The sequence below is a fragment of the Microbacterium sp. Ru50 genome, assembly GCF_002920555.1.
Taxonomy (GTDB): domain Bacteria; phylum Actinomycetota; class Actinomycetes; order Actinomycetales; family Microbacteriaceae; genus Microbacterium; species Microbacterium arborescens.
In genome coordinates, this window is record NZ_PQSV01000001.1 from 57672 (window position 1) to 169842 (window position 112171).

Consider the following 112171-nt stretch of genomic DNA (forward strand, 5'->3'; position numbering starts at 1 on the left):
CACCTGGTATCGCAGCACGGCGTCGGCCTGCCCGGCGCCCGCTGGAGCCGGCTGCCGCTGCCGAGACGCACGGTGATCGGCATCCCGGCCGACCCGCTGGCGCCCGACGTCGTCGCGATCGTCGGCGACCGCGCCGCCGAGCGAGCTGCCGCCGAGGTTCTGGACGCGCCCGTCGATCCCACCGCTTCGCTCGCCGACGTCGTCGAAGAGCGCCTCGGCGAAGGGCTCCTCCGCGACCTCGTGGATCCGCTCTGCCGCAGCATCTACTCGCAGCCCGCCGCGGCCGTTCCGCTCCCGCGTCTTCACCCGAAGATGTGGGAGGCGTTCGAGCGCACGGGCTCGTTGCTGGCAGCAGCCGCGGAGGTCGCCCCGAACGCTCCGGGCGGAACCGCCGTCGGGGGAATCGCCGGAGGAATGTGGCGGCTCGCCGACGCCGTCGCACGCCTCGCCGCCGAACGCGGCGCGGTGATCCGCACCGGCACCGCGGTCGGCCGGGTCGACCCGGCGCCCGGATCCGGCGTCGCGGTGACGCTCGCGGACGGCGAGACGATCCGCGCCGATCACGTCGTCATCGCAACCGGCCCGCGGGGTGCCGCGAATCTGCTCGGGCGAGACAGCCGCGCCATCGATGCGGGGGCGACAGCACCGATCCAGCCGGCGGTCCGGTTGCTTACCGCCGCCGTCACCGCGCGCGATCTCGCGGCGGAACCCGTCGGATCGGGCGTCATCGTCGCCCCCGACGCACGCACCGCCGCCAAAGCGCTCACCCACATCGACGCGAAGTGGGCCTGGGCGCGAGAAGCGCTGCCGGAGGGGACGCACCTCGTCCGCCTCTCGGCGCGCGCCGACGACACCGCGGGCCTCGACTCCGCCGCGGCCGTGGCGCGCGAGATCTCCCACCTCACGGGCGCTCGCGTCGATCGCGGTGACATCGGAGAGATCCTGACGACCCGGTGGCGCGACGCCGTCGTGCCGGCCGAGTCCGACTCCTGGACGGCGACGGTGATGGATGCCGCGGCCCGCGGCATCCACGTCACCGGAGCCGTCGCGGCCGGTACCGGACTCGCCTCGGTCATTCCGCACGCCCGCGCGCTGGCCCATGAGCTCTTCGCTGTTCCCTCCGTCCGAAAGGAGTCCTGATGACCGAACAGATCCCGCTCGGTTACACCCTCTTCGCGATCCTCGCCGGTCCGCGACCGCGTCACCAGGCGCCCACCGACGCCGACCTCGCCGAGCTCGAGCGCGTCGTCGCCGGGCTGCCCGAGGCCGGCGTCACGGTGCGCGGACTGTACGACGTCACCGGCATGCGCGCGGGGGCCGACCTGATGGTGTGGCTGCACACGGCTTCCGGCTCGGACGACGATCCGGCGGCTCTGCAGCGCGCGCTGCGCGAACTGCGCCGCACGGCGGCCCTCGCCGCCTTCGACCTCGAATGGAGCGCCATGGGCGTTCATCGCGAGGCGGAGTTCAACAAGCGGCACGTTCCCGGCTACCTCCGCGGCGAGCCCGCCCGCGACTGGCTGTGCCTCTACCCGTTCGTGCGCAGCTACGAGTGGTATCTGCTGCCCGAGGAGGAGCGTTCGGCGATGCTCGCCCAGCACGGCCGCCGCGGTGCGAAGTTCTCGGACGTCATCGCCAACACCGTCTCGACCTTCGCCCTGAGCGACTACGAGTGGCTGCTGCCGCTCGAGAGCGACGAGCTGATCAGCCTCGTCGACCTCATGCGCGACCTGCGCGCCACCGATGCGCGGCGTCACGTCCGCGAAGAGGTGCCCTTCTACACCGGACGACGCGTCGAGGTGTCCGAGCTGGCGGAGGTGCTGTCCTGATGAGCGCGAACGAGTTCCGTCCCAAGCCCCCGCGTGCCCAGAGCGCCCCGCCGTGTGCGCCCGGCTGCGCGGTCCCCGCCGCCGGTCCCGCGTCGTGCGGGGGAGCACCCCACGTGAGCGAGCCCACGTCGTACGACGCGCTCCTCCTTCTCGGCTTCGGCGGCCCCGAGGGCCAGGACGACGTCCTGCCGTTCCTGCGCAACGTCACGGCTGGTCGCGGCATCCCCGACGAGCGCCTCGAAGAGGTCGCCCACCACTACCGTCACTTCGGCGGGGTGTCTCCCATCAACCAGCACAACCGCGAGCTGAAGGCCGCCCTCGAGACGGAGATCGCCGCGCGCGGCCTCGGCCTGCCGGTCTACTGGGGCAACCGCAACTGGATGCCGTACGTCGACGACGCGCTGCGCGAGCTGCACGCCGATGGGCACCGTCGCGTCATCGCGATCGCCACCAGCGCCTACAGCTCGTACTCCTCGTGCCGCCAGTATCGCGAAGACCTGGCCGACGCCATGGAAGCGACGGGACTGGCGGGCGAGGTCGAGATCGACAAGGTCCGGCAGTTCTTCGACCACCCCGGGTTCGTCGCCCCCTTCGTCGACGGCATCCGCGACGGACTCGCGAAGGTGCGCGAGCGCGGCATCGCCGACGAGGACATCGAGATCCTCTTCTCGACGCACTCGATCCCGAACTCCGACGCCGACCGTTCCGGCCCGCCCGAGCGCGGCTTCGGCCCCGGTGGCGCCTACGTCGCCCAGCACACCGCGGTCGCCGAGGCGATCGTCGCCGAGCTCGGCGCGACGAGCCCCTGGCAGCTGGTGTTCCAGAGCCGGTCGGGCCCGCCGTCCGTGCCGTGGCTCGAGCCCGACATCAATGACGCGATCGCCGAGCTTCCCGCCGCGGGGCGCAAGGCGGTGCTGATCGTGCCGCTCGGGTTCGTCAGCGACCACATGGAGGTGCTCTGGGACCTCGACACCGAAGCGATGGAGACGGCCGAGGAGCACGGACTGTTCGCGGTGCGCACCGCGTCGCCCAGCACGCACCCGGCCTACGTGGCGGGTCTGGTCGACCTCGTCGAGGAGCGGCTCAAGGGCACACCCGCCGACGAGCGCCCCGCCGTGACCTCGCTGGGGCCCTGGTACGACGTGTGCCGACCGGGATGCTGCGAGAACAAGCGTCTGGGCTTCCAGCCGGCGCTCGCGGGGGTGGCGCCGTGACAGCCGGCACTCACGCCGCCGACGCGACCGACGTCCCCGTCCTGCGTCTCGGGACCCGCGCGAGCCTGCTCGCCACGACCCAGTCGCGCCATGTCGCCGACGCGATCACCGATGCGACCGGCATCCCCGTCGAGCTCGTCGAGATCACGACGGACGGTGATGTGCTGACCGGCTCGCTCGCGCAGATGGGCGGTACCGGTGTGTTCGCCACCGCCCTGCGCGAGGCTCTGCTGCGGGGCGAATGCGACCTCGTCGTGCACTCGATGAAGGACCTTCCCACCGCGCCCTACCCCGGACTGACCATCGGGGCGGTGCCGCCACGGGCCCCGCAGCGCGACGTGCTCTGCGGGCCGACCGCCCAGACGACCCTCGACGGACTGCCCGAGGGGGCCGTCATCGGCACCGGGTCGCCGCGCCGCGTCGCCCAGGTGCTGCGCCGCCGACCCGACCTGCGCGTGCGCGACATCCGCGGGAACATCGACACGCGTCTGCGGAAGATGCGCGACGGCGACTACGACGCCATCGTCCTCGCCGAGGCGGGACTGCGGCGCATCGAGCGCGACGGCGCCATCGGCGAGGTCTTCGGGCTCGACCGGTGGCCGACGTCGGCCGGGCAGGGAGCGCTCGCGGTCGAGATCCGCACGGTCGACCTCGACGGGCCCATCGGCCGCGCGGTCGCGCTGATCGACGACGCCGAGTCGTCCTCGCGCGCCCTCCTCGAGCGCGCGGTCCTCCGCCGACTCGAGGCCGGATGCGCCGCGCCGGTCGGGATCTCTGTCACCGGGCTCGCAGCCGAGTCCGTCTTCGTCGCCGAGGTGTACGCGCCCGGGGGCGACCGCACGGTGCGCGCCCAGCGTGCCCTGCGCGCCGACCTGACCTCCGAGGGCGAGCGTGAGTCGGTCGCCGTCGACGTCGTCGCCGAGCTGCTGGACGGCGGTGCTGCGGACATCGCCGATCTGCCGGGGACGAGCCGATGACGGGCGGTCTGAGCGGGCGCCGCATCCTGATCCCCCGCGGGGGAGCCTGGGGTGAGCGCGTGCGCGCCGAGGTCGAGCGCCGCGGCGCGACGGGTGTGATCGCACCCCTCATCGAGTCGCGGCCCCCACGCGACCTCGCGGCCCGCGACGCGGCCTTCGCCGCTCTGGCGGCGGGGGAGTACGCCTGGGTCTTCATCACGAGCGCGGCCACCGTCGAGCAGCTCGTCGCCCAGCGCGTGAGCATCCCGATCGGAACACGCATCGCCGCCGTCGGGCGGCCGACCGCGCGCGCCGTCGCCGACGCGGGCTTCGAGGTCGAGTTCGTGCCGGTGGGCACCTCGTCCGCGACGAACATGATCGCCCAGTGGTGCGCCGGTCGCTCACCGCGATCGACGGGGCGCTGTCTCGTGCTCCGCTCGGATCTCGCGATGGCCGTCATCAGCGACGAGCTCGAGCTCCAGGGCTACGAGGTCGACGTCTGCATCGCGTACCGGACGGTGGGGGTCGATCTGACCCCCGAGATCGCCGAGGAGGTGCGCACCGGGAAGATCGACACCGTCCTGCTCACGTCGCTGAGCGTCGGGCGCGAGTTCCGCCGCCAGGTCGGCATCCCCGGGCACGAGGTGTTCATCGCCTCGATCGGCCCCGGCACCACGCGCGACGCCGAGAAGCTCGGCTACACCGTGCACCACACCGCACATTCGCAGAGCGTCGACGCCCTCATCGCAGAGCTCGACGCGCGACCCGCACCAGAGGATTCCCCATGAGCACCTTCCCCGAGCGGCGCCTGCGCCGCACGCGTCGCACCCCCGCGATGCGCCGCCTCTCGACCGAGCACCACCTCGTCGCCGCGCAGCTCGTGCTGCCGGTCTTCGTGAAGGAGGGCATCGACCAGGCCTTGCCGATCGCCAGCATGCCGGGCGTCATGCAGCATCCGATCGAGGCCATCGCGAGCGTCGTGACGGATGCCGCGGACGCGGGCGTCGGCGGCATCATGCTGTTCGGCGTGCCCGCCGTCCGAGACGCCGAGGGCTCGGGGGCGGTCGCCGAGGACGGCATCCTCAACCGTGCGATCCGTGTGGCGCGCGACGCGGCGCAGGGACGCATCACGGTGCAGGCCGACCTGTGCCTCGACGAGTTCACCGATCACGGGCACTGCGGCCTGCTCGCCGCCGACGGCTCGGTCGACAACGACGCGACCCTCGAGGTCTATGCCCGGATGGCGCTCGCCCAGGCCCGGGCCGGCGCCGAAGTGCTGGGGCTGTCGGGGATGATGGACGGCCAGGTGGCCGTCATCCGAGCCGCGCTCGACGAGGCCGGACACAGCGACGTCGCGCTGCTGGCCTATTCCGCGAAGTACGCCTCGGCCTACTACGGGCCGTTCCGCGACGCCGTCGAGTCGACCCTGCAGGGCGACCGTCGCACCTACCAGCTCGATCCCGCCAACGGGCGAGAGGGCGTGGCCGAGGCGATGCAGGACATCGCCGAGGGTGCCGACTACGTCATGGTCAAGCCCGCCGGCCCCTACCTCGACGTGCTCGCTCGTGTCGCCGATGCCGCGACGGTGCCCGTGTGGGCGTACCAGGTGTCGGGGGAGTACGCGATGATCGAGCTCGCTGCCCGCGCCGGTGCGATCGACCGCGAGCGCACGATCGCCGAGTCGCTCGTAGGCATCCGGCGCGCCGGCGCCGACGTCATCCTCACGTACTGGGCCCGCGAGGTGGCCGATTGGCTCCGCGCCGGAAAGGACTTCGCATGACCCGCAACGACGAACTGTTCGACCGTGCCCGGGCGGTCATCCCCGGCGGTGTGAACTCGCCGGTCCGCGCTTTCGGATCGGTGGGCGGCACGCCCCGTTTCTACGTGTCGGCGACCGGCCCCTATGTCACCGACGCGGAGGGGCGTGATTACGTCGACCTCGTCGCCAGCTGGGGTCCGGCGCTGGTCGGTCACGCGCATCCCGAGGTCATCGACGCCGTCGTCGACGCCGCTCGACGCGGTCTGTCGTTCGGCGCATCGACACCCGCCGAGACCGAGCTGGCGGAGGAGATCCGTCGCCGGGTGCCGATCGCCGAGAAGATCCGCCTCGTCTCGACGGGCACGGAGGCGACCATGACCGCCATCCGTCTCGCGCGCGGGGTGACCGGGCGCGATCTGCTCGTGAAGTTCTCGGGTCACTACCACGGCCACTCCGACGGCCTGCTGGCGCAGGCCGGCTCCGGGCTCGCGACCCTCGCACTGCCGGGATCCGCGGGCGTCCCCGCCCCCATCGCCGCGCAGACCCTCGTGGTGCCCTACAACGACCGTGCCGCTCTCGAAGCCGTCTTCGCCGAGCACGGCGCGAACATCGCCGCGGTGATCACCGAGGCCGCCGGCGCGAACATGGGCGTCGTCCCGCCCGCGCCGGGCTTCACGACCTTCCTCCGCGAGCTGACGAACCGCCACGGCGCGCTGCTCATCAGCGACGAGGTCCTGACCGGGTTCCGCTCGGGGCCGTCGGGATACTGGGGAGTCCTGCGCGAGGCGGGGGAGGACGTCGCGCCCGATCTGCTGACCTTCGGCAAGGTCGTCGGCGGCGGCCTCCCCGTCGCTGCGCTGGCGGGACGCGCCGAGATCATGGATCTGCTGGCGCCCCTCGGGCCGGTGTACCAGGCCGGCACGCTCTCGGGCAATCCCGTCGCTGTCGCCGCGGGCCTCGCCACGCTGCGCCTCGCCGACGCGGACGTCTACGCCCGCATCTCGCGAGCGGCCGACACGGTCTCGGTCGCGGCCTCGGCCGCGCTCGATGCCGCCGGTGTGCCGCACGTCGTCCAGCGGGCCGGGACGCTCTTCAGCGTCTTCTTCGGCTCGGCGGTCGTCGCGGGCGTCCCCGACTACGAGACGGCGACGCGTCAGGATGCCGGGGCTTATGCGGCCTTCTTCCACGCCATGCTCGAGGCGGGGGTGTCGCTTCCCCCCTCGGCGTTCGAGGCGTGGTTCCTCACGGCAGCGCACGACGACGTCGCCCTCGGCCGCATCCTCGAGGCGCTGCCCGGCGCCGCGCGGGCTGCCGCCGCCGCATCCGCCGACGCATGAGCCGCGCGTCGCGTCGTCCGTGGGGCGGCGCGGCGCGGCGCAACTAGGCTGGTCCTCATGCCTGTGACCCTGCTCGGTGCCGCCGAGATCCGCGCTCTCGCGGCCGAACTCGACGTGACTCCGACCAAGAAGCTCGGGCAGAACTTCGTCGTCGACGCCAACACCGTCCGCAAGATCGTGCACGCGGCGCGCGTCCAGCCGGGCGAGCGCGTCGTCGAGATCGGCCCGGGGCTGGGCTCGCTGACGCTCGCGATCCTCGAAGCGGGTGCGCGTGTCACGGCCGTAGAGATCGACCACCGCCTCGCCGCGCACCTGCCGGTCACCGCGGCTCGGCACGGCGTCGACGCCGATGCGCTGACGGTCGTCGACGCCGATGCGCTCCGGGTGACCGAGCTGCCGGGTGAGCCGTCGGTGCTCGTGGCGAACCTGCCCTACAACGTCAGCGTGCCCGTGCTGCTGCACTTCCTCGAGACCTTTCCGTACCTGCAGCGCGGTGTCGTGATGGTCCAGGCCGAGGTCGCGGAACGGCTCGCCGCCGCGCCCGGCTCGAAGATCTACGGCTCGCCGAGCGCGAAGGCCGCGTGGTACGGATCGTGGCGCCTCGCCGGGACGGTGTCGCGGCAGGTGTTCTGGCCCGTTCCCAACGTCGACAGCCTGCTGGTCGCCTTCGAGCGGGACGCCGAGCCCCGCGGCGACGACGACCTCCGCCGCCGCACCTTCCAGATCATCGACGCCGCGTTCGGACAGCGCCGCAAGATGCTCCGTCAGGCGGTCTCACCGCTGTTCGGCGGCACCGCGGCGACGGCGTCCGCCGCTCTCGAGGCCGTCGGCATCGACCCGACCCTGCGCGGCGAGCAGCTCACGATCGACGATTTCGTACGGCTGGCGGCATCCGTTCACTGAATGATCATCAGCGCGTCATCGGGTTCTCCCGAAACATGCCGGTAACATTCGGGGCGAGCCGCGAGCGCCGCGGCGAGCATCACCCGACCCGGAAGAGACGATGCGAAGCGCCGAGTACCCGGCACCCGAGAGGGTGCTGCTGCACCTGAGCGACACCCACTTGCGAGCCGCCGGCTCGCAGCTCTTCGACCGCGTCGACGCGGCCGCGCACCTGCGCCGCGCCCTCGACGCGATCGAGGCGGCGGCCCTCCGTCCCGACGGGATCGTCTTCACCGGCGACCTCGTCGACCTCGGCGAGCGCGGCGCCTATGCCGAGCTGCGCGACCTGGTCGAGCCGTTCGCCGAGCGCCTCGAGACGCGCGTGTTCTGGGTGATGGGCAATCACGACGACCGTGCCGGCTTCCGCGAGACGCTGTGGCGCGAGTCCGGCACCGCTGAGGCGGCCGACCGGGTCGACGAGATCGACGGGCTCCGGCTCATCACGCTCGACACGAGCGTTCCCGGCTCACACCACGGCGAAGTGCGCCCCGCGCAGCTCGCGTGGCTGCGCGAGGTGCTCTCGACGCCCGCGCCGCTCGGATCGATCCTCGCGATGCACCACCCGCCGGTGCCCAGCGTGCTGCCACTGGCCGCGAGCGTCGAGCTGCGCGACCAGCGCTCGCTCGCCGCCGTCCTGGCCGGATCCGACGTCCGCGCCATCATCGCCGGGCACCTGCACTACTCGACCTTCGCGACCTTCGCCGGTATCCCGGTCTCGGTGGCTTCGTCGACCTGCTACGCGCAGGACCTCACGGTCCCGGTGGGCGGTACCCGCCCGCAGGACGGCGCCCAGTCGTTCAACTTCGTGCACGTCTACGACGACACGGTCGTGCACTCGGTGGTGCCGATCGACGCGCCGACGACGCTGGAGTACACCGACGCCGGCGAGGCCCAGCGGCGACTGGCCGAGGCCGGGATCGCTCCCGTCAGCGCTTCACGCCGGAGCGCGCCGCCGACGCGTCCCGTACCCGTCCTTCGCTGACGGCCGGGATCTCCCACGGCGCCCGGATCGGGAACATCCGCTCCAGCACGTCGCGCAGCGACGCCACGCGGATCTCTTCGGGTACCTCGGTCTCGCCGCCGTCGTTCAGGCAGAACATGTCGATGTCGCGGCGCTTCGCGAGACGCTCCATCCCGGCGAGCGAACGCGCGAGGGTGGTCTGCACGTACCGTGTGCGCGGCACCGACGTCGGCAGTGCACGCCCGGTGAACATCGCGTAATAGTGGTACAGCGAGTTCGTCACCGAGATGTCGGTCGCGGCGCGGAAGCGGGATGCCGCGGTGCGGCGGAAGTCCTCGGGGAAGGTCTCCTCGAGCTCCTGCATCACACTGCGGCGCAGCGGAGCGGCGCAGTGCTCCAGGTCGCGGACGATGACGCGGCCGAACCGCTCCTGCAGGAGGGCGCGGTTGACGCGCAGGCCGTTGTCGTGACCCGACCGCTCGAGCCGCGGGTCGCCCGAGCCGATGCGGACGTCGCATTCGACGAACGACGAGACGCCGCCGGGCGAGAAGAACAGCTCGGGGTGCACCGGGCGACCGAAGAACATGTCGTCGTTCGAGTACAGGAAGTGCTCCGCGAGCCCCTCGATGCGGTGCAGCTGCGCTTCGACGGCGTGGGAGTTGTGCGTCGGGAGCGTAGACGGATCGGCGAAGAACTCCTCGCTGCGAACGATCGTCACCTTCGGGTGGTCGGCGAGCCATGCGGGGGCGGGGGAGTCGGTCGCGATGAAGATGCGGCGGACCCAGGGCGCGTACATGTGGACGCTGCGCAGCGCGTAGCGCAGCTCGTCGACGTGGCGGTACCGGGCCGGGCCGTCGTCGCCCTCGCCGACGACGTACTCCGACAACTGCGCCGCGCGCTGCCGCTGGAACTCGCTCGCCGAGCCGTCGACCCACGAGAACACCATGTCGACGTCGTGGGTGATCTCGCGGGGGTGGGGGTCGAGCATGCCCGCGACGGTCTGCCACTCGCGGCCGTACCGGGTCGCCGTGACGATGTCCACGTCCTGAGCGGGCGTGATGCGCCGCATGAGCGCGTTGGCCTGCGGGGCCTCCACGGAGGTCTCGCCGAAACGCCAGAACTCCACCCGCACGCCGTACTCGTGGTCGTAGCGCCGGCCTCCCGTCGCGGTCACGCGCGGACGGTACGCGCGGAGGGCGTGCGGCGCGGAGTCGGGGATGACGGCGTCGGCAGCGAACACCGGAGCCGTTCCCTTCGCCTTCAGATACAGCGGCTCGCGCCGACCGAGAGTGCGCAGTGCCGTCGCCGTCCGCTCCGCGTCCGCGAGGTCGATCGCGAGCGCGGGGGTGTGGAGATCGTGACGGATCATCAGCACGCGGATGCCGGCGGCGTCGAACGCCTCCGCGAGCAGCAGCAGATCCGCGGTGCGGGCGGCTTCGGGCGTCGTCGTGTCGTGGACCAGGCGCAGAACGCCCTCGTCGAAGACGACGTCGTCGCGTTGCGCGGGCAGATCGATCCAGGGGTTCTCGCGGCGGGGCAGAGCGGAAAGGGCCAGGGTTTCCTCCTCGGGAAAAGATGTCTTCTTAGGCAGAGTAGACATTCTCCGTTACATCGGTGTTTCCGTGCACCTCGGATATCCCTGCGGGGGCGGGGCTCGGCCCGACGAGCTGTCGATAGGCTCGGATCGTGACCGCCTCGCCCCGCTTCCCCGCTTCGCGCGGCGGAGACCTGCACCGCCCCTACACCGCAGCACCCGATCGCTACGAGAGCAGCGGGTACCGCCAGGTCGGCTCGTCCGGACTGTTCCTGCCCCCGATCTCGCTCGGGCTGTGGTGGAACTTCGGCGACAACATCCCCTTCGACCGCCAGCGCGAGGTGCTGCGTCACGCCTTCGACCGCGGCATCACGCATTTCGACCTCGCGAACAACTACGGGCCGCCCTACGGCTCGGCGGAGACGAACTTCGGCCGCATGATGCGCGAGGATCTCGCCCCCTACCGCGACGAGCTCATCATCTCGTCGAAAGCGGGATACGACATGTGGGACGGCCCATACGGCAACCACGGGTCGCGGAAGTACCTCATCGCGAGCGCCGAGCAGTCGCTGAAGCGGATGAGCGTCGACTACGTCGACATCTTCTACTCCCACCGCGAGGACGACACGACCCCGATCGAGGAGACGGTCGGCGCGCTCGACGCGCTCGTGCGTCAGGGCAAGGCGCTCTACGTCGGGATCTCGTCGTACTCGGCGGAGAAGTCCGCGCGCGCCGCCGCGGTGGCACGCGACCTCGGCACGCCGCTGGTGATCCACCAGCCCTCCTACTCGATTCTCAACCGCTGGATCGAGGACGGCCTCACCGACCAGTTGCGGACCGACGGGATGGGTGCCATCGGCTTCATGCCGCTGCAGCAGGGACTCCTGACGGGGCGATACCTCGATGACGGCACGTCGGAGCGGTCCATGCAGCGCTTCTCGCTGCCGGACGACGGGCGGCTGTCGGCATCGGCGCTGGCAGGGCTGCGCGAGCTGGGCGACCTCGCCCGCGAGCGCGGGCAGACCCTCGCGCAGCTCGCCATCCGGTGGACGCTGCGCGACCCCGTGGTCGCGTCGGCTCTCATCGGCGCATCGCGCACGGCTCAGCTCGACGAGAACCTCGCCGCCCTCGATGGTCCCGACCTGACCGACGACGAGCTGCGGCGCATCGACGACATCGCGGCTCGCATCGGCTCGATCTGGGACGGGCCGGACGGGTCATGAGCCTCAGTGCCGTCCCCGACCGCGTGCGTGTGCGGGCACCCGGCAAGATCAACCTGTTCCTCGACGTCGGATCGGTGCAGGACGACGGGTACCACGACGTCGCCTCCGTCTATCAGGCCGTCTCGCTCTACGAGGACCTGGTGGCCACCCCGGCGGACGACTTCACCGTGAGCGTCCGCGACGAGACCGGCGCGCCCGTGCCCGGCGTTCCGCTCGACGATCGGAACCTCGCCCTGCGTGCTGCCCGCATGGTGGCGCGCGAGGTCGGCTATCTCGGCGGCGTGCACCTCGACATCCGCAAGGCCGTCCCGGTGGCCGGAGGGATGGGCGGGGGCTCGGCGGACGCCGCGGCCGCACTGGTGGCGTGCGACGCCCTGTGGGGGGCGGGGCTGACCTCGCCCGCTCTCCAGGAGATGGCGTCGCGCCTGGGTGCGGACGTCCCCTTCTCGCTCATGGGCGGCAGCGCCGTCGGCACGGGACGCGGGGATCGACTGAGCCCGGCGCTGGGGCGAGCGCGCTTCGACTGGGTCCTCGTCATCGCCGACGGCGGCGGGCTCTCGACCCCCGAGGTCTACGCCGAGCTCGATCGGCTGCGCGCCGATCGCCGTCCCGACATCGCGCCGCGTCCCGAACCGCCGGAGGTCGACCCTGTCGTGCTGCAGGCCCTGCGGTCCGGCTCTCCCGACCTGCTCGCGACAGCCCTGCGCAACGACCTGCAGGAAGCGGCATGCGAGCTGCGTCCCGACCTGCGTGAGCTGCTCGAGCGCGCCGGCGAGTTCGGCGCCCTCGCGGGTCTCGTGTCCGGTTCCGGGCCCACCCTCGCGTTCCTGGCGGCCGATGCCACCGCCGCGCAGAGCATCGAGCACGACCTGTCCGCGATGGGCCACCGGGCCCGTCATGTCTCCGGCCCGGTGACGGGCGCGAAAGTGATGACACGATGACCGAAACCCCGAACCCCCTCCTGCATCGCGACGTCGACGAGGCGTCCCGTCGTTCCCTCGCCGAGCGCGGCCTGACCTATCGGACCGTGCCCCCGCACGAGCCGGCCTTCGAGGGGTGGATCCAGGCGGTCTCGCGCGGCTTCCAGGACGGCGAGCGCTCGGCCGAGCAGATCGCGGGCGCGCGCGGTCGCAACAGCGCGCGACGCCTGACGGGCGTGTTCGACGAGAGCGGTCCGATGCCCGAGGTCGCCGTCGGCACGATCGCGTCGTGGCCGTCCGAACTCACGGTGCCGGGCGGGACGATCCCCGCGGGCGCCATCAGCGCCGTCACGGTCGCGCAGACGCACCGCCGCCGCGGCATCGCTCGCGCCCTCCTGGAGGGCGAGGTCCGCACCGTCGCAGCGGCCGGGCTGCCGATCGCGATGCTCACGGTGACCGAGTCCACGCTCTACGGCCGCTACGGTTTCGCGTCGGCGGCATCGGCCGCGATCCTCGACATCGACACCCGTCGGGTGCGCTGGGCGGGTCCCACGCCCGACGGTCGTCTCGACTTCATCGACCGGACCTCCGCGCGCGACGTCGTCGCAACGCTCCACGAGCGCACGCGTCGCCGCACCCCGGGCGACATCGCGCTGCCGCCGGGACACGGCGATCGCTTCACCGGCACCGACCCCGATGCCAAGGACGGCGGCGACATCCGGTGCGTGCAGTACCGCGACGCGGCGGGCGAGGTGCGCGGCATCCTCACCTACACGCTCGCGCCGCACGAGCGCGACATCGTCAAGGGCACCGCGAAGGTCACGATTCTCATCGCCGAGACCGACGACGCCTACGCCGCGCTCTGGCGGTTCCTGCTCGAGCTCGATCTGGTGGCCCACGTCCGCGCGGAGCTGTGCTCGGTCGATGAGCCGGTGCTGTGGATGATCGGGGACCGGCGGGCGGCGTCGGTCTCGGTCTTCGACCACCAGTACCTGCGCATCGTGGATGTGCCTGCCGCCCTCCGTGCGCGCACCTATGGTGCCGCGGGTCGCCTGCTGCTGCGAGTGAGCGATCCGCTCGGGATCGCTACGGGGGAGTACCTCCTGACGATCGATGACGGCGGCGCGGGCACGGTGTCGACGGCGGCGGATGCCGATACGACCGGCGCCGATGTGCTCGACCTGTCGGTCGTCGAGCTCGCCGCCGTCTATCTCGGTGGTGTGTCGCCCGAGACTCTCGGGCGGGCCGGCCGACTGACGGGCACCGACCTCGCGGCATCCACGCGGATGTTCGCGTCGACGACGGTGCCGCGCGTCGGTCTCTGGTACTGACCGCCGGGTCGGGATGCGCTGCTTTAGTCCATTTCGCGACATGACGCAACACGGCCCGGGTGTCGGCTCCGAACGCTAGCGTGAGAGACCACAACGGGAGGGCGGCGCCATGCGTGCACGACTGGGCGACACGATCATCGCCGAAGCCGACGAGAGCGATCTCGTCCGGATCGAGGGCAACTGGTACTTCCCGCCGCGGAGCGTCGCGCCGGGAGTCCTGACCGAGAGCGACACGCCCTATACGTGCGCCTGGAAGGGTGACGCCCAGTACTTCGATGTCGCCGGCTCGCCCGACAAGGCATGGTCGTACCCGACGCCCTATCCGACCGCGATCGAGCGCGTGGGCACCGACTTCTCGGGATACGTCGCGTTCGACCGCTCGGTCGTCATCGAGAGCTGAGCGCGTGATCGAGTTCCGCGACGTCGTCAAGGAGTTCCCCGACGGCACCCGGGCGGTGCAGGACTTCTCGCTCGTCATCCCCTCGCACAAGACGACCGTCTTCGTCGGATCGTCCGGGTGCGGCAAGACGACGCTCCTGCGCATGATCAACCGGATGGTCGAGCCGACCTCCGGTGCCATCGAGATCGACGGCGAGAGCGTCGCGACCGGATCACCGGTGCAGCTGCGCCGCCGTATCGGCTACGTCATGCAGAACTCGGGTCTGCTGCCGCACTTCACCGTCGCGGACAACATCGCCACGGTGCCCGTCCTCACCGGCACGAGCCGGCGCGATGCGCGTCGCCGGGCGCTCGAGCTCATGGAGACGGTCGGCCTCGACACGCGCATGGCCGACCGCTATCCGAGCCAGCTGTCGGGCGGTCAGCAGCAGCGCGTGGGGGTGGCCCGGGGCCTCGCCAACGACCCCAACATCCTCCTCATGGACGAGCCGTTCGGGGCGGTCGACCCCATCGTGCGAGACGAGCTGCAGCAGGAGCTGCTGCGTCTGCAGCGCGAGCTCGGCAAGACCGTCGTCTTCGTCACCCACGACATCGACGAGGCTTTCCTCCTCGGCGACCAGGTCGTGATCCTCGCGGCCGGTGCCCACAAGCTCCAGGTCGGCTCGCCCAGCGAGATCATCCGCGACCCGGCAGACGAGTTCGTCGCGAGCTTCATCGGCGTCGACCGGGGCAAGCGCGCCCTGCACGTCGAGCGGACGGCCAACGGTGCGGTGCTCGTCGACTCCGAGGGGCGCACGCAGGGCGCCCTGGTCGAAGGAGACGCCTGAGGTGTCGTGGATCTGGTCGAACCTCGACCTCATCTTCTCGCTCGCCCTCGATCACATCCGGCAGAGCGTCATCGCGATCGTGCTGGGACTCGTGCTCTCCGTGCCGCTGGGCTGGGTCGCGTGGCGCTACCGCCTGCTGCGCGGGTGGGTGATCACCCTCACGGGACTGCTCTACACGATCCCCTCTCTCGCCCTGCTGGTGCTGCTTCCCAGTGCACTCGGATACGGCATCCGCACCGAGACCAACCTCATCGTCGGCCTGACGATCTACGCGATCGCGATCCAGACCCGTTCGGTGGCCGACGGGTTCGACTCGGTCGACCCGGGCGTCCGGCAGGCGGCGACGGCCATGGGATACGGCGGGTTCCGCCGGTTCTGGGCGGTCGACCTGCCGCTGTCGGGCCCGGTGCTGCTCGCGGGCCTGCGGGTCATGGCCGTCTCGACCGTGTCGCTCGCGACCGTCGGCATCCTCGTCGGCGTCACGAACCTCGGGTATCTCTTCACCAACGGCATCCAGCGCCGTCTGCTCGAGGAGGTGTTCGCGGGCATCCTCGCCGTCGCGATCATCGCTCTCGTCATCGACGCGCTGCTCGTCGTCATCGGACGCGTCGTCATGCCGTGGGCGCACGCCGGATCGGTCCGACGCGACCGCCGCGCGCGCCGCCGACGGGAGGCGACCGCATGAACGTCTTCGTCGACGCGATCGCCTGGGTGCTCGACCCCGCTCAGTACACCGGCAGCAACTCGGTGCCGTTCCTGATCGGCCAGCAGCTGTTCTACACCTTCGTCTCAGTCGTGATCGCCGCGCTCATCGCGGTGCCGATCGGCTGGGCCATCGGTCATACGGGCAAGGGACGCGAGTTCGCCGTCGCCGTGTCGGGGGCTGCGCGGGCCATCCCGTCGTTCGGACTGCTGATCCTGCTGATCCTGCTGCTCGGCGTCACCCAGAAGACCGAGGCGGCGTTCATCACCTTCGTCGTGCTCGCGATCCCGCCGCTCCTCGCGGGCGCGTACAGCGGGCTTCAGGCGATCGATCGACGCACGATCGACGCGGCTCGCGCGGTCGGCATGACCGAGTGGCAGATCCTCTGGCGTGTCGAGGTGCCCCTCGGCCTGCCGCTGCTGATCGGCGGGCTGCGCTCGGCCGTGCTGCAGGTCGTGGCGACCGTCACGATCGCCGGGTACACCGACCTCGGCGGGCTCGGCTTCCGCATCATCCAGGGCATCGACCTCCGCGCGATCGACCAGGTGCTCGGCGCCGCCCTGATCCTCGCGCTGCTCGCCCTCCTGCTCGACGCCGTCTTCGCCCTCCTCCAACGCCTCAGCGTGCCGCGTGGCGTCCGTGCCGCCGACGCCCCGCAGCGCCGCCGCCGGCCCGTCGCCGCGACCGCCTGACCGACCATCCCGACCCACAGCACCGAACCTTCGCATCACCGAAAAGAGGAACCCATGTCCCGCTTCACCACCCGCCGCCTGTTGACGGCCGGTGTCGGCGTGCTCGCCGCCACCACCCTGTTCGCCGGATGCGCGAGCTCCGACCCGCTCGCGGAGGGCGGCGGCGAGTCGGCGGCCCCGGCCGACGGCACCATCGTCATCGGCTCCCAGGACTACTACTCCAACGAGATCATCGCCGAGATCTACGCGCAGGCCCTCGAGGGTGCCGGCAAGACCGTCGACCGTCAGTTCACGACCGGTCAGCGCGAGGCGTACCTGCCCGAGCTCGAGAGCGGGTCGCTGACGCTGTTCCCCGAGTACACCGGCAACCTGCTGCAGTACTTCGACGAGGACACCACCGCCCGCACCTCCGAGGACGTGTACGCCGCTCTCGCCGACGCGCTCCCCGAGAACCTCACGGTGCTCGACCAGGCGACCGCGAGCGACCAGGACTCGTACACCGTGACGGCGGCGTTCGCCGAGCAGTGGAACCTGACCACGATCGCCGACCTCGCGAACGTCACCGAGCCGCTGACCCTCGGCGGTCCTGCCGAGCTCGAGCAGCGTCCCTACGGTCCGACGGGCCTTGCCGACACCTACGGCATCGAGGTCGGCTTCCAGGCGACCGGCGAGACCACGGTCGACGACCTCGTCGCCGGCACGGTCAACGTCGCGAACGTCTTCACGGCCGACCCGCGCATCCAGACCGACGACCTCGTCGTGCTCGAAGACCCCGAGGGGCTCTTCCTCGCGTCCAACGTCGTCCCGGTCGTCAACAAGGATCTCGCGGGCGAGGTCGAGGACACCATCAACGCCGTCAGCGCGAAGCTCACCCCCGAGGCCCTGGTCGCCTTGAACGTCCAGAGCACGGTCGACAAGCTCGAGCCGGCCGCGATCGCGAAGAAGTTCCTCGAGGACAACGGACTCGTCTGATCCGCAACGAAGCCCCCGGTGCGCATCGCGCCGGGGGCTTCGTCGTGCCGTGCGCAGTCAGCCGTCGATGGCCTCGCCGAGCTCGAGCCACCGCTCCTCGAGCGTGGCCGTCTCGGTGACGAGCTCGTCGCGTCGTCGCTGCAGCCCCATGATCCGCTCGAAGTCGTGGTGTGCATCGGCGAGCTGCGCATCGACGGCCGCGATCTCGCCCTGGATCTTCTCCAGTCGGCGATCGATGGCGGAGATCTCCTTCTCGGCGGCGCGGCGCTCGGCTCCGCTCAGCGTCGGAGCCGCCGGGCTCGTCGATCCTGTGCCCGAACCCGAGGAGGGGGCCGAGGTCGCAGCGTTCGCGCCGGTGCGCTGAGGCTGCTCGCGTCGCAGACGCAGGTACTCGTCGACGCCGCCGGGAAGGTGTCGCAGCCGTCCGCCGAGGATGGCGTACTGCTGGTCGGTCACGCGCTCGAGGAAGTACCGGTCGTGGGAGACGACGATGAGCGTGCCCGCCCACGAGTCGAGGAGGTCTTCGATCGCCGCGAGCATGTCGGTGTCGAGGTCGTTGGTCGGCTCGTCGAGGATCAGCACATTGGGCTGGTCGAGCAGGATGAGCAGCAGCTGCAGACGCCGCTTCTGTCCGCCCGAGAGGTCTTTGACGGGCGTCGACAGCTGCGCCGAGCTGAAGCCCATCCGCTCCAGCAGCTGCCCCGGCGTCAGCTCCTGCGCCTTCGACCCCGATCCGATCGTGTAGCTGGTGCGGAGGTTCGAGATGACGACGCGGACGGGCTCGTCGAGATGCTCGTCGAGCTCGCTCATGCGCTGCGAGAGGGTCGCCACCTTGACGGTCTTGCCGTGCTTGACGCGTCCCGCGGTCGGCTCGACGGTGCCGGAGATGAGCCCCAGGAGGGTCGATTTGCCGGCGCCGTTCACGCCGAGGATGCCGGTGCGCTCGCCCGGCGCGATGCGCCACTCGACCTTCTCGAGCACGACCCGGTCGCCGTAGCTGACACCGGCGTCGAGGACGTCGACGACATCCTTGCCCAGTCGCGACACCGCGAGCGACTGCAGCGCGACCCGATCGCGGATCTCGGGGACGTCGGCGATCAGCTCGTTCGCGGCGTCGATGCGGAACTTCGGCTTCGACGTGCGGGCGGGGGCGCCGCGGCGCAGCCAGGCCAGTTCCTTTCGGGCGAGGTTCTGCCGCCGGGCCTCGATGGCGGCTGCCTGCCGGTCGCGCTCGACCCGCTGCAGGATGTACGCCGCGTAGCCGCCCTCGAACGGTTCGACGATCCGGTCGTGGACCTCCCACGTCGCGGTGCAGATCTCGTCGAGGAACCAGCGGTCGTGCGTCACGACCAGGAGCGCACCGGAACCCGCCGACCACCGGCGCTTGAGGTGCTCTGCGAGCCACGAGATGCCCTCGACGTCGAGGTGGTTCGTCGGCTCGTCCAGGCAGATGACGTCGTGATCGCCCGCGAGGAGCGCGGCGAGGGAGACCCGGCGACGCTGACCGCCCGAGAGACCACGGATTGGGCCCTCCCAGTCGAGATCGCCGAGAAGCCCCGCGATGACGTCGCGCACCCGGGCGTCGCCCGCCCACTCGTGATCGGCCAGGTCACCGACGACGGCGTCGCGCACCCGGAGGTCGTCGTCGAGGTCGTCGGCCTGCGCCAGGACCCCCACGCGGATGCCGCCGCGGACGGTCACCCGGCCGGAGTCGGGCTTGACGAGCCCCGCGAGCATGCGCAGAAGGCTCGACTTGCCGTCGCCGTTGCGGCCCACGATGCCGATGCGGTCGCCCTCGTCGACACCGAGGGAGACCCCGTCGAACACCACTTTGGTCGGATACTCGAGGCGAAGGCCCTCGGCTCCCAGAAGATGCGCCATATTGCTTCCAGGCTAGGCCACCCCTGCCGGGCGCACGCTGTCAGCGAGGCTCGGACACCTCAGGCGGACGGTGGCGGGGGAGTGCCGTCGAAGCCCAGCGACAGTTTGCGCAGGAGCGAGGCGAGGCGGTCGCGGTCGCTCTTCGACAGACCGGCCAGGAGCACCGCCTCCGCGTCGACGAGGCGCGTGATCGCGGCATCCACGCGGATGCGTCCGTCATCGGTCAGGGTGACCAGGACGCTGCGCCCGTCACCCGGGTCGGACTCGCGCCGCACGAGCCGGCGGGCGACGAGCCGGTCGATGCGATTGGTCATCGTGCCACTCGAGACCAGGGTCTGCTGGAGGAGCTGCTTAGGGCTCAACTGGTAGGGCTCGCCGGCGCGGCGGAGGGCCGACAGGACGTCCCATTCCCAGGGCTCGAGATCACTGCGGCGGAAGGCTTCGCGACGCGCGCGGTCGAGATGGCGTGACAGTCGATCGACGCGCGAGAGCACTTCGAGCGGCGAGAAGTCCAGGTCGGGACGCTGCAGCGACCACGCACCGACGATGCGGTCCACCTCGTCGGTCTCGTGTGCCATGGCCCCATTATCGCGAACCGGGCGCGCGACACAGGCGCCGCGGAGACGGGGCGCCGTGCGCTCTGGCAGACTTGTCGGGCTGCACCTCGGTGCGGCGGTCCGCCGTGGTGTAATGGCAGCACGACAGCCTTTGGAGCTGTGAGGTCTAGGTTCGAGTCCTGGCGGCGGAGCATGAGCGACACCCAACTCGATCCCCGTCTCGCCGTCGTGATCCTCGCCGCGGGCCAGGGGACGCGGATGAAGTCGTCCCTCCCGAAGGTGCTGCATCGCATCGGGGGCCGTCCGCTCGTCGGTCATGTGCTCGACACGGCCCGCGACCTCGCCCCCGCCCATGTGCTCGTCGTCGTCCGCCACGAGCGCGACCGCGTCGCGGAGGCCGTGCTCGGCGTCTCTCCCGAGGTCGTCGTCGTCGACCAGGACGAGATCCCCGGCACGGGACGGGCTGTCGAGGTCGCGCTCGACCAGCTCCCGGAGTTCGCGGGCGACGTGCTGGTGCTCAGCGCCGACGTGCCTCTCCTCGACGACGGCACGCTCCGCGACCTGCTGCGCACGCACCGCTCGACCGGCGCCGCGGCCACGATGCTGAGCGCACGGTTGTCCGACCCCACCGGCTACGGCCGCGTCATCCGCGATACCGCCGGCGGCGTCGACCGGATCGTCGAGCACAAGGACGCGACGGACGCCGAGCGAGCCGTCGACGAGGTCAACGCCGGGGTCTACGCGTTCCAGGCGGGGCCGCTGCGCGAACGTCTCGGCCGGATCAGCACGGCCAACGTCCAGGCCGAGAAGTACCTCACCGATGTCGTGGGGATGCTGCGCGCCGACGCCCTCGCCGTCGCCGCACAGCCGGTGGTCGACCCGACCCTCATCGTCGGCGTCAACGACCGCGTGCAGCTGGCCGAGGCCGGACGCCTCCTGAACGCGCGCACGGTGCGCCGCTGGCAGCTCGAAGGGGTCACCGTGCAGGACCCCGCCACGACGTGGATCGACGTCACGGCTACGCTCGCCCCCGATGTCACCGTCCTGCCGAACACGCACATCCTGCGGGCCACCGCGATCGCGGAGGGTGCCACGGTCGGCCCCGACACGACACTGACCGACTGCGAGGTCGGCGCGGGCGCCTCGGTCACCCGGAGCGACGCGACGCTCGCCGTCATCGGGGCGGGGGCGACCGTGGGGCCCTTCTCGTACATCCGGCCGGGCACGCAGCTGGGAGAGCGCGGCAAGATCGGCACGTTCGTCGAGACGAAGAATGCCGTCATCGGCGAGGGCAGCAAGGTTCCGCACCTGTCGTACGTCGGCGACGCCGAGATCGGTCGCGGCGTGAACCTGGGCGCGGGCGCGATCACCGCGAACTACGACGACCTGGCCAAGCACCGCACCGTCATCGGCGACGAGGTCCACGCCGGCTCGCACAACGTCTTCGTCGCGCCCGTTAAGATCGGTGAGGGCGCCAAGACCGGCGCCGGAGCGGTCATCCGCAAGGACGTGCCGGCCGGTGCTCTCGCGCTCAGCGTCGCCCCCCAGCGCAATGTCGCAGGGTGGGTCGAGAAGAACAGACCCGGTACTGCAGCCGCCGCAGCAGCGGCACGCGTGCGGTCTTCACAGGAAGCGGACGATGGCTCGCAAGAAGAACACGGTTGACCTCGACGTCTCGCGGGGTATCGCCCCGGGACTGGTCGCCAAGACCAAGAAGCGTCTCGTCGTGGCATCCGGTGGCTCGCACCCCGCGCTGTCGGCCGATGTAGCCACCCAGCTCGGCACGGAGCTCGTTCCCACCGAGCACCGCACGTTCGCGTCGGGCGAGATCCTCACCCGCTTCGAGGTGTCGATCCGCGGCTGCGACTTCTTCCTCGTCCAGTCGTTCGGTCCGCCGGTCAACGAATGGCTGATGGAGACGCTCATCATGCTGGATGCGGCGAAGCGCGCATCCGCGAAGCGCATCACCGTCGTCGCGCCCTACTACCCGTATTCGCGTCAGGACAAGAAGGGCCGCGGACGCGAGCCCATCAGCGCCCGCCTCGTCGCGGACCTGTTCAAGACCGCCGGCGCCGACCGCGTGATGAGCGTCGATCTGCACGCCGCGCAGATCCAGGGCTTCTTCGACGGCCCCGTCGACCACCTGTTCGCCAAGCCGGTCCTGCTCGAGCACTTCGAGCGCACGCTCAGCCCGGAAGACCGCGACAAGCTCACCGTCGTGTCACCCGACACCGGTCGCGTTCGCGTCGCGGACACGTGGTCCGACAGCCTCGGCGCCCCGCTGGCCATCATCCACAAGCGTCGCGACCCGAACGTCGCCAACCAGGTCACCGTCAACGAGATCGTCGGCGACGTGCGCGGACGTGTCTGCCTGCTGGTCGACGACATGATCGACACCGGCGGCACCATCGTCAAGGCCGCGCAGGCCCTGAAGAACAACGGCGCCGAGCGGGTCATCGTCGCGGCCACGCACGCGGTCTTCAGCCATCCGGCGGTCGAGCGACTCCAGGACGCCGCGATCGACGAGGTCGTCGTCACCGACACGATCCCGCTCGGTGAAGACAAGCGGTTCCCCGGCCTCACCATCCTCCCGATCGCCCCGCTTCTGGCGCGCGCGATCAAGGAGGTCTTCGAGGACGGATCGGTCACCAGCATGTTCGACGGCGCCGCCTGACTCGACCTGACCCCGGCAGGGTGACCCCGGCGCTGCATCGAGCGTCGGGCTCGGGACGGGGCCGCACCAGGATCTTCTCCGGCGGCCTCCGGTGTACCGCAAAGCCGCACGCCGTAGGATCGGCCCCATGGCTGCCCCTGTCTCCGAGGCGGATCTCGAGTCGCCTCGCTCGTACGCCCGCCCCGTCGACGAGGTCGCCGCGGCGCTCAGAACCAGCGCCGACGGCCTGAGCTCGGATGAAGCAGGGCGGCGCCTCGACGCGGTGGGGCCGAACGTCCTTCCCGAGGCCAAGCGCACGCCCGCGTGGCTGCGGTTCCTCTCGCACTTCAACGACACGCTGATCTACATCCTGCTGGCCGCCGCCGCGATCAAGGCGGTCATGGCGGACTGGCTCGACGTGTGGGTCATCCTCGCCGTCGCCATCATCAACGCGGTGATCGGGTATGCCCAGGAGGGGCGCGCCGAGAAGGCTCTCGCGGGCATCCGCGGCATGCTGTCGTCGGATGCGAGCGTGCGCCGAGACGGCTCGTGGCGGAGTGTGCCCGCCGCCGAGCTCGTGCCCGGCGACGTCGTGCGCCTGTCACCGGGCGACAAGGTTCCGGCCGACCTCCGGCTCGTCCAGGCGAGCCAGCTGCGCATCGACGAGGCGGCGCTGACCGGCGAGTCGGTACCGGCGTCGAAGCACACCGATCCGGTCGACGCGGATGCCGGCGTCGGCGACCGGGCGTCGATGGCGTTCTCCGGCACGATCGTGTCGGCGGGACAGGCCCGCGGAATCGTCACGGGCACGGGCGCTCGTACCGAGATCGGCAAGATCCAGGAGCTCGTCGGGGGCGCCGGAGCCCTGACGACGCCTCTCACGAAGCAGCTCGACGCGTTCGGGCGGGTCCTGACCCTCGTCATCCTCGGGATGGCGGCCGCCATGATGCTCATCGGTCGATTCGTGCACGGGATGCCGTTCGGCGAGCTCGTCTCGGCCACGATCGGTTTCGCGGTGGCGGCGATCCCGGAAGGGCTGCCGGCGCTCGTGACGATCACTCTGGCGATCGGTGTCCAGCAGATGGCCCGGCGTCGCGCCATCACGCGGAAGCTTCCCGCTGTCGAGACGCTGGGCTCGGTGACGACCGTCTGTTCCGACAAGACGGGCACGCTGACGAAGAACGAGATGACGGTGCGGCGGATCGTCACCCCGGTCGCCCGCTACGACGTCTCGGGGCTGGGCTACGAACCGGCGGGCGAGATCGAGCGGACCGACGGGGACGGGCGTTCCGGCGGTGATCTGTCGGCCGTCCTCGCCGTAGCGGACCTCTGCAACGACGCGAACATCGTCTCGGATGACGACGGTTGGAAGCTCGTCGGTGAGCCGACCGAGGGTGCGCTGCGCGTCGTCGCGATGAAGGGCGGACACGACGGTGAGGCAGAGGGCGTCCGGCGCGTGGACGTGCTTCCGTTCGACTCGGAGAACAAGTTCATGGCGACCCTGAACGAGGGCGCCGACGGGTCGCGCGCTCTCCTCGTCAAGGGCGCGCCCGACCGGCTGCTCGACCGCTCGACGCGCCAGCGCGGGGCCGCGGGGCCGGAGGAACTCGACCGCGAGTTCTGGGATGCGGTCATCGCCGAGCTGAGCGCCGAGGGCCTGCGCGTGCTCGCCGCCGCGCGCAAGCCGTCGCGCCTCGACGAGGTCGGGATCGACGACGTCGATGAGCTGGAGTTCCTCGGCCTCTGGGGCATCCTCGACCCCCCGCGCCCCGAGGCCGTCGAGGCGATCGCCGACTGCCACCGGGCCGGCATCCGCGTGAAGATGATCACGGGCGACCATGCGGGAACGGCCGTCGCGATCAGCCGTGAGATGGGGCTGGTGTCGGATGACGAACCCCGCGTGCTCACTGGCGGCGAGCTCGAGTCGCTCAGCCAGGAGAAGCTGAAGGATGTCGTCCGCGACGTCGACGTCTACGCGCGGACGAGTCCCGAGCACAAGATCCGTATCGTCCGAGCGCTCCAGTCGCACGGCGAGGTGGTCGCGATGACGGGTGATGGCGTCAACGACGCCCCCGCGCTCACCCGCGCGAACGTGGGAGTCGCGATGGGGATCAAGGGCACCGAGGCGACGAAAGAAGCCGCCGAGATCGTGCTCGCTGACGACAACTTCGCCACCATCCGTTCCGCGATCCGCGAGGGGCGCCGGATCTACGACAACCTGCGCAAGTCGATCGTGTTCCTGCTGCCCACCAACGGGGCCCAGTCGCTCGTGATCCTCGTCGCCGTCGTCTTCGGGTTGGCGCTGCCGTTGTCTCCCGTGCAGGTGCTGTGGGTGAACATGGTCACGGCGGTGACGCTCTCGCTCGCCCTCGCGTACGAGCCGGCCGAGCCGGGGATCATGTCGCGACCGCCCCGGTCGAGCGGCGGGTCGATCATCTCGCTGCGCGAACTTCTGTTCGTCCTCATCGTGTCGGTGATGATCGGGGGAGCGACGCTCGCGGCGTTCGCGATCGTTCGAGCAACGGGCGCCGAGCTGGATGTCGCCCGGACGGTCTCGGTCTCCGTACTCGCGCTCGGCCAGCTGGCGTTCCTGTTGAACTGCCGGTTCTTGCGCCGTTCGAGCCTGACCCGGGATGTCCTGCGCGGCAACCGGGTGATCTGGTGGTCGGCTGCAGCCCTCGTCGGCTTGCAGCTCATCTACACGTACGTGCCGTTCATGAATGCGCTGTTCGACTCGCGGCCGCTCTCGGCGCAGGCCTGGCTGCTTCCGCTGGGGTTCGCCGTGGCGATCTTCTTCGCGGTCGAAGGGCTGAAAGCGCTGTGGCGCGCGCCGGAACTCGATGCAAACGCATAGGAACGACAGAGGGGAGCCATGGCGACGGGCCGCTAGCGTGAGATCAGCCCACCTCCCCCCGGAGGGGCACGACACAGGAGGACCCATCATGATCCGCGCCACTGCCGTACCCCGTTCGCTCCGCGTGACCGCCGCCGCGGCGTCCGTCGCCGGCCTCGCGCTCCTCGCCGGCTGCGCGGGCCAAGCCGAAGGCGAGCAGCCCGCATCAGGCACGGCGCCCTCCGCCGACGCGACGACCGAGACCGGTTCGGGCAGCTCGAGCGGTTCGTCGGGGGCGACCGGCGGCACTTACACCGACGGCACGTACACGGCCGAGGGGACCTATCAGACCCCCGAGGGCCCCGAGACGATCACCGTGACGCTCACGGTCGAATCCGATGCCGTGACCGCGGTCGAGGTCACCGGTGAGCCGACCCGCCGCGAGAGCAAGCAGTACCAGTCGCAGTTCATCGGCGGCATCTCGGATGCCGTCGTCGGCAAGAGCCTCGACGACGTGAAGGTCGACCGCGTGGCGGGCTCGTCGCTCACGAGCGGTGGTTTCAACGCGGCGGTCGAGGAGATCCGCACCGACGCGGCAGCATGATCGTCGCGACTGGCGGCTTCGGGCGGTGGGAGTTCGGCGCCATCGGAACCGCGTGGTGCGTCGACAGCGAGGTGCCGCTGCGTGACGGCGATCGGTCAGCGGTGATGTCGCTCGTGGAGTCGTTCGACCGGGACTGGTCGAGATTCCGCGCGGACTCGACCGTGAGCCGGCTGGCGTCGGGCGGATCGGTCGCGGCGCCTCCCGACGCCGCGGACATGCTGGCGATGTACGGCGACCTGTCCGACGTCACGGACGGCGCGGTGAACCCGCTCGTCGGTGACGCACTCGCCCGGCGCGGTTACGACGGCTCGTACTCCCTCCGCGACCGTGGAGCGATGGCCGCGCCGGACCGGTGGCGCGATGTCGTCGAGCTGGCGGACGATCGACTCACGCTTCACAGCCCGGCGACGATCGATGTGGGCGCGGTGGGCAAGGGTCGCCTCGTCGATCTCGTGATGTCGGAGTTGCGGCGGCGCACGGCCGGCTGGCTCGTCGTCGATGCGAGCGGCGACCTCGCGATCGACGGGGTGCAGCAGCGTGTCGCGCTCGAGCACCCGTATGACGGGTCCCGGGCCGTCGGAGTCTGGACGCTTGACGCCGGGGCGCTGTGCGCCTCCGCGACCAACCGTCGAGCGTGGGGCGATGGTCTGCATCACGTTCTCGACGCGCGCACGGGCGAACCGGTTCGGGAGTACGCGGCGACGTGGGCGGTCGCTTCGGACGCCATGACGGCGGATGCCGTCGCCACAGCCCTCTTCTTCGACGGCGGGCCTCGCTTCGCGGAGCGCAGTGAGGCCTCGTGGGTGCGGATGCGCACCGACGGTTCCGTCGAATGGTCACCCCACTGCGAAGCGGAGTTGTTCGTATGACATCCCTGACGGCCCTTCGAAACCGAGCCGTCGGCGCGCTCGGACGCGTGTCGATGTACCGATTCGTCCTCATGGCCCTCTCCCTGCTCGCGGTCATCGCCTTCGTGCTGACCGTCGCCGGTCAGATCGCGGGCGATCCGCTGGCTCTCCCGGTGTCGCTCGTCGTCCTGGCCGCCGCGATCATCGTGGTGGATGCTGTAGCGCAGCGGCTGCTCGGCCGAACGTGGCGCATCGAATCGGCGGTCATCACCGCGCTCATCCTGCTGTTCGTGCTGCGTCCGACGCTCGATCCGGCGGGGATCGCGGGGCTCGCGGTCGCCGGGGTGGTCGCCTCCGCATCGAAGTACCTGCTGGCCTGGCGTGGGCGACACATCTTCAATCCCGCCGCGGCCGGAGCAACGGTGCTCACTGTGCTCAGCATCCCGTTCCCCGACCTGGGCGCGTCGGCGTGGTGGGTGGGGTCGCCCGTTCTCGCGGTGCCCGTCATCCTTCTCGGCGGTCTTGTGCTCGTGCGCACGGAGAAGGTGCGGGTGGTCGCGGTCTTCCTGGTCGTCGCGGTCGCTGTCGCGCTCGTGCGGACGTTCGTGCAGTACGCCCAGGTCTCGCTCCCCGTCGATGCGACCGTCATCGGGCAGGTGCTGTGGTCGTCGCCGTTCCTCTTCCTCGGTGCGTTCATGCTGTCTGAGCCGTTGACCCTTCCGCCGCGTCGGAGGCAGCAGTACGCGGTCGCTGCGCTGGTGGGCGCGCTGGCGGGCTGGCCGATCCTCATCGGTGACGTCAGTCTCGGACAGGAGCGCGCGCTGCTCATCGGCAACCTGCTCGCGTTCTTCTTCGCCTACCGCGCCGCGGTGCGCCTGACGTTCGTCGAACGCACAGCGCTGACCCCCTCCGTGCGGGAGCTGACGTTCCGCGCTCATCGCGGCTTCCGATTCCGTCCCGGACAGTACCTCGAACTCGAGGTGCCGCACCGTCGCCCCGATGCGCGGGGGACGCGGCGCGAATTCTCGATCGTTTCGGCGCCCGCGGAGCTGCCGGAGGTGCGGATCGCCATCCGCGAGGGGTCGCAGTCGAGCTACAAGAAGGCGCTCGCGCTGGTCGAGCCCGGTCGCGATCTTCCCGTCACCGGCGTGTGGGGCGATTTCGTGCTCCCCGCACGGACCGATGCCAAGGTGTTGCTCGTCGCGGCCGGTATCGGGGTGACGCCCTTCGTCTCGCAGTTGCGCGAGATGCGTCTGGCGGGGGAGCGGCGGGATGTGGTCATGGTCTATGTGGCGTCGGATGCCGAGGAACTGGCCTTCCGCGATGACATCATCGCCGCGGGCATCCCGGTGATGGTGGTGACGCGGGATGAGCCGCGGAATCTTCCCGACCACTGGACGTGGACCGGCGGGGCGCGGCTGACCGCGGCATCCCTCGCCACGCTCGTGCCGGACCTCACCGAGCGGCACGCCTTCATCTCCGGCCCGCCTCGGCTCATCGCCGACCTCGCTCCCGCCCTCTCGAGGGCGCGGTCGCTCACCACCGACGCGTTCGCCGGGTATTAGTCTGGCGGCCGGCCCGGATCGGAGGTGCGGCTGGGCGCTCGTCGATTCCGTCAGCACGGTTCGGTTTCCGTCGCTCTTCGCGGCCCGCATCCAGATCGCTCGATTCCTCAGAACGGTGTCGGTCCATCGGGCGGAGGTGGCCCGCCGGCTCCGTCCACCGGTGGCGGGTTCGCGGTTTCGCTGGTGAAGCAGACTGCCGGTATGGGTACGTCTTCGCGGTAGACCCGTCCGAGGGGTGAGGTCCATTCGAGGACCCCGCCGCCGACCTGCCGGACTTCCCACGTGGTGAATTGCTTCATGGAGTGGTGTCGTTGGCAGAGGTGGGCGAGGTTGAAGATGTGGGTGTGCCCACCCAGGGCGTGATCGACGGTGTGGTCGAGTTCGCAGCGGATCGCGGCCCGGCGGCATCCCGGGAACCGGCAGTGCTGATCCCGGGCCACCAGCAATTTCTTCATCGACGCGGTGGGCCGGTACGTGTCGATCTCGACCGGCGTCCGGGTGACCGGATCGATAAACAGCCGGTCCCACTCGCCGACCTGCCCGGCGAGCTGTCGTGCCGTGTCGGAGTCGATCAGCCCGGCGCCCACAGCTTCGGCGGGGTTCTCGTCACGCCCCGTCAGGGTCTCCGCCGCGACGGCGACCTGCACGCGTGCCCGGATCGCGCCGAGTCCACCGGCGCGGTCGGTGCCGTAGAACGGATCCACCACGGGCGCGCCGCCGAGGACGAGGTCGCCGAGGATGTCGGCCCGCAGCTGGTCCATCGTCCGTGTATCAGCCGCCTCGTCTGCGCTCGCGGCATCCGGCCCAGCAGCCGCCCCAGCGCCCGCCCCAGCGCCCGCCCCCGCGACCCGGGCGTCCTTCACGGACTGTCCCATCTGCGTGAGCCGGTCGAGCATCCCTACCGCGATCACGGTCGGGACTGTCGCGGTGACATCCGACATCCCGTCCGCGCCGTGTGAGACCCGCACGCACCGTCCTGCCGCGGCGTCGCGGTGCCGGTCGGTGAACGTGCGCTCGTGCAGCCTCTCAGCCAGGGCCCGCAGGGCCGGTTTCACCCGGGTCGCGATGTCACGCTCGCACACCGCGATCGCGGCGATCTCGAACTCGCCCCGCACCTCGTCGGGCAGCCCGGTTCCCGCTTGAACGACCACGTCGACGTGGTCGCGGGTGATCCGCCGCCCCTCCCACGCCGCGAACACGGCCGGGTACTCGTCGACGATCGTCAGCGCATGATCGATGTCGGCCTGCAGGCGCCGGTCGGTCCGCCGGGCCAGGCCCGCCGCTTCGGCCGCGACCGACCGCAGCTCCATGTCCGACGCCAGCCCCCGCACACCATCACGGTGCGCCTCACGAAGCGCCGACCGGCCCAGCTCGGCCAGAGCCCGCACCGACGCGACCTCCGCGTAATGCACCACCGCGAGCGCCTCGCCGTACGCCGCGATCGCGGGACCGTGCGGCGAGACCACGCCGCCGTCCGGACCACCACCGCCGTTCGCTGCCATGTTCCCATTGTGGCAGCAGGGTCAGACATTGCATTAGAACACAGATTCTATGGGCAGGACCGACCAAGCATCGCCCCTGGGGAGGAACAGACGACCTCAGCCGTTTGCCCGACCGCGTCGGGCGATCTCAGAACGCTGGTGTTCGACGGCGCGTGCGATGTCGTCCACCGCGCGCCACAGCGCCGTCGATACATCCGTCGGTGACGGGTTGGCATCCCCACGGAGACGGCGCTTGAGGAGACCCTTCGCTTCAGCGCGTTCGATGTCGGCGGGAAGCTCGAAGGCGAGAACGTCGAAGTCGCGCTCCGCATATCCATCGACGGTCGCTCGTACTCTGCCCAGCTGCGCATCGTCGCTCTCGAGGTGCAGGTGAGTGCGAAGCACGGGGTCGTACGGTGTCGCACCGACGTAGGCGATGTCGCCCGTCGCCCCGTCGACCCAGACATAGATCCATGAGCCGGACGGCTGCACGCGCCCGCGGCGTACCGCGACGACCCGCGGCTGGCGGAGCGTCATGCTGTGTCCTCGGCTCCGCCCGCGTGCTCAGGCGTGATCGGGCCCGGCCCGGCACTCGCCCCCGACCCGGCGCCCGGCCCGGCACCCGACCCCGTCCCGGCATCCGACTCCGCGTCGGTCCCCGCGATCGTACCCGCCGATCCGGGATCGGCCGGTCGCGCCGTCAGCCGCAGCTCGAACGTGGTCGATCCGGGTTCGCTCTGCACCGTGAGCGAGCCGCCGTGCGCCGCGACGATGGCGCGGGCAATCGAGAGGCCGAGGCCCGTGCCACCCGTCTGCCGCGCTCGCGAGCTGTCGCCTCGCGAGAAGCGCTCGAAGATCTCGTCGACGACGGCGGGGTCGATCCCCGGGCCGTCATCGTGCACCGACAGGATCGCCGTTCCGTCGGCGACGCGCACCGCGGTGGTGACGGTCGTCCCGGCGGGAGTATGGACGCGGGCATTGGCCAAGAGGTTCGCGACGACCTGCGTGATGCGGGTCGCGTCCGCCGCGACGACGACCGGTTCGTCACCGACGTCCAGCCGCCACTCGTGGTCCTGTCCCGCTGCGCGCGCGTCGGCCACGGCGTCGATGGCGAGTGCGGTCAGGTCGACGGTTCCGTAGACCAGCTCCTGCCCTTCGTCGAGACGTGCGAGGAGCAGCAGGTCTTCGACGAGGCTCGTCATGCGCAGCGACTGCGCCTGAATGCGCTCGAGAGCGGCGGTCGTGGTCTCCTCGACTCCGGGCACGCCCTGGCGCATCGCTCGGAGCGAGAGCTCCGAGTACCCGCGGATCGAGGCGAGCGGGGTGCGCAGCTCGTGGCTCGCGTCCGCGACGAACGACCGCATGCGCTCCTCGTTGCGCTGTCGTGCGACGAGGGACTCATCGACGTGGTCGAGCAGCGTGTTGAGGGCAGCGCCGACGCGGCCGATCTCGTCGTGGTCGTCGGTCTCCTCCGCGGGAACCCGCTCGGTGATCGAGACGGCGCCCTGCGACAGGGGGAGCGATGCCACCCGCGTCGCGGTGTCGGCGACGACGCGCAGCGGCCGCAGCGAACGCTGGATGACGACCGCGATCGCTGCGCTGAGCAGCAGCAGGCCGCCGATCGTGACGATCGCGATCGTCGTGACGACGGTCGCGACGCTCTTGTCGACCTGGGCGAGCGGCAGGGCACCCAGCCCCGTGATGTCGCCCGCTTCGAATGAAACGACGCGGAACGCGCCGAGATCACCGATCTCGATCGTGGCGGGAAGGGCGCTGAGGTCTGTCGAGGCCAGATCGTTCACCTCGGCGGCGGTGAGGCTGCGCACTCCCTCCTCGCCGTCGAAGGTCGCGCCGGTGACCGGACCGCGCGGATCCTGCACGAGAAGCGTGTAGCCGTAGGGGAGTCCCGGTGTGCCCGCGATCGTCTCTTCCGCCGACCGCGCTCGCACGACGTAGCCGCTGCTGTCGAACAGCTTGAGGCTCCGGGTCAGCGACTCGGTGTTCGTGTCGACGGTGGAGACCAGAACGGTCCCGATGGTGGTGGCGAGTCCGACCGCGCTCGCGATCAGCGTCAACGCGACGACGCTGACCACCGTCAGCATGAGCCGCGTCTGCAACGTCCAGCGCTTGCGGGGCTGCCTATCGGTGCGCCCGCGCGCGCCGGCGCCATGCGGGGAGGGCGTCACTGGGGAGCTTTGATCATGTAGCCCACACCCCGGACGGTGTGGATGAGCGGCTCGCGACCGGCGTCGATCTTCTTGCGCAGGTAGGAGATGTACAGCTCGACGACCGAGGAGCGGCCGCCGAAGTCGTAGTTCCAGACGCGATCGAGGATCTGCGCTTTCGACACCACGCGCCGCTGGTTGCGCATGAGGTAGCGCAGGAGCTCGAACTCGGTGGCGGTGAGCTCGATGCTCGTCCCGGCGCGCTCGATCTCGTGCGAGTCCTCGTTGAGCGTCAGGTCGCCGACGCGCAGCACGGGGTCGGCGCCGCCGGCGGTCGCGGTTCCGGCGCGCCGCATGAGGCCCCGCAGCCGCGCGACGACCTCCTCGAGGCTGAAGGGCTTCGTGACGTAGTCGTCGCCGCCCGCCGTAAGCCCCGCGACGCGGTCGCCCACGGAATCCTTCGCGGTGAGGAACAGCACGGGAACATCGTCACCCGACTGGCGGAGGCGCTGCAGCACCGACATCCCGTCGAGGTCGGGCATCATGATGTCGAGCACCATCGCGTCGGGTTCGAACTCCCGCGCCATCGCGAGGGCCTCGAAACCGGATGCCGCCGAGCGGACCTCCCACCCTTCCATCTTGAGCGCCATCGAGAGCAGATCGGTGAGCATCTGCTCGTCGTCGACGACGAGGACGCGCAGCGGAGAGCCGTCGGGACGCTGCAGGGTGGCGGGTGCTGGGGTGGTCATGATGCCATTGTGAGGCGTTCTCTATGGAGAAGCTATGGGCGACGCTATGTCTGAGCTGTGAGCATCCGAGGTGGCATACGGTGACCTCATGAGGAACGTTGAGACCGCGGTCTACGTCGACGGTGCGGTGGCGGGTGACGGTCTCCCGCCGGGAGAAGCGGCCGCGCTCGCACGAGAGCGGGGCGGGTTCGCGTGGATCGCGCTGATCGACGTCGACGCCGCGCAGATCGAGAGCCGCGCGGACGAACTCGGCCTGCCCCCGATCGCCGTCAAGGAAGCCCTCCGGCCGCACCAGCGGTCGATTTTCGAGCGCACCGGGGATCACGTGTTCGTGGTGCTGCAGCCCGCGCACTACGACGACGAGTCCGAGACGGTCCGGTGCGATGAGATCGACGTCTTCCTCGCACCTCACCTCATCGTGACCGTCACGCGGTCGGATCGCATCGACCTCAGCGAACTCCGCGGCCGTCTCGACGGCCACCGCGACCTGCTCCGCCGCGGCCCGGCATCCGTCATGTGGGTGCTCGCGGAACTCGTCACGACCGGGTACCGCGCGGTGCTCGACGGCGTCGAGAACGACATCGACGAGATCGAGGACCAGCTGTTCGGCGACGACCCCGGAGTGTCGCGGCGCATCTTCGACCTGCAGCGGGAGGTGATCGACCTCGCTCACGCCACGACGCCCCTGCCGGACGTCCTGACGCGGCTCGGGACGACCCTCACGGACGCCGCCGCGGGCGCTGAACCGGCCGGGTGGGACGATGTCCGGGGCCGTGCGCAGTACGTGGCCGAGCGCGTGCAGTCGATGCGCCACACGCTCGACGATGCGTTGACGATCCACGCGACGCTCGTCAATCAGCGGCTGGACGAGAAGATGGCCGACCTCACCGTCGTGCAGGTGCGCCAGAATGAACAGGTCAAGAAGATCTCGTCGTGGGCGGCGATCGGGTTCGCCCCGACGTTCGTCGCCAGCGTCTACGGCATGAACTTCAGATTCATGCCCGAGCTCGCACAGCCGTGGGGCTACCCGATGGCGCTCGGGCTGATGGTGCTCCTCAGTGCCGGCCTCTACGGGATCTTCAAGCGCAACGACTGGCTCTGACGTCCCCTCGTCGCGAACAGCGAAGGCCCCGCTGAGCGGAGATGCTCGGCGGGGCCTTCGTCGACCCGGAAGTCGGGGTCAGTGCGTGTCTTCGGCCTCGACCTCGGAACGGTCGCCCGACCACAGCGTGTGGAAGGTACCGTCCTTGTCGATGCGCTTGTAGGTGTGCGCTCCGAAGAAGTCGCGCTGGCCCTGGATGAGGGCCGCGGGCAGGCGCTCCGCACGCAGGCCGTCGTAGTACGACAGCGACGAGCTGAAGGCGGGAGCCGGGATGCCGGCGCCGGCAGCGGCCTGCACGACGTGACGCCAGGCGTCCTGAGCGCGGCCGAGCGCCTCGACGAAGTACGGCGCGGTCAGGAGGACGGGCAGCTCGTCGCCCGTCGCGTACGCATCGGCGATGCGGTTGAGGAACTGCGCGCGGATGATGCAGCCACCGCGCCAGATCTTCGACACCGCACCGAGGTCGATGTTCCAGCCGTACTGCGCGGCACCGGCACGGATCTCGTCGAAGCCCTGCGAGTACGCGACGATCTTCGAGGCGTAGAGCGCGAGACGCACCTGCTCGATGAAGGCATCGGGGTCCTCGACGGTGAACGACGCGTCGTCGGGCCCGGGCAGCGAGCCCGAGACGTCGCGCTGCTCGCGGTGGCTCGAGAGCGAACGCGCGAACACGGCCTCCGCGATGCCCGAGACGGGAACACCGAGGTCGAGCGCCGTCTGCACGGTCCACGCACCGGTTCCCTTGGCGCCGGCCTGGTCGACGATCACGTCGACGAGCGGCTGGCCGGTGGCGGCATCCGTCTGGCGCAGCACCTCGGCGGTGATCTCGATCAGGTACGACTCGAGCTCGCCGCGGTTCCACTCGGCGAAGATGTCGGCTATCTCGGCGGGCGACTTGCCCGTGCCGCGGCGGATGAGGTCGTAGGCCTCGGCGATGAGCTGCATGTCGGCGTACTCGATGCCGTTGTGCACCATCTTCACGAAGTGGCCGGCGCCGTCGTGGCCGACGTGCGTCACGCACGGCTCGCCCTCGGCGACCGCAGCGATCGACTTCAGGATCGGGCCGAGCGTCACCCACGACTCGTCGGGGCCGCCGGGCATGAGGGACGGGCCCAGGAGGGCGCCCTCCTCGCCGCCGGAGACTCCCATGCCGACGAAGTTGAAGCCGGCCTCGCGGACAGCCTTCTCTCGGCGAATGGTGTCGGTGAACAGAGAGTTGCCGCCGTCGACGATGATGTCGCCCGGCTCGAACACCCGCATCAGCTCGTCGATGACGGCGTCGGTGGGGCGACCGGCCTTGACCATGATGATCGCGGTGCGCGGCTTCTGCAGGTTGGCCGCGAACTCCTCGTACGAGAAGGCGGGGATGAAGCCCGCCTCGGGGTGCGCCTCGATGAGCTCGTCGGTCTTCGACCGCGAGCGGTTGAACACGGCGACGGTGTTGCCCTCGCGGCTGGCGAGGTTACGGGCGAGGTTCGAGCCCATGACGGCGAGTCCGACCACGCCGATGTTGGCGGCGCCGGAACCGGCCTCCGCGGGGGCAGCGCTCTCGTCGGGGGTCGGGCGGTCGACCTCCTCGGGACGCGGAGCGCCCTCGTGAGCAGTGGCCGCTTCGTGCGGCGCCTGATCCTGATCGGTCGAGGGTCCTGTCGGTGAGGGGGTCGACGCCATGCGTAGCTCCAGGTTCGCGTGCGGGTGGAATGGCAGGGACTGCGAGAGAGCCCGGCTCTCTCGCCACTTTATCCGTTCGGCAGACCGGCCGGAGCGGCTTGCGACGAGGCCGCGACGCGTGCGACGGCGTCGGATGTCGCCCGCACGATGGGCGCCGCGTCACGTGCCTCGACGGCGTCGCGCGGCAGCATCCACGAACCGCCGACGGCCATCACCCGGGGGTGGGCGAGGTAGGAGTCGAGGTTCGTGGCGTCGATGCCCCCGGTGGGCACGAAGCGCACGTCGCCGAAGGGGGCCGCGAGGGCGCGGAGCGCGGGGAGGCCGCCGGAGGTCTCGGCGGGGAAGAACTTCACGGTCGTGATGCCGGCGGCCAGCGCCGCCATGATCTCCGAGGCGCTGATGGCTCCGGGGATGAGGGGAACCCCGCGCTCCGCGGCGCGATCGGCGACCGCCGGGTGGAAGCCGGGGGAGACGAGGAAGCGCGCTCCCGCGTCGACGGCGGTATCGACCTGCGCGGGCGACACGATCGTGCCGGCACCGACGAGGATGTCACCCCGTGCCGCGATCGCCGCGATCGCGTCGGGTGCTGCGGCGGTGCGGAAGGTGATCTCGGCCACCGGGAGCCCGCCTTCGGCGAGGGCATCGACGATGAAGGAACCCTCGGCGACGGAATCGGCCACGACGACCGGAACGAGTCGGTACCGGGCGATCTGATCGAGAACAGCGGCCATGATGTTTCTCCTCGGGGTGTTCATCTTCGACCGAATGATCATATCATTGGGTCTCGGCGACGCTGCTGCCCGCCGGACACCCGACGATGGGCCCTCATGAAGATCCTCGCTCTCGAAGCCAGCACCACCTCGGCGAAGACCATGCTCTTCGACACGGACACCGGCGCGGTCGCCGTCCGCAGCCGGAGGTTCGAAGTCGACGGACCCGATTCCGCGGTCCGGGACGCCGATCCGATCTACATCCAGCTCATGGCCCTCGGTCGCGAGGCCGCGGCCGGCCAGCGGATCGACCTCATCGTCCTGAGCGGCACGTGGCACGGCCTGACCCTCCGCTCCGACGACCTCTCGGCAGTGACCCCGGTGATGGAGTGGCCCTACACCGGGGCGCAGGACCTCAGCGCCGCGTTGCGCGCGGACGACGACTTCACGTGGTGGTTCTACGAACGCACCGGTTGCATGGTCAACGCCATCTACCCCGTGTTCAAGCTCCAGTACCTCCGCTCGCAGGGGCTCGACATCGACGGACTCCTCGCCCTCGACCAGGCGAGCCTCATCTTCGCCCGGATGACGGGTGAGGTCTGGACGAACAATTCCCTGGCCTCCGGCAGCGGGCTGCTCTCGGCCACCGATGCCACATGGGACCGCGAGGTCATCGACCGGTTCGACCTCGGCCGGGTGCGGCTGCCCGAGCTGCACGAGACGACGGCGACAGCGCCGCTGTCGGCCGAGGCGGCGGTGCTCCTGGGGCTCGCGGCGGGCACCCCGGTGCTGACACCCGGTCCGGACGGGGGTCTCAACCAGGTCGGCGACCTCGCGACCGAACCGGGGGAGATGACCTTCTCGATGGGGACGAGCGGCGCGCTCCGGGTCGCCTCGCGCCACCCGGCGTTCTCACCCACCCTCAGCACCTGGTCGTACCGCTCGCCCCTCGGAGCGCTCAGCGGCGCCGCCACCTCGGGATGCGGCAACTGCGTCGACTGGGCGCGCGATCGCCTCTTCGGCGCCTCGACGGACTACCTCGACATCGAGCCGTCGCTGTCGACCGACCGTGTCGACCTCCCGGTCTTCCTGCCTTTCCTGTTCGGCGAGCGGAGCCCCGGCTGGCAGGACCAGCGTCGCGGCGGCTTCGTCGATCTCGCGCCGGCGCACTCGCGTGTGGACATGTACCAGTCGGTGCTCGAGGGCATCGTCTATTCGCTCTACCACTGCTACAAGGAGCTCACGGCGCTCGGCGGCACGCCACGACGGATCATCCTCTCGGGCGGCGTCCTCTCCTCGCCGTTCTGGACGCAGCTGACCGCCGACGTCTTCGGGGTCGAGATGCAGGTCTCGGCGCAGCAGCACACCTCGATCGTCGGTGCGGTGCGGATGGGGATGCTCGCGAGCGGGCTCGACCTGCGGCATCCGGCATTCGACGACGTGGAGGTGCGCACGATCGCACCCCGGACGGAGTACCGCGACCGCTACGACGAGGGCTTCGCCCGCTACCTCGACCAGTATCAGCGGACGGTGCCCGGGTCGCAGGGAGCGGCGCGATGAAGGTCCTCGTGACGCCGACCTCGCTGTGCCGTGATCCGCAGGGCGCGTCGCTCCGCAGGCTCCGCGACGCGGTCGGCGAGGTCGTCCTCAATCCCCACGGACGCCCGCTCACCGCGGCCGAGCTCGTCCCGCTCGTCGCTGACGTCGACGGCATCATCGCCGGCCTCGACGACTACGACGAGGCCGTCCTCGCCGCCGCGCCCCGGTTGCGCGTCCTCGCGCGGTACGGCGTGGGCGTGGACCGGGTAGACCTGGATGCCGCGGCGGCGCGGGGGGTCATCGTGACGCGAACCCCCGGTGCCAATGCGATCGCCGTCGCCGAGCTCGCGATCGGCCTCGTGCTCGCCGCGGCGCGGGGCATCCCCCGGCTCGACGAAGCGGTGCGCGCGGGGGAGTGGCCGCGCCTCGAGGGCAAGGAGCTCACGGGCGGCACCGCGGGGATCGTCGGGTTCGGGGCGATCGGCCGCCTGGTCGCCGAGCGTGCGCGGGGTCTCGGGATGACGGCGATCGCCTACGACCCGATGCTGCCCGACGAGGCGTTCGCGCAGGCCGGGGTCGAGCGGGTCGAGATCGACGAGCTGTGCCGCCGCAGCGACGTCGTCACCCTCCACGTCCCGCTGCTTCCCGAGACCCGTCATCTGCTCGACGAGCGCCGGCTGGGGCTGCTGCCGCCGGGAGCGATCGTCGTCAACACCGCTCGCGGCGGCCTGCTCGACGAGGCCGCGGCGCGCCGTGCGCTCGACGAGGGGCGCCTTCATGGCGTCGCGGTCGATGTCTACGAGACCGAGCCGCCCTCCAGCTCGCCGCTCGTCGGGCATCCGGGCGTGGTGGCGACACCGCATGCGGGAGGTCACACCGGCGGTGCCGTGCAGCGGATGACGGATCAGTCGATCGATGCGCTCGTCACGGCGCTCCGCGGCGGCCGGGCCGACGGGCTGGTCACACCAGCGCCCGCACCTCGCTGAGCACGGCGTCGACGTAGCCGCGGGTGTGGCGCTCGGCGCCGTCGGCATCGCCGCGCGCGATCGCCGCGGCCGTCTGCACGTGGTTGTTCAGGGCCTCTTCGTAGGGGACCGCGGGCGTGAGACCCACATCGGAACGCCCCGCGATGACGGCGGCGATCGCGGCCTTGTTCGCGGCAAGCATGAGGTTGCCGCTCATGTCGAGGATGAGGTCGTGGAACTGGATATCGACCTCGAGGTACTCCGGCGAGGCGCCGCGCCCGCTGTGGCCGAGCTCTTCGAGGCGTGCCGCGAGCCGCAGCAGCTCGGACCGCTGCACGTCGGTGCCGCGTTGCGCGGCCAGGCGCGCCGCGATCGGCTCGACCGCCGAGCGCAGCTCGTTGACCACGACGATCTGGTGATCGCGCCGGGGAGAGGCGAGCTGCCAGCCGATGAGGCGGGTGTCGAGCGCGCTCCACTCGTTCGTCGGCGTCACGGTCAGGCCGACCCGGCGGCGGGACGAGAGCATGCCCATGGCCTCGAGGACCCGGACCGCTTCGCGCACGACCGTCCGGGAAACGCCGAACTCGGCTTCGAGATCCGCGAGGGTGCACACCGATCCCGGTGCGAGCTCACCCGATGCGATACGCAGCCCGAGAGCGTCGAGCACGGATCCGTGGGATGCCTGCGCCATGACGCCTCCGAAAAATACGATCAGTGGTTGTAAAAGATACGATCATTGTGCGAGGATCGCTCTGCTCCGCTGCCGTGGCACGGGGCAGCTCGAATACTAACGCGGGACGATCCGCGGGGCTCGGCCCCCCGGTCGTCCGCTTCCCGACATCAACGGAGATACCGATGGAAGACTGGACCCAGACCCTGGGTGCCGGACCGCTGCTGCTCATCGCAGTCGGCGCGATCGCCCTGATCCTGTTCCTGATCATCGTCTGCAAGGTGCACGCCTTCCTGACGCTGATCATCGTCTCGCTGCTCACCGCGTTCGTCGCGCAGGTGCCGGTCTCAGCGATCGCGAAAACCTTGACCGACGGCTTCGGCGGAACACTCGCCGGCGTCGCGCTCCTCGTCGCCCTCGGCGCGATGCTGGGCAGGCTCATCGAGCACTCCGGCGGCGCCAAGGCGCTCGCCGACAAGTTCGTCGAGATCTTCGGCGAGAAGCGCGCCCCGTTCGCGCTCGGCATCGCGTCGCTCATCCTCGGCTTCCCGATGTTCTTCGACGCGGGGCTCGTCATGATGCTCCCGATCATCTTCGCGATCGCCCGCCGCGTCTCGAAGGCGAACGTCCTGCTGTTCGGCATCCCCGCCGCTGCGGCGTTCTCCGTCATGCACGTCTTCCTGCCGCCGCACCCCGGCCCCGTCACCGCGACCGAGGCGTACGGGGCGAACCTCGGCCTCGTCCTGCTCCTCGGCCTCGTCGTCGTCTTCCCCGTCTGGTACGTCTCCGGTTACCTGTGGGGCAAGTTCATCGCCGCGCGCATCCCGCTGCCGGTGCCCGCTCTCTTCGGCGAGAAGGACGACGACCAGCCGGCGAACCCGCCGCGTCCGCTGACGATCGTGCTGCTCCTGCTCCTGCCCATGTTCCTCATCTTCATGAACACGGGACTCACGACCCTCGCCTCTGCTGGTGCCGTGTCGACGGACGACCTGTGGGTCCAGGTCCTGGTGCTCCTCGGCAACTCGTTCGTGGCTCTGCTGATCACCGTCATCGTCGCGACCTTCGTGCTGGGCACGCGCCGCGGTGAGAACGGCACGGCGCTCGAGAAGGTCGTCGACTCGGCCCTCGGTCCCGTTGCCTCCGTCATCCTCATCACCGGCGCCGGTGGCATGTTCGGCGGCGTGCTGCGCGCCTCGGGCATCGGTGACGCGCTCGCCGACACGCTGTCCGACCTCGGGCTCCCGGTCATCGTCGCGGCCTACGTCATCGCGGTGATCATCCGTCTCGCGCAGGGCTCGGCCACCGTCGCCCTCGTGACGGCCGCAGGTCTCGCGGCTCCGGCAGTGGCCGCGGGTGATTTCAACCCGCTCCAGGTGGCCGCGATCGTCCTGGCCACCGCGGCCGGCTCGGTGTTCGCCGGACACGTCAACGACTCGGGCTTCTGGCTCGTGGGGCGCCTCATGGGCATGGACGTGAAGACGACCCTGAAGACGTGGACCGTCCAGCAGGCGATCGAGTCGGTGCTGGCGTTCGTGCTCGTGCTCGGTCTGTTCGGGCTCGCGTCGCTCATCTGAGTCCACCTGACGACTGTTCTCTTCCGGACGACAAGGAGTTCCCATGTCCTCTCTGTTCGATGTGACCGGGCGCGTCGCCCTCGTGACGGGTTCGTCACGAGGGCTAGGGCGATCCCTCGCGCTCGCCCTGGCGCGCGAAGGCGCACGTGTCGTCGTGCACGGCCGCGACGCCGAGGCGGTCGAGCGCACGCGGCGGGAAGTCGCCGAGGCCGGCTCGCCCGAGCCGGTGTCCGCGGTCTTCGACGTCACGGATGCCGCTGCCGTCGAGGCGGGGGTCGCGGCGATCATCGCCGAGGTCGGAGTGCCCGACATCCTCGTGAACAACGCGGGGATCCAGCGGCGCGCGCCGTTCACGGAGTTCCCCGTGGCCGACTGGGACGAGATCGTCGCGGCGAACCTCAACGGCGTCTTCTACGTCGCACGGTTCGTCGCCCCCGGCATGGTGGAGCGCGGATCGGGCAAGATCGTCAACATCGCCTCGGTGCAGTCGGCGCTCGCGCGCCAGACGATCGCGCCCTACTCCGCGACCAAGGGCGCTGTGGCGCAGCTGACGAAGGGGATGGCGGCCGACCTCGCCCGGCACAACGTGCAGGTCAACGCACTGTCGCCCGGGTACTTCGCGACGGAGATGAACCGGGCGCTCGTCGACGACGCCGACTTCAGCGCGTGGCTCGCGCAGCGCACGCCGGCGCAGCGGTGGGGCGACTTCAGCGAGCTCGACGGAGCCCTGCTCTTCCTCTGCTCGGACGCCTCGAGCTTCGTGTCGGGGCAGAACATCTTCGTCGACGGCGGCATGACCGCCGTCGTCTGACCCGGAAGGACCGTCATGCGCGCAGCACACATCCACGGCAAGCAGCACATCGAGATCTCGGAGGTCGCCGAGCCCGAACCCCGTGACGGGGAGGTGCGGATCCGCGTCGACTACGTGGGCATCTGCGGGTCGGACCTGCACTACTACTACGAGGGCGCGAACGGGGCGTTCGTCGTGCGGGAGCCTCTCATCCCCGGGCACGAGCTGAGCGGCCGCATCGATCTCGACCCCACGGGGCAGTGGCAGCCCGGCACGCCGGTGACGCTTCACCCCGCCACCTTCGGGCGGAAGGTCGAGGCGATCGCCGACGACCCGCACCTCTGGCCCGGCGGAGCGTATCTGGGCAGCGCCTCGACGACTCCGCACACCCAGGGCGCCCTCGCCGAGCTCATCGTCGCCGATCGGTCCATGGTGCGACCCCTCCCGCCGACGCTGCCGGTCCGTCGCGCCGTGCTGGCCGAGCCGCTCGCCGTCGCCCTGCACGGGCTGAGCAAAGCAGGCGACGTCGCGGGTGCACGGGTCCTCGTGACCGGTGCCGGGCCGATCGGACTGCTCGCAGTGGCAGCGGCGACCGCCGCCGGGGCGGCGGAGGTGCACGCCACCGACGTGCTGGCCGGACCCCTCGACCGTGCGAGCCGACTCGGCGCGACCCGAACGTTCGACGTCACCACGGAGCAGCCTCCCGCTGACGCCTACGACATCGTGCTGGAGTGCTCGGGTGCCGCGGTCTCGGTGTCCGCGGCGCTGCGCGCGGCGCGGCCGGCCGGGCGCGTCGTGCAGGTGGGAATGGTCCCGAACGAGCCGCGACCGATCAACCTGGCGCCCTTCATCTCCAAGGAAGTCGTCTACGTCGGCACCTTCCGTTTCAAGGACGAGATCGACGAGGCGGTCCGGCTCCTCGACGAGCGCCCCGAGATCGAGCAGGTGATCACCCACGTCGTCGACGCCGATGACATCGTCGAGGCGTTCGCGACGGCCAAGGACTCGGAGGCCTCCGGCAAGGTCGTCGTCGCGGTCTGGCCCGCCTGAGCTCGACGCGAAAGCGCGAGGCGCGCCCCCTCACCGGGTGGCGCGCCTCGCGCTTTCGTCGATCGGGGCGTCGCGTCGACGCCCGGGTCGGGTCAGCCCTTGCGGTAGCCCTGTCGTCCCATCGCGAACAGCGCGAGGCTGACCGAGACGATCGAGCCGAGCGTCATCGCACCGATGACCCACAGAAGCACGTGTGAGAACCAGCCGTAATCCATTTTTCCTCCGGGCGTAGACGACGTCTCAACCACCCTACCCAGCGCTGGTAGAGTGGGGGTGTACTTCGGCGAGGGATGCCGCGTGCCCGCTGTGCGGGAACCGGGATCCGTGATCGACGAGGGTGTGTGCAGGACGTTTCCTCTCCACGCGCTCGCGTTCGCGTCGAACCCGCATACCGCTGAGCCGGGCCTCGGGCCCACAAGGAGAAACGCATGTCCACGGAGACCGACACCAAGGTCGTTGCAGAGACGCGCACCAACTTCGGCAAGGGCTTCGCCCGCCGTCTGCGTGCCGCCGGTCAGATCCCCGCCGTCATCTACGGCCACGGCACCGACCCCGTGCACGTCGCGCTGCCGGGCCACCAGATGCTGCTGCTCGTCCGCCGCGCCAACGCCGTCATCGAGCTGTCGATCGACGGCAAGGAGCAGCTGGTGCTCGTCAAGGACGTCCAGCGCGACCCCGTGCGCCAGATCATCGAGCACATCGACCTCCTCGTCGTGAAGAAGGGCGAGAAGGTCCAGGTCGACGTTCCCGTCGTCGTCACCGGCGAGCCGTTCTCGGGCACCATCGCGACGCAGGACGCGTCGTCGATCACGCTCGAGGTCGAGGCGACCCACATCCCGACCAACGTCGAGGTCGACGTCGAGGGCCTCGAGGACGGCGCCCGCATCACGGCAGCCGACCTGACGCTGCCTCGCGGCGCCGCTCTGATCACCGACCCCGAGACGCTCGTCGTCGCCGTGTCGGTCCCCGCATCGACGCTGGCCGCCGCCGACGAGATCGAGGCCGCCGACGAGGCGACCGCCGCCGAGCAGGCCGACGAGGCCGAGGGCGACGAGAAGTCCGAGTAAGACTCATCCCCGCGGAGCCCGTTCTCACCCCGTGAGGACGGGCTCCGTCGTTCGAAAGGCGCGCCATGGCGGACACCTGGCTCATCATCGGTCTCGGCAACCCCGGGCCGCGTTACGAGGCGACTCGGCACAACATCGGCCAGATGGTCATCGACGAACTCGCGAGCCGGCGCGGTGAGACCCTGCGATCGCACAAGGCCAACGCCTGGGCAGCCGAGTCGTGGCTGCGCCCCGGAGCCGCCAAGATGGTGCTCGCCAAGCCGAAGACGTTCATGAACGTCTCGGGCGGCCCGGCCGCCGCGCTGGCCTCCTTCTACGGCGTCGACCCCGGCCGCGTCATCGTGGTCCACGACGAGCTCGACATTCCCTTCGACACCATCAAGCTCAAGACGGGTGGTGGCCACGGTGGACACAACGGCGTCCGTGACATCGCCAAAGCCCTCGGCACTCCCGACTTCGCCCGCGTCCGCGTCGGGATCGGACGTCCCCCGGGCGCGCAGGATCCGGCGGACTGGGTCCTCGACCCGTTCTCGTCGGCCGAGCGGAAGACCCTCGGCATCCTCGTGTCGGATGCCGCTGACGCGGTCGAGACGGTCGTGGGCGAGGGGCTCCTCGCCGCGCAGCAGCGCTTCCACGCGCCGCGCTGAGCCCGCCGCGCAGTCCGACCCGGGCGCCCGTGTCGGCGGCCGGCGGTAGGCTTCTGTGGTGACAGTTCCCGGGATCGTGCGCGCCCTTTCGCAGGCTGACTCCTTCCGGGAGGCGGTGACATCCGGAGCCGTCGGCAGTCTCGACTACTCGCTGGTCGACGGGCTCGACGCCCCCCTCCTCGCGGCTCTGCTCGAGCAGCGTCGCCGCGACGGTCGACCCGCTGTCGTGCTCGCCGTCGCTCCCACCGGTCGCCGCGCCGAGACTCTCGGTGCCGCGCTGCAGTGCCTCGTCCCCGAGGCCGAGATCGTGCACTTCCCCGCCTGGGAGACCCTGCCGCACGAACGGCTGAGCCCGAGCCCCGAGACCGTCGGACGCCGTCTCGCCGTGCTTCGCCGTGCGGCCGCGCACGACGGCAGCGCACCGCTGGTCATCACGGCCTCCGTCCGCGCGGCCCTGCAGCCGCTCGCGGCCGGTCTGACCGACGCCGACCCGGTGTCGCTGTCGGTCGGAGCGCGGGGGAGCGACCTCGAACAGGTGGTCCGGCGCCTCGTCGAACTCGCCTATCATCGGGTCGACATGGTCTCCCGTCGCGGCGAGTTCGCAGTCCGCGGCGGCATCCTCGATGTCTTTCCGGCCGCGGCCGACCACCCGCTGCGCATCGACTTCTTCGGCGACGAGGTCGATCAGATCCGCGCGTTCTCCATCGCCGACCAGCGATCACTGCCCGGCGAGGTCGGCGAGGCCGTGCTCCTGCCGGCGCGTGAGCTGCTGCTGACGCCGGCCGTCCGCGAGCGGGCTGCGGCGATGGCCCCGACCTTCCCGAGTCTGACGGGCATGCTCGAGAAGATGTCGCAGGGCATCCCCGTCGAGGGGATGGAGTCGCTGCTGCCCGCGCTGGCGGAGGGCATCGTGCCGCTCGTCGACTATCTGCCCCGCGGCTCGGCGATCGCTCTCGTCGACCCCGAGCGCTCGCGCACGCGGGCGCGCACCCTCGGTGAGACCAACCGCGAGTTCCTCGAAGCGGCCTGGAGCGCGGCGACCGCCGGGGCTGACAGCCCCGTCGATCTCGGCGCGGGCGACTTCCTGACCCTCCCCGCTTTGCGCGACGCGATGCGCGAGCGCTCCGGGGTGTGGTGGACCCTCAGCGCCTTCGACTCGGGAGCAGCGGATGCCGCCGGCGAGGGGCTGACCGAGACCGGCGACGACCTGCGTGTCGACGGCAGCGCGGTGCCCTCGTTCCAGGGCAACGTCGACGGTGCCACCGCCCACATCGGCGACCTGCTGGCGCGCGGCTGGCGCGTCGTCGTCTGCGCCTCGGGTCCCGGGCTCGTCGACCGGGCCCGCGACGTGATGGCTGAGCGCGGGATCGCCGCCCGCACGAGCGATGGCGTCGCCGAGCTCTCCGACGAGGCCGTCGCGGTCTGCGTCGTGGCATCGCTCGAGCGCGGTTTCGAGTCGGCCGAGGCGAAGCTCGCCGTCCTCACCGAGAGCGAGTTCTACGGCCGCACGATCGGCAGCGACGGCCGCGTGGTGAAGAAGCTCGCGACGCGGCGGCGCAACGTCGTCGACCCGTTGCAGCTGAAGCCCGGCGACGTCGTCGTGCACTCCACCCACGGAATCGGCAAGTTCGTCGAGCTCGTCCAGCGTGAGGTCTCCAGTGGAGGCCGCAACGCGGTGAAGACGCAGCGCGAGTACCTCGTGCTCGAGTACGCGCCCGCCAAACGCGGCTATCCCGGCGACAAGCTCTTCGTGCCGACCGATCAGCTCGACCAGCTCTCGCGCTACGTCGGCGGCGAGACCCCGGTGCTGTCGAAGATGGGCGGCAGCGACTGGGCGGCCGCGAAGGGCAAGGCGCGCAAGGCCGTCCGTGACATCGCCGTCGAGCTCGTCAAGCTGTACTCGGCCCGCATGGCGTCGAAGGGTCACGCGTTCGGGCCCGACACCCCGTGGCAGCGTGAGCTCGAAGAGGCGTTCCCCTTCGCGGAGACGCCCGACCAGCTGCAGACGATCGACGAGATCAAGGCCGACATGGAGAAGCCGATCCCGATGGATCGCCTTCTCTCGGGCGACGTCGGATTCGGCAAGACCGAGGTCGCCGTCCGCGCCGCGTTCAAGGCGATTCAGGAGGGGAAGCAGGTCGCGATGCTGGTCCCGACCACGCTTCTCGCGAAGCAGCATCTCGAGACGTTCACCGAGCGCTTCGCCGGATTCCCGGTGAAGGTGCGCCCCCTGTCGCGGTTCCAGACCGCGAAGCAGGCCCGCGAGACGGTCGACGGGCTCGCCGACGGCACCGTCGACATGGTCATCGGCACCCACCGCATCCTGACCGAGAAGGTCGCCTTCAAAGATCTGGGGCTCCTCATCATCGACGAGGAGCAGCGGTTCGGCGTCGAACACAAGGACTCGCTGAAGAAGCTGAAGACCGGCGTCGACATCCTCGCGATGAGCGCGACGCCGATCCCGCGCACGCTCGAGATGGCGGTGACCGGTATTCGGGAGATGTCGACCCTGGCGACCCCGCCCGAGGAGCGGCATCCGATCCTCACCTACGTCGGACCGCGCAGTGACAAGCAGATCGCGGCCGCCATCCGGCGCGAGCTGCTGCGCGAGGGCCAGGTGTTCTTCGTGCACAACCGGGTGCAGTCGATCCAGCGAGTCGCGGCGCAGCTCGGTGAGCTGGTGCCCGAGGCGCGCATCGCCGTCGCGCACGGCCAGATGGGCGAACACCAGCTCGAGCAGGTCGTCGACGATTTCTGGGAGCGGCGTGCCGACGTCCTCGTCTCGACGACGATCGTCGAGACGGGGCTCGACATCTCCAACGCGAACACCATCATCATCGACCGTGCCGACAAGTACGGCCTGAGCCAGTTGCATCAGCTGCGCGGCCGAGTCGGGCGCGGGCGCGAGCGGGCGTACGCGTACTTCCTCTACGACGAGAACAAGCCCCTCAGCGAGACGGCCGCCGACCGCCTCGAGACGATCGCCGTCAACAACGACCTCGGCTCGGGCATGCAGGTCGCGCTGAAGGACCTCGAGCTGCGCGGCGCGGGCAATCTGCTGGGCGCCGAGCAGGCCGGCCACATCGCCGGGGTCGGGTTCGACCTCTATCTGCGGATGATCGGCGAGGCCGTCTCGACGTTCCGGGGCGAGGAGGTCGACGGGCCGGCCGAGCTGCGGCTCGAGCTGCCCGTGGCCGCGCGCATTCCCGAGGACTACATCGACAGCGAGCGCCTGCGCCTCGAGGCGTATCAGAAGCTCTCGGCGGCGGCAGCCGTCAGCGCCAAGGACGATGCGATCGACCTCGTGGTCGAAGAGCTCACCGACCGGTACGGGCGCCCGCCGGCCGAGGTGGAGGGTCTGCTCGCGGTCGCCCGGCTGCGCCGCCGCGCAGCCCAGGCCGGGCTGACGGACGTCGTTGCGATGGGACCGAATCTTCGGGTCGCGCCGGCCCGGCTGCCCGAGTCGATGCGCATCCGGCTGCAGAGGCTGTACCCCAAGGCCAAACTGCTCGCCGGCGGCGAAGCCCTCGTGGTCCCGCTGCCGACCGCCGGCGGTGCCGCGCTCGGCGATGCCGACCTCATCGCGTGGACGGGTCAGCTGCTCGACCAGCTTTTCCCGGTCGCCACGACGGCAGCGTCGCCCGCCGCATCCTGAGGTTTGCGCGGCGGGTCAGATGCTGATCTGGCCCGTTGCCAGCAGCACGACGGCGCTCACCGCGCCCAGGACGGCGGCGGCGAACACCAGCCACTCCACTCTCGTGAAGACACGCGCACCCGCCTTCCTGCGCGCCACGGCGAACAGCGCGGTCCCGGGCACGATGATCAACAGCGACAGCAGAAGGTAGTGCGCGCCGGCCGCGATCAGGAGGAAGAGGGTGTAACCGGTCGCGATGACGGCGACGATCAGGTCGCGTGACCGTGCGCGGTCGCCCGGGCCGTACGTCTCGCCGGTGAGAGTGAGCTTGAGGGCGTAACCGGCCGAGAGGACGAAGGGGATCAGCACGAGCGCGCTCGTCAGATCGAGCGCCACCGAGAAGGCGTTCTCGGCGAACAGGACGACGACCAGCAGCACCTGCACGAGCGTCGTCGACAGCATGAGCGCACCCACCGGGGTGTCCTGGGCGTTGGTGCGCGAGAGGAACCGCGGCAAGTCTCCGGACCGCGAGGCCTCGAGCAGCACCTCGGCGGCCATGAGCGTCCACGAGAGGTACGCGCCGAGCACCGCCACGATGAGCGAGACACCGATGAACACTGCACCGGCCGGGCCCACGATCGTCTCCAGGACTCCGCCCAGCGACGGCTCGGGGAGCGAGGCGATCTGTTCGCGCGGCAGCACGCCGAACGAGACGATGGTCACCGAGGCGAAGACCGCGAGCACGCTGAGGAAGCCGAGGAGTGTCGCGCGCCCCACGTCACGGCGCGAGCGGGCGTGACGAGAGTTGACGCTCGCCCCCTCGAGGCCGATGAAGACGAAGACGGTGACGAGCATCGTGGCGCGGATCTGGTCCCACAGCGGCGCTCCCGACGGGCCCGCCCAGTTGGCGGCGAACACCGCGGGATCGAAGACCGTCGCGCAGAGCACGACGAACACCACGATCGGGAGCGTCTTGGCGATGCTGACGACGCGGTTCACCGCGGCCGCGGAGCGGACGCCCCGCCGGATGAGGATGAAGAACAGCCAGAGCCCCGCCGACGACACGCCGACGGCAGCGACGGTGTCGCCGGCTCCGAGCGCCGGGAACACCGCGCCCAGGGTCGAAGTGATGAACACCCAGTAGAAGACGTTGCCCGCGCACGCGCTGGCCCAATATCCGAACGCGGAGAAGTATCCGAGGTACCTCCCGAAACCGGCGCGTGCGTAGCTGTAGACGCCCGCGTCGAGGTCCGGCCTGCGGTTGGCGAGCAGCTGGAACGCGAAGGCGAGGGCGAGCATCCCGCCTCCCGCGACCGCCCACGCGACGAGCGTCCCGGCGACACCGGTCTCGGCGGCGAAGCCGGCGGGAAGGGAGAAGACCCCCGCGCCCACCATCGAGCCGATGACGAACGTCGAGAGGGTGAGCATCGACACGGTCGCGGGTCGGGTTCCCGGACGCGTGACACCAGACTCCGTGGGGGAGGAGGGATCGGAAGGCACGGGGTGAAAGCCTAACCCGGCTCGCGCTCCACCCGGCTCCCGGCCGGCGTCAGATGACTCCCTGCGCGAGCATCGCGCGCGCGACGCGCTCGAAACCGGCCGCGTTCGCCCCGACGACGTAGTCGCCCGGACGTCCGTAGCGCTCGGAGGCGGCGAAGGCCGCGTCGTGGACGTTCTTCATGATCTCGCGCAGCTTGTTCTCGCTGTCGGCGAAGCCCCAGCGCTGGCGCGACGCGTTCTGGCTCATCTCGAGCGCGGAGGTCGCGACGCCACCCGCGTTCGCCGCCTTGCCGGGGCCGAACAGCACCCCGGCGGCGCGGAACGCGTCGACCGCCTCTGGAGTCGAGGGCATGTTGGCACCTTCGACCACGACGCGTACGCCGCCGGCGACGAGAGCGCGCGCGTCGTCGCCGTCGAGCTCGTTCTGCGTCGCGGACGGAATGGCGACGTCGACCGCGGTGCGCCACGGACGGCCACCCTCGACGTACGTCGCGCCCGGCCGGTGATCCAGGTACGCCGAGATGCGGCGGCGGTCGATCTCCTTGACCTGTTTGAGTATGGCGAGGTCGATCCCGTCTTCGTCGACGATCGTGCCGGACGAGTCGGATGCCGTGACCGGCGTCGCACCGAGCTGGTACGCCTTCTCGATGGCGTATGTCGCCACGTTGCCCGAACCCGATACGGCGACGCGCTTGCCGTCGAGCGAGTCGCCCTCGACGGCGAGCATCTCCTGCGCGAAGAAGACCGCACCGTAGCCCGTCGCCTCGGTGCGGACCTCGGCGCCGCCCCACTGCACCCCTTTGCCGGTGAACATGCCCGACTCGTGACGGTTCGTGATCTTGCGGTACTGCCCGAAGAGGTAGCCGATCTCGCGCGCACCGACGCCGATGTCGCCGGCGGGAACGTCGGTGTGCTCACCGAGATGGCGGTACAGCTCGTTCATGAACGACTGGCAGAAGCGCATGATCTCGGCATCCGACCGGCCGTGCGGGTCGAAGTCGCTGCCGCCCTTGGCGCCGCCGATCCCCTGACCGGTGAGCGCGTTCTTGAAGATCTGCTCGAAGCCGAGGAACTTCACGATCGACAGGTTCACCGTCGGGTGGAACCGCAGTCCGCCCTTGTACGGGCCGAGCACCGAGGAGAACTGCACACGGTAGCCGCGGTTGACCCGGACGGTGCCGGCGTCGTCGAGCCACGGCACGCGGAACATGATCTGCCGCTCGGGCTCGACCAGCCGCTCGAGGATGCCGTCGCGCGCGAGCTCGGGCTGCGCCTCCACGACCGGTGCGATCGCCTCGAGCACCTCGTGGACGGCCTGTTGAAACTCGGGCTCGTGCGGATTGCGCTGCAGGACGGTGGCGAACACCGACTGGACGGATGAGGGCAGGGGAGCGTGTTCGGTCATGGTGGAGCTTTCTGGCCGAGCGGGCGGGACCCGATTCACGCTAGCGGGCGCGGCGGCGCCTGCCCGGCCATATGACGATCGGGACGATGACGAGCGTCGGTCGGTGACCGCGATCACCGACCGACGCGTCATCCGGTGTTCTGCAGACCCGCCGCTACGCCGTTGACGGTGAGCAGCAGCAGGCGCTGCCACTCGGGCGGCGTCGGTGCGTCATGTTCGGTGGAGCGGAGCACCCGCAGCGCGCGCAGCTGCAGCAGCGACAGGGCGTCCACGTAGGGGCTGCGCATCTTCACCGCGCGCTGGAGCACGGGCTTGTTGGCGAGCAGACCGTCACCGCCGGCGATGCGCACGACCCAGTCGCGGGTGAGCAGCATCTCGTCGACGACGAGCTGCGCGAGGTCGTCGCGGTCGGCCAGCGCGAGGTGACGACGCGCCATGCGCGGGTCGGCCTTCGCGAGGCTCATCGCCACGTTGTCGATGACCGTCCGCAGGAGCGGCCACTGCTCGTACGCCTCGCGCAGCAGGGCTTCGTCGCCGACCGCCTCGAGCGCGGTCCCGAGGCCGAACCAGCCCGCGAGGTTGATGCGCGCCTGCGTCCAGGCGAAGACCCACGGGATCGCGCGGAGGTCTTCGAGCGACTCGACGGACAGCCCCCGGCGCGCCGGGCGCGAGCCCAGGGCGAGGAGTCCGATCTCCTCCATCGGCGTGACGGCGGCGAACCACGGGGCGAAGCCCGGTGCCTTCACGAGCGAGAAGAAGCGCTCGCGCGAGGCGGCATCCATCGTCGCCGCGACGTCGGCGTACCGCTCCGCGGCGCGGCTGTTGCGCTCTTCGATCGATGGCGCCGACGCCAGCAGGATCGCCGCGGCGACCTGGTCGATGTGGCGCAGGGCGATGTCGGGGTCGCCGTAGCGGGCGAAGATGACCTCGCCCTGCTCGGTGAGCTTGAACCGGCCGTCGACGGAGTGCGGGGGCTGCGCGAGGATCGCAGAGTTCGCGGGGCCGCCTCCGCGGCCGAGCGCGCCGCCGCGCCCGTGGAACAGGGTCAGTTCGATGTGCTGCTCCTGCGCCCAGGCCGCGATGCGTGCCTGGGCCTCATAGAGAGCGAGGTTGGCCGCGACGGGTCCGACGTCCTTCGACGAGTCGGAGTAGCCGAGCATGACCTCCAGCCGCCGGCCGGTCGCGTCCAGGCGGGCGGCGAACGCCGGGTGGTCGACGATCTCCGCGAGGATCCCGGGCGCCGCCTGCAGATCGGCGAAGGTCTCGAACAGGGGGATGACGTCGAGCACGGGGGGCGTGCCGTCGGGGCCGACGGCGTGGCGCGCGAGGGCGTGCACGTTCGCGAGGTCGTCCGCCGACTGCGTGAACGACACGATGTATCGGCCGGCCGCTCGCGGACCGAAGCGCTTCTGCACCTGCGAGATGGTGCGGAAGACCTCCAGCACCTCGACCGCGAGATCGCTCAGCTCGCCGCCGGCCTCGCACTCGGCGAGCACCTTGGCGTGGACGGCGGAGTGCTGGCGGACCTCGAGCTCGGCGAGGTGGAAGCCGAAGGTCTCGACGGCCCAGATCAGCTGTTGCAGCGCACCGAACGCCTGACGCTTGGCCCCGGCCTCGTCGAGCGAGCTCTGCACGACGCGCAGGTCGGCGAGGAACTCCTCGGGGTCGCTGTAGGCGAGATCGGCGTTGCGCGCCCGGGTCGCGCGGATGCGCCGTGTGAGCAGCATCATGACGCGCTTGTGGTGCTCGCCGGGTGCACGCTTCACGGCGTCGGCCGCGCCTTCGTCGTCGGATGCCGCCAGGCGATCCCAGAGAGCCCGCAGTGCGCTGCTCGGCGGCGTGGTCTCTCCCGACATCGTCAGCCCGCGGCCGACGCGCTCGGTGCTGCGCTCGAGTCCGAGCAGGACGTGCTCGGCAGCGATGCCCGCCGCCTTCTTCGTGACCGAAGCGGTGACGAAGGGGTTGCCGTCGCGGTCGCCTCCGACCCACGTGCCGAGGCGAACGAACGGCGCCACGACCGGGGGCCGGCTGCCGGCGACCTCGCCCTGCAGCGCGTCGTCGAGGCGGCGGTATACCAGGGGGATCGTCGTGTAGAGCGTGTCGTCGAACACCGCCATGACGGCCCGCACCTCGTCGGTCGGCGTCGGCTTCTCCGCGCGCAGCGGCGAAGTGCGCCACAGGGTGTCGATCTCCTCGAGCATGCGCCGACGTGCGCGGCGGTGCTCGGCGCCTCCGGCAGCAGAGTTCTCGAGCGTCTCGAGCAGGGTCACCAGTCGTCGGATGCTCTGCGACACCGCGCGCCGCCGCGCCTCGGTCGGGTGAGCGGTGAAGACGGGGTGGAAACGCAGCTCGCGCAGACGCCGAGCGGCCTCGTCCTCGCCGACCTCGCTCGAGAGCTGGGCGTAGGCGGCGGGGATCGAGTCGCTCGCGCTGTCCTGGTCGGAGACGCCGGCGCGCTCGCGCAGGAGCCGGACGCGCTGGTGCTCCTCAGCGAGGTTGACGAGGTGGAAGTAGACCGTGAACGCGCGCGCGACCTCGTCGGCGCGGTCGACGCTGAACGATTCGGCGATCGCGGCAGCCCGTTCGAACGCCTCCGGGGAGTCGTCGGTGTAGGCCTGGATGGTGGCGCCCCGCAGCCGTTCGACGTCGTCGAAGAGACCGGGGGAGCCGCTCTCTCGCAGCACCTGTCCCAGCATCGAACCGAGCATGCGCACGTCGGAGCGCATCGCCTCGGGAATCTCCTGCTCGGCCTCGTATCGGCCGACGAGATCGATCGCTTCGGTTCGGGTCAGCTCGCGCATGCCTCCCAAATTACTGGCACCCGCGGGGTCTGATTGACACGGTCGTCGTACACATGCCGCTCGGCCCCGCTGTGTTACGCCGGACTACCCTGGGACTCCCCGTCCGAAGGAGCCCGATGTCCGATCCGCTGCGCACTGCCGCCGACACGATGCGCGCCGTCCGCGACCGATGCGTGTGGACGGCGCAGATCTCCCATCGCGACCTCGTCCCGTACCTGATCGAGGAGTCGGCGGAGGTCGTCGATGCCGTCGAGGCCGGTACCGCTGCGGATCTTCGCGAAGAGCTGGGCGACCTCCTCTGGCAGGTGCTGTTCCATGCCGAGATCGCGTCGCGCTCGGCATCCGACCCCTTCGACATCGACGACGTCGCCCGGGGCCTCACCGAGAAGATGGTGCGGCGGCATCCGCATGTCTTCGGCGACGAGACGGCGGAGACGCCGGAGCAGGTGCTCGTGCTGTGGAACGCGGCGAAGGCGGCCGAGAAGCGAACCCGCACGAGCGTGCTCGACGGCGTGTCCGTCCACATGCCGACGCTCGCTCTCGCGCAGAAGATGCTCGCCAAATCGGCTCCTGTCCTGTCGGCGGCGCCGCCGCTCCCCGCGGAGCCGCCCGCCGACGAGGCCGAGCTCGGCGAGGCGTTGCTCGGCCTCGTCGCGCACGCCCGCGCCCAGGGATGGGATGCCGAACGCGCGCTTCGCGAACGGCTGCGCATCCTCGACGCCGACATCCGCGCGGCCGAGGGCGCCGGTGACTCCGCCGCGAACCTGGAAGGATAGGACGGTGCCCACCGTGAACCCGCCGCGCGGCATGCGCGACTTCCTTCCCGCTGACAAAGCCCGCCGCGAGCGCGTTCTCGCCGTTGTCCGCGAGCGCTATCGCGCGCACGGCTTCGACGAGATCGAGACGCCGGTCATGGAGGAGTACGGACGTCTCCACGCCGGCATCGGCGGCGACAACGAGAAGCTCGCCTACAACGTCCTCGCGCGCGGACTCGACGCCGACGGCATCCGCGCCGCGGCCGACGACCCGGCCGCGCTGACGGACCTGGGGCTCCGCTACGACCTGACGGTGCCGCTCGCCCGCTTCTACGCCTCGCACCGTGCGGAGCTGCCGACGGTGTTCCGTGCGATCCAGATTGCGCCGGTGTGGCGCGCGGAGCGGCCGCAGAAGGGCCGTTACCGGCAGTTCGTGCAGTGCGACATCGACATCATCGGCGACGCGACCCCGCGCGCGGAGGCTGAGTTGATGGCGGCGAGCCTCGACGCGCTCGACGCGCTCGGACTGGCCGGAGCCTCGGTCCGCGTCAACGACCGGCGCGTGCTCGACGAGATGCTCGCGACGTTCGGTTTCGCCGAGGCCGAGCGCCCGGGCGTGCTCATCACGATCGACAAGCTCGACAAGCTCGGCGCCGACGGCGTCGTCGCCGAGCTGCGCGATCGCGGCGCGACACCGGCCGCCGCTGATGCGTTCGAGGCGTTCCTTCGACGTCCGCAGGCGGATGCCGCGGGGTTCGACGCCGACGGCATCCGCTCGCGACTGCCCGAGGGCGTGGGCGACGACGTCATCGCTCACCTCGTCGGCATCGGTGAGGCCGTGCGCGCGGCGCGCGGCGGCTCGGCCGAGGTGCCGCTGGTCTTCGACCCGTTCCTCGTGCGCGGCATGGGCTACTACACCGGCACGATCTTCGAGCTCGCGCACCCGTCGGTGTCGTACTCGCTCGGCGGGGGCGGTCGCTACGACGGCATGATCGGCCGGTTCCTCGGCTCGGACGTGTCGGCCGTGGGCTTCTCGCTGGGATTCGAACGGCTCGTCGACCTGCTCGGCGCGTCCGCGGGCGATGATCGCACCGGCATCGTGCTCGTCCACGATCGTGACGTGCCGCTTCCCGAGCTCCTCGCCGCGAAGTCGCACCTGGTCGAGACCGGCTCCCGGGTGCGGCTCGAGCAGCGCCCGAAGAACCTCAAGGCGCTGCTGGAGCGCGCGGCCTCCGACGGCTACGCCTCGTTCGTCACGTTGCGCGCGGGAGAGGATGTCCGCTCGGCCGAGCCGCGCTCCATCGACTGACGATGATACTCCTCGTCAACGGGAGGTTGACGTTCTTCCATCTGTCAACCTAGCGTTGACGCATGGAAGAGCGCACCTCACGTCGGCAGATCATCCGGTTCCGATGGGCGGCGGCCGTGGCCGCCATCGCGGGATCCGTCCTCGCGATCCTGGCCATCGGGTTCGACTTCTCGGGCTTCTGGGGTGGCTTCGTGCTGGGCACAGGGGTCGGGTCGATCGTGCTCGCCGCCTACCTCTCGGGCCTCGTCACGGGGATGAGCCGCGCTCTGTCGGCTCCGACGTGGCTCCCCGCTCGCGAGACCGGGTCGGTGTGAGCCCTCACCGCGTCAGCGCTCCCGTCGGCGGTGCCAGCACCGCTCCAGCTGGCATCGACAGCATCGGCGACGACATCGGTCGCATCGTCCTCGATGCCGCAGGGGTGCAGGAGGCGGAGGGACTCGACGCCGAGGGGCACGTGCAGCTCATCGCCGCCAGCGCCGCGGCCGAGCGGGCGGCGCGCACACTTCTGCATCGGTCGGTCGTGGCGGCGCGCGCCGGCGGAGCCAGCTGGTCGCGCATCGGTGCGGAGCTCGGGATGTCGCGTCAGGCTGCGCAGCAACGCTTCGGAGCTGATCCGTCGGCGGGGGAGGAGTCGGCGGAGGAGCGATGGCTCGGGCCCGTCACCGCGTTCGACGAGCTGCCCGAACTCGAGGCAGCGGGGCGGCAGGGGTGGCGGACCGTGGGAGCCGGGATGCTCGCGCACCGGATGCGACGCACCGACACCCAATGGGAGCATCGCCGCATCCTGTGGCGGGTCTCGCTGGATCGGGAGCGTCAGGACGGCTGGGAGGTCGGCTGCCGGGCGTTCCCCTGGATCTACCTGGTGCGGGATCTCGGCATCCCACCCGTCGCCGACTGACCCTCCGCGGGCCCGTTCGCGTGAGCGTCGGACGGTCTTCCGCGTTCGTTCACCCGGCGGTGTTGTGCTGGCGCCATGACCACACCTGCGGTGCGCATCGCCGCTGCCGTCGGCGGTGCCGTTCTCTCGGCCGGGGCCGTCGTGCTCACCTCGCGCGTCGTCCTCACCCGGCAGGCCGCGCTCGCGCGGGAGCGGATCGGCAAGCCCCTGGGCGAGCTCGCACTCGACGCGGACCGGCTGTGGCGCCGCTCCTACGCCGGCGAGCCGGTGCGTCTGGTGATGCTCGGCGACTCGCTCGCCGCGGGGCTCGGGGCGGAGCGTCGGAAGGACACCCTCGGCGGACGGCTCGCCCGGGGACTGGCGAAACGGGCGCGCCGCCCCGTGCGGCTTCGCACGGGCGCCGTCGTGGGCGCGGAGTCGGCGACGCTGCCGGACCAGATCGCAGCGCTCGGCGACGATGCCGCCGCAGACGTCGCCGTCATCGTCGTCGGAGGCAACGATGTGACGCACCGGATCCCGCCCGGCGACGCCGCCCGCAGCCTCGCCGATGCGGTCGAGGCGCTCCGCTCCCGAGGATGCGCCGTCGTCGTCGGCACCTGCCCCGACCTCGGCGCCCTCCGTCCGGTTCCGCAGCCGCTGCGGAGCTTCGCATCGCGGGCGTCGCGGGCGCTCGCCGACGCGCAGGAGACGGCGGCGCGGGCAGCCGGTGCACGGGTCGTCTCACTCCGACGCGCCGTGGGGCCGGTGTTCGTCGACCGCCCGGACGAGATGTTCTCCCTCGACCGGTTCCACCCCAGCGCCCTCGGTTACCGGCGCACCGCCGACGCGCTGCTCCCGGCCGTGTTCGCGGCCCTCGACGACACGACGGCGGCGCGGATGCTGGCGCGCGCGGACGTCGTGCGGTTGGCTGAGAGCATGACGACCGACCCCACTCCCGATAGATGGAGACGCACCGACGCGTACCTGACGGCCACCCTCGTGACACCCGATCCGGATCTGGATGCCGCTCTCGCGGACCAGCGTGCGGCGGGACTCCCCGCGATCGAGGTCTCGCCGCTCAGCGCCAAGCTCCTGCAGCTGCTCATCCGGATCGGTGGCGTACGGCGAGTTCTCGAGATCGGCACGCTCGGCGGGTTCTCCACCATCGCGATGGCCCGCGCCCTGCCGGGGGACGGGCGGCTGCTGACGATCGAGGCGGAGCCGCGCAACGCCGAGGTCGCCCGCACCAGCATCGCGCGGGCCGGGGTCGACGACCGCGTCGAGGTGCGGGTCGGTCGAGGCGCCGACGTGCTCCCGGACGTCGACGAGGAGTTCGACCTGGTCTTCATCGACGCCGACAAGGAGTCCAACACGATCTACCTCGATCACGCGGCGCGATTGACCCGCCCCGGTGCGATCGTCGTCGTCGACAACGTCGTGCGCGCGGGACGTGTCAGCGATCCCGCGACGGAGGACGAGCAGGTGGCGGGCACCCGGCGAGGACTCGAGATGCTCGCCCGTGATCCGCGTTTCGACGCGACCGCGCTGCAGACCCTCGATCTCAAGGGCTGGGACGGCGTCGCGATCGCGCTGCGGGTCGACCCCGCGTCATAGTCCCGGCAGGCCCGGTGGCGGCGGCCCCGGTCATCACTAGACTCAGAGTGGACCGACGACGCTCCACGACTCACCCTCCACAAGCAAGGAGTACCCCTGTGGCACTGATCGAGGCTGTAGGCGCACGCGAGATTCTGGATTCGCGTGGCAACCCGACCGTTGAAGTGGAGGTGCTCCTCGACGACGGCATCGTCCAGCGTGCGGCCGTCCCCTCCGGCGCATCCACCGGCGCGTTCGAGGCGTACGAGCTCCGCGACGGCGACAAGAGCCGCTACGGCGGCAAGGGCGTGCTCAAGGCCGTCACGGCCGTCATCGACGAGCTCGGCCCCGCCATCGAGGGCGTCGACGCGAGCGAGCAGCGCATCATCGACGAGATCCTCATCGAGACCGACGGCACCGAGAACAAGTCGCGCACGGGCGCGAACGCCATCCTCGGCGTCTCGCTCGCCGTTGCGAAGGCCGCGGCCGACTCCGCAGACCTGCCGCTGTTCCGCTACCTCGGCGGACCGAACGCGCACGTCCTGCCCGTCCCGCTGTTCAACGTCATCAACGGTGGCGAGCACGCCGACAACGGCATCGACATGCAGGAGTTCTTCCTCGCGCCGATCGGCGCAGAGACCTTCAGCGAGTCGCTGCGCTGGGGCACCGAGGTCTACCACGTCCTCAAGGGCGAGCTGAAGGCCGCCGGCTACGCCACCGGCCTCGGCGACGAAGGCGGTTTCGCGCCCGACCTGCCCAGCAACCGCGAGGGCCTCGAGTTCCTCGTCAAGGCGATCGAGAAGGCCGGTTTCAAGCCCGGCTCCGAGATCGCCCTGGGTCTCGACGTTGCGGCGACGGAGTTCTTCAACGACGGCGTCTACCGCCTCGACAACAAGGACTGGAACGCCGAGCAGCTGACGGACTACTACGTGCAGCTCGTCAACGACTTCCCGATCGTCACGATCGAGGACGCCCTCGCCGAGGACGACTGGGACAACTGGACCGCCCTCACCGAGAAGCTCGGCGACAAGGTGCAGCTGGTCGGCGACGACCTGTTCGTCACCAACCCGGCGCGTCTGGCCGACGGCATCCGCCGCAAGGCCGCCAACTCGCTCCTGGTGAAGGTCAACCAGATCGGCACGCTGTCCGAGACGCTCGACGCGATCGCGGTCGCGCACCGCGCCGGCTACACCACGATGCTGTCGCACCGCTCGGGTGAGACCGAGGACACGACCATCGCCGACCTGTCGGTGGCGGTCAACGCCGGTCAGATCAAGAGCGGCGCGCCCGCGCGCTCGGAGCGTGTGGCGAAGTACAATCAGCTTCTGCGCATCGAGGAGGAGCTGGGTGACGCCGCGGAGTTCATCGGCCGCGCTGCGTTCCCGCGATTCCAGGGCTGATCTGCGCTGAAACGTGACGAGAGGGGGAGCCGTGGTCAAGACGACGGCTCCCTCTTCTCGTTCCCGGCGGCGTGTCGACGTCCGCGAGTGGATGGGCGGCATCCGGGTGTCGGGCTTCGCCTTCATCATGCTCGGGCTCGTCGTTCTCGCGGCCTGCGTGCTGGTCCCGTCGGTCAGCACGTACCTCGACCAGCGCGCGCAGATCGCCGCGCTGGAGGAATCGGTGCGCGTCGGTCAGGACGAGGTCGACGCTCTCTCCGCCGAGCGCGAGCAGTGGCGCGATCCGGCGTTCATCATGACGCAGGCGCGCGAGCGGCTCTATTACGTTCGTCCCGGCGAAGTCGTCTACCTCATCGACGACGATCTCCCGGCATCCGCGGTGCCCGATGATCCGGCGGCAGTCTCGAGCGACGTCGAACGTACCCGCACCGACTGGATGTCGCAGTTCGTGCGCTCGGTCGTGACCAGCGGATCCGCGCGTACGGCCGCCACCGCCCCGTGAGCACCGGTGCCGTGCCGCCCCAGGAGTCAGCCGGCGGCGGACGGTAGCCTGTCAGGGTGACTGCTCCCGCTCTGACGCCCGCGACCGACGCCGACCTCGAGGTCATGCGCGAGCAGCTGGGACGCCCGATGCGCGGCGTGGTGGGGATCGCGGCGCGGTGCGTGTGCGGCAATCCGACGGTCGTGTCGACCGAGCCGCGGCTGCCCGACGGCACGCCGTTCCCGACGTTCTACTACCTCACCCACCCCGGTGCCACCGCCGCGATGTCGGCGCTCGAGGCGACCCATGTCATGCGGGAGCTCTCCGACCTGCTGGCCGACGACTCCGACATCGCCGCGGCCTATCGGCGCGCCCACGAGCAGTACCTCGCCGACCGCGCCGCGTACGGGGAGGTCGAAGAGATCGCTGGCATCTCGGCCGGGGGCATGCCGACGCGCGTCAAGTGCCTGCACGCCGTCGCCGCCCACGCCCTCGCGGCAGGGCCCGGGGTCAACCCCATCGGCGACCTCGCGCTCGAGCGATCCACGTGGTCGCCCGAGCGGTGCAGCTGCGCGAACCCCCGGGTGGCCGCGTGACCCGGCGCGTCGGGCGATTCCTGCGCGCGACCGTCGTCGGCGTGCTCGTCGTCACCGCGGCGACGGCGGGGGCGGTGGCGCCTCCGACCGACCCGGCGCGCCAGGCGGAGTACTGGCTCGACGACTACGGCATCCGCACGGCGTGGCAGACCACACGCGGTGCGGGTACGACCATCGCGGTCATCGACACCGGCATCGGACGTGGGCCGGCCGAATTCGAGGGGGCGGTCAGCGCGGGAGCGGACTTCTCGGGCTCGGGCAGCGCCGACGGCCGCACTCCGGTAGGAGGCGACGACCGCGACCACGGCAGCTGGGTCGCCTCGCTGGCGGCATCCCGCGGCACGGGTCCTGACGCCGGGATGATCGGGGTGGCACCCGAAGCGAAGCTGCTGTCGCTGTCGATCGGATTCGGCGGCGCCTCCGACATCCCGTTCGCCACGCAGGTCGCCGACGCCATGACGTGGGCCGTCGACCAGGGCGCCGACGTCATCAACCTCTCCTTCACGACGAACCTGCTCGAATGGGACCCGTCGTGGGACACGGCGTTCCAGTACGCGTACGACCACGACGTCGTGGTCGTCGTCGCCGCCGGCAACCGGGGGACCGGCACCGACCGCGTCGGGGCGCCGGCGACGATCCCGGGTGTTCTCACCGTCGGCGGTGTCGACCGCGGCGGAGTCGCGAGCCAGGAGGCGTCGACGCAGGGCATCACGATCGGCATCTCGGCGCCGAGTGAGGGCCTGCTCGGGGTGTCCGCCGACGGCCGGATCGTGGTGTGGGACGGAACCAGCGGGGCAGCCCCGATCGTCGCGGGCGTCGCGGCGCTGGTGCGCTCGGCGCACCCCGGGCTCGACGCGAACAACGTCATCAACCGCATCATCAAGACGGCCCGCGCGGTGCCCGGCGTCTCGGCGAAGCCCGACCCGCTCTATGGGTACGGGCTGCTGGATGCCGCGGCCGCGGTGACCGCCGCCGTTCCGGCCGTGTCGGAGAACCCGATGGGCGATCTCGCGGAATGGGTGCGCATCTACCGCCGGGCGGAGCAGGCGCCCGCACCGCAGCCCACGACCTCGCCGATCGCGCTTCCGGAGCTCCCTGCCGCGGACCCTCCGTCTGAAGCCGGTTCGCCGCTGCTGCCGAGCATGAATACGCTGCTGTACGGGACCGTCCCGCTCGTGGGTGCGACCATGGCCGCTATACTGGTGGCGCTCGGCGTCACTGCTGCTGTCCGGCGCATCCGATCGGCCCGCGCGTCGCGCTAGCCGAGCCCCCGATCAAGGAGTTCTTCCGAACGTGTCCACATCTGTGCCCCAGATCCTCGTCGTCGGTGGCGGCTACGCCGGCTTCTACACTGCGTGGAAGCTCGAGAAGCACCTCCGCAAGGGTGAGGCCGAGGTCACCATCGTCGACCCGCTGCCGTACATGACCTACCAGCCGTTCCTCCCCGAGGTGGCCGCCGGTGAGATCGAGGGCCGCCACGTCGTCGTGGGTCTCCGCCGTCACCTCAAGCGGACGAACGTCGTCAACGCCAAGGTCACGAAGATCGACCACGCGAACAAGGTCGCCACGATCACGCCCGCTGAGGGCGAGCCGTGGGAGCACCGTTACGACCAGATCGTCGTGACCGCCGGCGCCGTCTCGCGCACCTTCCCGATCCCGGGCATCGCCGACAACGCGATCGGCCTGAAGACGGTCGAAGAGGCCATGGCGATCCGCGACCGCATCCTCACCAACTTCGACCGCGCGGCGAACCTGCCGGCCGGTCCCGAGCGTGACCGTCTGCTGACCGTCGTCGTCGTCGGCGGCGGCTTCGCGGGCATCGAGGTCTTCGCCGAGCTGCGTGCGATGGCGTCGTCGCTGCTGAAGAGCTACCCCCAGCTGCGCTTCGAGGACACGCACTTCCACCTCATCGAGGCCATGGGCCGCATCATGCCGGAGGTCTCGCTCGAGACGAGCCAGTGGGTGCTGAAGGACCTCGCGAAGAAGGGTGCCAACGTGCACCTCGACACGCAGGTTCAGGGCGCCGAGGGCGGCAATGTCGCCCTGTCGACCGGCGAGGTCATCCCGACCGACGTCATCATCTGGACCGCCGGTGTGATGGCTAACCCGACCGTCGTCCGCGGCAGCGACCTGCCTGTCGAGGAGCGCGGCCGCATCCGCACGCGCGCCGACCTCCGCGTGGGCACGCCCGAGGAGATCGTCGAGGGCGCCTGGGCCGCCGGCGACATCTCGGCCGTTCCCGACCTGAGCGGCGGCGGTGTCGGCGGGTACTGCGTTCCCAACGCGCAGCACGCGGTCCGTCAGGCGAAGCTGCTCGCGAAGAACCTCGTCGCGGTGCTCCGTGGTGAGACGCCGCGCGAGTACTTCCACAAGAACCTCGGTGCCGTCGCAGGTCTCGGCCTCGGCAACGGCGTGTTCCAGTCGGGCAAGATCGCGATCAAGGGCTTCTTCGCCTGGGTCGCGCACCGCGGCTACCACGGCCTCGCGATGCCCTCGTGGGAGCGCAAGTGGCGCGTCGTCGGCGACTGGTGGATGAACTTCTGGCTCGGTCGCGACAACGTGGCGCTCCAGGGCACGCTCACCCCGCGCGCCGCGTTCGAGGAGTTCGCCGCGCGTCCCCGCCCCGCGCAGCCGGCCGCGGAGAACCCGCAGCCGCCGATCGACCCCAAGAGCGTGGCGAAGGACGAGGGCGCTGCAGCGGTGGCCCCGGCCGAGAAGGACAACAAGGTCAACGCGAGCTGACACCCAGCTGCCATGAGGCCCCCGCACCGCACGGTGACGGGGGCCTCATCGTTTCTGCTCAGGGGCCGGCTGCGGGTTGGGTTGGCAGGTTGCGCCCCTTCGCGGGTTGTGAGTGGGCGTGTGCTGCCCGGTGAGGGGGTGGTGTGTGGCCGGCTGCGGGTTGGGTTGGCGGGTCGCGCCCCTTCGCGGGCCGTGAGTGGGCGCGTGCTGCCAGGTGAGGGGGTGGTGTGGGGCCGGTAACGTGGGGGCGGGCCCCCGTAGCCCAATGGCAGAGGCAGGCGACTTAAAATCGCTTCAGTGTGGGTTCGAGTCCCACCGGGGGTACGGGCGTCGCTTTCGGGCGCGGCTGCGCCACAGCGGCGGTGACCGATGCGAGCACCGCCACCAAGCCGACGGCTTGCAGCGCGCTCAGGGTCTCTCCCGCGACGATCAGCCCGAGCAGCACGGCCACGACGGGGCTCAGCAGTCCGACGAAGGCGGGCAGGCGCGTCGGCAGCGATCGCACGCCCCGGAACCACAGCACGTAGGCGAGGGCGGTGCCGATGAGCGTGAGGTATGCGTAGGCGCCCAGCTCGCTCACCGAGGGGAGCGCGTCCGGGAGCGGCTCGACGAGAAACGTGAGCATCGCGAGCACGAGCCCGCCGGTCACCAGCTGCCACGCCGTCATCGCGAGGGGCGGCTGACCGGAGCCCCAGCGCTTGGTCAGCACCGTCCCGACGGCCATCGAGACGGCCCCGCCCAGCGCCGCCGCGATGCCGACCGGGTCGAGGTCGGCGCCGCCCGGCGCGACGATGAGCCCGACGCCGACGACCCCGGCGGCGCCTGCGACGACCGTGACGACGGTGAGGCGCTCCGACAGCATCCGCCACCCGAGCACCGCCACGAGGAGCGGCTGGATGCCGCCGACGACGGCGGCGACACCTCCGGGAAGCCGGTCGGCGGCGACGAAGAGACACCCGAAGAACGCGGTGAAGTTCAGGGCGCCGAGAACCCAGGAACGCCACCACCACGATCCGGTGGGCAGCCGCCGAGCGGCGAGGAGCAGGATCAGTCCCGCCGGCAGGGCGCGCACCGTCGCGATCAGCAGCGGATGCCCCGGCGGGAGGAACGTCGTCGTGGTGAGGTATGTGGTTCCCCAGACGGCGGGGGCGATGGCGGTCAGGGTGACGAGAGCGACTCGATTGCTAAGCACTTAGCCACTATAGCGAAGCGCTTAGCGACTAGGATGACGGACATGGACCACGTGGACCGGATCCTCGAACAATGGGCTCGCGAGAAGCCCGGCCTCGACGTGAGCCCGATGGCCGTCATCGGGCGACTCGGGCGGGCCGCCGCATCCGTCGACGCGCGGCTCGCCGCGACCTTCGCGAGCCACGGCATCGACGCCGCGACCTTCGACGTCCTCGCGACCTTGACCCGGCAGGGGGCGCCCTATGAGCTGACGCCGGCCGCACTCGCCGCGGATGCCATGATCACCTCCAGTGCTGTCGCACAGCGGCTGAACCGACTCGAGGGCCTCGGCTACGTCAGCCGCCATCCCGACCCCGCGGACGGCCGTGGCAAGATCGTCCGGCTGACCGCACACGGTCGCGCCGTCGTCGAACGCGTGCTCCCGGACCATCTGGAGACCGAGCGTGCGGTGCTCGCGCCGCTCTCGGGCGGCGAGCAGGCGCAGCTCGCCGAGCTGCTCTCCCGACTCGCCCCCGGTGGGTAAGACCTGCGAGTTCCGCCGCGCGGCGGATTCGGCCCGAGGCGCGCTGGTTAGACTGGTCGCAGAGAGAGGGGACATGCAATGGAGTGGCTGATCCCGGTCATCGTCGTCGTCGCGCTGCTTGCCATCGTCGGCATCTATCTGTGGGCGACGTACAACTCGCTCGTGGCGCTGAACGTCCGTGTCGACGAGGCGTGGAGCGACATCACGGTGCAGTTGAAGCGCCGCGCCGACCTCCTCCCCAACCTCATCGACACGGTTCGTGGCTATGCCGCACACGAGAAGGCGGTGTTCGAGAACGTCACCCGTGCGCGCGCGGAGATCCTGTCGGCGAGCGGACCCGCCGAGGCGGGCGTGGCGGAAGGCCACGTGCAGCAGGCTCTGAAGTCGCTCTTCGCGGTCGCGGAGGCGTACCCCCAGCTGCAGGCCAGTCAGAACTTCCTCCAGCTGCAGCAGGCGCTCGTCGACACCGAAGACAAGATCCAGGCCTCTCGCCGCTTCTACAACGGCGGCGTGCGCGAGCTGAACACGAAGATCAAGGTGTTCCCCAACAACCTGTTCGCCCGCAGCCTCGGATTCACCGAGCGCGAGTTCTTCGAGGTCGAGAACGGGGCGGCGATCGCCGAGCCCCCCCGCGTCCAGTTCTGAGCACCCGCTCTGAGACGGCTCCGGGCGGTCGGGCGGGCGCGCCCCGGAGTCTTAGACTGACGGGATGAGCGACGACAAGGTCGGGCGGTCGTTCCTCGACGCCCTGCGCAACCGGACCGTTGCGACCGAGACGTCGACGAGCATTCCTCGCGGCCTGCGTCTGGCGACGGCGTACTCGTGGCGGCTGCTCGTGGTCGCGGCCGCCGCCGGCGTGGCCATCTGGATCATCATCCAGTTGAAGCTGCTCGTCATCCCGCTACTCATCGCCATCCTCATCGCCGCCCTCCTGTGGCCCGGACTGCTCTGGATGCTCGAGCACCGTGTGCCGCGCTGGGCAGCGATCGTGCTGAGTGTGCTCGCGACGATCGCCGTGATCTCGGGTCTGCTCTGGCTCGCGATCTGGCAGATCAGCCGGCAGTGGGCGTCCGTGCAGGCGCGCACGGTCGAAGCGGTCGGTCAGCTCCGCCAGTACCTCATCGACGGGCCGCTCCATCTCACCTCGACGGAGATCGACGGCCTGTTGAAGCAGGGGTGGGGCTTTCTCGAGCAGCAGGCCTCGCTGCTGTGGTCGGGCGCCCTCGCGATCGGATCCACCGTGGGTCATGTGGCTACCGGCGCGCTCTTGGTGCTGTTCATCCTGCTGTGCATCCTCGCTGACGGCGGTCGCATCTGGCGCTGGGTCGTCCGCCTCTTCCCGCGTCAGGCGCGGCCCGCGGTCGACGGCGCGGGTCGCACCGGATGGCGCACGGTCGTGACCTACGCCCGCACGCAGCTGCTCGTCGCGACGATCGACGCGACGGGCATCGGCCTGGGCGCGCTGTTCCTCGGCGTGCCGCTGGCCGCTCCCATCGCGGTGCTGGTGTTCCTCGGAGCGTTCATCCCGTTCGTCGGTGCCGTTGTCACGGGAGCTCTCGCCGTGTTCCTCGCGCTCGTCTACAACGGCCCCTGGATCGCCCTGTGGATGCTCGTGATCGTGCTCGGTGTGCAGCAGCTCGAGGGGCACATCCTGCAGCCGTTGCTGATGGGGTCGGCTGTGAAGGTCCATCCGCTCGCCGTCGTCATCGTCGTCGCCGGCGGAGCGATGATCGCGGGCATCCCGGGCGCGCTGTTCGCCGTGCCGCTGGCCGCATTCGTCAACGTCGTCGTGCTCTACATTTCGCGACGATCGTGGGAGACCGGGGTCGCGCCGCGACCCGATGAGATGATCTGGAGCACTGTGCCCCGAGACCGGAGGAAGAACGCATGACCGGACCCACTCCGGCCGATCTCGACGCCGCGGCAGCCGTGCTCGACGGCGTCGTCACCCGCACGCCGATGGAGTACTCCGAGCACCTCTCGGATCTCCTGGGCGTGCCCGTGCACCTGAAGCTCGAGAACCTGCAGCGCACCGGGTCGTTCAAGATCCGCGGCGCGACCTACCGCCTCTCCCGGCTGACCGCGGAGGAGCGCGCTCGCGGTGTGGTCGCGGCCTCGGCGGGAAACCACGCGCAGGGCGTCGCGCTCGCAGCGCAGAAGCTCGGCATCCCGGCGACGATCTTCATGCCGCTCGGGGTTCCCGTCCCCAAGCTTCTCGCTACTCGCGGCTATGGCGCGGACGTCGTGCTCGAGGGAGCGACGGTCGAGACGCCGCTCCGCCTGGCGGCGGAGTTCGCGGAGCGGACGGGTGCGGTGCTCATCCATCCGTTCGACCACCCCGACGTCATCACGGGACAGGGGACGCTCGGGCTCGAGGTCGTCGATCAGGTGCCCGACATCGAGACGCTTCTCATTCCCATCGGGGGAGGCGGGCTCATCGCCGGTGTCGCGGCCGCCGTGAAGGGCCGCGCGGCGGCCGAGGGGCGACGGGTGCGCGTGATCGGCGTTCAGGCCGAGAACGCCGCCGCCTATCCCTCGTCGCTCGCGGCGGGGATGCCGCTGGCGGTCGAGACGACGCCGACCATCGCCGACGGCATCGCGGTCGCGCGTCCCGGTGACGAGACGTTCGCGGTGATCCGCGAGCTCGTCGACGAGGTCGTGACCGTCTCGGACGACGACATCGCCCGCGCGCTCCTGGTGCTCCTCGAGCGTGCGAAGCAGGTCGTCGAGCCGGCGGGCGCCGTCGGCGTCGCCGCGATCCTCGCGGGCAAGGTCACGGCGTCGGGACCGACGGTCGCGGTCCTCTCCGGCGGGAACATCGACCCCCTGCTGCTGCAGCGGGTGGTGTCACACGGACTCGCGGCATCCGGACGCTACATGACGCTGCAGATCCCGCTGCCCGACCGTCCCGGCCAGCTCGCACGCGTCTCGGAGCTGTTGTCGGTCGCGGGGGCGAACGTGATCGAGGTGCTGCACACCCGCCACGGGCAGGGGCTGCAGATCAGCGAGGTCATCCTCCAGCTCAGCGTCGAGACGCGGGGCGAGGAGCATCGCGCTCAGGTCATCTCGATCCTCGAGGATGCCGGCTTCGCGCCGAAGGTCGTCGCCGATTGACGAACGCCGGCGCGAAGCCGAGTGGTCACTGACCCGAGTAGGTCTCGACCTTGACGATCTCGACGGAGATCTCGCGTCCGTTGGGCGCGGTGTAGGAGGTCTTGTCGCCCTCCTTGAGGCCGAGGATCGCCTCGCCGAGCGGTGAGGCCTCGCTGTAGACGTCGAGCTCGGAGCCGGCGGCGATCTCGCGGCTGCCGAGCAGGAAGACCTCCTCGCCGCCCGCGACGAGCGCGGTGACGACGGTCCCTGACAGTACCGTGCCGTCGGACTCGGGGGCCTCGCCGACGGTGGCGTCCTTGAGCAGCTGCTGGAGCGTGCGGATGCGCGCCTCCTGCTTGCCCTGCTCGTCCTTGGCGGCGTGGTAGCCGCCGTTCTCCTTCAGGTCGCCTTCCTCGCGAGCTGCCTCGATGCGCTTGGCGATCTCTTCGCGGCCCGTCGTCGAGAGGTGTTCGAGCTCCGCGACGAGACGGTCGTAGGCGTCCTGCGTGAGGAAGGTGACGGGAGCGTCGTTCGACATGTGATCTCCTTGGACTGGCGCGGCGCACAGCCGCCTATGGCGAACGCCCCGGCATCCGACCGGGGCGCACAAGAAATGCCTAGACTACGGGATCCAGCAGGAGGTCACCAAACCATTCGTCGCGAGGGCGACGGTGGGGATGGTCTCGGTGAAAGCTCGCGAGACGCCGTCCGCCGCGGGGTATTCCACGACGCGCCAGCCGACCACGCCGTGCTCGGTGTCCTGCGCCTCGAGCGCACAGGCGAGCGGCTTGTCGCGCGCGCCGCTGACTTGGAACGAGACGACGACGGAATGCTCGTCGATCACCTCGAACCCGGTGGCGTCGGTGTCGACGGAGGTGATGGCCCCGCTGACCGTCGTCCACGCCACGAGTCCGAGGATGCCCGCGCCGAGGACGCCCGCGACGGCGATCAGGATGCGGCGGGAACGCTTCTCGCGCGTCCGACCGTAGCGCTGGTCGAGCTTGAGCTGCGTCGTCATGGTGGCGGTCTCCGAGGGGGTTCTGACGGGATTAGGCTGGTGTTTCCAGGCTAAGCGCTTCTCGCGCAGATCGAGGAACCATGAACTCCCTCCTGTGGCTCACATCGGCGGCGACTCCGATCCCCGAGATCACGGTCGACCCCACGTCGGTCACCCCCGGTCCGTGGGGCTTCGGAGCGATCGTGATCCTGACGATCGCGGTGGTGCTCCTGCTGCTCGACATGCTGCGACGGGTCCGGCGCGGCCGGTACCGCGCCGAGGTGCGCGAGCAGCTCGACGAGGAGGACGCCGCCGCTCGCGGCGAGCAGGACGCCGATACCCGCTGACCCCGGGCGCCGGCCTCAACCCGCGTGGTATGCGGGCTGGAGCGCGATGAGCAGGCACGCCGTCCAGTGGCAGAGGAACGCCAGGACCGTGCACACGTGGAAGATCTCGTGGAATCCGAAGTGTCCCGGCCAGGGGTTCGGCTTCTTCACCGCGTAGACCACGGCGCCGCCGCTGTAGAGCAGACCGCCGACGATCACGAGGATCATCATGGCGGCGTTGGCTTGGAACAGCGGCACGATGTACATCACGGCGGCCCAGCCCAGTGCGAGGTACAGCGCGACGTAGAGCCAGCGCGGCGCGTGTATCCAGAACACGCGGAAGAATATCCCCGCGATCGCGCCTCCCCACACCAGTGACAGCAGCAGCACGGTCTGCTCGGTGGGAAGCGCCAGCACCGCCAACGGCGTGTAGGTTCCGGCGATCAGAAGCAGGATGTTCGCGTGGTCGATCCGCTTGAGGATCGCCTTGGTGCGCGGTTTCCAGTCGAAGCGGTGATAGAGCGCCGAGTTGCCGAACAGAAGCAGCGAGGTGGTCATGAACACGGCGCTCGCCCACTTGGCCGGCGCGCCCTGTGCGAGGACGATCAGAACGATGCCGGCGGCGATCGCCACGGGGAAGGTTCCGGCGTGGATCCAGCCCCGCCACGACGGGCGCAGCTCGATCTGAGCGCTCGCAGCAGCGGCGTCCAACAGGGGGAGCTGGGGCATCTCGACGCCCTCATCGGGTGCGGGTCGGGTCACATTACGAGAGTACGCGCCGCCATATGCCAGCGTTCACATGAGGGCGGGGAGTAACGTAGGGGAGTGGCTGCGAACCGCGGACGAGGACCCCTCTATCGCCTGTATGCGTCCCGGCTGCGCCGGCACCTGACGCCGGAGACCGTTCCGCATCACGTCGCCATGATGATCGACGGCAATCGCCGGTGGGCGCGCCAGGCGGGCTACCCGACTCCTGCGGAGGGGCACCGCGCCGGGGCGGCGAAGATGTACGAGTTCCTGCGGTGGTGCGACGAGCTCGGCATCCGCGTCGTGTCGCTCTATCTGCTCTCCCACGACAATCTCGCCAAGCGCGACTCGCGTGAACTCGCCGACCTGCTCGAGATCATCGCGGAGCTGGCCGAGACGCTCTCGAGCGAGCCGGGCTGGCGCGTGCAGCACGTGGGCCGTGCGGCGCAGCTGCCCGAGGACCTCGCCCGGGTTCTCGCCAAGGCCGAGGATCGCACCCGGGACAACACCGGTCTGCACGTCAACCTGGCGGTGGGATACGGCGGGCGGGGCGAGATCGTCGACGCCGTGCGCAGCATCATCACGAGCCACCACGAGCGCGGCGGATCGATGGAGGAGCTCGCGGAGAGTCTGACGCCCGAGCAGATCGGCGAGCACCTCTACACCGGTGGGCAGGCCGACCCCGATCTCGTCATCCGCACATCGGGTGAACAACGCCTGAGCGACTTCCTGCTGTGGCAGTCGGCCCACAGCGAGTTCTACTTCGTCGAGGCGCTCGGTCCGGACCTTCGCGAAGTGGACTTCCTGCGCGCAATCCGCGACTTCGCGACGCGCGACCGCCGCTTCGGCGGCTGACGCGCCCGGTCCGCAACGCAGAGTTCACCGTCGCGAAATGTTCGCGGGCGTGTCGCGCTGGCGGCGCGCAGGTCGGCCGCCGTACTGTCGTCGCAACGGGCACGGCGCCCGTTCGAGTCGGCCTTCTCACGACTCGTGACCCCTGGTCGACTCGTGTGAATCGGGTGAGACACCCGAGGCGGGGAGTGGGTTGTGGCCGCACGAGCAACAGAGCAGCAGCGTCGCGTCATCCACGGCGGAGGTGAGGAGCTCGACCAGGAGCTGCGCACCTACGTGCTGGACACGTCGGTCCTGCTGAGCGATCCGCGAGCGTTGTTCCGCTTCGCCGAGCATTCGGTGGTCGTCCCCGTCGTGGTCGTCACCGAACTCGAGGGAAAGCGGCACGATCCCGAGATCGGGTACTTCGCGCGCCAGGCGCTGCGTCACCTCGACGACCTGCGGGTCGAGCACGGCCGTCTCGACTTCCCGGTGCCGGTCGGTGAAGGCGGCACATTGCGCGTCGAGCTGACGAACACCGACCCCTCTGTGCTTCCGGCGGGGATGCGGCTGGGCGACAGCGACACCCGCATCCTCGCCGTCGCCATGCACCTCGCTCAGGAGGGTCAGCCCGTCACGGTGGTGTCGAAGGACCTGCCCATGCGCGTCAAGGCGGCCTCGCTCGGCATCAGCGCCGAGGAGTACCTCGCCGAGCAGGCCGTGGACTCCGGATGGACCGGGATCGCCGGCATCGATCTCTCCGGTGACGAGATGAGCGACCTCTACGAGAGCGAGGTCGCCACGAGCGACGAGGTGCGCGGGGTGCCCGTGAACACCGGACTCGTGATCCACTCCGAGCGCGGCTCCGCGCTCGGGCGGGTGACGGGCCCGGGCTCGTTCCGCCTCGTACGGGGCGACCGCGACGTCTTCGGGCTGCACGGACGTTCGGCCGAGCAGCGGATCGCGATAGACCTCCTGCTCGACCCCGAGGTCGGCATCGTCTCGCTCGGCGGCCGAGCCGGGACCGGCAAGTCCGCCCTCGCGCTGTGCGCGGCCCTGGAATCGGTGCTCGAGCGGCAGCAGCAGCGCAAGATCATCGTGTTCCGCCCCCTCTTCGCCGTCGGCGGGCAGGAGCTCGGGTATCTTCCCGGCGACGCCCAGGAGAAGATGAATCCCTGGGGCCAGGCCATCTTCGACACGCTCGGGTCGGTCGTCTCCGCGAACGTCGTCGAGGAGATCATCGCGCGCGGGCTGCTCGAGGTGCTGCCGCTCACCCACATCCGGGGTCGCTCGCTCCACGACGCGTTCGTCATCGTCGACGAGGCCCAGTCGCTCGAGCGCAACGTGCTGCTGACGGTGCTGAGCCGCATCGGTCAGAACTCGCGTGTCGTGCTCACCCACGATGTCGGGCAGCGCGACAACCTGCGGGTGGGACGCCACGACGGCATCGCCTCGGTCATCGAGACACTCAAGGGACACGACCTGTTCGGGCACGTGACGCTCATGCGGTCGGAGCGTTCGGCGATCGCTGCGCTCGTGACCGATCTTCTCGAGGCGGGCGAACTCAGCTAGTCCCGGATGGGGCCGGCCTCGGGAAGACCGGGGCCGGCCTCACTCCCAGCGGTAGCCCTCGCCGCGCAACGTCACGATGCGCGATGCGCCGACCTTGCCGCGCAGATAGCGAACGTACACGTCGACGACGTTGGAGCCCGGGTCGAAGTCGAGCTCCCAGACGCGGCTGAGCAGCGTCTCGCGGCTGAGGACCTCCCCGGCATGGCGGAGGAACTGCTCGGCGAGGGCGAACTCGCGCGCCGACAGGTCGATGTCCCGACCATCGACCGTCGCGCGGCGGGTCAGCATGTCGAGACTGACCCCGTCGCGGGTGATGACGGTGGCCGGGCCCGCGCTCTCGCGCAGTCGCGAACGCACACGAGCGAGGAGCTCGGCGACCACGAACGGCTTCGGCACGTAGTCGCTCGCACCGGCATCCAGCCCCTCGACCGTGTCGTTCGTGCCGCTGCGCGCGGTCAGCATGATGACGGGTACCGCCGAGCCCGACGCCCGGATGCGGCGCAGCACGTCGAAGCCATCGATGCCGGGGAGCCCCACGTCGAGGATGATCAGGTCGACCTGCTCCGTCTCGAACAGCTCGAGCGCCGTCTCGCCGTCCTCGGCGACGAGGGATTCGAGCCCGTCGGTGCGCAGCGCGCGCTCGAGGAGGGCGATGATGTGGGGCTCGTCGTCGACGAGCAGGATGCGGGTCATCCGATCTCCTTGCGCTGCAGGACGACTTCTCCCGCCCTCACCGGCGCCGGAAGACGCAGGCTCGAACGGAGCGGAATCGTGATGGTGAAGGTCGCGCCGCCGCCGGCGGTGTCGGTGACGGCGCAGGATCCGCCGTGGCCCTTGGCGATCGCGTCGACGATCGCGAGGCCGAGCCCCGAGCCGCCCGCCGATCGGCGACGGCCGCCGCGGTCGAACCGGCGGAAGATGCGGTGGCGGGCCGCCGGCGGGATGCCCGGGCCGTGGTCGCGCACCCAGAGGTGGAAGGCTCCGGCGTAGACGCCGCTGCCGAGCTCGATGGCCGTGCCGGCCGGGGTGTGCTTCGCGGCGTTGTCGGCAAGCTGAAGCCACGCCTGCAGCAGGCGGTCGGCGTCGCCGTGGATGATGCCGCGCTGCGTGGCCTCCACCGCCCATTCGTGGCCGGGGATAACGGTGACGAGGTCGACCACCCGCTGAGTGAGGCCCTCGATGTCGACCTCGTCCATGGCGAAACGCTCTCCTTCGACCGAGGCGAGCAGGTCGATGTCGCCGATGAGGCGCGTCATCCGGTCGAGCTCGCCGATCGCGATCTCGCGCACGGTGTCGACATCCGCGGGGTCGGTCGCGTCGACGAGCTCGAGGTGCCCCCGCACGATGGCGATCGGCGTCTTGAGCTCGTGGCGAACGTCATCGAGCAGTCGTCGCTGCGACTCGACCGCCGCATCGAAGGCGTCCTGCGCCGCCGCCTCGCGCGGCGGGGTGGCCAGGAGAGGCCAGCCCACGAGCCACAACGTGACGAGGGTGCCGACGCCGACGGCGGCGAACACGAGGACCGCTGCCCAGGGGAGCTCTGCTCCGAGCAGGAGGAAGACCAGCAGCGAACCGATCGCGGCGACGACGAAGCCGGCGCACACGATCACCAGGACGATCCCCAGGATGCGTGCGCGCCGGGCTTCCGACCGCGACGGGTTCACCCTCCGATTATCAACCAGGGTGCGTCATCGACAGCAGGTCGAGCTTCTCGTCGAGCTGCGCCTCGGTCAGCTCGCCCCGCTCGACGTAGCCCAGGTCGAGCACGGCCTCGCGAACCGTGATGCCCTTGGCGACGGAGTGCTTGGCGATCTTCGCGGCAGCCTCGTATCCGATGAGCTTGTTCAACGGGGTGACGATCGACGGCGACATGCCGGCGAACGCGGCGGCACGCTCGACGTTCGCCTCCAGGCCGGCCACCGTCTTGTCGGCCAGTACGCGCACGGCGTTCGAGAGAAGGCGGATCGACTCGAGCAGCGCGGTGCCCATCACCGGGATGGCGACGTTCAGCTCGAACGAGCCGGATGCTCCGGCCCACGCGACCGTGGCGTCGTTTCCGATCACCCGGGCGGAGACCATCAGCACAGCCTCGGGCACGACGGGGTTGACCTTGCCGGGCATGATCGACGACCCGGGCTGCAGGTCGGGGATGTGGAGCTCGCCGAGGCCGGTGTTCGGGCCCGAGCCCATCCAGCGGATGTCGTTGTTGATCTTCGTCAGCGACACGGCGATGGTGCGCAGTGCGCCGGACGCCTCGACGAGGCCGTCTCGGTTGGCCTGGGCCTCGAAGTGGTCCTTCGCCTCGGTGATCGGCAGTTCGGTCTCGGCCGCCAGCAGCTCGATGACCTTCTGCGGGAAGCCGAGGGGCGTGTTGATGCCCGTCCCGACGGCGGTGCCGCCGAGGGGGACCTCGCCGACGCGCGGCAGCACGGCCTGGACGCGCTCGATGCCGAGGCGCATCTGGCGCGCGTAGCCGCCGAACTCCTGACCGAGGGTCACCGGCGTGGCATCCATGAGGTGCGTGCGACCGGACTTCACGACGTCCTTCCACTCCTCGGCCTTCGTCTCGAAGGCGACCGCGAGGTGGTCGAGGGAGGGGATGAGGTCGTCGATGAGCGCCTGGGTCACGGCGATGTGCACCGACGTCGGGAAGACGTCGTTGGAGGACTGCGACGCGTTGACGTGGTCGTTCGGGTGCACCGTGCTGCCGAGCGCGCGGGTCGCGAGGGTGGCCAGCACTTCGTTCATATTCATGTTCGACGAGGTGCCGGAACCGGTCTGGTACGTGTCGACGGGGAAGTGCGCGTCGTAGCGGCCCGTGACGACCTCATCCGCTGCTCCGGCGATCGCGTCCGCGATGGCGGGGTCGAGCGTGCCGAGCTCCTTGTTGGCGAGCGCCGCGGCCTTCTTGATCCGTGCGAGAGCGGCGATCTGGCTCGACTCGAGCCCCGAGCCCGAGATCGGGAAGTTCTCGACCGCGCGCTGGGTCTGCGCGGCGTAGAGGGCGTCCTTCGGGACGCGGACCTCTCCCATGGTGTCGTGCTCGATGCGGTACTCGATGTCGGTCACGTCGTTGTTCCTCTCTCGGTGTGATGTCGTCAGGATGCGGCGTCGTCGTGGACGTCGCCGAGGATGATGGAGGCTTCGGCGGCGCCCTCGCCGAGGCGGTAGTTCGCTCCGATGATCGCCAGTCGCCCCTCGGCGACGGCCGTGCTGATGAGCTCGGACGCGTGGAGGAGCTGGCCGACGGTGTCGCGCAGGTGCTCGCGACCCACGACCTCGGGGTCGACGGTCTCGGGCGTCACGCCGGCGTCGGCTCCGGCCCGCAGGACGCGGCGCACGGCGGGCACGATGGGGGAGATCTGACGCCAGATGAGCGGCGGCAGCGGGGGAGCGTCGATGCCGGTGCTGTCGATCGCGGCACGCACCGCGCCGCAGGCGTCGTGGGCGAGGACGACGATCAGCGGCACGTTCAACACCGCGACGGCGTACTCGAGGCTGCCGACGACGGAGTCGGAGATGACCTGGCCGGCGTTGCGGATCACGAAGAGGTCGCCGAGGCCCTCGTCGAAGATGATCTCGGCCGCGAGGCGCGAGTCGGAGCAGCCGAAGAGCGCGGCGCGCGGAGTCTGCGAGCCGGCGATCTCGTGGCGTCGCTCGACGTCCTGCCGGGGGTGACGCGGGGCGCCCTCGACGAATCGGATGTTGCCCGCGCGCATCTCGTCCCAGGCCTCCTGGGGCGTGGGGGATGCCGGAGCGGCCGCGGTCGACGTCATGGTGTCTCCTCCTGCAGTTCGACGATCTGGGTCGCGAGGCCGCGCGCAGCGGTGCGGACGGTCTCGGCGTCGATGGCCCCGCCGCCGTAGACGAGGATGGTGTCGGCTCCCGCCTGCGTCGTCAGGGCGTAGGAGATATTCCCGGCGCGCGCAGGGTCGGGGATCTCGAAGACCTCCCACGACACACCGTCGATGGTCTCGGTCGAGGTCGTGCGCGCGCCGCTGATCTGCCGCGATGCCCAGCCGGCGTCGGCGTCGAACGCCTGCTGCACGTTGACGTACCCGCTGGCGGGCGCGTAGACGATCTCCCAGGTCTGGACGTCGTCGCCGGCGAGCTCCGCCTTGTTCACGCGCCACGACTCGGGGACCTCGGGAGCCACGAGCTCGCGGCCGATGCCCGAGCCGACGTCGGCCGCGACCGCAGCGACGTCGATGCCGGGCTGCTCGGGGACCGAGCCGCGCGGCACCGCGAAGACGATCACCGCCACGACGGCGACCGTGACGATGAGCGCCGCGAGCAGGTTCCGGACGTTCTGGCTCGAGCGGTAGACCTGTGACGACGCGGCCTTCCGCGCCGCTGTCTCGTCGGGTGTCTCGGGCCGCCCCAGCTCGGCGACGACGCGAGGCCCCTTGGCCATCACGCGTCGTCCGCGCGCGTGGCGCGCGCTTCGTCGAGCCGGCGTTTGGCACCGAGCAGCCATTCCTCGCACCGAGCTGCGAGCTGCTCGCCGCGCGTCCACAGGGCGAGCGACTGCTCGAGGGTCGGCGCCCCCTGTTCGAGCTCGGCCACGACGCGGACCAGCTCGTCGCGCGCCTGTTCGAAGCTGAGGGTCTCGACGTCGGCGGAGAGCCCTTCGGCCGGCGGAGTCATGTCAGCCATTCTAGGACGGGTCCGCCGGTGAGCCCGCCGCCTCCGCTGGCGCGGCCCCATCGTCGACGACGCCCTCGGACCGCGCCGCGAAAGCGCCGCGACCGACGGTGACGGTGACGTGCGCGCCCGCCGGGGCCTGCGCCGCGTCGCGGATGATGACTCCCTCGTCGAGATGGGCGATCGCGTAGCCGCGGTCGAGGGTCGCTCCCGGGGAGAGCGCGCGCAGAGTCGCGCGGAGACGGGACACCTCGTGTCCCGCGGCGTCCATGCGGCGCGTCACGACGTCGCGACCGCGCGCCGTGAGGACGTGGAGTTCGTGCGCACGGGTCGTCATGAGCGATTCCGGATTGCGCAGCACCGGCCGCGATCGCAGCTGCTCGAGCTGCGCGAGATCGTGCGAGACGCGCTGGGTCAGTCGCGTGCGGGCGCGGCTGCGCAGCTGCTCGACGAGCGCGCGCTGCTCCGCGACGTCGGGCACGACCCGCTTGGCGGCGTCCGTCGGCGTCGAGGCGCGAAGATCGGCGACGTCGTCGAGGAGCGGATGGTCGTTCTCGTGTCCGATCGCCGAGACCACGGGGGTGGTCGCCGCGGCCACGGCGCGCAGCAGCCGCTCGTCGCTGAAGCCGAGGAGCGTCTGCGGGTCGCCGCCGCCGCGCGCGATGACGATCACGTCGACTTCGGGGTCGGCGTCGAGGGTGCGCAGCGCCGCGATGGTCTCGGGCACGCACCGGTCGCCCTGCACCGCCGCGTGGACGGTGCGGAAGGAGACATGGGGCCAGCGCAGCTCGGCGTTGCGGTGCACGTCGCGCTCGGCGTCGCTGCGCTCACCCGTGATCAGTCCGATCGTGTGGGGGAGGAACGGCAGGGTCTTCTTGCGCGAAGGGTCGAACAGCCCTTCCGACCGCAGCTTCGCGCGCAGACGCTCGAGCTGGACGAGCTGATCGCCGAGGCCGGTCGGGCGCATGGCCGACACGGTGAAGGAGAAGTCGCCGGACTTCACGAAGTAGTCGCTCTTGACGCACGCGACGACGCGATCGCCGACCTGGGGGCTCGCGCCGAGCCGCTGCAGCGTGCTCGACCAGAGGCGGAACGACAGCGCGGCATCTGCCTCGGCATCCTTCAAACGGCCGAAGACATGACCGCCGCGGAGGTTCCACGACGTGATCTCGCCCTCGACCCACACGGCGTTCCATCGCTGCACGAAGTCGCGGATGGTCTCGTTGAGCCGCGAGATCGAGGTCGGCGTCTGCGGTGAGGAGTCGCGGGGGTGGACGGCATCCGGCGGCGGCGTCTGATCGGGCGCGGTCTCGAACGACGGCATGGGGCTCCTCACGGCCGGTTCCGAGCGGCCGACAGGATGCGCCTCGTAGAATCGAGGAGTGAGCACTCCCGCCGTCCGGCTGCCCGTTCCCCGCGTGCCGGGGCGTCACGGCCGTCTCCAGGATATCCCTGTGGGCGCCGCCAAGCGGGTGCTCCTCGCGGCCCCGCGCGGCTACTGCGCCGGGGTGGACCGTGCCGTCGTCGCCGTCGAGAAGGCGCTCGAGCGCTTCGGCGCTCCCGTCTACGTGCGCAAGCAGATCGTGCACAACATCCATGTTGTGCGCGAGCTCGAGGAGCGGGGAGCGGTCTTCGTCGACGAGGTCGACGCCGTGCCGGAGGGGGCCCACGTCGTCTTCAGTGCTCACGGCGTGTCGCCCGCCGTCGTCTCGGCGGCCTCCGAGCGGAGCCTCCAGGCGATCGACGCGACGTGCCCGCTGGTGACCAAGGTGCATCGTGAGGCCGTGCGGTTCGCGCGCGACGACCGCGAGATCCTGCTGATCGGCCATGAGGGGCATGAGGAGGTCGAAGGGACCGCGGGCGAGGCGCCTGAGCACATCACGATCGTGACGTCGCCCGAGCACGCCGACACCGTCGAGGTGCGCGATCCGTCGCGGGTCGTGTGGCTGTCGCAGACGACGCTGTCGGTCGACGAGACGATGGAGACCGTTCGGCGCCTGCGCGTCCGGTTCCCCGAGCTGCAGGATCCGCCGTCGGACGACATCTGCTACGCGACCCAGAACCGGCAGGTCGCGATCAAGAAGATCGCGGCCGAGACCGACCTCGTGATCGTCGTGGGGTCGGCGAACTCCTCCAACAGTGTGCGGCTCGTGGAGGTCGCGCTCGAATACGGCGCTCGTGCCGCGTACCGCGTCGACTACGCCGACGAGATCCGCCAGGAGTGGCTCGACGGCGTCCGCACGGTCGGGGTCACGAGCGGCGCGTCGGTGCCCGAGGTGCTCGTGCAGCAGGTGCTCGCGAGCCTCGCGGACGCCGGGTACGCCGACGTCGATGAGGTCCGCACCGCGGAGGAAGACCTGATGTTCTCATTGCCGAAGGAACTGCGGACGGATGCAGCCGGCACGGAGGACGCCCGCGCACGCGGCGGACGGGGCCGGTCATGAGCGAGCAGGAACGTCCGCGCCCGCAGTACGGCGAGTACGCCACCCCCGAGGAGCAGCGCGCCCGCATCGCGGCACTGGGCGGAGAAGCACCGCACCCCGATGCGGTCGAGACGGCGCAGGTGCCGGCCCGCTCAGCGGCATCCCGCCCGCACGAGTCCGCGCGACAGCAGCTTCCCTCGCCGCGGCCGACCACGTCAGCCGCGCGCCCCACGCGGCTCGCCGACCGCATCATCACGGTGGCCCTGCTCGCTTACGGCCTGGTGACGGTGCTCGGCGCCATCCCGCAGCTGGTCGACTTCACGGGCTTCGCGCAGACGTGGATGGACATGGCGGGCATCGAGGGGACGCTCGCCGACCCCGCGGGCGGGCGAGCCTGGGGCATCGCGGCCGCTGTCGTCTACGGAGCCGGGTGGCTGCTGACGGCGGCGCTGTCGTGGTGGTCGCTGTCGCTGCGCCGGCTGTCATGGTGGATCCCGCTCGTCGGCGCGATCGTCACCTTCGTCATCGTGAGCCTGCTGCTGGCGGCTCCGCTGCTGTCGGACCCGGGCGTGATCGACGGGTTCTCGACCGGACGCTGACGCACGCCCCAGAACGACGCAACGGCGCCCCGCGGACGAATCCGCGGGGCGCCGTTGCGTGTGGTGGAGCCGTCAGCTCTGGGACTGGCCGAAGGAACCGAGCTGCTTGGTGGCCTCGACGACGCGAGCGGCCATCGCCGACTCGGCCTTCTTGCCCCAGGCGCGCGGGTCGTAGGCCTTCTTGTTGCCGACCTCGCCGTCGACCTTCAGGACGCCGTCGTAGTTCTGGAACATGAACCCGGCGACCGAGCGCGTGAAGGCGTACTGGGTGTCGGTGTCGATGTTCATCTTCACGACACCGTTCGCCACGGCGAGGGCGATCTCCTCGTCGGTCGAGCCGCTGCCGCCGTGGAAGACGAGGTCGAGCGGCTTCTCGCCCGTGCCGAACTTCGAGGCGATGCCGGCCTGGATCTCGCCGAGCAGCTCGGGCTTGAGCTTGACGTTGCCCGGCTTGTAGACGCCGTGGACGTTGCCGAACGTGAGGGCGGCGATCCAACGCCCCTGGTCACCGAGGCCGAGGGCCTCGACGACCTGGGAGACGTCGCCGGTCGTCGTGTAGAGGGCGTCGTTCGAGCCCTCGTGCTGCACGCCGTCCTCCTCGCCGCCGACGACGCCGATCTCGACCTCGAGGATTGCGCGGATCGCCTTGATGCGGGGCAGGAGCTCCTTGGCGATCTCGATGTTCTCGGCGAGCGTCACGGCCGAGCCGTCCCACATGTGCGACTGGAAGATCGGCTGCCCGCCGTCGGCGACGGCTTCCTCGGATGCCGCGATGAGCGGCAGCAGGAAGTCGTCCAGGGCCGGCTTCGGGCAGTGGTCGGTGTGGAGCGCGACCGTGATGGGGTAGTTCTTGGCGACTTCGTGCGCGAACTTCGCGAAGGCGAGCGCGCCGGTGGCGCGGCCTTTGACGGTGTGTCCGGCGAAGTAGTCGGCGCCACCGGTCGTGACCTGGATGATGCCGTCGGAGCCGGCCTCGGTCAGACCCTGGAGGACGGCGTTGATGGACTGCGAGCTGGCAGCGTTGATGGCGGGGTAGGCGAAACCACCGGCCTTCGCGCGATCCAGCATCTCTGCGTACTGTTCGGGGGTGGCGATGGGCATGAAAGCTCCTCAGATCGGCGGTGTTACCGAGCCCACTTTATCGAAGGCGGCTGTCGCCGTCCGCGGCGCGGCCGGAGAAACGATGCGCCGTGTTTGCGGAGCGCGCGCCAGACGGCTCGGCCTACCGATCTGTTAAGAATCCCGATTCCTTCGTTGCGGCACGGATGAAAACGAGCCGTCGTCACGCAGTGGCCGACCTATGCTGTGCCCCATGGTGAGTTTGACCGCCGACATGAGTCCGCTGCATCCCGATCGAAACCTCGCGCTCGAGCTCGTGCGCGCGACCGAGGCGGCGGCGATCCGTTCGGTGCCGTTCATCGGCCGCGGGCAGAAGGAGCTCGCCGATGGGGCGGCGGTCGATGCGATGCGCGCGTTCCTCACCACCGTGAACTTCGACGGCGTGATCGTCATCGGTGAGGGCGAGAAGGATGCCGCTCCCATGCTGTTCAACGGCGAGAAGGTCGGCACCGGTCGCGGGCCACAGGCCGACATCGCCGTCGACCCGATCGACGGGACCACTCTCACCGCGGAGGGACGGAACAACGCGCTCTCGGTCATCGCGGTGGCCGACCGGGGCGCGATGCTCGATGCCTCGTCGGTGTTCTACATGGACAAGCTCGTCACCGGCCCGGCGGGTGTCGGCGTCGTCGACATCCGGCTGCCGATCGCCGAGAACATCCGGCGACTCGCGAAGGCTCTCGGGAAGCCGGTCGATGAGCTGGTGGTCTCGGTCCTCAATCGCCCGCGTCACGCGCAGCTGATCCAGGAGATCCGGGATGCCGGCGCGGGTACGCGACTCATGAGCGATGGTGACGTCGCGGGCGGGATCAACGCGGCGCGGCACAACGCGCGCACCGACATGTGCGTGGGCATCGGGGGCAGCCCGGAGGGCATCGTCACGGCATGCGCGATCAAGGCCCTCGGCGGCCACATCCAGGGGCGGCTCTGGGCCCGCGACGACGACGAGAAGCAGCGTGGCATCGACGCGGGACTCAGCCTCGACGGCCACGTGTATGAAGCGGACGACCTGGTGCGGGGCAAGAACACGATCTTCGTCGCGACGGGCGTGACCAACGGTGAGCTCGTCGGGGGTGTTCGGCGGGAGGGCGATTACGTCTACACCGAGAGCGTCGTGCTGCGCGGCGCTTCGGGGACGCTGCGTCGGATCACCTCGGAGCACCTCACCTCGAAGTGGCTCTGACACGGGGCGGGTAACTATCACGACACGACTGCGTGTCAACCACTGATGCTCCCAGCGAGGCTCTGTCACAATGGGCAGCGGTATCAACGGCGATGACCACCCTCATGTCAGCACCCGGGAGAACCATGTCGATGACAGCAAACAACCCGCCGACCGGTCAGGTCGCGGTGACGATCGACCCCGCGCGACGTCCGGACGTTCTGCTGCGCCGGCGCCACCCGGAGGGGCACCAGATGAGCGCCTGGTGGATGATCGGCGCTTTCGTCGCGGTCTCGGTCGCCGTCGTCGGCCTCGTCAACATGTTCCCGGCCTGACCCGCGAGCCCCGCTCTTTCACACCCTCTACGGCGGCGTCACAGCCGCTCACGAAGCTCCCCGACGTCCGCGCTGAGCAGCTCGGGGGCTGTCGTCATCCTCGTCGATGCCTCGATCGGACTCGGCGCACTCGTCGCCTCGAGCCGTGTCTCGTCGATTCCCGGGAACTTCCGCGCCGTCACGAGCACCCTGCTCTCGAGCGTGCCCACGAACTTGTTGTAGGACTCGACCGTTCGCTCGATCGCTCGCCGCAGGTCGTTCGCGTGTGACGCGAGGCCGCCGAGCCGCTGGTACAGCTCGTTGCCGAGGTCGAACAGGCGCCGGGCCTCGTCGGAGACATCCTGCTGAGTCCACGTGTACGCCACCGTCTTGAGCACAGCCCACAGGTTCACCGGCGAGGCGAGGGCGACGCGCCGGCTGAACGCGTAGTCGAGCAGCGCCGGGTCTTCGTCGAGAGCCGCGGCGAGGAGTGATTCGCTGGGGATGAAGCAGACCACGAACTCGGGACTCGAGCTGAGACCCTGCCAGTAGGCCTTCTTCGCGAGCGCATCGACGTGGGCGCGGACCGCCTTGACGTGCGCCGTCAGCAGCGTCTTGCGGCGCCGGGCCTCCTCACCCTGCGCGGTGACGGGGATCGCGCTCGCCTCGAGGTAGGAGTCGAGCGGCACCTTCGCATCGACCGCGAGCGCCTTGTCGCCGGGGAGGCGCACGACCAGGTCGGGGCGTCCGGCTCCGCTGTCGGAGGAGATGCTGGACTGCAGTTCGAAGTCGACGTAGCGCGTGAGCCCGGCGGACTCGACGATGCGTCGGAGCTGCGTCTCGCCCCAGACGCCGCGTGCGGCGCTCGACCGCAGGGCGCCGGCGAGCGATTCCGTCGTCGATCGGAGCGCCTCGTCGGTCTCGCGCCCGAGCCGCAGCTGCTCTGCGACCGAGCCGAACTGCTCGCTGCGTTCGCGCTCAAGCAGCTCGACCTTCGCCTGCATCGCCTGCAGCGACTCCTGGACCGGGGCGAGCGCACGCAGCACGGCCTGCTCGCGGCGTTCGCGTTCGTCGCGAGCGGCCTGATCGAGCCGAGCCTGCGTGCCGAGCTCGCGCTGCAGCTCGCGCTGTCGTTCCAGTTGCTCGGCGTGGGCGTCACGCTCGGCCTCCGCGACCGCAGCGCGCGCTTCGAGCCGAGCGCGGTCGGCTGCTCCGTCGCGTGAGGCGCGAACGGAGCCAGCGAACCAGCCGGCCGCGGCGGCGATCGCGGCGACGACGATGAGGATGAAGACGAGAGCGGCGTCCATGTGTCCAGGATGCCGGGTGCCTCCGACATCGCCCGGAGGCGGGTTGCGCGGCGCGGCGCGCGCGTGCCGGAAGCGTGCCGGTGAGCGAGGATGTCGGTATGAACGGCTACGTGCGCCCGACCGTCGACGCGCCGGTGTTCCGCGATGCCGACGGCGCGGTCATCGAGTACGGCAGACGCTGGCCGGGATCGCCTCCAGAAGAGACCTATTCGGTCGACACGCATCCGGAGCGCTTCGCGCCGCTGCATGCTGTCGGCGATGCGCTCGTCGCTCACCTGCGTACCGCGTACGACGTCGTGGTGGACGAGGGCGTCGCGGTCGCCGGCGATCTGAACAGACCGAGCTTCTCCGACGTCCTGCGAGCCGTGCGCCTCCGCCCGACCGATCCGCGGTGCGCGGCCGTGACTGTCGTCTTCGACGCCTATCCGGGCATCTCGGTGCACTCTGGACTCCTGCACGACGCCCGTTACCCGCACTGCGGCTGCGATGCCTGCGACGAGGAGTGGGAGGCCGTCGCTACTGATCTCGAGCAGCACGTGTTCGCCGTCGTGACCGGAAACTTCCGCGAGGCCATCGTGCCCGGTGCCGAGCTTCCGGTGCGTCACGCGTTCACCTTCCCCGAGGGCGGCAGGTCCGGCGAATCGCGCGCGGACGGTTTTCCGCCAGAGCGGGTCTCGAAGGCACGCGAGGTGCTGCGCGACTTACCCGACGGGTGGGCTCCGTGGCCGCGCGCGCAGGCGTCGCCGGGTGGCAGTGCGTAGTTCCGCACCCACGCGCCCGGCGTCGGCGCGGAGCCCACGACCCGACCGCGCCGAGCCAGCGACCAGTGCCGGCCTCACCGTGGACTCGTCAGAACTGTGGAGCCTCCCGTCGGGTCGGTCTGTGCACGCTGAACCGGCCGCCCCATTGGCGAAGCGGGGAGCCGCGCCCGTCCGACTCCGCGAGCAAGCGCAAGCCGAACCCGCGTCCCGTGCACGCTGATCCCGCGGCCAGCGCCGACCGAACGGCCGACTGGTCAGAACGGCGGTGGTCCTGTGTCGGGTGGCTCGGCGACGGCGAAGGCGACGAGTGGTGGTGGTGCGTCTTCGCGGTAGACCCGCCCGGTGGGTGAGGTCCACACGAGCCGCCCGCCCGGGAGTTGTCTGACGTGCCATCTGGTGTGGTGTTTGACGTCGTGATGCCTCTTGCAGAGGTTGGCGAGGTTGCACACGTGCGTCGCCCCACCGTCGGACGCGGCGATGGTGTGGTCCAGTTCGCAGCGGATGGCGGGTTGTCGGCATCCGGGGAACCGGCAGTGCCGATCGCGGGCCCGTAGCAGTCGCACCATCGCGCTCGTGGGCCGGTAGGTGTCGCATTCGAGGACGGTTCCGGTGATCGGGTGGGTGAGCAACCGGTCCCAGGAGGTGGCGTTGCCGGCGAGTTCGCGTGCAGTGTTCGCGTCGATGGGGGAGCGGCCGGCGAGATCGGCGGGCCCGTCGTCTTGCCTCATCAGTGTGAGGGCGGAGACGGCGACCTGCACGTGCGCCCGGATCGCTCCCAGCGTTCCGTCGCCGTCACCGGCGCCGGTGGGGTCGAGGGCGGGTGTGCCGGCGAGGAGGAGGTCACTGAGCACGTCGGCGCGGACCTGGTCGATGGTGCGCGCGTCGTCGATGAACGACGACCCGTCGCGGATCGTCGTGTCGGCATCGGGACCGCCACCGTTGGCGTCGGCTCGTGCGTCAGGCGCGTCGGCTCGAGCGCCAGCGCCACCGGACGCCGCGTCGGCCTGCGTCCGCGTGTTGATGATCTCCCGGGCCTGTCGGGTGAGCCGGTCGACGATCCCGTCGGCGATGACGGTCGGCAGTGTCGCGATCAGGTCCGACATCCCGTCCGCGCCTGCCTGCACCCGTACGCACCGCCCCGCCGCGGCTTCTTCATGTCGCTCGGTGAAGGTCCGCGGGTGCATCCGCTCGGCGATCATCTGCAGCGCATCCCGCACCCGGTTCGGGGTTTCGCCCTCGCACCGTTCGATCGCGACGCGTTCGAACTCAGCCCGATCCGCCACGGGCACGAGGCATCCGACCTCCTGAATCACCCGCACATGCCCACGGACGATTCGTCCGGCCTCCCAGGCCGCCATTGTCAACGGGTAGTTCTCGACCAGATCTCGGGCCTCGTCGATGCGGCGCTGCAGCGTCCGGTCGGTCGCGACGAACACACCGGCCAGCTCCGCCGCGATGCCGCGCAGAGCCATCTCGCGCGCCTTGACCTTCTCCGGTGCTCCCGCGGACTGGGACTCGGCCAGCTGGCCGGCGGCAGCGAGGAGACGAACCTCCCGGACCTGTGCCGCGCGTGCGGCATCCGCTATGCCCTCGGCATCCGCGACTAGCTGAGCGAGGACGTCGACGTCGCCGTCACTGCCCATCCCGCTACCGAGCCCGCCATTCGAATACATGTTCGAATCATGTCATGGACCTCCGACATCGTGCCGGAACCTTCCACAGGCCCGCGAACGACCAGCGACTCCGTCAGGCCGGGCTGAGGAGCGAAGCCCCGATCGGCTCGTGCTCGGGCACGCGCACCCCCAGAAGCATCGCGAGTTCGACGAGATCGTGCGCGCCGGCCCGACGAGCCGCGTCGATGGTGATGTGTGCGCACGCGAGTGCGTCCGCCAGGGCGTCGTGGTGCGCGAAGTCGAGGAACCCGACAGCAGCGGCCACGAGCGGCAGCCGGTAGGAATCGAGCTGGTACGTCTTGCGTGCCAGCTGCACGCTGCACACCGAGCGGATCGCGGGGAGTGCGGCATCCGTCGCCTCGCAGGCTCGACGCAGCACCGCCATGTCGAAACCCGCGTTGTGGGCGACGAGCACGTCGTCTCCGATGAACTCGAGGAGACGGGGGAGTTGCGCTACCCAGCCGGGGGCATCCTCCACCGCGTCGGCGGTGATGCCGTGGATGGAGACGTTGATGTCGAAGAAGCGGTCGTGGCCGGAGGGCGGCCGGATCAGCCAGCCGTCGGATGCGACGACCTCGCCGTCGCGGACGCGGACGAGTCCGACCGAGCATGCGGATGCACTGGAGGAGTTCGCCGTCTCGAAGTCGATCGCGGTGAAGTCCAGTGCCACGGCACAAGCGTCACCCGCGTTCGGAGCGCGGGGAGGGAGGCGCGCCGCCGAGCCGGGCGATCCGGATCGGTCGGAGGCGATGTCGGCGGGCCACGTAGACTGGATGCCCGTGGCTCTCACCATCGGAATCGTAGGACTGCCCAACGTCGGCAAGTCGACCCTCTTCAACGCCCTGACCAAGAATCAGGTTCTCGCGGCTAACTACCCGTTCGCGACGATCGAGCCGAACGTCGGCGTGGTGAACCTCCCCGACCCGCGCCTGAAGGTGCTGGCCGAGATCTTCCACTCCGAGCGCATCCTCCCCGCCGCGGTGTCGTTCGTCGACATCGCCGGGATCGTGCGCGGTGCGTCGGAGGGTGAGGGGCTGGGCAACCAGTTCCTGGCGAACATCCGCGAGGCCGACGCGATCGCGCAGGTCGTCCGCGGCTTCGCCGACGACGACGTCGTGCACGTCGAGGGTGCCGTGAACCCGCAGAACGACATGGAGACGATCAACGCCGAGCTGCAGCTCGCCGATCTCCAGACCCTCGAGAAGGCGATCACCCGCTACGAGAAGGAGGTTCGCGGCAAGAAGCTCGACCCCTCCGTGCTCGAGGCCGCAAAGGCTGCGCAGGACGCCCTGCAGCGTGGCGAGCTGCTGTCGGGATCGGGCATCGACCTCGCGCCCATCAAGGAGCTCGGCCTGTTGACCGCCAAGCCCTTCATCTTCGTCTTCAACGTCGACGAGGCCGTGCTTACGGATGAGGCACGCAAGGCGGAGCTCGCCGCTCTCGTCGCGCCCGCGCAGGCGGTGTTCCTCGACGCGAAGATCGAGTCGGAGCTCATCGACCTCGATCCCGAGGAAGCCGCCGAGCTGCTCGCCTCGACCGGTCAGGACGAGTCGGGTCTCGACCAGCTCGCTCGCATCGGCTTCGACACGCTGGGCCTGCAGACCTACCTCACCGCGGGCCCGAAGGAAGCGCGCGCCTGGACGATCGGCAAGGGCTGGAAGGCTCCGCAGGCCGCCGGAGTGATCCACACCGACTTCGAGAAGGGCTTCATCAAGGCCGAGGTCATCTCGTTCGAGGACCTCGTCGCGACCGGCTCGGTCGCCGAGGCTCGCGCGAAGGGCAAGGCGCGCCTGGAGGGCAAGGACTACGTCATGCAGGACGGCGACGTCGTGGAGTTCCGCTTCAACGTTTAGGCCGTACTCCCGGATCGGAGAACATCTGTAGCGGTTCGACCTAGGGGCTGAGAGCATCGGCCCATGAACCGATGGCCGCGCCGACCACTCGTCATGCTGATCGTCGCCCTCGCGCTGTGGGGCGTTTCGATATCCTTCGCGTTCGTTGCGGACGGAGGCTGGCGAATCGCGGGGTTCGTCATCTTCGTGTTGAGCATGATCTCGAGCTTCGTCTTGATCGTGCGACAGCAGATGCGGCAGAGCGAGACCGATTCCGACACCTGACGGACGACAACGCGGTGCAGACCAACCCCACCCCGTTACCAGCCCCCGCACGTTCCATCAACCGGTGGGCACCGCGCTGCGACCCTGCCTAGCGTGGATGTCATCTCGACTCGAGGAGGCAACACTATGGCCACGAACACCACCACCACGCGTAACAAGCGCCGCGCCGCCGGCGCCGGTCTGACGAACGAGCAGAACGCCGAGAGCGGCTTCCGCGCTTCGCAGAAGCTCAGCGAGAACACCCAGAAGGTGCTCGTCGACCTCATCGAGCTGTCGCTTCAGGGCAAGCAGGCGCACTGGAACGTCGTCGGACGCAACTTCCGCGACACCCACCTGCAGCTCGACGAGATCATCGATGCCGCGCGCGAGTTCGCCGACACGGTCGCCGAGCGCATGCGTGCGCTCCACGCCCTGCCGGACGGCCGCAGCGACACCGTCGCCGAGACGACGACGCTGCCCGAGTTCCCGCAGGGCGAGATCGACACCGCCGAGGTCATCGACCTCATCACCGAGCGCCTGGAGGCGACGATCGGAACCTGCCGCGACGTGCACGACGAGGTCGACGAGGAAGACCCCACGACCGCCGACATCCTGCACTCGATCCTCGAGCGCCTCGAGCAGCTCGCCTGGATGGTCAGCGCCGAGAACCGCAAGCCGCAGGGCTGACGGACCCCCAGGGCCGGCCAAGCGCCGAGCCGCGGCCGGGGAGACCCGCCCCGAAGACCCCGCCCCGTGACCACCGCGTCCGGGCGGGGTCTTCGCGTCTCGCGCAGTTCAGACCAGCTGAGGGTCGATCATCGTCATGCCCGCGGCGGGCGCACTGCCCATTTCGGGCAGCAATCGGGCACCTTCCTCCAGCCCGACCACCCGCTGCACGAGGTCCTGCGGGCGCAGGCTGCCGTCGCCGATCAGCGCCATCATCCCGGGGTAGTCCACCGCCGCCATGCCGTGACTCCCGAGCAGGTCGAGTTCCCACGCGATGACGCGAGCCAGGGGAGCGGCGCTGCGACCGGATGCCGAGGGCAGCAGCCCGATCTGCACGTGACGCCCTCGGCGACGAAGGCTCAGAATCGCATCGGATGCGGTCTGCTCGCTGCCCACCGCATCGACCGAGACGTGGCTGCCCCCGCCCGTCAGCTCGTGGACGATCGCCGGCACGTCGCGCCCGTCGGCGGCGACGACGTGCTCCGCCCCGACCTCGGAGGCGGTCAGCAAAGCGGCGTCCGAGCGGTCGACCGCGATGACGCGCGCGCCCAAAGCCCGCGCGATCATCACCGCGCTGAGACCGACGCCGCCTGCGCCGACGATGGTGATCCACTCGCCGCCGCTCAGGGCTGCGCGGGCGATCAACGCGCGGTAGGCCGTAGCGAAGCGGCATCCGAGCGCCGCCGCAGCTTCGAACGAGACGCCGTCGGGGATGCCGACGAGGTTGACGTCGGCGGCCGGCACGATAACCCGCTCGGCGAACGAGCCGGCGTAGGTGAAACCGGGCTGCTGCTGGTGGGGGCAGACCTGAGCATCGCCGCGGGAGCACCACTCGCATCGACCGCAGCCGATGACGAACGGCGTCGTGACGCGATCACCCACCAGCCAGCCCTCGACGTCGGAACCGACCTCGGAGATGACGCCCGAGAACTCGTGTCCCGGGGTGTGCGGCAGGGCGATGTCGTCATGACCTGCCCAGGCGTGCCAGTCGCTTCGACAAAGCCCGGTGGCGCGCACCGACACCACCACGCCGTCGGCGGGGACGTTCGGATCGGCCACCTCGCGAACCGTCACCGGCCCGCGGATGCTGTCCATGACCGTCGCTCGCACGATCGGCCACGCTACGCCATCGAGCGCGCCCGTGCCGCACGGTCGGCGGCAGTGTGACGCGAAAGGTCAGGCGTCGCGGAATCCCTCGAGGTCGGGGTCCCACTGCGCGGGAGGCTCGTCGTCGACGGCGTAGAGGTGGGCGCCCTCCGCCCGCCGGGGGTAGCTCTCGTGCGCGCGCAGATCGTCCGCGCCCTCGGAGAAGTCCGGTTCATCGGCGTCCCACTCGACGGGGGCGGACAGCACGTCGTTGCCGACGCCGATCACGAGTTCGGCCTCATCGACGCGGCCGCTCGGCTCGAGCACGATCGGAATCCGCACGGCCTCCGCACGGCCATAATTGGCCACGGCGGCGGTGAGCTCGACCAGTGCCTCCGCAACGTCATCCGTCGTGATCACCGTGTCGCCCGCGTACGTGATTCGTCTCATGGCAACACTGTGTCGGGTAACCGCATCCGGCACCTCGCACTTGCGCGGACGGTGATCATCGGATACTGCCCGAGTCGGCCGGGATCATCGCACGATGCTCTCGGCTGGTCAACGCGCCTGACGCGATCAGCGGCGCTGCCTACCGTGGTCGGGAGCGTCGAGTCGACGCGCCGACAGCGAGGGAGACGTGATGAGCCAGCAGGACCCGGCGACCGACCAGGAACCGCTCTCCGAGCCGGAGGCCGTCCGCAAGGACATGCGCTACAGCCCGGCGAGCGACACCGAGACCCGCGAGAAGCAGGACGAGGCGCCGACCAGCCCCGATGAGGACGTCGACGACGACCTCGTCCGGGCTCGTCCCGGCACGGGTGGTCCTGACGACGTCGGAGACGTCGACGTGCCGGCCGAGGACCTCAACCTGCCCTGGCGAGACGACGAGGCGAGCGCCTGAGGGGTCACCGCTCCGCCGCGCGGGCGGTCAGTTCCACCCGACGGTATTGAACCACTGCGCCCGCGCCTCGCCCTCGGCGGCATCCGTCGTTCCGCGGAAGGCGTCGTGACGTTCCAGACGACCGTCGGCCAGCGCGACGAATCCGGTGCACACGGGGCACATGCCGCGCCCGAAGGGGAACCCGTCGGGCAACGAGGGTGCCGCCTCCGCGGGCTCGCCGCTGCCGGCGCACCGTGGCGGATCTGCTTGAGCATCCGACCACATCTGCGACGTGCCCAGGCGATTGTGCAGGCCGGCGTGTCCCCGCGGACGCGTGCAGAGCGCCGACCCGCGGCGGGACCGGCACCACAGTGCGGTCGGGTAGTCCGCGGCGGCCGGCGCGTTCACCCGATCAGATCCGGATGCCGCAGATGCCGCACTCGCCCGCGGCGGACACCTCGACGAAGCAGTCCGGGCACATCGCCCGCACGACATCCGAGGGAGCCGGCGCCTTCGGGGCGCGCGGAGCGGCCGCGCGGGGAGCGGCTCGCCGGGCCGGCGCGGTGCGCGCGGCGACGACGGCGGGCTGCTTGCGTTCGGGCACGTGGGCTTCGCAGTAGAACCGGACGAAGCCGCCGTGGTTGGTCGGGTGACGGTGCTTGACCGCCCACAGGTGGTCGCGGTCGTACGCGTCGGCATCAGCGGGACACGCGGCGCATCGCGCGGGATCACCCGGCATGACGTCGGCGACGCGGTAGGGCGTCTCGTAGGTGAGGCGATCGCGCCAGTCGGCCGAGTCGACGATTCTCATGGTGGTCCTCTCCGGCACTCGCGCGCCGGATTCCAGCGTACCCGCGGCCCCGGGGAGGCGGTCCGCCCACCATCCGGTGAACATTCGCGGAACGGGGTGCGCCGCCGCGTCCGCCAGACGGTGGCCTTTGCGACAGTGAGGGGGTCACCACCGGCGAGAGGGCGCGAATGGAACTGGCGACCCGAGCACCGATGGACGTCCTGCTGCGTCCTGCTGCGCTGGCCCGCGCCTGGATGGGGCCCGGGCGCGATCCTGAGACGATCGCCGTCCCCGGCGTGGTGCTGGGACCGGGAGATGTGCTGGTGCGCATCGACCTCGTCACGATCACCGAGGACGACCTCGCCATCACCGACGGTGACGAGCAGTGCCCGGTGCCGACGGTTCTCGGTCGTGAGTTCGTCGGCAGGATCGCCGCGCTCGGCGGCACCGTCGCGGCGGTGGATGGCATTCCACTCGAGCTCGGGGAGCGCGTCGTGAGCGCCGTGGGCCCGCATGAGCGCATCGGCGCGCACCGCGAGCTCGTGGGCGGCTTCGCGACCCATGTGCATCTCGTCGAGGGCACGCCGATCGCCCGCGTGGGCGAAGCACTCCCGGCCTGCATCCTGGCGCCCGTTCCCGGCGCGGGCGCGCGGGCGGCCGCGATCATGCGACGTCTGGAAGAGGCCGCCGATCCGGAGGATCTCCTCGTGACGGTCGCGGGCACGGGCGCCGATCCACTCGTGCTCGCGGCGATGATCGCCGCGAGCGGCGGCCGGCCACGGGTGGCTTCAGCCGATCCTCGGGTCCGGGCCCGGGCCGAGCGCTTCGGGGCCGCGCTGGCGCCCGAGCACATCCTCGAAACGGACCTGAGCGCACGCTTCATGGCCGCAAGCCCCGACCCCCGGGAGCTCGTGATGCGGGGCGGGGCGCCCACGTCGGCCGATCTCGTGGCGGCGGTCGCGTTCATGCGTGCTCCGGGCACCCGGCGCTACCCGTTCGCCGACCTCGTGTCGGCGCCGCTTCCCTTCGCCCGGCTCGACGAGGCGATCGACCTCGCCCGCGCGGGCCGTCACCTCCGCGTGGCAATCGCCCCCGGAGCGTGAGCTCACGGGGGCGATCGGATGCCGCGTCGGCGGTCGGGACGGATGGCTCAGGCGGTCTGCCCGGAGTGCTCGCCCTCTTCGATCTCTTCGACGACCTTCGCGTTGAAGGCGGGCAGGTCGTCGGGCGTCCGGCTCGAGACGAGGCCCTGGTCGACCACGACCTCCTCGTCGACCCAGGTCGCGCCGGCGTTGACGAGATCGGTGCGCAGACTCGGGAAACTCGTCAGCGTGCGTCCCGAGAGGACGTCGGCCTCGGCGAGGATCCATGCCGCGTGGCAGATGGCGCCGACGGGCTTGTGCTGCTCGAAGAACGCGCGCGTGAAGTCGACGGCGTTCGCGTCGAGTCGGAGGTTGTCGGCGTTGACGACGCCGCCGGGGAGGACGAGCGCGTCGTATTCATCGGCCTCGGCGTCGGACGTGACCACGTCGACCTTCTGGGAGTGACCGTTCTTGCCGGTGATCTCGCCAGATTCCGGAGCGACGAGGACGACGGTGGCGCCGGCGTCGGAGACGGCCTGCCACGGCGAGGTCAGCTCGCTGTCCTCGAAGCCGTCGGTTGCCAGGAATGCGATCTTCTTGCCATCGAGAGTGCTCATGGATCCGACGGTACGCTCGGCCGGGGGATGCCGCGACGCGCTTGACAGGCTCAGCGACGCATGGTCCTCTGCGGGGTTACGATGGCGATATGTCCACCGCATCCACGCCTCAGCCTCAGACCCTGCAGCCGGTTCCCGATGAGAAGAACCTGCTGATCACCGCCAACGACGACGCAGGCTCGTGCTGCGGCGGGGGATGCTGCTCGACCTCCTGAACGTCGCTTCGAGGCGATGACGAAGCCGCCGGTGCGTGATGCACCCGGCGGCTTCGGCGTTCGCGTTCGGCGATGCCGGACGGCGGCTCAGTGCGGGGCGGGTGCGCCCTCGGGGCTGTCGGCCGGCTTGCGGATGAGAAGGGCTCCGATGATCAGCGGCGACGCGATGATCGCGGCCACGAGGAAGGCGGCACGTGCGCCCTCGGCGCCCGCGGCCGTCGTCCCGGGTTCGAGCGCTCCCGCCTCCGCGGCGGACATGACGGTGATGAGCAGTGCGATGCCCGCGGCTCCTGCGACCTGCTGCACCGTGGAGACGATCGCACTGCCGTACGAGTAGAACCGGGGCTGCAGCGAACCGAGGGATGCGGTGAAGAGTGGTGTGAACGACATCGCCAGGCCCAGCGAGAGTGTGGTCTGCAGCGCCAGCAGCAGCCACACCGACGTGTTCTCGGTGAGGGTCGTGAAGCTCCACAGGATGCCGGTCACGATGACGGCGCCGGGGATGAGGAGCACGCGCGTGCCCCAGCGGTCGTAGACGCGCCCGATGAACGGGCCGGCGATGCCCATCGCGAGCGATCCCGGGAGGACGAGGAGCCCCGACTCGAGCGCGGAGAGCCCGAGCACGTTCTGCATGTACAGCGGCAGCAGCGTGATGGCGCCGAAGAAGGCCATCGACATGACGGCCAGCTGAGCGACCGACAGCGAGAAGTTCGTGGAACGGAACACGCGCAGGTCGAGCAGTGCGTCATCGCTGCGCTGGAGGGCGATCTGCCGCCAGACGAAGGCGCCGAGGGCGATCACGCCGACCGACAGAGCGATGATGAGCGGCAGGTTCGACGCCGGGACCGCGGCCTCGGCATCGCCGCCGCCGTGGCCCGCGGCGCCGATCTGGCTGAGCCCGAACACGAGCCCGCCGAAGCCGAAGGCCGACAGAACAACGGAGAGGACGTCGAGGGGCGCGCGTCGGGTCTCGCCGAGGTTGTGGATCCAGCGGACCCCGATCGCGAGGGAGACGAGCGCGATGGGAAGGACGACGCCGAAGATCCACCGCCAGCTGAGGGTATCGAGGAGGAATCCGGAGAGGGTGGGCCCGATCGCCGGGGCGAGCGACATGACGATGCTCACCCGTCCCATCATCCGGCCGCGGGCGTGCGGCGGTACGACGGTCATCAGCGTCGTCATGAGCAGGGGCATCATGATCGCCGTGCCCGAGGCCTGCACCACGCGCGCGACCAGCAGGAATCCGAAGCCGGGCGCGAGCACGGCGATGAGCGTTCCCGTCGAGAACAGGGTCATCGCCGCGGTGAAGACGGCGCGGGTGGTCAGTCGTTGCAGCAGGAAGCCGGTGATCGGGATGACGACGGCCATCGTCAGCATGAACGCGGTCGTGAGCCATTGCGCCGCCACGGCCGTGATCCGGAAGTCGGCGATGAGATGGGGGATCGCGACGCCCATCGTCGTCTCGTTGAGGATCGCGACGAAGGCTGCGACGAGCAGGAGCCAGATGACCCGGTTCGCCTCGGCCGAGACGACGGTCGGCGCACCCGGGTGCGCGGTGGGCGTGGATGCTGTGGTGGACGACGGCGCGACGGCCATGGGCAACTCCTCGGTCGGAAGATCGGTCGTCACCCGAGGGCGGACTCCGCAGGGCCAACGCCCCGACGGGTCGATTATTCCCGGGGGTGCGGACACGGCGCCAGCGTTCGCTCCGGGGCGATCAGCGTGGACGCGCATGATGGATCACCAGAGACGGGCGATGTCCCAGAGGTCCGTCGTCGCCGGGTCGCTCGGGCGGTGGCCCGGCGCCCGCTCGCGGAAGTCGCGGACCAGCTCGCCCACCCGGCGGCGGTACTCGGGATCGGGGTGGGTCGCGGCGATGCGCACGAGCGGCGGGACGTCCATGTCGAGCACGAGGCGCACGCGGGCCGCGGCGGCGTCGCGGGCATCGGCGGAGTCGAGGACGGCGAGGCCCGATCGCAGCGCCTCGAGATAGTCGGTCAGCACCGGCAGTTGCGCGCGGTGCTGGGTGATCGACGATCCGTCGGCGCGTTCGCGCCAGTGCACGACGACGTCGGGGATCACGTCGAAGGCGCGGGCGCGCGTGTACATCTGCTGCGCCACCAGCTGGTCTTCGTACAGCCGGTTCTCGGGGAAGCGCAGGCGGTGACGACGCCAGAACTCGATGCGGCTCGCCTTGGACCAAGCGACGATGTTGCCCGAGGCCTCCGGATGGTCCGCGAGGGTCACCCCCGTGCGTGCCGGCTGCGTGGACGCCGCGACCCAGGGCTGCACGGGGCCCGGGACGTAGCCCTCGTCGGTCGGTCGCAGCCGGACGTACGCGCCGGCGACGAAGTCGGAGCCCGATGCGTCGAGCGTGCTGACCCACCGCTGGAGCGCCGAGGCGGTCAGGACGTCGTCGGCGTCGAGGAAGGCGACGAACGGAGTGTCGACGAGATCGAGCCCGGCGTTCCTCGCGGCCCCCAGGCCGACGGGACGGTCGTGTGCGCGCACACGGAACCGCTCGTCGGATGCCGCCGCCGCGGCGAAGATGTCGCCGGTCGCGTCGCGCGACCCGTCGTCGATCAGGATCGCGGTCCACTCGACGAGGGTCTGGGCGCGAAGCGACTCCAGGGCCTCCTCGGCATAGGGGGCGACGTCGCGGCCGGGGACGATGACGGTGACGACGGGCGGGCTCACGACCCCGATCGTACTGCCGAGACGGCGTCGGCCACGGCTCCGGCGAGCGCCGACGCATCGGGCGGCGCTGCGCGATCGAAGCTGAATCTGACCGCGGTGCGGGCGTCGTCGGGGTGCATGCCCATCGCGGTCAGGACGTGCGAGGGCTCGTCGCTGCCCGCGGCGCAGGCCGACCCGCTGCTCGTGACGATCCCGCGCCGTTCCAGCTCGAGGAGCACGGCCTCGCCCGAGGTCGCGGCGAACGTGAAGGAGGCGAGGCCGGGAAGCCTCCGATCCGGGTCGCCGGTGACGCGCGCGCCGGAGACGGTGTCGAGCACGCGAGCCGTGAACGCGTCGCGCGCGGCGGTGGCACGCGCAACGGCGTCGTGGCGCTCGCGCTCGGCGAGTTCGAGCGCGACGGCGAGCCCGACCGCCCCCGCGACGTTCTGCGTGCCGGAGCGCCGGCCGCGCTCCTGACCTCCGCCGTGCAGCACGGGTTCGAGCGGAAGCCGGCCGCGCACGCCGAGGACACCGATGCCCTGGGGTGCGCCGATCTTGTGCCCCGCGATGGAGAGGGCCGAGGCGCCGGTGCCGGAGAGCGGCAGCCAGCCGGCGGCCTGGACGGCATCCACGTGCAGCGGCACCGACGGGAGGGCTCGTGCGATCGCGGCGACATCCTGGACGGTGCCGACCTCGTTGTTGGCATAGCCGACGCTCACGACGGCGGTGTCGTCGCGCACGGCCCGCGCGACGGCATCCGGGGTCACGCGCCCTGCGGCGTCGACGGGAAGGACGTCGACCTCGTATCCGTGGATCCGCTTGAGATGACGGCAGACGGCGAGCACCGAGTCGTGCTCCACCGCGGTCGTGACGATGTGGCCGGGCGTGCGCCCTCGGGCCCCGAGCGCGATGCCGGCGATCGCGAGGTTGTTCGCCTCCGTGCCGCCGGAGGTGAAGACGATGTCTCCCGCGCGCATGCCGAGCACCGTCGCGGTGCGGCGGCGGGCGTCCTCGAGCGCCCCAGCTACGTCCTCGCCGACCGTGTGGACGCTCGAGGGATTGCCGAATCGTCCCGTGAGGAACGGGGCCATCGCCTCGAGCACTTCACGGCGCACCGGACCGCCCGCGGCGTGATCGAGGTACAGCATCAGTGCGCGTCGACGATGAGATCGAGGCCGAGGTCGAGGGCGGGTGCGGAATGCGTGAGCGCTCCGATCGAGATGATGTCGACACCGGTCTCGGCGATCGCGTGCACGCTCTCGAGGGAGACCCCGCCCGATGCCTCGACGCTCGCGCGACCGCCGACGAGCGCGACACCGCGGCGCAGGTCATCGAGCGAAAAGTTGTCGAGCATGATCGTGTCGACGCCCGCCGCGAGCACGGGCTCGATCTGGTCGACCCGATCGACCTCCACCTCGACGTGGGTGGTGTGGGGAAGTCGAGCCATCGCCCGCTGCAGCGCTTCGGTCAGTCCGGTGCCGTCGGCGGTGATGACGCCGAGGTGGTTGTCCTTGAGCATGACGGCATCCGAGAGGGAGAACCGGTGGTTGTGGCCGCCGCCGTCCCGGACGGCCTGCCGCTCGAGCGCGCGGAGCCCCGGAGTGGTCTTGCGAGTGTCGGTGATCCGCGCCCGGGTGCCCGCGACCGCGTCGACATAGCGGCGTGTGAGCGTGGCGATCCCGGACATCCGCTGGGCGAGGTTCAGGCCCACCCGTTCGGCGGTCAGCACCGCGCGAGCCGGCCCGCGCACCGTCGCCAGCGTGTCGCCGGGGCGGATGCGCGCACCGTCGGGAACGTCGATGACGACCTCGCACCCCGGGTCGGTGAGTGCGAAGGCGGCCGCGAACACCGACACACCGCTGAGGACGCCTTCTACGCGGGAGACGAGCGCGGCTGTCGCGCGTGCGGAGGCGGGGATGAACGAGCTGCTGGTGAGATCGCCCCAGGGAGCGTCCTCGTCGAGGGCGGGGCCGACGACGGCGGCGATCTGACGGGCGGTGAGCATCATGCGACCTTCTCGCGCAGGACGGCGGACGTGAGGGCGGTGTCGATGAACGGGGCGGCAGATGCGTCGTCGCGACGGTGGTGGGCGCCGAGCGACCGAGGCCGTCCGAGAGCGGCCGCGGTGAGCGCGCGGGCCACCAGCAGCAGGTTGGCGTCCTCGTGCTCGCGGCGCGAGCGGGGTGGCGCTGCGGCTTGCGTCCACGCGTCGAGGGCGCCGAGCGCGAGGCCGAGTCCGGCGGCATCGCGCTGCAGGCCGACGTGCTCCCACATCAGCGTCTGCAGTGCCTCGCGGCTGAACGGTTCGCTCGTCGGGGTCCGCCGGGGGACCGCCGACGCGGCCGCCGGCGTTCGAGCCGACTGTGCACCGCCCGGCGAGACGGGAGTCGTCCGTCGCGCGGCACCGGTGATCGCGTCGGCCGCGCGCGTGCCGAACACGACGGCCTCGAGCAGCGAGTTCGACGCCAGGCGGTTGGCTCCGTGCACGCCGGTGCGCGCGACTTCGCCGACCGCGAACAGGCCGTCGAGGTCGCTCCGGCCGTCGAGATCCGTCGCGACGCCGCCCATCAGGTAATGCGCGGCCGGAGTGACGGGAACCGGATGCCGCGACCAGTCCCACCCGCGCGCTCGTACGGCCGCGTCGATCGTCGGGAAGCGGGCCGCCAGGAACGCCGCCGTCGCCGACGGCGTCTCGCGGAGCCCGGTGGCATCGAGCAGCACCGGCCGCCCCTCCTGACGGGCCATCGCGCTCGCGATCGCGCGTGCCACGACGTCTCGTGGAGCGAGCTCCGCGTCGGGATGCGCGTCGACGCAGAAGCGGTGCCCCCGCTCGTCGACGAGGACGGCGCCCTCGCCGCGCACGGCTTCGGACACCAGCGTCCCGTCCGTCAGCGCGGTGGGGTGGAACTGCACGAACTCCAGGTCCGTGACGGTCGCTCCGGCGCGTAGGGCGAGGGCGACCCCGTCGGCCGTCGCGACGGCTGGATTGGTCGTATGCGCGTACAGCTGGCCCGCCCCGCCGGTGGCGAGGACCACCGCATCCGCCGTCAGCGTGTCGGTGCGTTCACCCGAGAGGACACGCACCCCGCGCACCGCCCCGTCCTCGACCACGAGCTCGGTGACGAACGCATCGGTGCGGATGTCGACGGGTGCTGCATTCAGCGCCCGGTTCAGCGCCCGCTGAATCGCGTCGCCGGTTGCGTCGCCGCCGGCGTGCAGGATGCGCGGAACCCGGTGGGCTCCCTCGAGTCCGAGGCGCAGCGCTCCGCTGTCGTCGCGATCGAACGCGACTCCGATCGCCTCGAGCGCCCCGACGGCGTCCGGACCCGCGGACGCGAGCGCGCGCACGGCGTCGCGCTCGCCGAGGCCCGCCCCGGCGCGCAGGGTGTCGTCGACGTGGGCGAGCACGGAGTCGCCCACGGCGGTCACCGCGGCGATGCCGCCTTGCGCCCAGGCGGTGCTTCCCTCGCCGAGGGCCCCCTTCGTGACCAGCACGACCTCGCAGCCGATGCCGGCCGCTCGCAGGGCGCACATCCCGCCGGCGAGGCCCGAGCCCACGACGACGACCCGGCGGGTCACGGCCGAGCCGCCAGCATCCGTTCGAGCGCGGCGCGCGCGGGAACCGCGACGTCGTCGGAGACCTGGATGCGGTTGGGCGTCCGCCCCGCGCGCAGCTCGTCGAGGACCCACGCGAGGTAGCCGGGATGGATCCGGTACATCGTCGAGCACGGGCACACCACGGGGTCGAGGCAGAAGATGCGGTGCTGCGGGTACTGCGCGGCGAGCCGCTGGACCAGGTTGATCTCGGTGCCGACCGCGAAGACCGAGGGCTCGGTCGCGCCGTCGATCGCGCGGCGGATGTACTCCGTCGAGCCCGCCTCGTCTGCGGCGTCCACGACCGGCATCGGGCACTCGGGGTGGACGATGACGCGGACGCCGGGGTGTTCGGCGCGGGCGCGCTCGATCTGATCGACGGTGAAGCGGCGGTGAACCGAGCAGAACCCGTGCCAGAGGATGACCCGCGCGTCTCGCACGGACGCTTCGTCGTTGCCTCCGAGCGGCCGCCGAGGGTTCCACATCGGCATCCGGTCGAGGGCGACCCCCATCGCCTTCGCCGTGTTGCGGCCCAGATGCTGGTCGGGGAAGAAGAGGACGCGCCGCCCCCGGGCGAATGCCCACTCGAGCACCGTGCGCGCGTTCGACGAGGTGCAAACGATGCCGCCGTTGCGGCCGACGAAGCCCTTGATGGCCGCGGACGAGTTCATGTACGTGACCGGGATCACCGGAAGCAGTCCCTCGGCATCGGGCTCGTCGAGGGCGCCGTAGATCTCCGCGAGCTGCTCCCAGCACTCCTCGACCTCGTCGATCGAGGCCATGTCGGCCATCGAGCACCCCGCGGCGAGGTTCGGCAGGATGACGGCCTGCTCGCGCTGCGACAGGAGATCGGCGGTCTCCGCCATGAAATGCACCCCGCAGAAGACGATGGCCTCCGCTTCGGGGTGAGCCTTCGCGGCCTCCGCGAGCTGGAACGAGTCGCCCACGTAGTCGGCATGTCGAACCACCTCCTCCCGCTGGTAGAAGTGCCCCAGCACGACGACGCGGTCGCCGAGGGCGGCCTTCGCGTCGGCGATCCGGTCGTGCAGCTCGGCCTCGTCGGCAGTCCGGTAGTACTCGGGGAGCTCGCCCTGGCGCGGTGCTCCCGCCGGGATGACGTCGCCCATCGACGATCCCGGGCCGTACCCGGGCCGCGTGTCGAAGCTCCAGGGCCCCGCGGCGAGATCGGTGGTGCACGTCTGGGCGGTCGACGCCCCGGCGACGATCGCCTGGATGCCGTGGTCGACACTCGGGTCGATGGGTCGCGGCGACAGCGTGAGCGGAGATGTGGTCATGCGCGTTCCTTCATCGGGGGAGCGGGCCGCGGTCGGCGAGCTCGACATCGTGGTTGTAGCGGTACAGGCGGGCGGGCCGGTGGCTACCGGTGCGGAACTCGCGTGTCGGGATGAGGGTGCCCGACCCCTCGACCTGACGGCGGAAGTTGGCCGGGTCGAGACGCTTACCGCCGATGGCCTCGTAGACCTCGCGAAGCTCGGCGAGGGTGAACAGATCGGGGAGCAGCCCGTGCGCGATACGGCTGTAACCCACCTTGTTGCGCAGCCGCCACAGCGCGTACTCGATGATGCTGCGGTGGTCGAACGCCAGCTCCGGCAGGTCGGCCGTGTCGAACCAGGCGACGTTCTCGTCCTCGGGAAGCGGCGTCGACGCGACGTCTTCGCGCACGAGCGCCCAATAGACGATCGACACGACCCGCGCGGGGGAGCGTCCGACGTCGCCGAAGACGTAGAGCTGCTCGAGATAGCTCGGGGTCAGCGCCGTCGTCTCGGCGAGGGTCCGGGATGCCGCGGCCTCGAGGTTCTCCGACACGTCGAGCCATCCGCCGGGAAGAGCCCACTGCCCGGCGTGGGGGTCGCGCGTGCGGCGAACGAGGGGGAGGACGACGGACGGGAGATCCTCGCCACCGTGTCGGAGGCTGAAGATGACCGTCGACACGGCGACTCGGATGTCGTCGTGGGCGGCCTCGCCGTTACTTCGTGTCATTGTGACCCTAACTGTTTCGCAACGATCTTATAGTCATAGCGACACGAACGGCAAACCGGGGGACTCACAGCGGGAGCACGTACGCTGTCAGCCGTTCCCGAGGAGGTCCTGTGCTGCTGGTCGACGTCATCGTCGTGATCCTCCTCGTCGGCTTCTTCGCCATCGGCGTCACGCGAGGCCTCGTCGCGATCGCGGGATCGCTCGCCGGGCTCGTGATCGGCTCGCTCCTCGCCGTCTGGGCCGTTCCCCTCATCGCGCCCGGTGTCGCCGACTGGGAGTACCGATCGCTCGTGCTCGCGGTGTGCGCCATCGCGATCATCGTCCTGTGCACCGCGCTCGGCACGGCGATCGGGGCCGCCCTGCGCCGCGGGGTCGACCGGGCCAAGCTTCGCGTCCTCGACCGCATCCTCGGGGCCGGCGGTGCGACGATCGCGGGCGGTCTCGTCCTCCTGCTCGGCGCCGGCGCGGTCACGGCGAGCGGCATGCCGCTCGTCGCCACAGCCGTGGCCTCGTCGCGCGTGCTCTCCTTCATCGACGGCCTCACCCCCGACCCGGTCGACACCGCGCTCGCCGAGGTGCGCGGGTTCGTCATCGACGAGGGGATCCCGCGCATCGGCGACCTGCTGCGCCCCGAGGTGGAGCCGACCGCCCCCGCGGTCGCGCTCGACGACCCCGAGCTGCAGCGTGCCGCGGCATCCGTCGCCCGCATCAGCGGCACCGCCTACGCCTGCGGCGTGTCGATGACCGGTTCGGGCTTCGTCGCCGCCGACGACCTCATCGTGACCAACGCGCACGTCGTGGCGGGCGTCGACACGCCCGTCGTCGAGCTCCCCGGCCGCGACGCGCGCGAGGGGCGCGTGGTCTACTTCGACCCGGTAGACGATCTCGCCGTCATCGCCGTGTCCGATCTGGGGGCGACACCGCTGCCGGTCGTCCCGCCGGTCGCCGCCGGCGCAGCCGTCGCCGTCCAGGGCTATCCGCTCGGTGGCCCGTTCACGAGCGGTGCCGCCTTCGTTCTGTCGGTCGGCTCGGCGCCGGTCCCCGACATCTACGACCAGTCGAGCACGCCCCGCGAGATCTACGCGCTCGATGCCGATGTCAGGCCCGGCAACTCCGGCGGGCCGCTGCTGACCGACGCCGGTGACGTGGCCGGAGTCGTGTTCGCGCGCGGTGCGGATGACGAGCGACGCGGATACGCGATGACGACGACGGAGTTGCTGCCCGTGCTCGCGGGCGTCTCGGCGGATGCTCCCGCCGTGCGCGCCGGGAGCTGCACCCGCTGACCGGCGGGCGGTGCTCACCGCCTGCGCGTTCTCGAGAGCGGTGACGCTATGCTGATCGCGCAACTGAAGACAGGCCGCATGACGCACGCGGGAGAGCCCCGGAGCAATCCGGGCACCGAAGGAGCAAGCCTCCCCGCCAATCTCTCAGGTCCGCGTACCGCGCGCGTCCGGCCGCTCTGGAAAGCGATCCTCTCGGGGATCCGCCGACGGTGAAAGCCGGGTTCTCCCGGTGAAACTCTCAGGCCCAAGACAGAGGGGGAGTTCCGGATGCCGCAGCCGTGGCAGCCGCCCGCCCGCAACGGGAGAACTCATGTCAGATCCCCGCTCCACCGTCCTGCACCATCGTCACGCTGCCCTCGGCGCGTCGTTCACCGACTTCGGCGGCTGGCTCATGCCCGTCCGCTACACGTCCGACCTGGCCGAGCACCACGCCGTGCGCACCGCCGCCGGACTGTTCGACATCTCGCACATGGCCGAGCTCGAGGTGACCGGGTCGGTCGCCGGCGAATGCCTCGACGCGGCACTCGCCGGGGCGATCTCGACGATGCGCGTCGGGAAGGCGAAGTACTCGCTCGTCCTCGCCGACGACGGCGGCATCATCGACGACGTCATCGTCTACCGCCTCGGCGGCGAGCGCTTCCTGATCATCGCGAACGCCGGCAACCGCGCGGCGGTGTGGGCCGCGCTGCAGGAGCGGGCCGAAGGCTGGGATGCCGAGGTCCGCGATCTCACCGACGACTACGCCCTCCTCGCCGTCCAGGGCCCCGCCGCGTTGGCCGTGCTCGAGGCCACCCCGGGTCTCACGACGCCCGGACTCGCACTCGCGGACACGCGCTACTACGCGTGGACGGCGGGCGAGTTCGCAGGCGAGCCCCTGCTCCTGGCGCGCACCGGGTACACCGGCGAAGACGGGTTCGAGCTGATGATCCCGGCCGGTGCGGCCGAAGCCCTCTGGGACGCCCTGCTCGCGGCCGGGGCGCCGCTCGGGCTCGCCCCCGCGGGACTCGCCTCGCGCGACACGCTTCGGCTCGAGGCCGGGATGCCGCTCTACGGACACGAGCTGTCGCTCGACGTCGCTCCCGCACAGGCGGGCCTCGGCCGCGTGGTCGCCGCCGACAAGGGTGCCTTCGTGGGGCGCGAGGGCCTGGCCGCCCGCGCGTCGACCTCGGCGCCCGTGCTCGTCGGTCTCGTCTCGGAGGGCCGCCGCGCCGGCCGTGCGGGCTACGCCGTCCTCGGCCCCGACGGCGAGCGCGTCGGCGAGGTCACGAGCGGCGCCCTGAGCCCGACCCTCGGGCATCCCATCGCCATGGCTTACGTCGCACCCGATCACACCGCACCGGGTACCGAGCTCGGTCTCGATGTCCGCGGCACCCGCATTCCCGCCACCGTCACCACGCTGCCGTTCTACCGGAGGAAGAAATGACCGATCTCGACGCCCTGAAGTACACCGCCGAGCACGAGTGGGTCGCCCTCTCGGGCACCACCGCGACCGTCGGCATCACCGATTACGCCGCGGAGAAGCTCGGTGACGTCGTGTTCGTCGATCTCCCGGCCGTCGGCACGGCCGTGACCGCCGACACCGTCTGCGGCGAGATCGAGTCGACGAAATCCGTCGGCGAGCTCTACGCCCCGCTCAGCGGAACAGTCGTCGACATCAACGAGGCCGTCGTCGACGATCCCTCGCTCGTCAACGCCGGACCGTTCGGCGACGGCTGGCTCGTTCGCATCGAGATCGAGCCGGCCGATGCCGACGCGCTGCTCGACCGCGCCGCGTACGTCGAGCTCACCGGCGGAGAGCGATGACCTCCGCTTTCGCCGCCCGTCATATCGGCACCGACGGCGCCGCCCAGCAGCGGATGCTCGACGCGCTCGGCTATCCCGACGTCGACGCGCTGCTCGCGCGAGCCGTACCGGCAGCCATTCAGGTGGGTGCGATCTCCGACAGCGTCATCCCGGCGGCGGTGCCCGAGCACGAGGCACTCGCGGAGCTGCGGGCGATGGCGTCGCGCAACCGTCCGGCGCGGTCCATGATCGGCCTCGGGTACTACGACACCTTCACGCCCGCCGTCATCCAGCGCAACGTCCTCGAGAACCCTTCCTGGTACACCGCATATACGCCGTACCAGCCGGAGATCTCGCAGGGCCGTCTGGAGGCGCTCATCAACTTCCAGACGATGGTCACCGACCTGACCGGGCTCGCGACGGCGAACGCGTCGATGCTCGATGAGGCCACGGCCGTCGTCGAGGGCATGCTCGTGGCTCGTCGGGCGTCGAAGTCGCGGAGCAACGTGTTCCTCGTCGACGCCGATGCGCTGCCGCAGACGAAGGCGCTGCTCGGACATCGCGCCGAGGCGCTCGGGATCGAACTGCGCGAGATCGACTTCGCCGACGCCGCCCCGCGCCCGTCCGACGAGCCGGTGTTCGGGGCGTTCGTGCAGTACCCCGGCGCGTCCGGCCGGGTGTGGGACCCCAGCGCGGTCATCGGCGAGGTGCAGGCCGCCGGCGGTCTCGTCGTCGTCGCCGCGGATCTGCTCGCGCTGACCCTGCTGCGATCACCCGGTTCGCTCGGCGCGGATGTGGCCGTCGGCACCACGCAGCGTTTCGGCGTACCGATGGGCTTCGGCGGCCCGCACGCCGGTTACATGGCGGTGCGCTCCGGTCTCGAGCGGCAGCTGCCCGGGCGCCTCGTGGGCGTCTCGGTCGACGCCGCGGGCGACCCGGCGTACCGGCTGTCGCTCCAGACCCGCGAGCAGCACATCCGGCGCGAGAAGGCCACGTCGAACATCTGCACCGCGCAGGTGCTGCTCGCCGTGATGGCATCGATGTACGCCGTCTACCACGGGCCGGACGGGCTGCGGGGCATCGCTCAGGCGGCGGCCGGCCACGCGGCGCTGCTCGCCGAGTGGCTGACGGAGGCCGGCGCAGAGGTCGCGCACCGGTACTTCTTCGACACCCTGACCGTCCGGGTCCCGGGTCGGGCCGGCGCGGTCGTCGCGGCCGCGCGCGAGCTCGGCTACCAGCTGTGGCTCCGCGACGGCGACACGGTCGGCGTCTCGGTCGACGAGACGACGACCACGACCGACCTGCACCGGATCGCGCAGGCGTTCGGCGGGCCCGACCAACGCGCGTTCGCCTTCGTCGCCGGCCGGGCGTGGCCGGAGCGGCACGCCCTGCCGGGGCTGCTGCGCGAGGACGAGTACCTCACGCATCCGGTCTTCAACAGCCACCACTCCGAGACGGCGATGATGCGCTACCTCAAGCGCCTCGCCGATCGCGACTACGCGCTCGACCGCGGCATGATCCCGCTCGGGTCGTGCACGATGAAGCTCAATGCCGCGACCGAGATGGCCGCGGTGACCTGGCCGGAGTTCGCACGGGTGCATCCGTTCGCGCCCGCCGACGACGTGCGCGGGTACCTCGACCTCGTCGAGCAGCTCGAGGCCTGGCTCGCCGAGGTCACGGGCTACGACACCGTGTCGCTGCAGCCCAACGCCGGCTCGCAGGGCGAGCTCGCCGGGCTCCTCGCGATCCGCGGCTACCACCGGTCACGCGGCGACGACGACCGCACCGTCTGCCTCATCCCGTCGTCGGCGCACGGCACGAATGCGGCATCCGCCGTGCTCGCCGGGATGCGCGTCGTCGTGGTGGCCTGCGACGAGGCCGGCAACGTCGATCTCGACGACCTGCGCGCGAAGATCGCGCAGCATGCGGAGACCCTGTCGGCCCTCATGATCACCTACCCGTCCACCCACGGCGTCTACGAGCACGAGGTGCTCGCCATCACCGAGGCGGTGCACGCGGCGGGCGGGCAGGTCTACGTCGACGGTGCGAACCTCAATGCGCTGCTCGGCTACGCCCGCTTCGGCGACCTCGGCGGCGACGTCTCGCACCTCAACCTGCACAAGACGTTCGCCATCCCGCACGGCGGCGGCGGACCGGGTGTCGGTCCCGTGGCGGCCAAGGCGCACCTCGCGGCATTCCTGCCGTCGCATCCGTTCGCGCAGCGCGCGGAGCACGCCGGCGGCTTCGTGTTCGAGAGTGGCCCGGTGTCGGCGGCGCCCTACGGTTCGGCGTCCATCCTCCCGATCTCCTGGGCGTACGTGCGCATGCTGGGCGCGCGCGGCCTGCGCGATGCGACCGGCGCGGCTGTCCTCGCGGCGAACTACGTCGCGGTGCGGCTCCGCGAGCACTACCCGGTGCTCTACGCGGGCGAAGGAGGTCTCGTCGCGCACGAGTGCATCCTGGATCTCCGTCCGCTGCGCGAGCGCACCGGCATCACCGTGGACGACGTCGCGAAGCGACTGATCGACTACGGCTTCCACGCGCCGACGATGTCGTTCCCGGTGGCGGGAACACTCATGGTCGAACCGACGGAGTCGGAGGATCTCGCCGAGATCGACCGTTTCATCGAGGCGATGGTCGCGATCCGCGCCGAGGCCGACCGGGTGGCTGCAGGGGAGTGGCCCGCCGACGACAATCCGCTGGTGAGCGCTCCGCACACGGCTGAGGCGGTCGTGGCGTCGGAGTGGGCGCATGCCTACTCGCGCGAAGAGGCGGTGTATCCCGTGCGGTCCCTCGTCCGCGGGAAGTACTGGCCGCCGGTGCGCCGGATCGACCAGGCCTACGGCGACCGCAACCTCGTGTGCGCCTGCCCGCCGCCGGAGGCCTTCGCCTGAACGGCCGTCCGCTTCGCGAGAGCGCACCGTCCCGTCGAGCACGCACCGTCTAACGTGTGTGCTCGACGGCGGGGTACGTTCTCGATGCCACCAGAGGGTCAGAAGAGTCCGGGCCACCACGCCGCGGCGAGCGGATAGCCGATGAACGCGATGAGGTCGATCACGACGTGCGCGATGACGAGCGGCATCACTCGGCCCCAGCGGTGATAGACCCATCCGAAGACCACGCCCATAGCGATGTTCCCGAAGATCGGACCGACGCCCTGGTACGCGTGATAGGCGCCGCGAAGCGCCGCCGTGGACAGAATGATCGTCCAGGTGCTCCAGCCGAGCCGGCGCAGCCGGTCGAACAGGTAGCCGATGAAGATGACCTCTTCGGTGAGGCCGGCCCGCAGCGCCGCGAGGGCGAGGAGCAGGATGGCCGTCCACCCGCCGTCGAGCGGCGCGGCCCCCACCTGGACGGTGATCCCCAGTGCCCGTCCGAGTGCGTACAGCCCGAGGCCCGGAACACCGATGATGGCGACGAGCAGGATGCCGGTGCCGGCATCCTTTCCGAACAGCCGGAAGTCGAGGCCGATCCGGCGCAGCGCCGAGCGGCCCGGCTCCCAGAGGAAGTAGATCGCCAACGCGACGGGCGCGAGGTTGAAGAGGTTCGAGAAGACCTGCGACACCACCTGCCACGGGTCGACGGTCGCTGCACCGGGATTGAGCGAGGTCGACTGGTCACCGAGGCTCACCGGGCTGGTCACCGCCTCGAGGAACGACAGCACCGAGAAGAACGCCGACCGGCCGACCGAGAGCGCCAGAACGAGGGCGATCTCCCACCACAGCCGGGTCCGTGACACGTGCGTCATTCTTCCTCCCGGGTCGATGTTAAGCCGGGGGAGGGCGGCTCATGGGCGGCGGCGTTTGCGCGCGGGGGTCTCGGTCGCCAGGACGTGCTGCAGCGGCTCGGGATCGGCGAGGCGGCCGATGGCGAGCATGGTCTCGACGCGGTCGATGCCCGGGATCGGCCAGACCTGCTCGACGAGCAGGCGCTGCAGATCGGCATGGTCGCGAACACGGAACCGCGCCATCAGGTCGTAACCAGCGGCGAGGACGATGACCTCCGTCATGGCGTCGATCGCCTTCAGCGCGGTCAGCACCGCCGCGGCGTCGGCGTTCCCGGTCAGCCGTAACGGCATCACGACGAGCATCGGATATCCCAGCGCCGCCCAGTCGAGCTCGATCGTGTGCCGGCGGATGACGTGCCCGCGTTCCATCCGCGCGATGCGCTCTGCGACAGCCGGAGCCGACATCCCGACGTCCGCCGCGATGCTGCGCATCGACGCACGGGCGTCCTCGTGCAGGCGATGCAGGATCCGCCGATCGACGTCGTCGATCTCGAGGACCTCGCGCTCGGGTTCGAGCAGCGAGCGCAGGTGCGCTGGATCGGTCGTCATGCCCCTCCCCGGGGTGTGTCGGCGAAGCCGCTGCGTTCGAGCTCTCGGAGGACGTCGAGGGTGAACTGGACGTGGTCGAGGAAGTCTTCGACGTAGCCGTGCTCATCGTAGCCGTGCATGTTCCCGGCCGGTCGCAGGGTACCGGTGGGGGAGATGATGGGGGCTCCGAGGTACTCGAGGAACAGGGCGCCGGGACCCGCTCCCGTCATCACGTCGTAGACGACCGCGTCGGCGCCGAAGGCATGCCCGGCGGCGCGCACGACGGCCTCGCCGAAGGCGGAATCGACCGGAGAGTACGCGGGCGCGAGGGCGCGGATGACGGATACCGAGATATCCGGATGCCGTGCGGCGAGGTGGGCGCGGACGGCATCCACCACGCGCTCCGGCTGCATCCCGGGGACGAGCCCGAAGCGCACGCGTGCGGACGCCGACGCCGGAATGCTCTGCCGCACGCCCTCGTCGAGGTCGAACCCGGAGAGACTCACCGACGGCTCGAAGACGAACCGCGTCGAGAGCTCCGCGTCCGTCCCCGGCAGATAGGGCGACACGCCGTCACGCGCGATCGAGGGTCCGGGCAGGGTGATGTCCGCCGTGCGGCGACGTGCGCGCTCGTCGGGGACGAGAGCCTCATCCCGCACACCGGCGACGGCGATCCGGCCGTCGTCGGTGCGCATCGACGAGATCGCCGCCATCAGCTCGAGCGGTGCGGAGCGCAGGATCGAGGAGTACGACGGATGCTGCGCCGCGGCGAGGATGTCGAGCGACAGCTCGATCTCGAGCGAGCCCCGGCATCCGAACCCGACGGCGGGGCGCCCGTCTTCCTCGCGGAGGTAGCTCTCCCACAGGCACGCGTCGGCCCGCAGCTCGGCCGCGTGCGCGGCGAGGACCGCGTCCAGGCCCGGGCTGCCGATCTCCTCGCACGGGTCCGCGAGGTAGATGACGCCGAACGGAGTCCGCCCGTCGTGGTCCTCGATCCAGAGGCGAAGCGAGGCGAGACGGCCCGCCACGTCGGCCTTGTCGTCGCACGCGCCGCGCGCGTACATCGCACCGTCCCGGATCTCGGCGGCGTACGGCGGCGAGGTCCAGCGCGACGGATCGCCCTCGGGCTGAACGTCGTAGTGGTTGTACAGCAGCAGCGACGCATCGCTCGCTCCGGCTCGGAAACCGACCACGACGGGACCATAACCGGGGATGTCGTAGCGCACGACGCGATCCATCAGCGGCGCGAGGCGCTCCTCGATCCAGTCGGCGGCCGCTGCGATCGCGTCGAGGCGACCGGCGACTGTCGGGAAGCGGCACAGTTCCCGCCAGCTCGCGACGATCTCGTCGGCGCGGTCGTCGATCCGGGCGTCGCGCGCCATCCTCACTTGCCCCGGGGCAGCGAGACGGGCACGAGGTCGTAGGGGTAGTCCGAGATGAGCTCGTAGCCGTCCTCGGTCACCAGCACGATGTCCTCGAGGCGAACGCCTCCGAAGCCCTGGCGGTAGCAGCCCGGCTCGATGGCGATGACGTCACCGGCCACGAGGACGGCATCGTTCTGGTTGAGGCTCGGCGGTTCGTGCACCTCGAGGCCCACGCCGTGTCCGAGCGAGTGGAAGTACCCCTCGTCGAGCACCTCGCCCGGCTTCTTCGTCAGCTGGGTCGGCTGGCCGGCGGCCTCGATGGGCTCGCACGAGATGCGGTGCAGCTCCGCCACCGGCAGTCCCGGACGGATCGCCGCGAGCGTCGCGTCGAACGACTTCTTGACGATGTCGTAGTAGAAGGCGAGCTCGTCGTCGATGTCGCCCTTGACGAAGGTCCGGGTCATGTCCGAATTACCGCCCGAGGCGATGTCGCGCGGGCAGATGTCGACCGTGACCGGCTCACCTTCGAAGATCTGACCCGATCCGGCGTGGTGCCCGATGCACGTCTG

109 protein-coding genes, 2 tRNA genes, 1 pseudogene and 1 riboswitch (2 of these 113 only partly in view) are annotated in these 112171 nt (G+C 70.6%); of the genes and pseudogenes, 67 read left to right on the forward strand and 45 right to left on the reverse strand.

The window, feature by feature from the left end; all coding sequences use genetic code 11:
- The 9 genes from C3481_RS00210 to C3481_RS00250 form a co-directional block, all read left to right on the forward strand.
- Positions 1-1140, forward strand: partial view of an NAD(P)/FAD-dependent oxidoreductase gene (locus tag C3481_RS00210; protein WP_103841917.1) — the 3' portion only. Its footprint begins 264 nt before the window's first position; the window shows 1140 of its 1404 coding nt (coding positions 265-1404); its start codon lies off the left edge, out of view; its stop codon occupies positions 1138-1140.
- The gene (hemQ, locus tag C3481_RS00215; RefSeq protein WP_023950291.1) at positions 1140-1829 is read left to right on the forward strand and encodes a hydrogen peroxide-dependent heme synthase; all 690 of its coding nucleotides are present in this window, start codon (positions 1140-1142) and stop codon (positions 1827-1829) included. The genes C3481_RS00210 and hemQ overlap by 1 nt, the downstream gene beginning before the upstream one ends.
- A complete protein-coding gene (locus C3481_RS00220) occupies positions 1829-3043 on the forward strand; it encodes a ferrochelatase (protein ID WP_103840365.1) in 1215 nt (404 codons plus the stop codon). Before hemQ ends, C3481_RS00220 begins: the two co-directional genes overlap by 1 nt.
- Positions 3040-4020, forward strand: coding sequence for a hydroxymethylbilane synthase (gene hemC, locus C3481_RS00225; protein WP_258038984.1), 981 nt, complete (start codon positions 3040-3042; stop codon positions 4018-4020). The genes C3481_RS00220 and hemC overlap by 4 nt, the downstream gene beginning before the upstream one ends.
- A complete protein-coding gene (locus C3481_RS00230; protein WP_103840367.1) occupies positions 4017-4787 on the forward strand; it encodes a uroporphyrinogen-III synthase in 771 nt (256 codons plus the stop codon). Before hemC ends, C3481_RS00230 begins: the two co-directional genes overlap by 4 nt.
- Positions 4784-5779, forward strand: a complete 996-nt coding sequence (gene hemB / locus C3481_RS00235; RefSeq protein WP_023950300.1) for a porphobilinogen synthase — start codon at positions 4784-4786, stop codon at positions 5777-5779. Before C3481_RS00230 ends, hemB begins: the two co-directional genes overlap by 4 nt.
- The gene (gene hemL / locus C3481_RS00240; RefSeq protein WP_103840369.1) at positions 5776-7095 is read left to right on the forward strand and encodes a glutamate-1-semialdehyde 2,1-aminomutase; all 1320 of its coding nucleotides are present in this window, start codon (positions 5776-5778) and stop codon (positions 7093-7095) included. The genes hemB and hemL overlap by 4 nt, the downstream gene beginning before the upstream one ends.
- A 57-nt stretch (positions 7096-7152) precedes the next feature.
- The gene (gene rsmA, locus C3481_RS00245) at positions 7153-7998 is read left to right on the forward strand and encodes a 16S rRNA (adenine(1518)-N(6)/adenine(1519)-N(6))-dimethyltransferase RsmA (RefSeq protein WP_064956461.1); all 846 of its coding nucleotides are present in this window, start codon (positions 7153-7155) and stop codon (positions 7996-7998) included.
- Between the two features lie 100 nt (positions 7999-8098).
- The gene (locus tag C3481_RS00250) at positions 8099-9019 is read left to right on the forward strand and encodes a phosphodiesterase (RefSeq protein WP_023950306.1); all 921 of its coding nucleotides are present in this window, start codon (positions 8099-8101) and stop codon (positions 9017-9019) included.
- Here the strand turns inward: C3481_RS00250 and C3481_RS00255 are convergent.
- Positions 8964-10598 (reverse strand): stealth conserved region 3 domain-containing protein, encoded by a 1635-nt coding sequence (locus C3481_RS00255; RefSeq protein ID WP_023950308.1) that lies wholly within the window; start codon positions 10596-10598, stop codon positions 8964-8966. The two genes, C3481_RS00250 and C3481_RS00255, sit on opposite strands and share 56 nt — an antisense overlap.
- An 86-nt stretch (positions 10599-10684) precedes the next feature.
- Here C3481_RS00255 and C3481_RS00260 point away from each other — a divergent pair, with 86 nt between their 5' ends.
- The 8 genes from C3481_RS00260 (at position 10685) to C3481_RS00295 (ending at position 17599) form a co-directional block, all read left to right on the forward strand.
- The gene (locus C3481_RS00260; protein ID WP_064956463.1) at positions 10685-11755 is read left to right on the forward strand and encodes an aldo/keto reductase; all 1071 of its coding nucleotides are present in this window, start codon (positions 10685-10687) and stop codon (positions 11753-11755) included.
- Positions 11752-12696: a 4-(cytidine 5'-diphospho)-2-C-methyl-D-erythritol kinase gene (locus C3481_RS00265; protein WP_103840371.1), complete on the forward strand. Its 945-nt coding sequence runs from the start codon at positions 11752-11754 to the stop codon at positions 12694-12696. Before C3481_RS00260 ends, C3481_RS00265 begins: the two co-directional genes overlap by 4 nt.
- Positions 12693-14006: a GNAT family N-acetyltransferase gene (locus C3481_RS00270; protein ID WP_064956464.1), complete on the forward strand. Its 1314-nt coding sequence runs from the start codon at positions 12693-12695 to the stop codon at positions 14004-14006. The genes C3481_RS00265 and C3481_RS00270 overlap by 4 nt, the downstream gene beginning before the upstream one ends.
- Before the next feature lie 109 nt (positions 14007-14115).
- Complete coding sequence (locus tag C3481_RS00275; RefSeq protein WP_023950318.1) at positions 14116-14406, forward strand: DUF427 domain-containing protein; 291 nt, start codon at positions 14116-14118, stop codon at positions 14404-14406.
- A gap of 4 nt (positions 14407-14410) precedes the next feature.
- On the forward strand, positions 14411-15232 hold the full coding sequence (locus C3481_RS00280) for an ABC transporter ATP-binding protein (RefSeq protein ID WP_023950321.1): 822 nt from the start codon (positions 14411-14413) through the stop codon (positions 15230-15232).
- Between the two features lies 1 nt (position 15233).
- On the forward strand, positions 15234-15917 hold the full coding sequence (locus C3481_RS00285) for an ABC transporter permease (RefSeq protein WP_023950323.1): 684 nt from the start codon (positions 15234-15236) through the stop codon (positions 15915-15917).
- Positions 15914-16627 (forward strand): ABC transporter permease, encoded by a 714-nt coding sequence (locus tag C3481_RS00290; RefSeq protein WP_023950325.1) that lies wholly within the window; start codon positions 15914-15916, stop codon positions 16625-16627. The genes C3481_RS00285 and C3481_RS00290 overlap by 4 nt, the downstream gene beginning before the upstream one ends.
- Positions 16628-16681: 54 nt before the next feature.
- Complete coding sequence (locus C3481_RS00295) at positions 16682-17599, forward strand: ABC transporter substrate-binding protein (protein ID WP_023950327.1); 918 nt, start codon at positions 16682-16684, stop codon at positions 17597-17599.
- Positions 17600-17656: 57 nt separating this feature from the next.
- On the opposite strand, the gene C3481_RS00300 is transcribed toward C3481_RS00295, so the two are convergent.
- Positions 17657-19480, reverse strand: a complete 1824-nt coding sequence (locus C3481_RS00300; protein WP_103840373.1) for an ABC-F family ATP-binding cassette domain-containing protein — start codon at positions 19478-19480, stop codon at positions 17657-17659.
- A 59-nt stretch (positions 19481-19539) separates the two neighbouring features.
- Complete coding sequence (locus tag C3481_RS00305) at positions 19540-20058, reverse strand: MarR family winged helix-turn-helix transcriptional regulator (protein ID WP_023950331.1); 519 nt, start codon at positions 20056-20058, stop codon at positions 19540-19542.
- Positions 20059-20156: 98 nt separating this feature from the next.
- Here C3481_RS00305 and C3481_RS00310 point away from each other — a divergent pair.
- The 7 genes from C3481_RS00310 to C3481_RS00340 all read left to right on the forward strand — a co-directional run bounded on the left by C3481_RS00310 (position 20157) and on the right by C3481_RS00340 (position 28540).
- Positions 20157-20228, forward strand: a tRNA-Gln gene (locus C3481_RS00310).
- A gap of 1 nt (position 20229) precedes the next feature.
- Positions 20230-21702, forward strand: coding sequence for a bifunctional UDP-N-acetylglucosamine diphosphorylase/glucosamine-1-phosphate N-acetyltransferase GlmU (gene glmU, locus C3481_RS00315; protein ID WP_023950333.1), 1473 nt, complete (start codon positions 20230-20232; stop codon positions 21700-21702).
- Complete coding sequence (locus C3481_RS00320) at positions 21677-22711, forward strand: ribose-phosphate diphosphokinase (protein WP_023950335.1); 1035 nt, start codon at positions 21677-21679, stop codon at positions 22709-22711. Before glmU ends, C3481_RS00320 begins: the two co-directional genes overlap by 26 nt.
- A 127-nt stretch (positions 22712-22838) precedes the next feature.
- Entirely contained in the window at positions 22839-25544 is a 2706-nt protein-coding gene (locus C3481_RS00325) for an HAD-IC family P-type ATPase (protein ID WP_071918007.1), read from the forward strand.
- A gap of 88 nt (positions 25545-25632) precedes the next feature.
- Positions 25633-26127, forward strand: coding sequence for an FMN-binding protein (locus C3481_RS00330; RefSeq protein ID WP_023950339.1), 495 nt, complete (start codon positions 25633-25635; stop codon positions 26125-26127).
- Entirely contained in the window at positions 26124-26996 is an 873-nt protein-coding gene (locus tag C3481_RS00335; RefSeq protein WP_071918008.1) for an FAD:protein FMN transferase, read from the forward strand. The genes C3481_RS00330 and C3481_RS00335 overlap by 4 nt, the downstream gene beginning before the upstream one ends.
- Positions 26993-28540 (forward strand): FAD-dependent oxidoreductase, encoded by a 1548-nt coding sequence (locus tag C3481_RS00340; RefSeq protein WP_103840375.1) that lies wholly within the window; start codon positions 26993-26995, stop codon positions 28538-28540. Before C3481_RS00335 ends, C3481_RS00340 begins: the two co-directional genes overlap by 4 nt.
- Positions 28541-28647: 107 nt before the next feature.
- On the opposite strand, the gene C3481_RS00345 is transcribed toward C3481_RS00340, so the two are convergent.
- The 4 genes from C3481_RS00345 to C3481_RS00360 form a co-directional block, all read right to left on the reverse strand.
- The gene (locus C3481_RS00345; protein WP_103840377.1) at positions 28648-30042 is read right to left on the reverse strand and encodes an HNH endonuclease signature motif containing protein; all 1395 of its coding nucleotides are present in this window, start codon (positions 30040-30042) and stop codon (positions 28648-28650) included.
- 96 nt (positions 30043-30138) lie between these two features.
- The gene (locus C3481_RS00350) at positions 30139-30558 is read right to left on the reverse strand and encodes a hypothetical protein (protein ID WP_103840380.1); all 420 of its coding nucleotides are present in this window, start codon (positions 30556-30558) and stop codon (positions 30139-30141) included.
- Positions 30555-32123, reverse strand: coding sequence for a cell wall metabolism sensor histidine kinase WalK (locus C3481_RS00355; RefSeq protein ID WP_103841921.1), 1569 nt, complete (start codon positions 32121-32123; stop codon positions 30555-30557). Before C3481_RS00355 ends, C3481_RS00350 begins: the two co-directional genes overlap by 4 nt.
- Before the next feature lie 80 nt (positions 32124-32203).
- Entirely contained in the window at positions 32204-32935 is a 732-nt protein-coding gene (locus C3481_RS00360; protein WP_023950351.1) for a response regulator transcription factor, read from the reverse strand.
- Positions 32936-33023: 88 nt separating this feature from the next.
- On the opposite strand from C3481_RS00360, the gene C3481_RS00365 reads away from it, so the two are divergent.
- The gene (locus C3481_RS00365; protein ID WP_103841923.1) at positions 33024-34037 is read left to right on the forward strand and encodes a magnesium and cobalt transport protein CorA; all 1014 of its coding nucleotides are present in this window, start codon (positions 33024-33026) and stop codon (positions 34035-34037) included.
- 78 nt (positions 34038-34115) lie between these two features.
- Here the strand turns inward: C3481_RS00365 and gndA are convergent, their stop codons facing one another.
- Together gndA and eda are read right to left on the reverse strand one after the other, a co-directional pair.
- Positions 34116-35708, reverse strand: coding sequence for an NADP-dependent phosphogluconate dehydrogenase (gene gndA / locus C3481_RS00370; RefSeq protein ID WP_064956472.1), 1593 nt, complete (start codon positions 35706-35708; stop codon positions 34116-34118).
- A gap of 68 nt (positions 35709-35776) precedes the next feature.
- A complete protein-coding gene (eda, locus tag C3481_RS00375) occupies positions 35777-36439 on the reverse strand; it encodes a bifunctional 4-hydroxy-2-oxoglutarate aldolase/2-dehydro-3-deoxy-phosphogluconate aldolase (protein WP_071918015.1) in 663 nt (220 codons plus the stop codon).
- Positions 36440-36535: 96 nt separating this feature from the next.
- On the opposite strand from eda, the gene C3481_RS00380 reads away from it, so the two are divergent.
- A complete protein-coding gene (locus C3481_RS00380; protein WP_103840382.1) occupies positions 36536-37978 on the forward strand; it encodes a gluconokinase in 1443 nt (480 codons plus the stop codon).
- Positions 37975-38943, forward strand: coding sequence for a phosphoglycerate dehydrogenase (locus C3481_RS00385; RefSeq protein ID WP_103840384.1), 969 nt, complete (start codon positions 37975-37977; stop codon positions 38941-38943). The genes C3481_RS00380 and C3481_RS00385 overlap by 4 nt, the downstream gene beginning before the upstream one ends.
- On the opposite strand, the gene C3481_RS00390 is transcribed toward C3481_RS00385, so the two are convergent.
- Positions 38918-39613 carry a FadR/GntR family transcriptional regulator gene (locus C3481_RS00390; RefSeq protein WP_103840387.1) on the reverse strand — a complete coding sequence of 232 codons (696 nt, stop codon included), beginning with the start codon at positions 39611-39613 and terminating at the stop codon, positions 38918-38920. The two genes, C3481_RS00385 and C3481_RS00390, sit on opposite strands and share 26 nt — an antisense overlap.
- A 164-nt stretch (positions 39614-39777) precedes the next feature.
- Between C3481_RS00390 and C3481_RS00395 the strand changes: the two genes are divergently transcribed.
- The 3 genes from C3481_RS00395 to C3481_RS00405 are packed head-to-tail and all read left to right on the forward strand — an operon-like array spanning position 39778 to position 43006.
- The gene (locus C3481_RS00395) at positions 39778-41166 is read left to right on the forward strand and encodes a GntP family permease (protein WP_103840389.1); all 1389 of its coding nucleotides are present in this window, start codon (positions 39778-39780) and stop codon (positions 41164-41166) included.
- A 43-nt stretch (positions 41167-41209) separates the two neighbouring features.
- Positions 41210-41977 (forward strand): glucose 1-dehydrogenase, encoded by a 768-nt coding sequence (locus C3481_RS00400; RefSeq protein ID WP_064956477.1) that lies wholly within the window; start codon positions 41210-41212, stop codon positions 41975-41977.
- A 15-nt stretch (positions 41978-41992) separates the two neighbouring features.
- On the forward strand, positions 41993-43006 hold the full coding sequence (locus C3481_RS00405; RefSeq protein WP_103840390.1) for a zinc-binding dehydrogenase: 1014 nt from the start codon (positions 41993-41995) through the stop codon (positions 43004-43006).
- Positions 43007-43098: 92 nt separating this feature from the next.
- Here the strand turns inward: C3481_RS00405 and C3481_RS16680 are convergent, their stop codons facing one another.
- Positions 43099-43221, reverse strand: a complete 123-nt coding sequence (locus C3481_RS16680) for a hypothetical protein (protein ID WP_023950368.1) — start codon at positions 43219-43221, stop codon at positions 43099-43101.
- A gap of 213 nt (positions 43222-43434) precedes the next feature.
- Between C3481_RS16680 and C3481_RS00410 the strand changes: the two genes are divergently transcribed.
- The 3 genes from C3481_RS00410 to mfd all read left to right on the forward strand — a co-directional run bounded on the left by C3481_RS00410 (position 43435) and on the right by mfd (position 48375).
- Positions 43435-44073 carry a 50S ribosomal protein L25/general stress protein Ctc gene (locus C3481_RS00410; protein ID WP_023950369.1) on the forward strand — a complete coding sequence of 213 codons (639 nt, stop codon included), beginning with the start codon at positions 43435-43437 and terminating at the stop codon, positions 44071-44073.
- Between the two features lie 65 nt (positions 44074-44138).
- On the forward strand, positions 44139-44720 hold the full coding sequence (pth, locus tag C3481_RS00415) for an aminoacyl-tRNA hydrolase (protein ID WP_023950370.1): 582 nt from the start codon (positions 44139-44141) through the stop codon (positions 44718-44720).
- A 58-nt stretch (positions 44721-44778) separates the two neighbouring features.
- On the forward strand, positions 44779-48375 hold the full coding sequence (mfd, locus tag C3481_RS00420) for a transcription-repair coupling factor (protein WP_181021863.1): 3597 nt from the start codon (positions 44779-44781) through the stop codon (positions 48373-48375).
- A gap of 15 nt (positions 48376-48390) precedes the next feature.
- Here mfd and C3481_RS00425 read toward each other — a convergent pair whose 3' ends face one another.
- The 3 genes from C3481_RS00425 to C3481_RS00435 form a co-directional block, all read right to left on the reverse strand.
- On the reverse strand, positions 48391-49782 hold the full coding sequence (locus C3481_RS00425; protein WP_103841928.1) for a basic amino acid/polyamine antiporter: 1392 nt from the start codon (positions 49780-49782) through the stop codon (positions 48391-48393).
- 121 nt (positions 49783-49903) lie between these two features.
- A complete protein-coding gene (gene gdhA / locus C3481_RS00430) occupies positions 49904-51259 on the reverse strand; it encodes an NADP-specific glutamate dehydrogenase (RefSeq protein ID WP_088380015.1) in 1356 nt (451 codons plus the stop codon).
- Between the two features lie 128 nt (positions 51260-51387).
- Entirely contained in the window at positions 51388-54060 is a 2673-nt protein-coding gene (locus tag C3481_RS00435) for a phosphoenolpyruvate carboxylase (RefSeq protein ID WP_064956481.1), read from the reverse strand.
- Between the two features lie 116 nt (positions 54061-54176).
- Between C3481_RS00435 and C3481_RS00440 the strand changes: the two genes are divergently transcribed.
- The 12 genes and pseudogenes from C3481_RS00440 (at position 54177) to C3481_RS00495 (ending at position 64137) form a co-directional block, all read left to right on the forward strand.
- Positions 54177-54836, forward strand: coding sequence for a MazG family protein (locus tag C3481_RS00440; protein WP_258038985.1), 660 nt, complete (start codon positions 54177-54179; stop codon positions 54834-54836).
- A gap of 31 nt (positions 54837-54867) precedes the next feature.
- A complete protein-coding gene (hisS, locus tag C3481_RS00445) occupies positions 54868-56124 on the forward strand; it encodes a histidine--tRNA ligase (RefSeq protein WP_219817652.1) in 1257 nt (418 codons plus the stop codon).
- A 62-nt stretch (positions 56125-56186) separates the two neighbouring features.
- Positions 56187-56438, forward strand: coding sequence for a hypothetical protein (locus C3481_RS00450; RefSeq protein WP_071918021.1), 252 nt, complete (start codon positions 56187-56189; stop codon positions 56436-56438).
- Entirely contained in the window at positions 56435-57022 is a 588-nt protein-coding gene (locus C3481_RS00455) for a hypothetical protein (protein ID WP_237049175.1), read from the forward strand. Before C3481_RS00450 ends, C3481_RS00455 begins: the two co-directional genes overlap by 4 nt.
- A 279-nt stretch (positions 57023-57301) precedes the next feature.
- Positions 57302-57841, forward strand: a pseudogene (locus tag C3481_RS00460) (SGNH/GDSL hydrolase family protein); the annotation flags it as partial.
- 96 nt (positions 57842-57937) lie between these two features.
- Positions 57938-58615, forward strand: coding sequence for an O-methyltransferase (locus tag C3481_RS00465; RefSeq protein ID WP_103841931.1), 678 nt, complete (start codon positions 57938-57940; stop codon positions 58613-58615).
- A gap of 98 nt (positions 58616-58713) precedes the next feature.
- Entirely contained in the window at positions 58714-59994 is a 1281-nt protein-coding gene (gene eno / locus C3481_RS00470; RefSeq protein ID WP_023950384.1) for a phosphopyruvate hydratase, read from the forward strand.
- 31 nt (positions 59995-60025) lie between these two features.
- On the forward strand, positions 60026-60496 hold the full coding sequence (locus C3481_RS00475) for a septum formation initiator family protein (RefSeq protein ID WP_237049176.1): 471 nt from the start codon (positions 60026-60028) through the stop codon (positions 60494-60496).
- Positions 60497-60600: 104 nt separating this feature from the next.
- The gene (locus C3481_RS00480) at positions 60601-61071 is read left to right on the forward strand and encodes a DUF501 domain-containing protein (protein ID WP_103841932.1); all 471 of its coding nucleotides are present in this window, start codon (positions 60601-60603) and stop codon (positions 61069-61071) included.
- Positions 61068-62333 carry a S8 family serine peptidase gene (locus C3481_RS00485; protein ID WP_064956758.1) on the forward strand — a complete coding sequence of 422 codons (1266 nt, stop codon included), beginning with the start codon at positions 61068-61070 and terminating at the stop codon, positions 62331-62333. The genes C3481_RS00480 and C3481_RS00485 overlap by 4 nt, the downstream gene beginning before the upstream one ends.
- 43 nt (positions 62334-62376) lie before the next feature.
- Positions 62377-63813 carry an NAD(P)/FAD-dependent oxidoreductase gene (locus tag C3481_RS00490; RefSeq protein ID WP_036304558.1) on the forward strand — a complete coding sequence of 479 codons (1437 nt, stop codon included), beginning with the start codon at positions 62377-62379 and terminating at the stop codon, positions 63811-63813.
- Between the two features lie 251 nt (positions 63814-64064).
- Positions 64065-64137, forward strand: a tRNA-Leu gene (locus C3481_RS00495).
- On the opposite strand, the gene C3481_RS00500 is transcribed toward C3481_RS00495, so the two are convergent.
- Positions 64097-65005 (reverse strand): EamA family transporter, encoded by a 909-nt coding sequence (locus tag C3481_RS00500; protein WP_103841934.1) that lies wholly within the window; start codon positions 65003-65005, stop codon positions 64097-64099. The two genes, C3481_RS00495 and C3481_RS00500, sit on opposite strands and share 41 nt — an antisense overlap.
- A gap of 42 nt (positions 65006-65047) precedes the next feature.
- On the opposite strand from C3481_RS00500, the gene C3481_RS00505 reads away from it, so the two are divergent.
- The 4 genes from C3481_RS00505 to ilvA all read left to right on the forward strand — a co-directional run bounded on the left by C3481_RS00505 (position 65048) and on the right by ilvA (position 68641).
- On the forward strand, positions 65048-65527 hold the full coding sequence (locus C3481_RS00505) for a MarR family winged helix-turn-helix transcriptional regulator (RefSeq protein ID WP_103840394.1): 480 nt from the start codon (positions 65048-65050) through the stop codon (positions 65525-65527).
- Between the two features lie 78 nt (positions 65528-65605).
- The gene (locus C3481_RS00510; RefSeq protein WP_023950398.1) at positions 65606-66172 is read left to right on the forward strand and encodes a LemA family protein; all 567 of its coding nucleotides are present in this window, start codon (positions 65606-65608) and stop codon (positions 66170-66172) included.
- Between the two features lie 64 nt (positions 66173-66236).
- A complete protein-coding gene (locus C3481_RS00515; protein WP_064956485.1) occupies positions 66237-67418 on the forward strand; it encodes an AI-2E family transporter in 1182 nt (393 codons plus the stop codon).
- Positions 67415-68641 (forward strand): threonine ammonia-lyase, encoded by a 1227-nt coding sequence (gene ilvA, locus C3481_RS00520; protein ID WP_103840396.1) that lies wholly within the window; start codon positions 67415-67417, stop codon positions 68639-68641. The genes C3481_RS00515 and ilvA overlap by 4 nt, the downstream gene beginning before the upstream one ends.
- 25 nt (positions 68642-68666) lie before the next feature.
- Here the strand turns inward: ilvA and greA are convergent, their stop codons facing one another.
- Positions 68667-69158 (reverse strand): transcription elongation factor GreA, encoded by a 492-nt coding sequence (gene greA / locus C3481_RS00525; protein WP_023950404.1) that lies wholly within the window; start codon positions 69156-69158, stop codon positions 68667-68669.
- An 84-nt stretch (positions 69159-69242) separates the two neighbouring features.
- Positions 69243-69638 carry a DUF4307 domain-containing protein gene (locus C3481_RS00530; protein WP_071918024.1) on the reverse strand — a complete coding sequence of 132 codons (396 nt, stop codon included), beginning with the start codon at positions 69636-69638 and terminating at the stop codon, positions 69243-69245.
- 80 nt (positions 69639-69718) lie between these two features.
- Here C3481_RS00530 and C3481_RS00535 point away from each other — a divergent pair, with 80 nt between their 5' ends.
- Positions 69719-69964 carry a hypothetical protein gene (locus C3481_RS00535; protein WP_023950407.1) on the forward strand — a complete coding sequence of 82 codons (246 nt, stop codon included), beginning with the start codon at positions 69719-69721 and terminating at the stop codon, positions 69962-69964.
- A gap of 15 nt (positions 69965-69979) precedes the next feature.
- Here C3481_RS00535 and C3481_RS00540 read toward each other — a convergent pair whose 3' ends face one another.
- Positions 69980-70672 carry a hemolysin III family protein gene (locus C3481_RS00540; RefSeq protein ID WP_103840398.1) on the reverse strand — a complete coding sequence of 231 codons (693 nt, stop codon included), beginning with the start codon at positions 70670-70672 and terminating at the stop codon, positions 69980-69982.
- 96 nt (positions 70673-70768) lie between these two features.
- Between C3481_RS00540 and C3481_RS00545 the strand changes: the two genes are divergently transcribed.
- Positions 70769-71545: an isoprenyl transferase gene (locus tag C3481_RS00545; RefSeq protein ID WP_023950409.1), complete on the forward strand. Its 777-nt coding sequence runs from the start codon at positions 70769-70771 to the stop codon at positions 71543-71545.
- 192 nt (positions 71546-71737) lie between these two features.
- Positions 71738-73093, forward strand: a complete 1356-nt coding sequence (locus tag C3481_RS00550) for a PhoH family protein (protein WP_023950410.1) — start codon at positions 71738-71740, stop codon at positions 73091-73093.
- 39 nt (positions 73094-73132) lie between these two features.
- Here the strand turns inward: C3481_RS00550 and C3481_RS00555 are convergent, their stop codons facing one another.
- From C3481_RS00555 to xseA, 7 genes are read right to left on the reverse strand one after another with little or no spacing between them, the layout of a single operon-like run.
- Positions 73133-73786 carry a response regulator transcription factor gene (locus C3481_RS00555; RefSeq protein ID WP_103840400.1) on the reverse strand — a complete coding sequence of 218 codons (654 nt, stop codon included), beginning with the start codon at positions 73784-73786 and terminating at the stop codon, positions 73133-73135.
- On the reverse strand, positions 73783-74757 hold the full coding sequence (locus C3481_RS00560; RefSeq protein WP_023950412.1) for a cell wall metabolism sensor histidine kinase WalK: 975 nt from the start codon (positions 74755-74757) through the stop codon (positions 73783-73785). The genes C3481_RS00555 and C3481_RS00560 overlap by 4 nt, the downstream gene beginning before the upstream one ends.
- 10 nt (positions 74758-74767) lie before the next feature.
- Positions 74768-76162 carry an aspartate ammonia-lyase gene (locus C3481_RS00565; protein ID WP_023950414.1) on the reverse strand — a complete coding sequence of 465 codons (1395 nt, stop codon included), beginning with the start codon at positions 76160-76162 and terminating at the stop codon, positions 74768-74770.
- Between the two features lie 29 nt (positions 76163-76191).
- On the reverse strand, positions 76192-76869 hold the full coding sequence (locus tag C3481_RS00570) for a carbonic anhydrase (RefSeq protein WP_036304560.1): 678 nt from the start codon (positions 76867-76869) through the stop codon (positions 76192-76194).
- A complete protein-coding gene (locus C3481_RS00575) occupies positions 76866-77507 on the reverse strand; it encodes a DUF4245 family protein (RefSeq protein WP_023950418.1) in 642 nt (213 codons plus the stop codon). Before C3481_RS00575 ends, C3481_RS00570 begins: the two co-directional genes overlap by 4 nt.
- On the reverse strand, positions 77507-77740 hold the full coding sequence (locus tag C3481_RS00580; RefSeq protein WP_023950420.1) for an exodeoxyribonuclease VII small subunit: 234 nt from the start codon (positions 77738-77740) through the stop codon (positions 77507-77509). Before C3481_RS00580 ends, C3481_RS00575 begins: the two co-directional genes overlap by 1 nt.
- 10 nt (positions 77741-77750) lie before the next feature.
- The gene (gene xseA / locus C3481_RS00585) at positions 77751-79061 is read right to left on the reverse strand and encodes an exodeoxyribonuclease VII large subunit (RefSeq protein ID WP_023950422.1); all 1311 of its coding nucleotides are present in this window, start codon (positions 79059-79061) and stop codon (positions 77751-77753) included.
- Between the two features lie 58 nt (positions 79062-79119).
- On the opposite strand from xseA, the gene C3481_RS00590 reads away from it, so the two are divergent.
- Together C3481_RS00590 and C3481_RS00595 are read left to right on the forward strand one after the other, a co-directional pair.
- Positions 79120-80181 (forward strand): 4-hydroxy-3-methylbut-2-enyl diphosphate reductase, encoded by a 1062-nt coding sequence (locus C3481_RS00590; protein WP_084670274.1) that lies wholly within the window; start codon positions 79120-79122, stop codon positions 80179-80181.
- On the forward strand, positions 80178-80759 hold the full coding sequence (locus C3481_RS00595) for a DUF6264 family protein (RefSeq protein WP_103840404.1): 582 nt from the start codon (positions 80178-80180) through the stop codon (positions 80757-80759). Before C3481_RS00590 ends, C3481_RS00595 begins: the two co-directional genes overlap by 4 nt.
- 72 nt (positions 80760-80831) lie before the next feature.
- Here the strand turns inward: C3481_RS00595 and fbaA are convergent, their stop codons facing one another.
- The gene (gene fbaA / locus C3481_RS00600) at positions 80832-81860 is read right to left on the reverse strand and encodes a class II fructose-bisphosphate aldolase (protein ID WP_103840406.1); all 1029 of its coding nucleotides are present in this window, start codon (positions 81858-81860) and stop codon (positions 80832-80834) included.
- A gap of 211 nt (positions 81861-82071) precedes the next feature.
- Here fbaA and glpX point away from each other — a divergent pair, with 211 nt between their 5' ends.
- Positions 82072-83061 carry a class II fructose-bisphosphatase gene (gene glpX / locus C3481_RS00605; RefSeq protein ID WP_036304839.1) on the forward strand — a complete coding sequence of 330 codons (990 nt, stop codon included), beginning with the start codon at positions 82072-82074 and terminating at the stop codon, positions 83059-83061.
- Between the two features lie 131 nt (positions 83062-83192).
- Entirely contained in the window at positions 83193-83375 is a 183-nt protein-coding gene (locus C3481_RS00610) for a hypothetical protein (RefSeq protein WP_023950432.1), read from the forward strand.
- 38 nt (positions 83376-83413) lie between these two features.
- Here C3481_RS00610 and rmuC read toward each other — a convergent pair whose 3' ends face one another.
- Positions 83414-84661: a DNA recombination protein RmuC gene (gene rmuC, locus C3481_RS00615; RefSeq protein ID WP_103840408.1), complete on the reverse strand. Its 1248-nt coding sequence runs from the start codon at positions 84659-84661 to the stop codon at positions 83414-83416.
- 98 nt (positions 84662-84759) lie between these two features.
- Between rmuC and C3481_RS00620 the strand changes: the two genes are divergently transcribed.
- The gene (locus C3481_RS00620; protein ID WP_103840410.1) at positions 84760-85422 is read left to right on the forward strand and encodes a DUF6226 family protein; all 663 of its coding nucleotides are present in this window, start codon (positions 84760-84762) and stop codon (positions 85420-85422) included.
- Positions 85423-85676: 254 nt separating this feature from the next.
- Here C3481_RS00620 and C3481_RS00625 read toward each other — a convergent pair whose 3' ends face one another.
- Complete coding sequence (locus tag C3481_RS00625; RefSeq protein ID WP_258038986.1) at positions 85677-87095, reverse strand: HNH endonuclease signature motif containing protein; 1419 nt, start codon at positions 87093-87095, stop codon at positions 85677-85679.
- A gap of 73 nt (positions 87096-87168) precedes the next feature.
- A complete protein-coding gene (locus C3481_RS00630) occupies positions 87169-87765 on the reverse strand; it encodes an exonuclease domain-containing protein (protein WP_103840414.1) in 597 nt (198 codons plus the stop codon).
- Positions 87766-87874: 109 nt separating this feature from the next.
- Between C3481_RS00630 and ychF the strand changes: the two genes are divergently transcribed.
- The 3 genes from ychF to C3481_RS00640 all read left to right on the forward strand — a co-directional run bounded on the left by ychF (position 87875) and on the right by C3481_RS00640 (position 89878).
- The gene (gene ychF / locus C3481_RS00635; RefSeq protein WP_103840416.1) at positions 87875-88948 is read left to right on the forward strand and encodes a redox-regulated ATPase YchF; all 1074 of its coding nucleotides are present in this window, start codon (positions 87875-87877) and stop codon (positions 88946-88948) included.
- A gap of 63 nt (positions 88949-89011) precedes the next feature.
- Positions 89012-89212 (forward strand): hypothetical protein, encoded by a 201-nt coding sequence (locus C3481_RS16390; RefSeq protein WP_146053609.1) that lies wholly within the window; start codon positions 89012-89014, stop codon positions 89210-89212.
- Between the two features lie 126 nt (positions 89213-89338).
- The gene (locus C3481_RS00640) at positions 89339-89878 is read left to right on the forward strand and encodes a Dps family protein (RefSeq protein WP_023950448.1); all 540 of its coding nucleotides are present in this window, start codon (positions 89339-89341) and stop codon (positions 89876-89878) included.
- Between the two features lie 108 nt (positions 89879-89986).
- Here C3481_RS00640 and C3481_RS00645 read toward each other — a convergent pair whose 3' ends face one another.
- Positions 89987-91027: a zinc-dependent alcohol dehydrogenase family protein gene (locus tag C3481_RS00645; protein ID WP_103840418.1), complete on the reverse strand. Its 1041-nt coding sequence runs from the start codon at positions 91025-91027 to the stop codon at positions 89987-89989.
- A gap of 66 nt (positions 91028-91093) precedes the next feature.
- A complete protein-coding gene (locus tag C3481_RS00650) occupies positions 91094-91453 on the reverse strand; it encodes a hypothetical protein (protein WP_088380005.1) in 360 nt (119 codons plus the stop codon).
- A 190-nt stretch (positions 91454-91643) separates the two neighbouring features.
- Here C3481_RS00650 and C3481_RS00655 point away from each other — a divergent pair, with 190 nt between their 5' ends.
- Positions 91644-91904, forward strand: a complete 261-nt coding sequence (locus tag C3481_RS00655) for a hypothetical protein (RefSeq protein ID WP_064956499.1) — start codon at positions 91644-91646, stop codon at positions 91902-91904.
- Between the two features lie 27 nt (positions 91905-91931).
- Here the strand turns inward: C3481_RS00655 and C3481_RS00660 are convergent, their stop codons facing one another.
- The gene (locus C3481_RS00660) at positions 91932-92291 is read right to left on the reverse strand and encodes a hypothetical protein (protein ID WP_258038987.1); all 360 of its coding nucleotides are present in this window, start codon (positions 92289-92291) and stop codon (positions 91932-91934) included.
- A 4-nt stretch (positions 92292-92295) separates the two neighbouring features.
- Complete coding sequence (locus C3481_RS00665; protein ID WP_103840420.1) at positions 92296-92694, reverse strand: glucose-6-phosphate dehydrogenase; 399 nt, start codon at positions 92692-92694, stop codon at positions 92296-92298.
- Between the two features lie 167 nt (positions 92695-92861).
- Between C3481_RS00665 and C3481_RS00670 the strand changes: the two genes are divergently transcribed.
- Positions 92862-93776: an alcohol dehydrogenase catalytic domain-containing protein gene (locus C3481_RS00670; RefSeq protein WP_103840422.1), complete on the forward strand. Its 915-nt coding sequence runs from the start codon at positions 92862-92864 to the stop codon at positions 93774-93776.
- A 47-nt stretch (positions 93777-93823) separates the two neighbouring features.
- Here the strand turns inward: C3481_RS00670 and C3481_RS00675 are convergent, their stop codons facing one another.
- Complete coding sequence (locus C3481_RS00675) at positions 93824-94372, reverse strand: type 1 glutamine amidotransferase domain-containing protein (RefSeq protein ID WP_023950462.1); 549 nt, start codon at positions 94370-94372, stop codon at positions 93824-93826.
- Positions 94373-94461: 89 nt separating this feature from the next.
- Here C3481_RS00675 and C3481_RS16685 point away from each other — a divergent pair, with 89 nt between their 5' ends.
- A complete protein-coding gene (locus C3481_RS16685; protein ID WP_256977771.1) occupies positions 94462-94587 on the forward strand; it encodes a hypothetical protein in 126 nt (41 codons plus the stop codon).
- 87 nt (positions 94588-94674) lie between these two features.
- Here C3481_RS16685 and C3481_RS00680 read toward each other — a convergent pair whose 3' ends face one another.
- The 7 genes from C3481_RS00680 to C3481_RS00710 form a co-directional block, all read right to left on the reverse strand.
- Positions 94675-96183 (reverse strand): DHA2 family efflux MFS transporter permease subunit, encoded by a 1509-nt coding sequence (locus tag C3481_RS00680; RefSeq protein ID WP_023950464.1) that lies wholly within the window; start codon positions 96181-96183, stop codon positions 94675-94677.
- A 144-nt stretch (positions 96184-96327) separates the two neighbouring features.
- The gene (locus C3481_RS00685) at positions 96328-97284 is read right to left on the reverse strand and encodes a glycosyltransferase family 2 protein (protein ID WP_023950466.1); all 957 of its coding nucleotides are present in this window, start codon (positions 97282-97284) and stop codon (positions 96328-96330) included.
- A complete protein-coding gene (locus C3481_RS00690) occupies positions 97281-98411 on the reverse strand; it encodes a cysteine desulfurase family protein (RefSeq protein WP_103840424.1) in 1131 nt (376 codons plus the stop codon). Before C3481_RS00690 ends, C3481_RS00685 begins: the two co-directional genes overlap by 4 nt.
- Positions 98411-99268 carry a carboxylating nicotinate-nucleotide diphosphorylase gene (gene nadC, locus C3481_RS00695; protein ID WP_103841937.1) on the reverse strand — a complete coding sequence of 286 codons (858 nt, stop codon included), beginning with the start codon at positions 99266-99268 and terminating at the stop codon, positions 98411-98413. The genes C3481_RS00690 and nadC overlap by 1 nt, the downstream gene beginning before the upstream one ends.
- Positions 99268-100842, reverse strand: coding sequence for an L-aspartate oxidase (gene nadB, locus C3481_RS00700; protein WP_258038988.1), 1575 nt, complete (start codon positions 100840-100842; stop codon positions 99268-99270). The genes nadC and nadB overlap by 1 nt, the downstream gene beginning before the upstream one ends.
- Positions 100839-102152, reverse strand: a complete 1314-nt coding sequence (gene nadA, locus C3481_RS00705; RefSeq protein ID WP_064956504.1) for a quinolinate synthase NadA — start codon at positions 102150-102152, stop codon at positions 100839-100841. The genes nadB and nadA overlap by 4 nt, the downstream gene beginning before the upstream one ends.
- Positions 102153-102162: 10 nt before the next feature.
- Positions 102163-102858: an NUDIX domain-containing protein gene (locus tag C3481_RS00710; RefSeq protein ID WP_103840426.1), complete on the reverse strand. Its 696-nt coding sequence runs from the start codon at positions 102856-102858 to the stop codon at positions 102163-102165.
- 110 nt (positions 102859-102968) lie between these two features.
- On the opposite strand from C3481_RS00710, the gene C3481_RS00715 reads away from it, so the two are divergent.
- From C3481_RS00715 to gcvP, 4 genes are all read left to right on the forward strand, one after another.
- Complete coding sequence (locus C3481_RS00715; RefSeq protein WP_103840428.1) at positions 102969-104141, forward strand: MarP family serine protease; 1173 nt, start codon at positions 102969-102971, stop codon at positions 104139-104141.
- A gap of 78 nt (positions 104142-104219) precedes the next feature.
- Positions 104220-104311: riboswitch (glycine riboswitch) on the forward strand.
- Positions 104312-104451: 140 nt separating this feature from the next.
- Positions 104452-105564 carry a glycine cleavage system aminomethyltransferase GcvT gene (gene gcvT / locus C3481_RS00720; RefSeq protein WP_103840430.1) on the forward strand — a complete coding sequence of 371 codons (1113 nt, stop codon included), beginning with the start codon at positions 104452-104454 and terminating at the stop codon, positions 105562-105564.
- Positions 105561-105944: a glycine cleavage system protein GcvH gene (gene gcvH, locus C3481_RS00725; RefSeq protein ID WP_023950482.1), complete on the forward strand. Its 384-nt coding sequence runs from the start codon at positions 105561-105563 to the stop codon at positions 105942-105944. Before gcvT ends, gcvH begins: the two co-directional genes overlap by 4 nt.
- The gene (gcvP, locus tag C3481_RS00730; protein ID WP_103840432.1) at positions 105941-108817 is read left to right on the forward strand and encodes an aminomethyl-transferring glycine dehydrogenase; all 2877 of its coding nucleotides are present in this window, start codon (positions 105941-105943) and stop codon (positions 108815-108817) included. The genes gcvH and gcvP overlap by 4 nt, the downstream gene beginning before the upstream one ends.
- A 98-nt stretch (positions 108818-108915) precedes the next feature.
- On the opposite strand, the gene C3481_RS00735 is transcribed toward gcvP, so the two are convergent.
- The 4 genes in view from C3481_RS00735 to C3481_RS00750 are tightly spaced (at most 39 nt apart) and all read right to left on the reverse strand, a layout consistent with a single transcriptional unit that may run on beyond the window.
- Entirely contained in the window at positions 108916-109671 is a 756-nt protein-coding gene (locus tag C3481_RS00735) for a CPBP family intramembrane glutamic endopeptidase (RefSeq protein ID WP_103840434.1), read from the reverse strand.
- Positions 109672-109710: 39 nt separating this feature from the next.
- On the reverse strand, positions 109711-110259 hold the full coding sequence (locus tag C3481_RS00740; RefSeq protein WP_023950488.1) for an Lrp/AsnC family transcriptional regulator: 549 nt from the start codon (positions 110257-110259) through the stop codon (positions 109711-109713).
- Positions 110256-111620 (reverse strand): M20/M25/M40 family metallo-hydrolase, encoded by a 1365-nt coding sequence (locus C3481_RS00745; RefSeq protein ID WP_103840436.1) that lies wholly within the window; start codon positions 111618-111620, stop codon positions 110256-110258. Before C3481_RS00745 ends, C3481_RS00740 begins: the two co-directional genes overlap by 4 nt.
- Before the next feature lie 2 nt (positions 111621-111622).
- Positions 111623-112171, reverse strand: the end of a protein-coding gene (locus tag C3481_RS00750; RefSeq protein ID WP_023950492.1) for a Xaa-Pro peptidase family protein. The gene runs 612 nt beyond the window's last position; only the last 549 of its 1161 coding nucleotides appear in the window; its start codon lies off the right edge, out of view; its stop codon occupies positions 111623-111625.

What these genes read in the sequence shown, in the direction of transcription:
- C3481_RS00320 (WP_023950335.1), top strand. Translation starts at nt 21,677, where the DNA reads ATGGCTCGCAAGAAGAACACGGTTGACCTCGACGTCTCGCGGGGTATC.
- C3481_RS00670 (WP_103840422.1), top strand. Translation starts at nt 92,862, where the DNA reads ATGGAACTGGCGACCCGAGCACCGATGGACGTCCTGCTGCGTCCTGCT.
- xseA (WP_023950422.1), bottom strand. Translation starts at nt 79,061, where the DNA reads ATGCCGTCGTTCGAGACCGCGCCCGATCAGACGCCGCCGCCGGATGCC.
- C3481_RS00355 (WP_103841921.1), bottom strand. Translation starts at nt 32,123, where the DNA reads ATGCTGACGGTGGTCAGCGTCGTCGCGTTGACGCTGATCGCGAGCGCG.
- C3481_RS00405 (WP_103840390.1), top strand. Translation starts at nt 41,993, where the DNA reads ATGCGCGCAGCACACATCCACGGCAAGCAGCACATCGAGATCTCGGAG.
- C3481_RS00540 (WP_103840398.1), bottom strand. Translation starts at nt 70,672, where the DNA reads ATGCCCCAGCTCCCCCTGTTGGACGCCGCTGCTGCGAGCGCTCAGATC.
- pth (WP_023950370.1), top strand. Translation starts at nt 44,139, where the DNA reads ATGGCGGACACCTGGCTCATCATCGGTCTCGGCAACCCCGGGCCGCGT.
- ilvA (WP_103840396.1), top strand. Translation starts at nt 67,415, where the DNA reads ATGACCGGACCCACTCCGGCCGATCTCGACGCCGCGGCAGCCGTGCTC.
- hemQ (WP_023950291.1), top strand. Translation starts at nt 1,140, where the DNA reads ATGACCGAACAGATCCCGCTCGGTTACACCCTCTTCGCGATCCTCGCC.
- C3481_RS00620 (WP_103840410.1), top strand. Translation starts at nt 84,760, where the DNA reads ATGAACGGCTACGTGCGCCCGACCGTCGACGCGCCGGTGTTCCGCGAT.
- C3481_RS00360 (WP_023950351.1), bottom strand. Translation starts at nt 32,935, where the DNA reads ATGACCACCCCAGCACCCGCCACCCTGCAGCGTCCCGACGGCTCTCCG.
- C3481_RS00510 (WP_023950398.1), top strand. Translation starts at nt 65,606, where the DNA reads ATGGAGTGGCTGATCCCGGTCATCGTCGTCGTCGCGCTGCTTGCCATC.
- rmuC (WP_103840408.1), bottom strand. Translation starts at nt 84,661, where the DNA reads ATGGACGCCGCTCTCGTCTTCATCCTCATCGTCGTCGCCGCGATCGCC.
- C3481_RS00270 (WP_064956464.1), top strand. Translation starts at nt 12,693, where the DNA reads ATGACCGAAACCCCGAACCCCCTCCTGCATCGCGACGTCGACGAGGCG.
- C3481_RS00440 (WP_258038985.1), top strand. Translation starts at nt 54,177, where the DNA reads ATGTCCGATCCGCTGCGCACTGCCGCCGACACGATGCGCGCCGTCCGC.
- C3481_RS00575 (WP_023950418.1), bottom strand. Translation starts at nt 77,507, where the DNA reads ATGGCCAAGGGGCCTCGCGTCGTCGCCGAGCTGGGGCGGCCCGAGACA.
- C3481_RS00740 (WP_023950488.1), bottom strand. Translation starts at nt 110,259, where the DNA reads ATGACGACCGATCCAGCGCACCTGCGCTCGCTGCTCGAACCCGAGCGC.
- C3481_RS00400 (WP_064956477.1), top strand. Translation starts at nt 41,210, where the DNA reads ATGTCCTCTCTGTTCGATGTGACCGGGCGCGTCGCCCTCGTGACGGGT.
- C3481_RS00450 (WP_071918021.1), top strand. Translation starts at nt 56,187, where the DNA reads ATGGAAGAGCGCACCTCACGTCGGCAGATCATCCGGTTCCGATGGGCG.
- C3481_RS00595 (WP_103840404.1), top strand. Translation starts at nt 80,178, where the DNA reads ATGAGCGAGCAGGAACGTCCGCGCCCGCAGTACGGCGAGTACGCCACC.
- C3481_RS00230 (WP_103840367.1), top strand. Translation starts at nt 4,017, where the DNA reads ATGACGGGCGGTCTGAGCGGGCGCCGCATCCTGATCCCCCGCGGGGGA.
- C3481_RS00625 (WP_258038986.1), bottom strand. Translation starts at nt 87,095, where the DNA reads ATGTATTCGAATGGCGGGCTCGGTAGCGGGATGGGCAGTGACGGCGAC.
- C3481_RS00380 (WP_103840382.1), top strand. Translation starts at nt 36,536, where the DNA reads ATGAAGATCCTCGCTCTCGAAGCCAGCACCACCTCGGCGAAGACCATG.
- C3481_RS00340 (WP_103840375.1), top strand. Translation starts at nt 26,993, where the DNA reads ATGACATCCCTGACGGCCCTTCGAAACCGAGCCGTCGGCGCGCTCGGA.
- C3481_RS00580 (WP_023950420.1), bottom strand. Translation starts at nt 77,740, where the DNA reads ATGACTCCGCCGGCCGAAGGGCTCTCCGCCGACGTCGAGACCCTCAGC.
- C3481_RS00690 (WP_103840424.1), bottom strand. Translation starts at nt 98,411, where the DNA reads ATGCTGTACCTCGATCACGCCGCGGGCGGTCCGGTGCGCCGTGAAGTG.
- fbaA (WP_103840406.1), bottom strand. Translation starts at nt 81,860, where the DNA reads ATGCCCATCGCCACCCCCGAACAGTACGCAGAGATGCTGGATCGCGCG.
- greA (WP_023950404.1), bottom strand. Translation starts at nt 69,158, where the DNA reads ATGTCGAACGACGCTCCCGTCACCTTCCTCACGCAGGACGCCTACGAC.
- C3481_RS00220 (WP_103840365.1), top strand. Translation starts at nt 1,829, where the DNA reads ATGAGCGCGAACGAGTTCCGTCCCAAGCCCCCGCGTGCCCAGAGCGCC.
- nadC (WP_103841937.1), bottom strand. Translation starts at nt 99,268, where the DNA reads ATGCTCACCGCCCGTCAGATCGCCGCCGTCGTCGGCCCCGCCCTCGAC.
- C3481_RS00650 (WP_088380005.1), bottom strand. Translation starts at nt 91,453, where the DNA reads ATGAGACGAATCACGTACGCGGGCGACACGGTGATCACGACGGATGAC.
- glpX (WP_036304839.1), top strand. Translation starts at nt 82,072, where the DNA reads ATGGTGAGTTTGACCGCCGACATGAGTCCGCTGCATCCCGATCGAAAC.
- C3481_RS00505 (WP_103840394.1), top strand. Translation starts at nt 65,048, where the DNA reads ATGGACCACGTGGACCGGATCCTCGAACAATGGGCTCGCGAGAAGCCC.
- gdhA (WP_088380015.1), bottom strand. Translation starts at nt 51,259, where the DNA reads ATGACCGAACACGCTCCCCTGCCCTCATCCGTCCAGTCGGTGTTCGCC.
- C3481_RS00465 (WP_103841931.1), top strand. Translation starts at nt 57,938, where the DNA reads ATGACGACCGACCCCACTCCCGATAGATGGAGACGCACCGACGCGTAC.
- C3481_RS00570 (WP_036304560.1), bottom strand. Translation starts at nt 76,869, where the DNA reads ATGACGTCGACCGCGGCCGCTCCGGCATCCCCCACGCCCCAGGAGGCC.
- C3481_RS00515 (WP_064956485.1), top strand. Translation starts at nt 66,237, where the DNA reads ATGAGCGACGACAAGGTCGGGCGGTCGTTCCTCGACGCCCTGCGCAAC.
- C3481_RS00330 (WP_023950339.1), top strand. Translation starts at nt 25,633, where the DNA reads ATGATCCGCGCCACTGCCGTACCCCGTTCGCTCCGCGTGACCGCCGCC.
- C3481_RS00335 (WP_071918008.1), top strand. Translation starts at nt 26,124, where the DNA reads ATGATCGTCGCGACTGGCGGCTTCGGGCGGTGGGAGTTCGGCGCCATC.
- hemB (WP_023950300.1), top strand. Translation starts at nt 4,784, where the DNA reads ATGAGCACCTTCCCCGAGCGGCGCCTGCGCCGCACGCGTCGCACCCCC.
- C3481_RS00745 (WP_103840436.1), bottom strand. Translation starts at nt 111,620, where the DNA reads ATGGCGCGCGACGCCCGGATCGACGACCGCGCCGACGAGATCGTCGCG.
- C3481_RS16685 (WP_256977771.1), top strand. Translation starts at nt 94,462, where the DNA reads ATGTCCACCGCATCCACGCCTCAGCCTCAGACCCTGCAGCCGGTTCCC.
- C3481_RS00265 (WP_103840371.1), top strand. Translation starts at nt 11,752, where the DNA reads ATGAGCCTCAGTGCCGTCCCCGACCGCGTGCGTGTGCGGGCACCCGGC.
- C3481_RS00640 (WP_023950448.1), top strand. Translation starts at nt 89,339, where the DNA reads ATGGCCACGAACACCACCACCACGCGTAACAAGCGCCGCGCCGCCGGC.
- C3481_RS00390 (WP_103840387.1), bottom strand. Translation starts at nt 39,613, where the DNA reads ATGGCGCAGGCATCCCACGGATCCGTGCTCGACGCTCTCGGGCTGCGT.
- gcvT (WP_103840430.1), top strand. Translation starts at nt 104,452, where the DNA reads ATGTCAGATCCCCGCTCCACCGTCCTGCACCATCGTCACGCTGCCCTC.
- C3481_RS00325 (WP_071918007.1), top strand. Translation starts at nt 22,839, where the DNA reads ATGGCTGCCCCTGTCTCCGAGGCGGATCTCGAGTCGCCTCGCTCGTAC.
- C3481_RS00275 (WP_023950318.1), top strand. Translation starts at nt 14,116, where the DNA reads ATGCGTGCACGACTGGGCGACACGATCATCGCCGAAGCCGACGAGAGC.
- C3481_RS00655 (WP_064956499.1), top strand. Translation starts at nt 91,644, where the DNA reads ATGAGCCAGCAGGACCCGGCGACCGACCAGGAACCGCTCTCCGAGCCG.
- C3481_RS00535 (WP_023950407.1), top strand. Translation starts at nt 69,719, where the DNA reads ATGAACTCCCTCCTGTGGCTCACATCGGCGGCGACTCCGATCCCCGAG.
- hisS (WP_219817652.1), top strand. Translation starts at nt 54,868, where the DNA reads ATGCGCGACTTCCTTCCCGCTGACAAAGCCCGCCGCGAGCGCGTTCTC.
- nadA (WP_064956504.1), bottom strand. Translation starts at nt 102,152, where the DNA reads ATGACCACATCTCCGCTCACGCTGTCGCCGCGACCCATCGACCCGAGT.
- C3481_RS00250 (WP_023950306.1), top strand. Translation starts at nt 8,099, where the DNA reads ATGCGAAGCGCCGAGTACCCGGCACCCGAGAGGGTGCTGCTGCACCTG.
- C3481_RS16390 (WP_146053609.1), top strand. Translation starts at nt 89,012, where the DNA reads ATGAACCGATGGCCGCGCCGACCACTCGTCATGCTGATCGTCGCCCTC.
- C3481_RS00735 (WP_103840434.1), bottom strand. Translation starts at nt 109,671, where the DNA reads ATGACGCACGTGTCACGGACCCGGCTGTGGTGGGAGATCGCCCTCGTT.
- C3481_RS00300 (WP_103840373.1), bottom strand. Translation starts at nt 19,480, where the DNA reads ATGGCGCATCTTCTGGGAGCCGAGGGCCTTCGCCTCGAGTATCCGACC.
- C3481_RS00385 (WP_103840384.1), top strand. Translation starts at nt 37,975, where the DNA reads ATGAAGGTCCTCGTGACGCCGACCTCGCTGTGCCGTGATCCGCAGGGC.
- C3481_RS00665 (WP_103840420.1), bottom strand. Translation starts at nt 92,694, where the DNA reads ATGAGAATCGTCGACTCGGCCGACTGGCGCGATCGCCTCACCTACGAG.
- C3481_RS00680 (WP_023950464.1), bottom strand. Translation starts at nt 96,183, where the DNA reads ATGGCCGTCGCGCCGTCGTCCACCACAGCATCCACGCCCACCGCGCAC.
- C3481_RS00410 (WP_023950369.1), top strand. Translation starts at nt 43,435, where the DNA reads ATGTCCACGGAGACCGACACCAAGGTCGTTGCAGAGACGCGCACCAAC.
- C3481_RS00305 (WP_023950331.1), bottom strand. Translation starts at nt 20,058, where the DNA reads ATGGCACACGAGACCGACGAGGTGGACCGCATCGTCGGTGCGTGGTCG.
- C3481_RS00480 (WP_103841932.1), top strand. Translation starts at nt 60,601, where the DNA reads ATGCGCGAGCAGCTGGGACGCCCGATGCGCGGCGTGGTGGGGATCGCG.
- C3481_RS00395 (WP_103840389.1), top strand. Translation starts at nt 39,778, where the DNA reads ATGGAAGACTGGACCCAGACCCTGGGTGCCGGACCGCTGCTGCTCATC.
- C3481_RS00710 (WP_103840426.1), bottom strand. Translation starts at nt 102,858, where the DNA reads ATGACACGAAGTAACGGCGAGGCCGCCCACGACGACATCCGAGTCGCC.
- C3481_RS00290 (WP_023950325.1), top strand. Translation starts at nt 15,914, where the DNA reads ATGAACGTCTTCGTCGACGCGATCGCCTGGGTGCTCGACCCCGCTCAG.
- gndA (WP_064956472.1), bottom strand. Translation starts at nt 35,708, where the DNA reads ATGGCGTCGACCCCCTCACCGACAGGACCCTCGACCGATCAGGATCAG.
- glmU (WP_023950333.1), top strand. Translation starts at nt 20,230, where the DNA reads ATGAGCGACACCCAACTCGATCCCCGTCTCGCCGTCGTGATCCTCGCC.
- eda (WP_071918015.1), bottom strand. Translation starts at nt 36,439, where the DNA reads ATGGCCGCTGTTCTCGATCAGATCGCCCGGTACCGACTCGTTCCGGTC.
- rsmA (WP_064956461.1), top strand. Translation starts at nt 7,153, where the DNA reads ATGCCTGTGACCCTGCTCGGTGCCGCCGAGATCCGCGCTCTCGCGGCC.
- C3481_RS00530 (WP_071918024.1), bottom strand. Translation starts at nt 69,638, where the DNA reads ATGACGACGCAGCTCAAGCTCGACCAGCGCTACGGTCGGACGCGCGAG.
- gcvP (WP_103840432.1), top strand. Translation starts at nt 105,941, where the DNA reads ATGACCTCCGCTTTCGCCGCCCGTCATATCGGCACCGACGGCGCCGCC.
- C3481_RS00295 (WP_023950327.1), top strand. Translation starts at nt 16,682, where the DNA reads ATGTCCCGCTTCACCACCCGCCGCCTGTTGACGGCCGGTGTCGGCGTG.
- C3481_RS00255 (WP_023950308.1), bottom strand. Translation starts at nt 10,598, where the DNA reads ATGTCTACTCTGCCTAAGAAGACATCTTTTCCCGAGGAGGAAACCCTG.
- C3481_RS00435 (WP_064956481.1), bottom strand. Translation starts at nt 54,060, where the DNA reads ATGCGCGAGCTGACCCGAACCGAAGCGATCGATCTCGTCGGCCGATAC.
- C3481_RS00555 (WP_103840400.1), bottom strand. Translation starts at nt 73,786, where the DNA reads ATGACCCGCATCCTGCTCGTCGACGACGAGCCCCACATCATCGCCCTC.
- C3481_RS00345 (WP_103840377.1), bottom strand. Translation starts at nt 30,042, where the DNA reads ATGGCAGCGAACGGCGGTGGTGGTCCGGACGGCGGCGTGGTCTCGCCG.
- gcvH (WP_023950482.1), top strand. Translation starts at nt 105,561, where the DNA reads ATGACCGATCTCGACGCCCTGAAGTACACCGCCGAGCACGAGTGGGTC.
- hemL (WP_103840369.1), top strand. Translation starts at nt 5,776, where the DNA reads ATGACCCGCAACGACGAACTGTTCGACCGTGCCCGGGCGGTCATCCCC.
- C3481_RS00675 (WP_023950462.1), bottom strand. Translation starts at nt 94,372, where the DNA reads ATGAGCACTCTCGATGGCAAGAAGATCGCATTCCTGGCAACCGACGGC.
- C3481_RS16680 (WP_023950368.1), bottom strand. Translation starts at nt 43,221, where the DNA reads ATGGATTACGGCTGGTTCTCACACGTGCTTCTGTGGGTCATCGGTGCG.
- C3481_RS00610 (WP_023950432.1), top strand. Translation starts at nt 83,193, where the DNA reads ATGACAGCAAACAACCCGCCGACCGGTCAGGTCGCGGTGACGATCGAC.
- C3481_RS00425 (WP_103841928.1), bottom strand. Translation starts at nt 49,782, where the DNA reads ATGCTCACCCTCTCGACGTTCGTCATCGGCTCGATGGTGGGCGCGGGG.
- C3481_RS00350 (WP_103840380.1), bottom strand. Translation starts at nt 30,558, where the DNA reads ATGACGCTCCGCCAGCCGCGGGTCGTCGCGGTACGCCGCGGGCGCGTG.
- C3481_RS00365 (WP_103841923.1), top strand. Translation starts at nt 33,024, where the DNA reads ATGAGGAACGTTGAGACCGCGGTCTACGTCGACGGTGCGGTGGCGGGT.